115 protein-coding genes and 6 pseudogenes (2 of these 121 only partly in view) are annotated in these 110,634 nt (G+C 69.6%); 61 read left to right on the plus strand and 60 right to left on the minus strand.

The genetic code is table 11. The features are described from left to right. Together C8250_RS02590 and C8250_RS02595 are read right to left on the minus strand one after the other, a co-directional pair. Positions 1-48, minus strand: partial view of a DUF6299 family protein gene (locus C8250_RS02590; RefSeq protein ID WP_138352389.1) — the beginning only. The gene continues 378 nt to the left of window position 1, outside the view; the window shows 48 of its 426 coding nt (coding positions 1-48); its start codon is at positions 46-48; its stop codon lies off the left edge, out of view. A 253-nt stretch (positions 49-301) separates the two neighbouring features. Then, complete coding sequence (locus tag C8250_RS02595; protein ID WP_138352388.1) at positions 302-2,545, minus strand: MMPL family transporter; 2,244 nt, start codon at positions 2,543-2,545, stop codon at positions 302-304. Between the two features lie 261 nt (positions 2,546-2,806). Between C8250_RS02595 and C8250_RS02600 the strand changes: the two genes are divergently transcribed. Then, a complete protein-coding gene (locus C8250_RS02600; protein ID WP_138352387.1) occupies positions 2,807-3,511 on the plus strand; it encodes a TetR/AcrR family transcriptional regulator in 705 nt (234 codons plus the stop codon). A 29-nt stretch (positions 3,512-3,540) separates the two neighbouring features. Here the strand turns inward: C8250_RS02600 and C8250_RS02605 are convergent, their stop codons facing one another. Further along, positions 3,541-3,975, minus strand: a complete 435-nt coding sequence (locus tag C8250_RS02605; RefSeq protein WP_138352386.1) for an ester cyclase — start codon at positions 3,973-3,975, stop codon at positions 3,541-3,543. 403 nt (positions 3,976-4,378) lie between these two features. After that, positions 4,379-5,212, minus strand: a complete 834-nt coding sequence (locus tag C8250_RS02610; protein ID WP_138352385.1) for an SDR family oxidoreductase — start codon at positions 5,210-5,212, stop codon at positions 4,379-4,381. Positions 5,213-5,592: 380 nt separating this feature from the next. Here C8250_RS02610 and C8250_RS02615 point away from each other — a divergent pair, with 380 nt between their 5' ends. Continuing rightward, complete coding sequence (locus C8250_RS02615) at positions 5,593-6,798, plus strand: FAD-dependent oxidoreductase (protein ID WP_138352384.1); 1,206 nt, start codon at positions 5,593-5,595, stop codon at positions 6,796-6,798. 110 nt (positions 6,799-6,908) lie between these two features. Then, positions 6,909-7,805, plus strand: a complete 897-nt coding sequence (locus C8250_RS02620) for an RNA polymerase sigma-70 factor (RefSeq protein ID WP_138352383.1) — start codon at positions 6,909-6,911, stop codon at positions 7,803-7,805. 91 nt (positions 7,806-7,896) lie between these two features. Here C8250_RS02620 and C8250_RS02625 read toward each other — a convergent pair whose 3' ends face one another. After that, positions 7,897-8,859 carry a L,D-transpeptidase gene (locus tag C8250_RS02625; protein WP_138352382.1) on the minus strand — a complete coding sequence of 321 codons (963 nt, stop codon included), beginning with the start codon at positions 8,857-8,859 and terminating at the stop codon, positions 7,897-7,899. Between the two features lie 142 nt (positions 8,860-9,001). Between C8250_RS02625 and C8250_RS02630 the strand changes: the two are divergent. Beyond that, positions 9,002-9,211: pseudogene (locus tag C8250_RS02630) on the plus strand (sigma factor); the annotation flags it as partial. A 147-nt stretch (positions 9,212-9,358) separates the two neighbouring features. Here C8250_RS02630 and C8250_RS43275 read toward each other — a convergent pair. After that, on the minus strand, positions 9,359-9,784 hold the full coding sequence (locus C8250_RS43275; RefSeq protein WP_244809941.1) for a hypothetical protein: 426 nt from the start codon (positions 9,782-9,784) through the stop codon (positions 9,359-9,361). A gap of 447 nt (positions 9,785-10,231) precedes the next feature. Between C8250_RS43275 and C8250_RS02640 the strand changes: the two genes are divergently transcribed. The 3 genes from C8250_RS02640 (at position 10,232) to C8250_RS02650 (ending at position 12,357) form a co-directional block, all read left to right on the plus strand. Then, on the plus strand, positions 10,232-10,729 hold the full coding sequence (locus C8250_RS02640; protein ID WP_138352381.1) for a phospholipase: 498 nt from the start codon (positions 10,232-10,234) through the stop codon (positions 10,727-10,729). A 75-nt stretch (positions 10,730-10,804) separates the two neighbouring features. Beyond that, the gene (locus C8250_RS02645; protein ID WP_138352380.1) at positions 10,805-11,329 is read left to right on the plus strand and encodes a hypothetical protein; all 525 of its coding nucleotides are present in this window, start codon (positions 10,805-10,807) and stop codon (positions 11,327-11,329) included. Positions 11,330-11,697: 368 nt separating this feature from the next. After that, a complete protein-coding gene (locus C8250_RS02650; RefSeq protein ID WP_138352379.1) occupies positions 11,698-12,357 on the plus strand; it encodes a hypothetical protein in 660 nt (219 codons plus the stop codon). 371 nt (positions 12,358-12,728) lie between these two features. Here the strand turns inward: C8250_RS02650 and C8250_RS02655 are convergent, their stop codons facing one another. Beyond that, positions 12,729-13,631, minus strand: coding sequence for an enoyl-CoA hydratase/isomerase family protein (locus tag C8250_RS02655; protein ID WP_187144708.1), 903 nt, complete (start codon positions 13,629-13,631; stop codon positions 12,729-12,731). Between the two features lie 91 nt (positions 13,632-13,722). Between C8250_RS02655 and C8250_RS02660 the strand changes: the two genes are divergently transcribed. Beyond that, complete coding sequence (locus C8250_RS02660; RefSeq protein ID WP_198357748.1) at positions 13,723-14,190, plus strand: helix-turn-helix domain-containing protein; 468 nt, start codon at positions 13,723-13,725, stop codon at positions 14,188-14,190. Between the two features lie 605 nt (positions 14,191-14,795). Here the strand turns inward: C8250_RS02660 and C8250_RS02665 are convergent. Together C8250_RS02665 and C8250_RS02670 are read right to left on the minus strand one after the other, a co-directional pair. Further along, a complete protein-coding gene (locus tag C8250_RS02665; RefSeq protein ID WP_138352377.1) occupies positions 14,796-15,671 on the minus strand; it encodes a cyclase family protein in 876 nt (291 codons plus the stop codon). A 118-nt stretch (positions 15,672-15,789) separates the two neighbouring features. Further along, a complete protein-coding gene (locus C8250_RS02670) occupies positions 15,790-17,391 on the minus strand; it encodes an FAD-dependent monooxygenase (protein ID WP_138352376.1) in 1,602 nt (533 codons plus the stop codon). A gap of 71 nt (positions 17,392-17,462) precedes the next feature. On the opposite strand from C8250_RS02670, the gene C8250_RS02675 reads away from it, so the two are divergent. Beyond that, complete coding sequence (locus tag C8250_RS02675) at positions 17,463-17,903, plus strand: MarR family winged helix-turn-helix transcriptional regulator (RefSeq protein WP_138352375.1); 441 nt, start codon at positions 17,463-17,465, stop codon at positions 17,901-17,903. Positions 17,904-18,093: 190 nt separating this feature from the next. Here C8250_RS02675 and C8250_RS02680 read toward each other — a convergent pair whose 3' ends face one another. The 4 genes and pseudogenes from C8250_RS02680 to C8250_RS02695 form a co-directional block, all read right to left on the minus strand. Continuing rightward, positions 18,094-19,323 carry a hypothetical protein gene (locus tag C8250_RS02680; protein ID WP_138352374.1) on the minus strand — a complete coding sequence of 410 codons (1,230 nt, stop codon included), beginning with the start codon at positions 19,321-19,323 and terminating at the stop codon, positions 18,094-18,096. Beyond that, the gene (locus tag C8250_RS43280; RefSeq protein WP_232485270.1) at positions 19,323-19,574 is read right to left on the minus strand and encodes a hypothetical protein; all 252 of its coding nucleotides are present in this window, start codon (positions 19,572-19,574) and stop codon (positions 19,323-19,325) included. Before C8250_RS43280 ends, C8250_RS02680 begins: the two co-directional genes overlap by 1 nt. 329 nt (positions 19,575-19,903) lie before the next feature. After that, positions 19,904-20,005, minus strand: a pseudogene (locus C8250_RS02690) (ATP-binding protein); the annotation flags it as partial. Positions 20,006-20,439: 434 nt separating this feature from the next. Then, positions 20,440-21,201, minus strand: a complete 762-nt coding sequence (locus C8250_RS02695; RefSeq protein ID WP_187144709.1) for a TnsA-like heteromeric transposase endonuclease subunit — start codon at positions 21,199-21,201, stop codon at positions 20,440-20,442. A 188-nt stretch (positions 21,202-21,389) separates the two neighbouring features. On the opposite strand from C8250_RS02695, the gene C8250_RS02700 reads away from it, so the two are divergent. The 3 genes from C8250_RS02700 (at position 21,390) to C8250_RS02710 (ending at position 25,783) form a co-directional block, all read left to right on the plus strand. Then, positions 21,390-23,132: a glycoside hydrolase domain-containing protein gene (locus C8250_RS02700; RefSeq protein WP_138352373.1), complete on the plus strand. Its 1,743-nt coding sequence runs from the start codon at positions 21,390-21,392 to the stop codon at positions 23,130-23,132. Positions 23,133-23,320: 188 nt separating this feature from the next. Further along, entirely contained in the window at positions 23,321-24,031 is a 711-nt protein-coding gene (locus C8250_RS02705; protein ID WP_138352372.1) for an HAD family acid phosphatase, read from the plus strand. A 1,404-nt stretch (positions 24,032-25,435) separates the two neighbouring features. Beyond that, the gene (locus C8250_RS02710; protein WP_187145373.1) at positions 25,436-25,783 is read left to right on the plus strand and encodes a hypothetical protein; all 348 of its coding nucleotides are present in this window, start codon (positions 25,436-25,438) and stop codon (positions 25,781-25,783) included. Here C8250_RS02710 and C8250_RS02715 read toward each other — a convergent pair. The 5 genes from C8250_RS02715 to C8250_RS02735 all read right to left on the minus strand — a co-directional run bounded on the left by C8250_RS02715 (position 25,720) and on the right by C8250_RS02735 (position 36,374). After that, a complete protein-coding gene (locus tag C8250_RS02715; protein WP_138352371.1) occupies positions 25,720-25,974 on the minus strand; it encodes a helix-turn-helix transcriptional regulator in 255 nt (84 codons plus the stop codon). The genes C8250_RS02710 and C8250_RS02715 overlap by 64 nt on opposite strands. 309 nt (positions 25,975-26,283) lie before the next feature. Continuing rightward, entirely contained in the window at positions 26,284-29,283 is a 3,000-nt protein-coding gene (locus tag C8250_RS02720) for a BTAD domain-containing putative transcriptional regulator (protein ID WP_138352370.1), read from the minus strand. 232 nt (positions 29,284-29,515) lie between these two features. Next, entirely contained in the window at positions 29,516-32,146 is a 2,631-nt protein-coding gene (locus tag C8250_RS02725; RefSeq protein ID WP_138352369.1) for a TniQ family protein, read from the minus strand. After that, positions 32,143-33,318 (minus strand): ATP-binding protein, encoded by a 1,176-nt coding sequence (locus C8250_RS02730; protein ID WP_138352368.1) that lies wholly within the window; start codon positions 33,316-33,318, stop codon positions 32,143-32,145. Before C8250_RS02730 ends, C8250_RS02725 begins: the two co-directional genes overlap by 4 nt. Beyond that, positions 33,318-36,374 carry a TnsA-like heteromeric transposase endonuclease subunit gene (locus tag C8250_RS02735; RefSeq protein WP_138352367.1) on the minus strand — a complete coding sequence of 1,019 codons (3,057 nt, stop codon included), beginning with the start codon at positions 36,372-36,374 and terminating at the stop codon, positions 33,318-33,320. Before C8250_RS02735 ends, C8250_RS02730 begins: the two co-directional genes overlap by 1 nt. Positions 36,375-36,597: 223 nt before the next feature. Here C8250_RS02735 and C8250_RS43285 point away from each other — a divergent pair. Further along, a pseudogene (locus tag C8250_RS43285) lies at positions 36,598-36,891 on the plus strand (sigma factor-like helix-turn-helix DNA-binding protein); the annotation flags it as partial. Next, complete coding sequence (locus C8250_RS02745; RefSeq protein WP_138352365.1) at positions 36,884-37,528, plus strand: L,D-transpeptidase; 645 nt, start codon at positions 36,884-36,886, stop codon at positions 37,526-37,528. The pseudogene C8250_RS43285 and the gene C8250_RS02745, both read left to right, overlap by 8 nt. A gap of 61 nt (positions 37,529-37,589) precedes the next feature. On the opposite strand, the gene C8250_RS02750 is transcribed toward C8250_RS02745, so the two are convergent. Then, on the minus strand, positions 37,590-38,486 hold the full coding sequence (locus tag C8250_RS02750) for an ALF repeat-containing protein (RefSeq protein ID WP_138352364.1): 897 nt from the start codon (positions 38,484-38,486) through the stop codon (positions 37,590-37,592). A gap of 261 nt (positions 38,487-38,747) precedes the next feature. Here C8250_RS02750 and C8250_RS02755 point away from each other — a divergent pair, with 261 nt between their 5' ends. From C8250_RS02755 to C8250_RS02770, 4 genes are all read left to right on the plus strand, one after another. Then, positions 38,748-40,148 carry a hypothetical protein gene (locus C8250_RS02755; protein ID WP_244808952.1) on the plus strand — a complete coding sequence of 467 codons (1,401 nt, stop codon included), beginning with the start codon at positions 38,748-38,750 and terminating at the stop codon, positions 40,146-40,148. Between the two features lie 97 nt (positions 40,149-40,245). Continuing rightward, positions 40,246-40,869, plus strand: a complete 624-nt coding sequence (locus tag C8250_RS02760) for a TetR/AcrR family transcriptional regulator (protein ID WP_138352430.1) — start codon at positions 40,246-40,248, stop codon at positions 40,867-40,869. Next, complete coding sequence (locus C8250_RS02765) at positions 40,866-41,723, plus strand: alpha/beta hydrolase (RefSeq protein WP_187144710.1); 858 nt, start codon at positions 40,866-40,868, stop codon at positions 41,721-41,723. The genes C8250_RS02760 and C8250_RS02765 overlap by 4 nt, the downstream gene beginning before the upstream one ends. Before the next feature lie 34 nt (positions 41,724-41,757). After that, positions 41,758-42,504: an SOS response-associated peptidase gene (locus C8250_RS02770; RefSeq protein ID WP_138352362.1), complete on the plus strand. Its 747-nt coding sequence runs from the start codon at positions 41,758-41,760 to the stop codon at positions 42,502-42,504. A gap of 31 nt (positions 42,505-42,535) precedes the next feature. Here the strand turns inward: C8250_RS02770 and C8250_RS02775 are convergent, their stop codons facing one another. From C8250_RS02775 to C8250_RS02785, 3 genes are all read right to left on the minus strand, one after another. Next, complete coding sequence (locus C8250_RS02775; RefSeq protein WP_138352361.1) at positions 42,536-43,198, minus strand: class I SAM-dependent methyltransferase; 663 nt, start codon at positions 43,196-43,198, stop codon at positions 42,536-42,538. 135 nt (positions 43,199-43,333) lie between these two features. Then, the gene (locus C8250_RS02780) at positions 43,334-43,912 is read right to left on the minus strand and encodes a dihydrofolate reductase family protein (RefSeq protein WP_138352360.1); all 579 of its coding nucleotides are present in this window, start codon (positions 43,910-43,912) and stop codon (positions 43,334-43,336) included. A 201-nt stretch (positions 43,913-44,113) separates the two neighbouring features. Then, complete coding sequence (locus C8250_RS02785; protein WP_138352359.1) at positions 44,114-45,331, minus strand: MFS transporter; 1,218 nt, start codon at positions 45,329-45,331, stop codon at positions 44,114-44,116. 99 nt (positions 45,332-45,430) lie between these two features. Between C8250_RS02785 and C8250_RS02790 the strand changes: the two genes are divergently transcribed. Beyond that, entirely contained in the window at positions 45,431-46,516 is a 1,086-nt protein-coding gene (locus tag C8250_RS02790) for a helix-turn-helix domain-containing protein (protein ID WP_138352358.1), read from the plus strand. An 85-nt stretch (positions 46,517-46,601) separates the two neighbouring features. On the opposite strand, the gene C8250_RS02795 is transcribed toward C8250_RS02790, so the two are convergent. From C8250_RS02795 to C8250_RS02805, 3 genes are read right to left on the minus strand one after another with little or no spacing between them, the layout of a single operon-like run. Continuing rightward, complete coding sequence (locus C8250_RS02795) at positions 46,602-47,474, minus strand: haloalkane dehalogenase (protein WP_138352357.1); 873 nt, start codon at positions 47,472-47,474, stop codon at positions 46,602-46,604. Between the two features lie 7 nt (positions 47,475-47,481). Then, a complete protein-coding gene (locus C8250_RS02800) occupies positions 47,482-47,907 on the minus strand; it encodes a pyridoxamine 5'-phosphate oxidase family protein (protein WP_138352356.1) in 426 nt (141 codons plus the stop codon). Beyond that, the gene (locus C8250_RS02805) at positions 47,904-48,596 is read right to left on the minus strand and encodes an NAD(P)H-binding protein (protein WP_138352355.1); all 693 of its coding nucleotides are present in this window, start codon (positions 48,594-48,596) and stop codon (positions 47,904-47,906) included. The genes C8250_RS02800 and C8250_RS02805 overlap by 4 nt, the downstream gene beginning before the upstream one ends. 76 nt (positions 48,597-48,672) lie before the next feature. Between C8250_RS02805 and C8250_RS02810 the strand changes: the two genes are divergently transcribed. From C8250_RS02810 to C8250_RS02840, 7 genes are all read left to right on the plus strand, one after another. Next, on the plus strand, positions 48,673-49,296 hold the full coding sequence (locus tag C8250_RS02810; RefSeq protein ID WP_138352354.1) for a TetR/AcrR family transcriptional regulator: 624 nt from the start codon (positions 48,673-48,675) through the stop codon (positions 49,294-49,296). Between the two features lie 167 nt (positions 49,297-49,463). Continuing rightward, on the plus strand, positions 49,464-50,291 hold the full coding sequence (locus tag C8250_RS02815; RefSeq protein ID WP_138352353.1) for an MOSC N-terminal beta barrel domain-containing protein: 828 nt from the start codon (positions 49,464-49,466) through the stop codon (positions 50,289-50,291). Between the two features lie 124 nt (positions 50,292-50,415). Then, positions 50,416-50,721, plus strand: coding sequence for a hypothetical protein (locus C8250_RS02820; RefSeq protein WP_138352352.1), 306 nt, complete (start codon positions 50,416-50,418; stop codon positions 50,719-50,721). After that, positions 50,718-51,125, plus strand: coding sequence for a hypothetical protein (locus C8250_RS02825; protein ID WP_138352351.1), 408 nt, complete (start codon positions 50,718-50,720; stop codon positions 51,123-51,125). The genes C8250_RS02820 and C8250_RS02825 overlap by 4 nt, the downstream gene beginning before the upstream one ends. Continuing rightward, on the plus strand, positions 51,076-51,759 hold the full coding sequence (locus C8250_RS02830) for a HEAT repeat domain-containing protein (protein ID WP_138352350.1): 684 nt from the start codon (positions 51,076-51,078) through the stop codon (positions 51,757-51,759). The genes C8250_RS02825 and C8250_RS02830 overlap by 50 nt, the downstream gene beginning before the upstream one ends. Before the next feature lie 69 nt (positions 51,760-51,828). Next, positions 51,829-52,710 carry a hypothetical protein gene (locus C8250_RS02835; protein WP_138352349.1) on the plus strand — a complete coding sequence of 294 codons (882 nt, stop codon included), beginning with the start codon at positions 51,829-51,831 and terminating at the stop codon, positions 52,708-52,710. Positions 52,711-52,999: 289 nt separating this feature from the next. Further along, complete coding sequence (locus C8250_RS02840; RefSeq protein ID WP_187144711.1) at positions 53,000-53,386, plus strand: hypothetical protein; 387 nt, start codon at positions 53,000-53,002, stop codon at positions 53,384-53,386. Here the strand turns inward: C8250_RS02840 and C8250_RS02845 are convergent. The 6 genes from C8250_RS02845 to C8250_RS02870 all read right to left on the minus strand — a co-directional run bounded on the left by C8250_RS02845 (position 53,377) and on the right by C8250_RS02870 (position 61,373). Next, a complete protein-coding gene (locus C8250_RS02845) occupies positions 53,377-54,222 on the minus strand; it encodes an aminoglycoside phosphotransferase (RefSeq protein WP_138352348.1) in 846 nt (281 codons plus the stop codon). The two genes, C8250_RS02840 and C8250_RS02845, sit on opposite strands and share 10 nt — an antisense overlap. A 141-nt stretch (positions 54,223-54,363) precedes the next feature. After that, on the minus strand, positions 54,364-55,086 hold the full coding sequence (locus C8250_RS02850) for a VOC family protein (RefSeq protein WP_138352347.1): 723 nt from the start codon (positions 55,084-55,086) through the stop codon (positions 54,364-54,366). Between the two features lie 172 nt (positions 55,087-55,258). Then, the gene (locus C8250_RS02855; protein ID WP_138352428.1) at positions 55,259-56,545 is read right to left on the minus strand and encodes a phosphatase PAP2 family protein; all 1,287 of its coding nucleotides are present in this window, start codon (positions 56,543-56,545) and stop codon (positions 55,259-55,261) included. Positions 56,546-56,796: 251 nt separating this feature from the next. Then, positions 56,797-57,477: a class I SAM-dependent methyltransferase gene (locus C8250_RS02860; RefSeq protein WP_138352346.1), complete on the minus strand. Its 681-nt coding sequence runs from the start codon at positions 57,475-57,477 to the stop codon at positions 56,797-56,799. 160 nt (positions 57,478-57,637) lie between these two features. After that, complete coding sequence (locus C8250_RS02865; protein WP_138352345.1) at positions 57,638-59,269, minus strand: alpha/beta hydrolase; 1,632 nt, start codon at positions 59,267-59,269, stop codon at positions 57,638-57,640. A 412-nt stretch (positions 59,270-59,681) separates the two neighbouring features. Further along, positions 59,682-61,373: a putative adhesin gene (locus C8250_RS02870; protein WP_138352344.1), complete on the minus strand. Its 1,692-nt coding sequence runs from the start codon at positions 61,371-61,373 to the stop codon at positions 59,682-59,684. A 178-nt stretch (positions 61,374-61,551) separates the two neighbouring features. Here C8250_RS02870 and C8250_RS02875 point away from each other — a divergent pair, with 178 nt between their 5' ends. Continuing rightward, entirely contained in the window at positions 61,552-62,082 is a 531-nt protein-coding gene (locus C8250_RS02875; protein WP_138352343.1) for a GNAT family N-acetyltransferase, read from the plus strand. A 38-nt stretch (positions 62,083-62,120) separates the two neighbouring features. Here C8250_RS02875 and C8250_RS42910 read toward each other — a convergent pair whose 3' ends face one another. Further along, entirely contained in the window at positions 62,121-62,378 is a 258-nt protein-coding gene (locus C8250_RS42910) for a hypothetical protein (protein ID WP_198357733.1), read from the minus strand. A gap of 81 nt (positions 62,379-62,459) precedes the next feature. Beyond that, positions 62,460-62,678, minus strand: a complete 219-nt coding sequence (locus C8250_RS02885; protein WP_138352342.1) for a hypothetical protein — start codon at positions 62,676-62,678, stop codon at positions 62,460-62,462. Positions 62,679-62,871: 193 nt separating this feature from the next. On the opposite strand from C8250_RS02885, the gene C8250_RS02890 reads away from it, so the two are divergent. Continuing rightward, entirely contained in the window at positions 62,872-63,240 is a 369-nt protein-coding gene (locus C8250_RS02890) for a MarR family transcriptional regulator (RefSeq protein WP_138352427.1), read from the plus strand. A 58-nt stretch (positions 63,241-63,298) separates the two neighbouring features. Here the strand turns inward: C8250_RS02890 and C8250_RS02895 are convergent, their stop codons facing one another. Beyond that, positions 63,299-63,859: a TetR/AcrR family transcriptional regulator gene (locus C8250_RS02895; protein WP_138352341.1), complete on the minus strand. Its 561-nt coding sequence runs from the start codon at positions 63,857-63,859 to the stop codon at positions 63,299-63,301. A gap of 90 nt (positions 63,860-63,949) precedes the next feature. Between C8250_RS02895 and C8250_RS02900 the strand changes: the two genes are divergently transcribed. Further along, a complete protein-coding gene (locus tag C8250_RS02900) occupies positions 63,950-65,464 on the plus strand; it encodes an MFS transporter (protein ID WP_138352340.1) in 1,515 nt (504 codons plus the stop codon). A gap of 103 nt (positions 65,465-65,567) precedes the next feature. Here C8250_RS02900 and C8250_RS02905 read toward each other — a convergent pair whose 3' ends face one another. Beyond that, a complete protein-coding gene (locus C8250_RS02905) occupies positions 65,568-66,368 on the minus strand; it encodes a helix-turn-helix transcriptional regulator (RefSeq protein WP_138352339.1) in 801 nt (266 codons plus the stop codon). Between the two features lie 88 nt (positions 66,369-66,456). Here C8250_RS02905 and C8250_RS02910 point away from each other — a divergent pair, with 88 nt between their 5' ends. Further along, a complete protein-coding gene (locus C8250_RS02910; RefSeq protein ID WP_138352338.1) occupies positions 66,457-66,825 on the plus strand; it encodes a nuclear transport factor 2 family protein in 369 nt (122 codons plus the stop codon). A gap of 41 nt (positions 66,826-66,866) precedes the next feature. On the opposite strand, the gene C8250_RS02915 is transcribed toward C8250_RS02910, so the two are convergent. Next, positions 66,867-67,346, minus strand: coding sequence for a hypothetical protein (locus C8250_RS02915; protein WP_138352337.1), 480 nt, complete (start codon positions 67,344-67,346; stop codon positions 66,867-66,869). Positions 67,347-67,437: 91 nt separating this feature from the next. Between C8250_RS02915 and C8250_RS02920 the strand changes: the two genes are divergently transcribed. After that, positions 67,438-67,797, plus strand: coding sequence for a MerR family transcriptional regulator (locus C8250_RS02920; protein ID WP_138352336.1), 360 nt, complete (start codon positions 67,438-67,440; stop codon positions 67,795-67,797). A 141-nt stretch (positions 67,798-67,938) separates the two neighbouring features. Then, positions 67,939-68,706, plus strand: coding sequence for a maleate cis-trans isomerase (locus C8250_RS02925; RefSeq protein ID WP_138352335.1), 768 nt, complete (start codon positions 67,939-67,941; stop codon positions 68,704-68,706). Positions 68,707-68,751: 45 nt separating this feature from the next. Here the strand turns inward: C8250_RS02925 and C8250_RS02930 are convergent, their stop codons facing one another. Next, on the minus strand, positions 68,752-68,943 hold the full coding sequence (locus C8250_RS02930; RefSeq protein ID WP_138352334.1) for a hypothetical protein: 192 nt from the start codon (positions 68,941-68,943) through the stop codon (positions 68,752-68,754). 278 nt (positions 68,944-69,221) lie between these two features. On the opposite strand from C8250_RS02930, the gene C8250_RS02935 reads away from it, so the two are divergent. After that, positions 69,222-69,479, plus strand: a complete 258-nt coding sequence (locus tag C8250_RS02935) for a hypothetical protein (RefSeq protein WP_138352426.1) — start codon at positions 69,222-69,224, stop codon at positions 69,477-69,479. A gap of 70 nt (positions 69,480-69,549) precedes the next feature. On the opposite strand, the pseudogene C8250_RS02940 reads toward C8250_RS02935, so the two are convergent. The 3 genes and pseudogenes from C8250_RS02940 to C8250_RS02950 all read right to left on the minus strand — a co-directional run. Continuing rightward, positions 69,550-69,879, minus strand: a pseudogene (locus C8250_RS02940) (aldo/keto reductase); the annotation flags it as partial. A gap of 11 nt (positions 69,880-69,890) precedes the next feature. Continuing rightward, positions 69,891-71,066 carry an epoxide hydrolase family protein gene (locus C8250_RS02945; RefSeq protein WP_138352333.1) on the minus strand — a complete coding sequence of 392 codons (1,176 nt, stop codon included), beginning with the start codon at positions 71,064-71,066 and terminating at the stop codon, positions 69,891-69,893. 119 nt (positions 71,067-71,185) lie between these two features. Next, positions 71,186-71,653: a cupin domain-containing protein gene (locus C8250_RS02950; RefSeq protein WP_138352332.1), complete on the minus strand. Its 468-nt coding sequence runs from the start codon at positions 71,651-71,653 to the stop codon at positions 71,186-71,188. 196 nt (positions 71,654-71,849) lie between these two features. Here C8250_RS02950 and C8250_RS02955 point away from each other — a divergent pair, with 196 nt between their 5' ends. Continuing rightward, on the plus strand, positions 71,850-72,380 hold the full coding sequence (locus C8250_RS02955) for a GNAT family N-acetyltransferase (protein ID WP_138352331.1): 531 nt from the start codon (positions 71,850-71,852) through the stop codon (positions 72,378-72,380). Between the two features lie 14 nt (positions 72,381-72,394). Here the strand turns inward: C8250_RS02955 and C8250_RS02960 are convergent, their stop codons facing one another. After that, on the minus strand, positions 72,395-73,396 hold the full coding sequence (locus tag C8250_RS02960) for a zinc-binding dehydrogenase (protein ID WP_138352330.1): 1,002 nt from the start codon (positions 73,394-73,396) through the stop codon (positions 72,395-72,397). Between the two features lie 224 nt (positions 73,397-73,620). On the opposite strand from C8250_RS02960, the gene C8250_RS02965 reads away from it, so the two are divergent. Further along, entirely contained in the window at positions 73,621-73,869 is a 249-nt protein-coding gene (locus tag C8250_RS02965) for a hypothetical protein (RefSeq protein ID WP_138352329.1), read from the plus strand. Positions 73,870-73,923: 54 nt separating this feature from the next. Here the strand turns inward: C8250_RS02965 and C8250_RS02970 are convergent, their stop codons facing one another. After that, complete coding sequence (locus tag C8250_RS02970; protein WP_138352328.1) at positions 73,924-74,523, minus strand: sigma-70 family RNA polymerase sigma factor; 600 nt, start codon at positions 74,521-74,523, stop codon at positions 73,924-73,926. Positions 74,524-74,601: 78 nt separating this feature from the next. On the opposite strand from C8250_RS02970, the gene C8250_RS02975 reads away from it, so the two are divergent. After that, the gene (locus tag C8250_RS02975) at positions 74,602-75,429 is read left to right on the plus strand and encodes an alpha/beta hydrolase (RefSeq protein ID WP_138352327.1); all 828 of its coding nucleotides are present in this window, start codon (positions 74,602-74,604) and stop codon (positions 75,427-75,429) included. A gap of 25 nt (positions 75,430-75,454) precedes the next feature. Here C8250_RS02975 and C8250_RS02980 read toward each other — a convergent pair whose 3' ends face one another. The 3 genes from C8250_RS02980 to C8250_RS02990 form a co-directional block, all read right to left on the minus strand. Next, on the minus strand, positions 75,455-76,021 hold the full coding sequence (locus C8250_RS02980) for an EF-hand domain-containing protein (RefSeq protein ID WP_138352326.1): 567 nt from the start codon (positions 76,019-76,021) through the stop codon (positions 75,455-75,457). 141 nt (positions 76,022-76,162) lie between these two features. Next, a complete protein-coding gene (locus C8250_RS02985; RefSeq protein WP_138352425.1) occupies positions 76,163-76,648 on the minus strand; it encodes a TetR/AcrR family transcriptional regulator in 486 nt (161 codons plus the stop codon). A gap of 246 nt (positions 76,649-76,894) precedes the next feature. Further along, positions 76,895-77,413: a GNAT family N-acetyltransferase gene (locus tag C8250_RS02990; RefSeq protein ID WP_138352325.1), complete on the minus strand. Its 519-nt coding sequence runs from the start codon at positions 77,411-77,413 to the stop codon at positions 76,895-76,897. On the opposite strand from C8250_RS02990, the gene C8250_RS02995 reads away from it, so the two are divergent. The 11 genes from C8250_RS02995 to C8250_RS03040 all read left to right on the plus strand — a co-directional run bounded on the left by C8250_RS02995 (position 77,412) and on the right by C8250_RS03040 (position 89,645). Continuing rightward, entirely contained in the window at positions 77,412-78,005 is a 594-nt protein-coding gene (locus C8250_RS02995) for an XRE family transcriptional regulator (protein WP_138352324.1), read from the plus strand. The genes C8250_RS02990 and C8250_RS02995 overlap by 2 nt on opposite strands. A gap of 221 nt (positions 78,006-78,226) precedes the next feature. Beyond that, positions 78,227-80,215, plus strand: coding sequence for a TetM/TetW/TetO/TetS family tetracycline resistance ribosomal protection protein (locus C8250_RS03000; RefSeq protein ID WP_138352323.1), 1,989 nt, complete (start codon positions 78,227-78,229; stop codon positions 80,213-80,215). 365 nt (positions 80,216-80,580) lie between these two features. Next, a complete protein-coding gene (locus C8250_RS03005; RefSeq protein ID WP_138352322.1) occupies positions 80,581-82,788 on the plus strand; it encodes a HAMP domain-containing protein in 2,208 nt (735 codons plus the stop codon). Positions 82,789-82,840: 52 nt separating this feature from the next. Beyond that, positions 82,841-84,076 (plus strand): poly-gamma-glutamate synthase PgsB, encoded by a 1,236-nt coding sequence (pgsB, locus tag C8250_RS03010; RefSeq protein WP_138352321.1) that lies wholly within the window; start codon positions 82,841-82,843, stop codon positions 84,074-84,076. Continuing rightward, positions 84,073-84,555, plus strand: a complete 483-nt coding sequence (locus C8250_RS03015) for a poly-gamma-glutamate biosynthesis protein PgsC/CapC (protein ID WP_138352320.1) — start codon at positions 84,073-84,075, stop codon at positions 84,553-84,555. The genes pgsB and C8250_RS03015 overlap by 4 nt, the downstream gene beginning before the upstream one ends. 25 nt (positions 84,556-84,580) lie before the next feature. Continuing rightward, entirely contained in the window at positions 84,581-85,684 is a 1,104-nt protein-coding gene (locus tag C8250_RS03020) for an NlpC/P60 family protein (protein ID WP_138352319.1), read from the plus strand. Positions 85,685-85,724: 40 nt separating this feature from the next. Beyond that, entirely contained in the window at positions 85,725-86,681 is a 957-nt protein-coding gene (locus C8250_RS03025) for a hypothetical protein (protein ID WP_138352318.1), read from the plus strand. Positions 86,682-86,793: 112 nt separating this feature from the next. Beyond that, positions 86,794-87,486, plus strand: a complete 693-nt coding sequence (locus C8250_RS44710) for a glycosyltransferase (protein WP_346268716.1) — start codon at positions 86,794-86,796, stop codon at positions 87,484-87,486. Between the two features lie 195 nt (positions 87,487-87,681). Then, positions 87,682-88,050 carry a nucleotide disphospho-sugar-binding domain-containing protein gene (locus C8250_RS44715; protein WP_346268717.1) on the plus strand — a complete coding sequence of 123 codons (369 nt, stop codon included), beginning with the start codon at positions 87,682-87,684 and terminating at the stop codon, positions 88,048-88,050. A gap of 147 nt (positions 88,051-88,197) precedes the next feature. Next, positions 88,198-88,776: a carboxymuconolactone decarboxylase family protein gene (locus C8250_RS03035; protein WP_138352317.1), complete on the plus strand. Its 579-nt coding sequence runs from the start codon at positions 88,198-88,200 to the stop codon at positions 88,774-88,776. Then, positions 88,773-89,645, plus strand: coding sequence for an RNA polymerase sigma-70 factor (locus C8250_RS03040; RefSeq protein ID WP_138352316.1), 873 nt, complete (start codon positions 88,773-88,775; stop codon positions 89,643-89,645). Before C8250_RS03035 ends, C8250_RS03040 begins: the two co-directional genes overlap by 4 nt. Positions 89,646-89,870: 225 nt before the next feature. Here the strand turns inward: C8250_RS03040 and C8250_RS03050 are convergent, their stop codons facing one another. Continuing rightward, positions 89,871-90,119, minus strand: coding sequence for a hypothetical protein (locus C8250_RS03050; protein ID WP_232485287.1), 249 nt, complete (start codon positions 90,117-90,119; stop codon positions 89,871-89,873). A gap of 10 nt (positions 90,120-90,129) precedes the next feature. Beyond that, positions 90,130-91,044: a cyclase family protein gene (locus C8250_RS03055; RefSeq protein ID WP_138352314.1), complete on the minus strand. Its 915-nt coding sequence runs from the start codon at positions 91,042-91,044 to the stop codon at positions 90,130-90,132. Between the two features lie 70 nt (positions 91,045-91,114). Between C8250_RS03055 and C8250_RS03060 the strand changes: the two genes are divergently transcribed. The 6 genes and pseudogenes from C8250_RS03060 to cseB all read left to right on the plus strand — a co-directional run bounded on the left by C8250_RS03060 (position 91,115) and on the right by cseB (position 96,350). Then, positions 91,115-92,032, plus strand: a complete 918-nt coding sequence (locus C8250_RS03060) for a LysR family transcriptional regulator (RefSeq protein ID WP_138352313.1) — start codon at positions 91,115-91,117, stop codon at positions 92,030-92,032. Between the two features lie 35 nt (positions 92,033-92,067). Then, positions 92,068-92,298: pseudogene (locus C8250_RS03065) on the plus strand (hypothetical protein); the annotation flags it as partial. A gap of 314 nt (positions 92,299-92,612) precedes the next feature. After that, a complete protein-coding gene (locus tag C8250_RS03070; RefSeq protein ID WP_138352312.1) occupies positions 92,613-93,839 on the plus strand; it encodes a neprosin family prolyl endopeptidase in 1,227 nt (408 codons plus the stop codon). A gap of 1 nt (position 93,840) precedes the next feature. Further along, complete coding sequence (locus C8250_RS03075; RefSeq protein WP_138352311.1) at positions 93,841-94,098, plus strand: hypothetical protein; 258 nt, start codon at positions 93,841-93,843, stop codon at positions 94,096-94,098. Positions 94,099-94,145: 47 nt separating this feature from the next. Then, the gene (locus tag C8250_RS03080) at positions 94,146-95,396 is read left to right on the plus strand and encodes a neprosin family prolyl endopeptidase (protein ID WP_138352310.1); all 1,251 of its coding nucleotides are present in this window, start codon (positions 94,146-94,148) and stop codon (positions 95,394-95,396) included. A 213-nt stretch (positions 95,397-95,609) separates the two neighbouring features. Next, positions 95,610-96,350 carry a two-component system response regulator CseB gene (gene cseB / locus C8250_RS03085; protein ID WP_269283605.1) on the plus strand — a complete coding sequence of 247 codons (741 nt, stop codon included), beginning with the start codon at positions 95,610-95,612 and terminating at the stop codon, positions 96,348-96,350. Positions 96,351-96,779: 429 nt separating this feature from the next. Here the strand turns inward: cseB and C8250_RS03090 are convergent, their stop codons facing one another. After that, positions 96,780-97,445: a caspase family protein gene (locus tag C8250_RS03090; RefSeq protein WP_138352309.1), complete on the minus strand. Its 666-nt coding sequence runs from the start codon at positions 97,443-97,445 to the stop codon at positions 96,780-96,782. Positions 97,446-97,576: 131 nt separating this feature from the next. Here C8250_RS03090 and C8250_RS03095 point away from each other — a divergent pair. Next, positions 97,577-97,795: pseudogene (locus C8250_RS03095) on the plus strand (SidA/IucD/PvdA family monooxygenase); the annotation flags it as partial. 54 nt (positions 97,796-97,849) lie between these two features. On the opposite strand, the gene C8250_RS03100 reads toward C8250_RS03095, so the two are convergent. Together C8250_RS03100 and C8250_RS03105 are read right to left on the minus strand one after the other, a co-directional pair. After that, a complete protein-coding gene (locus C8250_RS03100; protein ID WP_187145374.1) occupies positions 97,850-98,074 on the minus strand; it encodes a hypothetical protein in 225 nt (74 codons plus the stop codon). Between the two features lie 69 nt (positions 98,075-98,143). Further along, positions 98,144-99,079 (minus strand): SDR family oxidoreductase, encoded by a 936-nt coding sequence (locus C8250_RS03105; RefSeq protein ID WP_138352308.1) that lies wholly within the window; start codon positions 99,077-99,079, stop codon positions 98,144-98,146. Positions 99,080-99,219: 140 nt separating this feature from the next. Between C8250_RS03105 and C8250_RS03110 the strand changes: the two genes are divergently transcribed. Beyond that, positions 99,220-99,786, plus strand: coding sequence for a TetR/AcrR family transcriptional regulator (locus C8250_RS03110; RefSeq protein ID WP_138352307.1), 567 nt, complete (start codon positions 99,220-99,222; stop codon positions 99,784-99,786). Positions 99,787-99,880: 94 nt separating this feature from the next. Here C8250_RS03110 and C8250_RS43290 read toward each other — a convergent pair whose 3' ends face one another. Then, positions 99,881-100,252 (minus strand): M55 family metallopeptidase, encoded by a 372-nt coding sequence (locus tag C8250_RS43290; RefSeq protein ID WP_346268797.1) that lies wholly within the window; start codon positions 100,250-100,252, stop codon positions 99,881-99,883. Continuing rightward, complete coding sequence (locus tag C8250_RS43295; RefSeq protein ID WP_232485311.1) at positions 100,249-100,437, minus strand: M55 family metallopeptidase; 189 nt, start codon at positions 100,435-100,437, stop codon at positions 100,249-100,251. Before C8250_RS43295 ends, C8250_RS43290 begins: the two co-directional genes overlap by 4 nt. Positions 100,438-100,518: 81 nt before the next feature. On the opposite strand from C8250_RS43295, the gene C8250_RS43300 reads away from it, so the two are divergent. Beyond that, complete coding sequence (locus C8250_RS43300; protein WP_244809783.1) at positions 100,519-100,722, plus strand: hypothetical protein; 204 nt, start codon at positions 100,519-100,521, stop codon at positions 100,720-100,722. Between the two features lie 31 nt (positions 100,723-100,753). Here C8250_RS43300 and C8250_RS03120 read toward each other — a convergent pair whose 3' ends face one another. From C8250_RS03120 to C8250_RS03135, 4 genes are all read right to left on the minus strand, one after another. After that, entirely contained in the window at positions 100,754-101,227 is a 474-nt protein-coding gene (locus C8250_RS03120; protein WP_138352306.1) for a DUF3291 domain-containing protein, read from the minus strand. Between the two features lie 32 nt (positions 101,228-101,259). Beyond that, positions 101,260-101,919: a helix-turn-helix domain-containing protein gene (locus tag C8250_RS03125; RefSeq protein ID WP_138352305.1), complete on the minus strand. Its 660-nt coding sequence runs from the start codon at positions 101,917-101,919 to the stop codon at positions 101,260-101,262. A 443-nt stretch (positions 101,920-102,362) separates the two neighbouring features. Then, positions 102,363-102,665: a hypothetical protein gene (locus C8250_RS03130; protein ID WP_244808954.1), complete on the minus strand. Its 303-nt coding sequence runs from the start codon at positions 102,663-102,665 to the stop codon at positions 102,363-102,365. A gap of 63 nt (positions 102,666-102,728) precedes the next feature. Then, positions 102,729-103,238 (minus strand): MarR family transcriptional regulator, encoded by a 510-nt coding sequence (locus C8250_RS03135; RefSeq protein ID WP_138352304.1) that lies wholly within the window; start codon positions 103,236-103,238, stop codon positions 102,729-102,731. A 39-nt stretch (positions 103,239-103,277) separates the two neighbouring features. Here C8250_RS03135 and C8250_RS03140 point away from each other — a divergent pair, with 39 nt between their 5' ends. After that, positions 103,278-104,225, plus strand: coding sequence for a DMT family transporter (locus C8250_RS03140; RefSeq protein WP_138352303.1), 948 nt, complete (start codon positions 103,278-103,280; stop codon positions 104,223-104,225). Positions 104,226-104,363: 138 nt separating this feature from the next. Continuing rightward, the gene (locus C8250_RS03145) at positions 104,364-104,774 is read left to right on the plus strand and encodes a rodlin (RefSeq protein ID WP_138352302.1); all 411 of its coding nucleotides are present in this window, start codon (positions 104,364-104,366) and stop codon (positions 104,772-104,774) included. A gap of 110 nt (positions 104,775-104,884) precedes the next feature. On the opposite strand, the gene C8250_RS03150 is transcribed toward C8250_RS03145, so the two are convergent. Further along, positions 104,885-105,895, minus strand: a complete 1,011-nt coding sequence (locus C8250_RS03150) for a hypothetical protein (protein ID WP_138352301.1) — start codon at positions 105,893-105,895, stop codon at positions 104,885-104,887. A 495-nt stretch (positions 105,896-106,390) separates the two neighbouring features. Between C8250_RS03150 and C8250_RS03155 the strand changes: the two genes are divergently transcribed. The 3 genes from C8250_RS03155 (at position 106,391) to C8250_RS03165 (ending at position 108,509) form a co-directional block, all read left to right on the plus strand. Then, positions 106,391-106,684, plus strand: coding sequence for a chaplin (locus C8250_RS03155; RefSeq protein WP_138352300.1), 294 nt, complete (start codon positions 106,391-106,393; stop codon positions 106,682-106,684). A gap of 171 nt (positions 106,685-106,855) precedes the next feature. Then, on the plus strand, positions 106,856-107,203 hold the full coding sequence (locus C8250_RS03160) for a TraR/DksA family transcriptional regulator (protein ID WP_187144712.1): 348 nt from the start codon (positions 106,856-106,858) through the stop codon (positions 107,201-107,203). Between the two features lie 265 nt (positions 107,204-107,468). Next, the gene (locus C8250_RS03165) at positions 107,469-108,509 is read left to right on the plus strand and encodes an acyl-CoA desaturase (protein ID WP_138352299.1); all 1,041 of its coding nucleotides are present in this window, start codon (positions 107,469-107,471) and stop codon (positions 108,507-108,509) included. Between the two features lie 45 nt (positions 108,510-108,554). Here C8250_RS03165 and C8250_RS03170 read toward each other — a convergent pair whose 3' ends face one another. The 3 genes from C8250_RS03170 to C8250_RS03180 all read right to left on the minus strand — a co-directional run. Next, positions 108,555-109,301, minus strand: coding sequence for a GAF and ANTAR domain-containing protein (locus C8250_RS03170; protein ID WP_187144713.1), 747 nt, complete (start codon positions 109,299-109,301; stop codon positions 108,555-108,557). Between the two features lie 5 nt (positions 109,302-109,306). Further along, positions 109,307-110,044 carry a GAF and ANTAR domain-containing protein gene (locus tag C8250_RS03175; RefSeq protein WP_138352297.1) on the minus strand — a complete coding sequence of 246 codons (738 nt, stop codon included), beginning with the start codon at positions 110,042-110,044 and terminating at the stop codon, positions 109,307-109,309. Positions 110,045-110,396: 352 nt separating this feature from the next. After that, on the minus strand, positions 110,397-110,634 hold the end of the coding sequence (locus C8250_RS03180; RefSeq protein WP_138352296.1) for a TetR/AcrR family transcriptional regulator. It continues 359 nt past the right edge of the window; the window shows 238 of its 597 coding nt (coding positions 360-597); the start codon falls outside the window, past its right edge; its stop codon occupies positions 110,397-110,399.

Here is a 110,634-nt window from a genome sequence, read left to right on the forward strand (position 1 = left end):
CAGCAGCGCGGCACTGGCGACGGCGCCGAGAACGGGGCGCAAGGACATGAGGGCACCTCTGGGAGTATGCAGCCAGGAACAAGAGGTTCCACATGTACCGGATCCCGGCCCTCCGCCGACCGAACGTCCGACGGCATACATCCCACGTCACCCGGTTGCATCACAGCCAAGCGCTTGAGGACAGGCCGGCGGGGAGCAGGCGAACTCGTCAGCAGGGCAGCGTCGAGTCGATCGCGCGGCACGACCGTGCCCGCCTCCGGTGCGGTGGAGGCGGGCACTGCGTGGGTGCGCTCTCGCGTGGTCAGACCTGCGCCGAGTTCTTCGCGTACGGCGACTCGTCGACGAGCTCCGGCGCGGCCGCGGGCGCGGGGCCGCCTTCGCTGAGGCCGAACCGCGCGTGGAAGGTGCGCAGGAAGCCGGGCGCGTACCAGGCCGAGCGGCCGAGCACACGCATCGCTGCGGGTACGAGGATGCCGCGTACGGCGACGGCGTCGATGAGGACGGCCAGTCCGCTGCCGAGGCCGAACATCTGCATGAAGCTGAGCTTGGCCGTCCCGAAGGCGAAGAAGCTCACCGCGAGCAGGCACGCCGCCGCGGTGACGATGCGTCCGGTGTGCCCGAGGCCGTTGGTCACGGCGGACTCGTTGTCCTCGCCCAGGTCGTGGAGTTCCTTGATGCGGCTGGTGACGAACACCTCGTAGTCCATCGACAGGGCGAAGGCGATGCAGAACATCAGCACGGTCATGGACACCTCCATGGGCTGCGCGGTGAATCCGAGCAAGGAGGAGAGGTGGCCGTCCTGGAAGATCCAGGTCATGACGCCGAGCGTCGCCCCCAGGCTGATCATGTTGAGGAGCAGCGCACGCAGCGGCTGCACGACGCTGCCGGTGAACAGGAAGAGCAGGACGAAGGTGGTGAGAGCGACCAGGGCGATGGCGAGTGGGAGTTGGCCGGCGATGGAGTCCTTGGAGTCGACCAGTGCGGCGTCGACTCCGCCGACCAGGGGGTGTGCCCCGGCGGGCGGGGCGATCGACCTCACCTCCTTGACCAGGCTCTGAGCTTCCCCCGACTTCGGTGGCAGGCTGCTCACCACGTTGATCTGCTGTGCGTCGGGGCGGCCGAGGGCGGTGTTGCCGGGGTCGGTCGCCGTGGACCGTCCGCCGGCGAAGATTCCCGTGCTGGTCTCGACGCGGACGACGCCCTTGAGTCCGGACAGTTCGACGGCGTACGACTCCAACGGGGCCTTGCTGACGGGTTGGTCGATGACGACGTGGAGGGCCGCGTCGTCGTTGCCGTTGAACTTCTCCCGCAGGACCGACGAGACCTGGCGGCTCGCGGCGTCGTCGGGCAGCACGCGTTCGTCCGGTGTGCCGAAGGTGATGCCCAGCAGCGGGCTCGCCGCCAGCAGCAGGACCGCGAGCACGGGCAGTGCGGTGAGCGCGGGGCGCCGCATGACCGTGCCGGCCAGCCGTCCCCAGAACGGGGTCCGCGTGTCGGAGCTCCCTCGCCCTCGGTTCGCCCACGGCAGCCGCCCGCTGTTGACCCGGTGCCCCAGGACGATGAACAGCGCCGGCATGACGAACAGGGTGCTGAGGGCCGCGATGGCGACGACACCGATCCCGGCGTAGCCGAACGAGCGCAGGAAGTACTGGGGGAACACCAGGAGTGCTCCGAGTGCTGCTGCCACCGTGGCGGCGGAGAACGCGACTGTGCGGCCCGCGGTGCTCACCGTCCGCCGGACGGCGTCGTCCACGCCCGCCCCTGCCGCGAGTTGCTCCCGGAAGCGGCTGACCATGAGCAGGGCGTAGTCGATGCCCAGGCCGAGCCCCAGGGCCGTGGTCAGGTTGATCGCGAAGACGGAGACATCGGTGACGCTGCCGAGGACGAAGAGCTCCGCGAAGGTGCCCACGATGGCGATGGTGCCGATGGCCAGCGGCAGAATGGCTGCGACCATGCTGCCGAAGACGAGCAGCAGCAGGATGAGGGTGAGCGGCACGGCGATGCTCTCGGCCAGGACGAGATCCTCGCCTGCCTGGGTGCCCATCTCGCTGGTCACGGCTGCGCCGCCGCCGGCCTGGACGGTGAGTGCGCCCTCGTACGGTCCTGCGTAGGCGTCGATGACGCTCTTGGCGTTCTCACCCCGCTCCGTGTCATCACCCTTCACATGGGCGAGCACCATCGCTTCGCGGCCGTCCCTGGAGAGGAGGTCGGGACCGGCGGTGTCCCAGTAGGAGATGACGTTCTCCAGGTTCGGGTTCTTCTTGAGGTCCGCTACCAGAGCGCGGCCGCTGTGCTGGGCGGCCGGGGCGTCGACGCGCCCTTCGGCGGCGCGGACCAGCAGGACCAGGTTCGTCTCCCCGCCGAACTTCTGGTCGATGACCTTTCCGGCCCGGGTGGACGGGGATGCCGGGTCGTCGTAGCCGCCTCCCAGCAACTTGCCGAACGCGCCGGCGCCCAGGACACCCATGAGGGCCACGGCCACGACGGCGACGATGAGGATCAGCCGGGACCGGCGAATCGCCAGTTCAGCTATGTGTTCGAACACGCACGCTCTCCTTTGGTGTCCCTACGGTGAAAACGACGCGAAGCGGACGGAGTTGACCCATAGGGGCCGGGCGCGCGGTGCTCCGCGGAGTCGGTTCACCCCGTCGGAAACAGGTGCGTGTCGCACCCTTCGTCGCCACGAGCGACGTTAGTGAGGCAGCAGAAACTTTGGCAGTGTTAGATTTTCTTCACACCCTGCCGTTTCCGGGTGGCCCACCGGGGCGACCGTCGTCCGTCGCCGCCTGCCGTAGAGGAACACGCCATGGCTCCGCCCACCCTGCGCGAGCGACGCCGGGCCGCCGCAACCCAGGAAATCCTGGACGCCGCTGAGCGCCACATCACCGAACACGGGCCCGCGGCCCTGTCCCTGCGGGCGGTCGCCCGCAGCCTCGGCATGACGGTGCAGGCGCTCTACCACTACTTTCCGAGCCGCGATGCCCTCGTCACAGTGCTCGTCACCAAGGCGTACGACGACCTGGCCGATGCCGTGCAGGCCGCCGTCGACACCGCGGCGGACGACTCGGCCCTGCCGCGTCTGGTCGTCGCCGCCGAGGGCTACCGCCGATGGGCCATCGCCCATCCCGAGCACTTCCAACTCCTGTACGGAACGCCGCTGCGGGACTACGCGGCACCCACCGACGGCCCGACCACCCAGGCAACACGCCGAATGAGCTCGATCTTCGAGCGCGAGCTGTTCGCGGACTTCACCACGGAGCAACTCGCCGCGGCCGACGCCCCCTCGCTCTCGCCCGCACTCCGGACGTACCTGGAGCAGCTGCCGCACTACGGTCTGGGACATCTGCCGCCCCCCGCGACCGCCCTGCTGCTCAGTGCGTGGGGGCACCTGCACGGCCTCGTCGTCCTGGAGGTGTTCGGGCACACCTCGTTCCTCGGCGACCAACAGGCCGAGATCTTCCGCATGGCCATGCAGAACCTGCTGGAGGACGTCCACCGCCGGATCCCGTGAGCGCTACGGCCCCGGGGGCGCCGCCCTCGTCAGGACGGAAGGGCGCCGAGCTGGCGCAGTTGCGCGAGGACATCGACGACGCCGCGGATCTCGGCGATCCGCCCGCCGGCGAAGCGGAAGATGAAGATCTCGTTGTAGGTGACGGTCCTTCCGGTGGGCGCCAGGCCCCGGTACTCGCCCCGGTGCGTCCCGGTCACCGTGTTCCTGGAGACGACCTTGTCCCCCTCCGTGATCGTCTCCTCGACGGCGACGTGGATGTCGGGGAACGCGCGCAGGAGCAGCTCCCACACCCGCTTCATGGCCTCCCCTCCCGTCGCGCCCATCGGTACCGGCGCGTGGAAGAGCACGTCCGGTGCGACGAACTCGTCGATGGCCTTCGAGATGATGTCCAGGTCACCGCTGTTCACCGCGGAGTGGAAACGGATGAGCGTCGCTGTGTTGCTCGTTGCCCCGGTTGCCGACATTGCGGTCTCTCCTCTGGTCCGTTCCTTCGCCGCCTGCTGGACGGCCCGCCTCAGCAGTACGGCGTCTCTCTGCAGTAGGACGACACAGCCGCCGGGAATGTGACGCGCCGGGCGGACGACGACCCGATAGGGGCTACGTCTTCGTCCGAGGCGTGCGGGCGTCCAACGCACGCGAGGCCGGGCCCCGCAGATCCTCTCTGCGGGGCCTGGCCTCGTGCGCTGGGTGGCTCAGCGGCGCGGCGCCAGCACCTGGGCGAGCACGTCGTGCACGTAGGTGTTGGGGTGCTTGCCGGAGAAGCTTGACAATCTCTTGACCCCCTGAACGTAGAGAGTGATGGGGTATCGCACCTGAACGCCGTGCGTCTACGGGAGGAACCTCCGGGGCCCTTGTCGCCGACTGCTGCTAGGCCGGAAGGGGACCCCGCGCGAGAATCCGGGCCGCGGCGAACTCCTCGCGGGCCTCCTGTTCCGCCTGGTCCAGATAGCCGTACGCGTCGTCGCCGACCGGGATCCGCAGGGGTGTGGGCGCGGCGGCGGCGACGATGTCGAGGACCCGTGCCGCGAAGTCCTCGGGGCGGCCGGTCTCGGGATGGTCCGCAAGGCCGCGGGAGCCTTCGAGCATCTCGCGGTTCGTCCCGTCGTACGCGGGGACCCGATGGCCCGCTTCTGTCATGGACGTGCCGTAGCGCGTGGCGAACATGCCCGGTTCGAGCACGGTGACGCGGATGTTGTGCGGGGCGGCCTCGATGGTCAGCGCCTGGCTCATGCCTTCGAGGGCGTGCTTTCCGGCGACGTAGGCGGCCAGCCCCGGGAAGGCTATCCGGCCCACCACGGAGGAGACGTTGAGGATGTGGCCGTGTCCCTGGGTCCGCATCAACGGCAGGACGAGGCGGGTGAGCCGCCATGGGCCGACCAGCAGCGTCTCCAGCTGGTCGCGGAGTTCGGCGTCCGAGACCTCCTCGACCGCGCCGAACAGTCCGACGCCGGCGTTGTTCACGAGGATGTCGATACCGCCGAGACGGTCGACCGCGATACGGACGGCCTCCTCGCACGAGGCGGCGTCACGTAACTCGAGGGGAATCGGGGTGATACGGCCGGGCCAGGTGGCGGCCAGCTCCTCCAGGTCGGCGGTCTTGCGGGCGGTGACCGCCAGTTCGTCCCCGGCCCGGGCCGCGGCCGTGGCCAGTGCGTGCCCGAGGCCGGAGGAGCATCCCGTGACCAGCCAGCGTCGTCCCATCGTTCCCCCGTCATGACTGAGTTGTTCCGGATGATCGTGGCGCCCCGCGGTGACCGCCGTGCCGTCGCCGCCCCCGCGGAGTCACGGTCGCTGCCGCCCGGCTGATGGCCGCAGTTCATGGTCAGGGGGTTCCGGTGCACGGTCACCCCTCCCGCGGGGGCGCACGGAGACGCCCGGGCGCACAGACAGGCGCCCCCACGCGGCCGCCGCAGGCACGATCGGCGGCCACCCCGACGGTCAGCTCACGGCGGCACCGGCCCATCGGACGATGGCGCCGATGCCGGGCCGACGTCCCGTGGAGTGATCTGACTCACACGCTGTCACAGGGACCGGCCCCGCGGTGTCTTGTGCCCGAATAGCAGACAACGAATGGAGACACCGTGACCGGGAACAGCAATGTGGTCGTGATCGGCGGAGGATACGCCGGCGTCATGGCGGCCAACCGCCTGACGCAGCGCGACGACGTGACCGTGACGCTGATCAACCCGCGCCGGAGCTTCGTCGAGCGGATCCGGCTGCACCAACTGGTGGGCGGGTCCGACGACGCTGTCGTCGAGTACAGCGAAGTCCTGCGTGCGGGAATCGAGTTGGTGGTCGATTCCGTGGCCCGGATCGACGCGGCCGAACGCAGCGTGGCGTTGGCGTCGGGCGGCGCGGTCGGCTACGACTATCTGATCTACGCGGTGGGCAGTGGCAGCGCCGACCCGCGCGTGCCCGGAGCGGGCGAGTTCGCCTACCCGATCGCCAGTCTGGAGGAGGCACAGCGGCTGCGGCCGGTCCTCGACGCCGCGCCGGCAACGGCCGCGGTGACGGTGGTCGGAGCGGGTCCGACCGGTATCGAGACCGCCGCCGAACTGGCGGAGGCCGGCCGCACCGTGACCCTGGTCTGCGGAGGGGTGCTCGGCCCGTACCTGCACCCCCGGGGCCGACGCTCGGTCGCCAAGCGGCTGGCCACCCTCGGAGTGACCGTGCTCGACGGCCCCGGCACGAAGGTGACGGCGGTGGCGCGCGACACCGTCCAACTCCGCGACGGCCGCACGCTGCCCAGTGCGGTAACCGTGTGGACCGCCGGCTTCGGTGTGCCGGACCTGGCCGCCCGCAGCGGGCTGAGCACCGACGCCGTGGGCCGCCTGCTCACGGACGAGACGTTGACCAGCGTGGACGACGAGCGCATCGTCGCGGCCGGGGACTCGGCGGCACCGTCGGACCTGCCGCTGCGGATGAGCTGCCAGGCCGCGATGCCGCTGGGCGCGCGGGCCGCCGACACGGTGCTCAGCCGGATCGCCGGTGAGCAGCCCTCGCCCCTCAACCAGGCGTTCGCCGGCCAGTGCATCAGCCTGGGCCGGCGCGCCGGCATCTTCCAGTTCGCCCACCGCTACGACGTCGCGCTCTGGTTCCACATCGACGGTCGCTCCGGTGCGAGGCTCAAGGAGTTCGTGTGCAAGGGGATCGTCAAGCATCTGGCCGACGAGGCGGGCAAGCCCGGTTCGTACAGCCTGCACCGCGTTTCCGGAGGTGCCAAGCGCCAGCAGTTGCTGCAGGACCGGCGCGGCGAGACGAAAGCCACCGCCCAGCCCGCGGCCTGACCTGGCCCCCGGGGCGGATCCGGGCTGCTGACGAATGAGAATCTTGCCGTCGATACACGCTTGAAGGCCGTCGGCAACCAAGGCCGGCCGCGAAGGAGAAGGGTCGAGATATGAGCGACCAGGCCACTGACCTGGCGACCGAGACGTTCGTCGCCCACCGCAACCTGCTCTTCACCGTCGCCTACGAGATGCTCGGATCAGCGGCCGACGCCGAGGACGTCCTCCAGGAGACGTGGCTGCGCTGGGTCAAGGTCGACCTGGAGCAGGTGCGCGACCAGCGCGCCTACCTGGTCCGGATCACGACCCGGCAGGCGCTCAACCGGCTGCGCGCGATGAGTCGCCGCAGGGAGGCGTATGTCGGCCAGTGGCTGCCCGAGCCGCTGCTCACCGCGCCGGACGTGGCCGATGACGTCGAGCTCGCCGAGAGCGTGTCGATGGCGATGATGCTCATCCTCGAGACGCTGTCGCCGACCGAGCGCGCCGTCTTCGTACTGCGCGAGGCGTTCGATGTCGGCTACGACGAGATCGCGGCCGCCGTCGACAAGAGCCCCGCGGCCGTCCGCCAGATCGCGCACCGCGCCCGCCGGCACGTCGACGCCCGGCGCCCTCGCCAGGTGGTCTCCCAGGGCGAGACCCGGGCCGCCCTGGAGTCGTTCCGGCGCGTACTCGAAACCGGCAATCCGCAGGACCTCCTCGACGTGCTCGCCCCGGAGGTCGTCCTGATGGGCGATGGCGGCGGAGTCAAGCGGGCCGCGCTGCGGCCGATCATCGGCGCCGAGAAGGTGGCCCGCTTCATGATCGGTGGTCTCGGCAAGGAGAAGAGCCCGATCACTGTCGCCCCCACCATGATCAACGGCAACCCGGCACTCCTCGTACACCTGGACGGGGAGCTCGACGGCATCATGGCGGTCCGTGTCGAGGACGCCCGCATCAGCGGCATCTACTACGTCCGCAACCCCGAGAAGCTGTCCCGCGTCGCATCCGAGACCCCGCTCACCCTGGGGTGAGGCCTCGTACGCGCTCTTCGGTCCCCGGGTCGAGAGCGGCGGGCCGGCCGTCGGCGCGGGGCAGTGGACGCCCCGCGCCGACGGAGACGGATCAGAGGGCGCTGAGGGCGAGCCATGCGGACCATGAGACATTCCAGTCTCCGTAGCCGTTGCCGGCGGCGACCTGGTCCTTGGATCCGGTGACGCGGATGACGTCGCCGGGGATGACCTGCTCGAAGAAGCGGCGGGCCGTTCCGTCGCTGGCGAGGCCTATGCAGCCGTGGGTGACGTTGCTGTGGCCGCCGTAGGTGTTGGCCTTGGGGTTCTCGTGGAGGTAGGTGCCCGAGGTCGTGAGGTGGACGGCGTAGTTGTACCGCCCGAGGTAGGAGTCGCCGTAGCCGACCGTGCGGGAGTCCATCATCACCGAGCGTTCCTTGTCGGAGACGACCATCGTGCCGTTCCAGGTGTCCATACCCGGTGCGCCCGCGGTGATCGGGATGGTCCGGTTCGCGGCTCCGTCCTTGACAACGGTCATCCGGTGGGTGCGGACGTCAACGGTGGCGACAAGGGAGCGGGCAATGGTGAAGGTACGGGAGATACCGGGGCCCGCGTGGAGGCTGACCTTGGTGCCCGGCTTCCAGTAGGCCTTCGGGCGGAAGTCGACGCGCTGGCCGTCGTTCAGATTGCGGTCCTTGATCCAGGCCCAGCTCCCCGTGACCCCCGGGTCGGCCGTGACCTTCAACAAACGCTCGACGTCGGCGCGTTCGGCCGCGGGTATCGGGTGCTTGAAGGTCACCGATATCGGCATGCCGACGCCGACCTCCAGACCGTCGGAGATATTGACCGAGGCGGTGGCCAGACGGTCGAGGGCGGCCCGGGACGGCGCGGGCTGCGTGGGCTCGGTCGCGGTCGGCGCGGCGGCAGCGGCCGTGGTGGCGGGCCGGCTGCGCTCCGCTGCGGCGGCGTTCGGTGTCACACCGGCGCCCTGGCATGCGGTGAGCGACAACCCGCCGATCAGGCCGACTGCGGCGAGAGCGGTGGTGGCGCGGTGACGGACGCGGGTGTGGCGTGGCATGGGATCCTCCCCCGGGGAAAGACAGCTGCAGGTCAGCTGGCTCGGTACGGCTTCTGTACGCATGGGAGGGGCGGCAGGTTGCATCTGGGACACGGAAATCTCCGCAGGGAACCACGAGCCCGGAACGGGAGTCCTTGCGCTCGTGACCGAGGAGGAATTCGATGTCTTCTACGCGGCGGCGTTCCCCCGTCTCGTAGGGCAGCTGTACGCGCTGACGGGCGATCACAGCGAGGCGCAGGACGTGGTGCAGGAAGCCTTTGTACGGGCCTGGGACCGGCGCGGGGCACTCCTGGCCGAGGGCGCGCCGGAGGCGTGGATCCGTACGGTGGCGGTACGGCTCGCCGTGTGTAGGTCCGCATTCGGATTGTCCCGTTCTGATCTGGCGGCCTGGGCTTTTCCAGCTGTCTCATTTGAGGGACGCGGCACTTCCGTCTCACGATCTTGTCCCTTGAAGTCTGAACCGCTCCGACTTTCCTGCCGGTGGATTGCTGGCTGGCGATCAGCCGGCCCCTGGTTGGGTCTGGGCGACTCGTCGGCAGGCCAGGGCGGCGTGGAGTGCGGGCAGGTCGCTGGCGCGGATAGGGACGAGGCCGGTGAGAGCAGCGATCTTGCACAGCCGGTACAGCACGCAGACGGCAAAGCACGGTGTTGGGGTGGATCTGCAGGCGCACAGCGGTGCAGTGACGGTCGTCGTCACAGTCGAGGAACGCGGCGAGGGTGTCGAGTAGATCCTTGCGTCCGTCAAGGGGCTCGAGCAGCGCGGGGCGACATTCTGCCGTGCGGGGCCGGGGCGGCTGCGCTGGTATTCCAGTGCCAGGTACTCCAGCCCGTACTGCCCCGGTTCGCGGCCGGCTGCCGCAGCGACCTGGACGAGTTCGGCGGACACGGGCGCGGCCTGGGCGACGGCAGCCGGTTCAGCGGCCACCGCGGCGGGCCAGCACGTGCGCGCCGGCCAGGCGGGCCAGGAGCGTCGCAGTCTCGGTTGCCGCCCTGACAGTCGGTGTCCGTGGGTAAAGAGGGCGGCTGGAGACAAGGTGATCTGCTCGTAGGAGACGCGTGCAGGAAGTACGCCCCCGGATGTGTGGCGTCGTCATCGGGCGTCCCGCGGGGCGGTGGGCGGTCAGGCTGGATTCGCGCTTGGACCCCTGCTTCTCAGGACGCGCGCAACCAGTGCGCAACCAGTGCGCAACGTCTCCGCTCTAGAACGTGATCTGCGCAATCTGATCCAGGCATCCCGAACGGATGGAGCTCGTCCCGCCCGCCTCCTTGGCGACCTGTCGCCATTCGGTATGGCTGTGCATGACCTCGCTCTGGATCGACCTCGTGGGACCCACGAGGAGCGCGGCTTCCCTTCGTCTCCTGGAGATCACTGATGCGTCGCCGCTTCGCCCTTCCACTCGCCGCGGTAGTTCTGTCGCTTCCGCTCGCCCTGATTCCCGCTGTATCTGCTTCAGCTGCCCCTTCCGACAAGTCGCGGGTCCTCAGCTCCTGGACCCAGACAAGCGTCTCCAGCTACAACGCCTTCAACGCCGCCCGCAGCAACCGGGGCGCCTGGACTGCATATGGTTTCAACTGGTCGACGGACGCCTGCAGTACCTCCCCCGACAACCCGCTCGGCTTCCCCTTCCAAAAGGCCTGCATCCGCCACGACTTCGGCTACCGCAACTACAAGGCGGCCGGCACGTTCTCCGCCAACAAGTCCCGAATCGACTCCGCGTTCTACGCGGACCTCAAGCGCGTATGCGCCGGCTACTCCGGAGCAAAGCGGACCTCGTGCAACAGCACGGCATGGGCGTACTACCACGCCGTCGACATCTTCGGCAGCACACCGGTCAAGGCGCACTCCACTGAACTGCCGCAGGCCGCCTGAGGAGTTTGCCGGCATCACCTCCCCGGCGGCCCAGAGACCGCCCCGTGATTTGTCATGAGCAGAAAGAACCCTCCCATGCCGTCTCGTTTGCGTCTGCGCTCCGCCCTCACCACTCTGGCCCTCGTCCTCAGCGCGCTCTTCATCCCCGGCATCGGCGTCCTCGGCAGCGGCGCCTCCCAGGCGCACGCAGCCACCAAGCTCACCCACTCCCAGGCAACCGCCCGCTTCAGCTCATCCGGTATCACCTGGTCGTCCTCGGGCGGCTGCTCCAACCGGAACGTCTCCACCTGTACGTCCTTCGATCAGCTCAACCTCTCCACCGCCCAGGGCGCCCAGGTGCTGAAGCGCGCGACGGGCTGCGCGCTGAACATCACCGGCGGCACGGAGACCGGACACGCCGGTGGCACCTACTCGCACTGGAACGGCTACAAACTCGACTTCGCCAAGCGGACGTGTCTCACGAACTACATCAAGCGCACCTTCGCCTATATCGGCGTCCGCGGCGACGGCGCTCCTCAGTACAAGTCCGGATCCGGCAATGTCTACGCCGATGAGGGCAGCCACTGGGACGTGACGTTCTACAACTGCGGCGGGTGCTGACACGGCACGCCCAGCGCTAAGGCTCCCTCGTCCGGCGGGGGGTCTTCCCCGCAACGAGTACATGATCATTGGGTGACTTCGGCCAGCTCGAGACGGAGTCAGACCTTCCGCGGGCAAGTCCTTGTCACGGCCGACGGGCCCTGTACCTGTGACAGTTGCCAGGTCCCCGTCCGAGATGTGCATAGTTCGACGGCCCCGGCGGTCTGCGTCGGCCGGCAGTCTCTTGCCGACCAGCCAGGGAAATCAGGGAGGCCCGTGATGCACACCCCCGCTTCACCCCAGCCCCACGCAGGTCCGCCGGGGACGGGCGGGTTCGAAGAACAGAGCCGAAGAACAGAGCCGATCAAGCATCAAGGAGAAACCAGAGAATGCTCCGACGAACTCAGGCACTGATACTCGGGCTGGCCACAACAGCCGCGGTCGCCGTCGTGCCCCTGGTGGCCGGACAGGAACCCTCGGCCGACGCAGCGGTCCGCAAACACGTGACCACGGACTACACCCTGCTGCGGCGAGCCCCCCACTCCTACGTGATAGGAACCGCCTACCGCAACTGGACTGTGGATGTCCACGGGGATCAGAACAGCGGATATCGCTGGGGCCGCATCTACGGCGACGTGAACAGCTGTTTGTGGATCTACTCGGGTGCCGTCGCGGGGGATGCGTCCAGCGGTGACAGCTGCGGAGCAGCGACGAGTCTGCCGACCTCGACATTCACCAACGGCCAGATCGGCGGCTCCACCGATGACGGTGCCACGGTAGCCACCGTGGCGGGCGCCAGCTGTCGAACGTGGGACGGAAGCCACATCACCGGCTATGGCAATGTGCGTCCTTGGCAGGCCACCGCGACCCCCAGCTCGACGGTGAACGGCCGTGTCGCCATCGGGCAGACCGTGCTGTGGCGGTATGTCTCGCGCGACGGCAAGTGGGTCATGATCCGCGATCAGCGCGCCGGCGGCACCGATGGCTCCGGCCAGCAGAGTTGGTACTTCATCCCTCGCAGCTGCCTGCCGGCCCACCTGCCCGGCTGACGCCTTCAGGTCAACGGCACCGGGCCGGTGAATAGCTGGCGGCCCGACAACCACCTGCCTTCCAGGCCCCACGAGAGGCGTGGTGAAGAACCCTCACCCGCCCCGCAGGGGGTGAGGGTTCTTTCACCCCCAGGTCAGGCCCCGCGGGGGCAGACACTGGGCCAGGAGGAGCCATCATGCGGTGACGTCACACGGCGGGGTCGTGCCTACTTCGAGGACACCCACGCCCGCGGCCGGCTCATGGAATTTTCGCGTTTGCCGACCGGATCAGGCAGCAGCTCTCGAAACCCATCGGGCAGCTCCGCGCCAGCCCTTGTGCGGGGCCGGGGCCGCCCTCCGGCGCCTACGCACCTTGAGCCCGGCCCCGTCTGTCACTCGGCTGTGGGGGAGTCCGTCCAGAAGTTCCGGGCGAGCCCGCGTCGCTTCTGCCACAGTGCGTTTTTGTCCCGGAAGCCGATCACGCCGGCAGATTGATCGGCGTCCTCGATACGCCATGCGCCGTTGACCGCGCCGGACAGGCCGGCCGACAATTTCTCAAAGGCCTGGGCGGTCTTGAGATCCGCTTCGACGCCGTTGTTGATGATGAATTTCAGTTGCCGAACGGCCTGCTGGTTCTTGCTCAACACCACCTCCACCAATTTCTCGACGGCAGCGTCGAGCTGTTCGTCGGGCACAGCCCGGTTCCACAAGGTGAGTTGAACGGCCCGAGATGCCGGGTGCAAGGCCCCCAGCAGGTTGATCTCCTTCGTCAACCGCCGTCCGATCAGTCGTGCCATCCGCGTGGTGCCGCCCCAGCCCGGGGTGATGCCGACATCAACCTCCGGCATGCCCCACCTTGCGCTTGTTGCTGCGACTACGAAGTCACAGGCCATGGTGATCTCCAGACCGCCACCGACCGCGTAGCCGTCGACGCGCGCCACTGTCACCTTGTCGAGCTGCTCCAGCGTGTCGGCCATGTGCTGGTAGCCCGTCACTCGGCGCATGACTTCGTCGGCGTTGCCCCATCGGTGCATTTCGGTGATGTCGTCACCGGCGCAGAACGTTCCGCCGGCGCCCTCGATGACCAGGACCTTGACGGTGGAGCTGTCACGTACGCGCTCCAACGCGTGGGTCAGCTCATCGGACAGGCGAATCGACAACGCGTTGCGGGCCGAGGGGCGGTTCAAAGTGATGCGGGCGACGGGTCCGTTCTCGGCGAACACCAGTTGCTCATATGGCGGGCTGACGCGGTGGGCCGACGGAGCCGGGGCGGCGCCGTCCTCGATGTGGGTCACGCGATCTCCCTGAACGAGTAGGTTGCTTTCTGCTACCGACACCGTGGCATGGTCGATAGCAATATGCAACCAACTCACGTAACCTGCTGTCATGGAACGCATGAGAGGTATGGACCACCAGGCGGACTCCGTGGCGGCCGCCCTGGAACAGGTCGGCGACCGATGGACGTTCCTCGTGCTGCGCGAGTGCTTCTTCGGCGTCCGGCGGTTCGCGGACTTCCAGCGCAACCTCGGGGTGGCACGCAACATCCTGTCCGACCGCCTCGCCAAACTGGTCGACCACGGAATCCTCGAACGGCATCGCTACAGCGAACGGCCACCGCGGGAGGAGTACCGGTTCACTGACAAAGGACGGGACCTGTACGGCATCACCGTCGCCTTCATGCAATGGGGCGACCGCTGGGTCGTCGACAAACCATCGCTCACACTGACCCACGCGAGCGACGGCGGGGCTGTAGAGCAGGTGCTGCGCTGCACCCACTGTGAAGAACATCTGGACCCCCGTGACATCGCCTACGATCAGCACAGAAAAGCAACCAACCCGCCCGAAGTCGGTTAACGACGGGACGGCGCCCGGCCCCCTGCACCCGCGCACCGCGAAGCCTCCGGGTACGGGGCCAGCGGCGGCTTGGCCGAATCGGTCACGCGCATCCAAGCCCAGTAACTGCCGGACGTCGGGGACTCGGCGTTGACCGGACCAGCCGGTGGGTGTAACTGGCTGCTCCCCGCCGCCGGAAGGCAAGTGCATCGAGGGGGCCGTGCGCTGCTCCTAAACGGCGGCGCTCCGACCGAGGCGAAGTAGGCAAGGCGCGTCGTTGCAGTCCCGATCGGCGGCATGCCCCGCCGCATCTCAGGACGTCATGGAAGCTCTCCCAGATCCGGCCACGGTGCGCGATGGCACGACAACCAAAGCGCGAGTCGGTACCAGAATGCCCGGCCGCGTGCCGGCCAGTACTGTCCGGTGCAGATGGAGGCTGCGGCGCTGGCCGCGGTGACCAGCCGGGCGAAAGATGTGCCTTCACGGAGCCGCCGGCAAGCGCGCAGGTCTACCTTGCGGATCCCGCGGGCGCCGACTCGTCCGGACGATCGTCGGGCGCAGAGTCTGTGTCAATGGACGCCCATGTACTCAGAGGGGTCCGCGGTGGACCTGGGCTCGGTTCGCGATCAGAAGATCGCGATCGGATTGACCGCGAGCCCGGTGGTTCCCGTGATACGCGGTGGCGCGAGAACGAGCATGAAGCTCCACCGCTGTAGGGAGGCACACCGGTCGGCAAGGTCGTCGAGGTGGGCGGCGTCCACCAAGGGCAGACCGAGCCGTGCCAGTGCGACCTGGTGCATTGGCATCGGGAAGCTGGGTGGGCGGGCGTCGCTGATGTCACCGATATAGAGAGCTGCACCGTGCTGGTCCAGCCACTCGACGGCGCTGAGGTCCAGCCCTGGGACGGGCTGCGTCATGGGCTGGTTCACGTCCCAGCCACCGCGGACGACGATCGCGTCGCCTGGGTGCACCGATGTACCTGCTCGGTCGAGCGCCGCGTCGAGGTCTGTTCCGCTGACGCGGCAGTCCGCGTCGAGTCTGCCGCGATCGGGGGCCAGGTCCAGGAGGACGCCTCGTGTGACGATGCCCCCAGCGGCGTGGTCAGCGGAGGCGTGGCGTACTCCGGTGGGTGTGACGGCGTCCTGCAGCGCGACGCCGGGATAGACCTTGTCGCCGACAGGAATGTGTGAAAGCGCGTCGAAGTGCGTCAGTCCAGCGTTGTGCGTGTTGATGAGCAAGGAGTCCGTGAGGGCCATGGGCCGGGCTCCGTTGAAGTTCACGACCTGCATGACGGGCGCAGGCATCGTGGCGGGATTCCCGACGGGTGCGAGGCCAGTGGTGAGCGGTATGGGGGCAGTGGGACGCGCAAGGCTCACCGAGGTCGCGTCGTGTACTTCGGCCGCGGCGCGTGAGCGTGCCGCGTCGTCGATCAGGTTGAGCGCACCGATCTCGTCGGCGTCACCCCAGCGTCCCCAGTTGAGGGGCAGATCGTTCTCGTTCATACGGATCTCACTTTCCTCGTGTCCTGGGGCTTTGCCGCAGTGTCGTGCCGCAGCAAAGCCCCACCGAATCCACCCGCCCTGTGTGCTCTCCTGCAATGCGCAGGGCGGTATCCGTTGATCACGCGCGTGTCGGCTCCGGCTTGCGCAGGCTCGTCAGCCGGCTCAGGGCGGCGCGGAGGCTGGTGCCTCCGGTGCCACGGGCGCTGAGGTAGCCGTCGGGGCGGACGAGGATCCAGTCCCCGGCGGTCGCGGCCAGTGTGTCGTGGACCCGACCGTCGGGGTCCCACACACCGTGGTCGCCGTCCGGGCGCTCCTGGCTGATCGTCACGGTGTCCACCCAGGCTGGCAGCGCCCCGGCCTCGGAGGTGAGGTGATCTTGCCCGGTGGCTTTCTCGCTCCCGGTGAAATGGAGCAGGTGCCAGGCGGGTGACCTGAGCTCCGCCCGCAGAGTGGTCCAACCGGGTGACTGCGCGTCGGCGGCTGAGATCTGGGTGAGCCGCTCGCCGGGGCGCGGGCCCTCGCCCGGCTCGTCGTCGGGGACCGTCAGCGGGCTGTCGGGATAGGCGATGGCCAGACCGGACATGCTCCGGATGAGCTGGTGCTGGAACTCACGCATCGACTCGGGGGACTCCGGGGTGCCGCCGGCGGTGTCGACCATGACGGTTCCCATGACCTTGCTGGTGGAGGCGAGCAGGGCCTGGCCGATGGGGACGCGCTCGGCGTTGTAGGTGTCGAGCAGGGTGGTGTCGGCCTGGCCGTGGATGACCATGGCCAGCTTCCACGCCAGGTTGTACGCGTCCTGGACACCGGTGTTGAGGCCCTGCCCCGACGCCGGGGAATGGACATGGGCGGCGTCGCCCGAGACGAAGCACCGCCCGGCGTGCATTGCGGGTACCGCGCGCTGCTGGATGGTGAACTTCGACGCCCAGCTGGGGTTCTCGACGACGGTGTCGCGCTCCAGTGCCTGCGACAGCTTGGTGCCGAACTGCCGGGCTATCTGCTCGGGGTCCTCGGGCTGCCCTTCACCGGTGGTGTCCAGCAGCCGCCATTTGCCCGGCTCCGGGAACGGGAACAGCATCAGCGCGCCGCCCGGTGGGAACAGCCAGTGCACGCCGTCGCGGTCCACGTCGGTGTGCACGATCGCGTCGGCGATCAGCCAGGTGTGGGCGGGCTCGCCCGTCAGGGGCAGCCGGAGCGTCTTGCGGACGGTCGAGTGCCCGCCGTCGCAGCCCCACAGGTACCGAGCGCGCACGGTCTCGTGCGCCGCGCCGGATCCGTCGCCGCCGCGCAGTACGGCCGTGACGGCTTCGTCGTCGTGCTGGAACGACTCCAGCCGCGTGTTCCACTCCACCGCGACCCCGGCCGACGCGGCGGCGCCACGGAGTACGCGTTCGATGATCACCTGATCGATGTTGAACATGTACGGGAACCGGGTCGGCAGACCGGCGAAGTCGAAGTCGAGCCGCATCCCGCGCCCGCCCTGGTGGCGGACGAACGTGTTGATCCTCGTGCCGTGCGGCGCGATCTCGCCGACGATCCCGAGCTGGTCGTAGATCTCCAGGCTCCGGGCATGGGCACCCAGCGCACGACTGGTCGTCGCCGGACCAGTCGCGGCATCCACCAAGCGAACCGACACCCCCGAGTGGGCCAGCCGTGATGCCGCCATCAGCCCCACTGGACCGGCCCCTGCCACGAGGACATCCACGTCATAGCCTGTCATGCGACCACGCTCCCTGAGTTAGCTTCGCTGACACAGGGACGGTATCTTACGAGCGAGGAGACCCACGAACCATGACGGCTGAGGATCGCGCGGACGCATATCTGCCGCTGCCCGCACTTCTGCAACGAGGTGTCCGATGGTTCTCCGATGAACTCGTGGCTCGCCTGGAGGCCGCGGAAGTAGCCCCCGTGACGCCGGCGCACACCACCGTGCTCGCACACCTGGACCACGACGCGCCCCTGAGCATCGCCGAGCTGGCCCGCCGTGCCGGCGTCACCCGCCAGACGATGCACCGCGCCGTCACGCAGCTCATCGACGAAAATCTCCTGACCAGCACGCCGGGGCCCGGATTTCCGCGCAGCACCCTCATCCGGCTGACCGACGCCGGATGCCGGCGCCGTGATGTCGCCCTGAAAATTCTTCGTGACCTGGAAGTGGAGCTCGGCAATCGGCTGGGACCCGCGACCGTGGCAGAGCTTCGTGACGCCCTGACCCGAGCGTGGCCACGCTGAAGGATCACCCATGCCCTCGACGTCACCTGCGACGATGCCCACCGGAGACCGCGAAGCAGACGCCCGTCACGGAGCGCGACCCGCGAGATCCGCACCGGCCGCTTCAGCGCGACGTCCTGAGCGATCAGGACGCGGCCGTGCTGTTCCAGGCTGCCCGTTTGCAGTTCGACTTTGCGGGCGGGCCCGCCGACTACCTCGTTGACGAACGGCCGGGCAGCGGGCGGCCGGGACGATGCGTGAAAGTCGATCGTGCGGATTCCGCGCACTGGTGTGGCAGGCGAGGGTCTGTTCCTTCGAGCGTGCGGCGCATTTTCTCGACCTGTTCCTTCATCTGGTCGTCGGTGCGTGTGCTGTGCCAGATGGTGCCCTCCCACTTGACGTACTGAGGGTCGCGGTCGCGTAGGAGGACGGGCTTGAGGTGGCCGTGGAAGAGGAGTGTGCGGCCCTGGTTCCGGCGGAGCCGGCTGAACCACATCGCGCTCTTCTCGTGCCGGGCGAGCCGGTTCGCGGCGATGCCGGGGAGGGTGCCGCGGACGCGGCCGGGTGTGTAGGTGGTCAGGGGTCGGCTGGGCGGGCGCCAGGAGTCGGCGAGGGCCCAGTGGGCGACGGCGTCGCCGCCGCGATCGGTCGGGCTGTAGGGGTAGGTGACGCGGCCTGCGACCTCCGCGAGGAACCGGGCCTGCTCGGCTTCGGTGCCGCCGGCCAGCCGACGCCAGAAAGGCGAGGCGATCAGCGGTGCCAGGGCGACGGCTTCGGGATAGACCGCGGCGAACAACCGCGAGGTGCTGTAGTCGACGTAGTCCTGCTTCTTCCGGTCGAAGGGGATCAGGACGTCGATGCGGTCGTCCCAGGTGTCCCAGGAGCCGAAGGGCGTCGGGCGCCCGTCCGGAGACCAGATGTGCGCGCAGATCATGAGGCCGGTCAGCACCGCGTCGTAGGTTGCGGCCCAGCCGTAGCGCCGCAGGAGGAGCAGGTGGCGCCGCTGGGCGTCGATGATCTCCGGAAACCGGGTGAGATCGACGGCAGGATGGTCGATGTCTGGCGGCCCGATCCAGGTGCTGTGCCGCAGGCAGACGTAGACGTGGTGCGGCAGGAGCCGGACCACCTGGCCGCCGGGATGGCGGGCGTCGCAGAGGTGGCAGCCGGTCTGCGGCTGGTGGCGGAACATCTCCCAGTTGGGCGCCGGGTCACGCAGTTCCGGCATCGCCCCGGCCAGGGCGTGAACGCTTCGGCCGGTCAGCGCGGCGAGCCGTCCGGGGACTACGACGCGACGGCCGGCCCCGGGATAGACGGGCTGGGTGATCTGTAACCACAGGCCGTTGACGTCCAGGCCGTGCAGGGTGGCCAGGCGGCTGATGTAGGACGGGGGGATCTCGTGCCGGGCGGGCGGGACGGGGTCGGGCAGCGTGCGGATGAGCATCAGGCCGCGCGCCTCCGCCGCCTGTTCGCCTTTGCCGGGGCGGTGAGCTGTTCGGACTGTTCGGCGGCGAAGTCGATCGGGACGCACTCCAGCAGCTCTTCGGTGATGGCTTCGCTGCCGTCCTCGATGGCCAGCACGGCGGCACCGCGGATGAGCTGGGACAGCCTGCCGATCATGCCGCCCGTGCGGTGGAAGAGGTAGTCGCTCATCGCGGTGAGGGTGCCCGGCGCGTGCTCGTGGAGGCGGAGCATGGATTCCAGCGTGCCGACCAGGCCCCGCCAGGCGTCCTTGTCGCCGGCAGTGGCGTAGGAGAACGGGGCGGCGGGGATGACGACGAACCGTCCGGCGATCTGCCGGCCCCGGGTTCCGGCGAACAGGCCCTGGCTCTCGATGTCGATGCCCGCGTAAGCGAACGTGGCCGGCAGGCGCTCGGCGAAGTACTTCAGTTGGTCGGACGCCTCCGCCCCGTGTCAATGGCCTTGAAGTGCTCCCCGTAGGCGGCCAGGGTTTCGCCCCACTGGTGGCCTGCGAGATCTCCCCAACGGCGGCCAGATAATTCCCCGCCGTGGTGAGTGTGCGATCAGCTGAAGGGCTTGACCCCCTGTCCGGAGGTGGCCTGGGTGAGCCGGAAACTGTCACCTTGAGTGACCACGATGTGAGCGTGGTGCATGAGCCGGTCGACCTGCTTCAGGTAGCGCGACCGCTTGCCCTCCACCGTCCGCAGGCTCACATCCAGCTCGGCCGCTTTCGCCCTCATCCGCTCGGTCAGCGACCGTGTCACCGGGTCGTACTCCGGCCGCGCGGGCGTGCCCGGCTCGGCGCCGGGCGGCAGCCCGGTCTCCACCTCCACCACGTGCCGCTGCCACTGAACCGCCGCCGCCCGCGCAGGCTCCGGCAGCGTCTCCAGCAGACCGAACGGCTCCAGCTCCGGCAGCGGCTCGGCGCCGGTAACAGCGAAGTCCGGCGCCGCCATCAGATACGAGGCCAGCACCACCGATTCCGCCCCGCCGGCCGACCGCAGTCGCACGGCCGTCCCGGCCAGCGCCACCACCCGATGTTCGTCGCCGTCAAAGGTCAGCCAGTCGCCCGGCCGCAGCACCGAGCTCTCGCCCGCGGTCATCGGCTCACCCCTGGCGCGACCAGGGAGCCGCCGTGCAGGGGCACCGCGGCATCCACCGTCAGCTCGTGCGACCACAGCAGGTGGAACAGCACCGGCAGCACCGCCAGCGGGTCACCCGCCTCCGCAGCCCCGTCCATCAGCGGCAGCGGCTCGGCGAACACCTCCCGCAGCAGCGAGGCGACCGGCTCCACCCAGTGCCGGGGGTGCCGGTAGCCCGCCAGCCACCGCACGTTGCGGACCACGACCGGGTCCGGGGCGCCCAGCAGCCGGAACTCCCACCCCACCGAGGCGCATGCCGCCTCCGTCGCCTCGAACTTCGCGCAGTCGCGAGGACCGCGGCGCTCGGCCGGGCGGCAGTCGATGACCACGGCCATCCCGTCATCGCGGCGGGCGAAGTAGTCCGGCGCGTGCGAGACCGGCCGCCCGTTCGCCGCCGACCAGAACAGCCAGAACGGCTGCGAGGAGATCCCCACCACCGCCGGGTCGAAGTCCAGCAGCATGACGTGGTCGCGCTCCAGCCAGGACTCGTACCCGACGTGCCCGCCCGTCGTCGCCGACCACCACAGGCCGGGCAGGTTGCGCTGCCGACGGTACGACGCGAAGGCGCGTACGGGAAGGGCGTGCTCGAACGGCACGGACCACGCCTCCACCAACGGGCGCCGTAACTCCGTCCTGTCCGGGGCGACGTACGCGACCTTGAACCCGGTCGTCGGCGGTCCGGCAGAACCGCCGGGCAGGACCTCTAACGCACGGACCACGTCTGCCTAACCCCACCCATCGCCGCAAGGTAACTCTTCAACCCGCAAGATCCCCCGCAGCGTATAGCTTCAATCCGCAGCCTCCGAAGTCACAGGACAAGTACTGCGCTACCGTCGCGCAACCAATCAGCTACTCCTGCCCCGTACACACCTGGTCATCGCTTTCATGACTGGCTAGGAGACCGCTGATGAAACTTCGTCCCCTCGGGCGCCGACGCCAATGGCGGGCGACGATGGTTTTTCTCGCCGCGGCGAGCGCGTTGGCCACGGTGCCCGCCGGTGCAGCCGCGGTAAACAGCGGGACCCACACCGTCACTTACCACGGCTACCAGGTGCAGGTGCCGGACAGCTGGCAGGTCATCGACCTGACGGCGCAACCCGAGACGTGCATCCGCTTCGATCACCCGGCGATCTACCTCGGCCATCCCGGCATCCGCACCCACTGTCCGGCACACCTGTTGGGGCGAACCGCGGGACTACTCGTCGAGCCCCTGGACGCTCTTGCCGCACAACGGATGACCGACACCACCGCCCGAGCCGATCACGGCACCGCGGTCGCGCCCTCGGCCATCTCCCACAATGACGAGATCAACGTGGCCGTCCAGGACGCGGGTGTGCTCGTCACGACAGCACAGACCCCGGATACCGAAACAACGGTGCGCCGTGTCCTGGAATCCGCGACCCTGACCGCCGACGCCGAAACAGCCCCCGTGCCGCCCGCTGCGCAGGCTGCGCGCCTGGCCGCCGCCGGACCGCAACCCGGCACCTTCCTCGGTAAAGCCTTCGACGCTTGCGCTGCCCCGTCCCAGTCCACCATGAACACCTGGTACGGCGCCTCCCCCTATCGCGCCGTGGGCGTCTACATCAGCGGCGCCACCCGCGCCTGCGGTCAGCCGAACCTCACCGCGAACTGGGTGACCAACCAGACCTCCAAGGGCTGGCGCCTCATCCCCATCGACGTAGGCAAGCAAGCCCCCTGCACCACCTTCTCCAACAAGATGTCCTCCAGTACGGCCACCGCCCGCTCCCAGGGAGCCAGCGCAGCCGCCACCTCGGTTGCCGCCGCACAGGCCCTCGGTATCCCGGCCGGCAGCGCACTCTACAGCGACATCGAGGGGTACCCGTCAACCAGCTCATGCAAGGCATCCGTGCTGTCCTACCTGTCCGGCTGGACGGATGCACTGCACACCGATGGTTACCTCGCCGGCCTGTACTCCAGTGCCGCCTCCGGCATCAAGGACGCCGCCACCGAATACACCAACACCGCCTACACCCGCGTCGACCACATCTGGTACGCCTGGTGGAACAGCGCCGCCGACACCAAAACCGGCAACTACGTCCCGGCCACCTCGTGGGCCGACCACCAGCGCATCCACCAGTACAAGGGCGGCGCAAGCGAAACCTGGGGCGGGGTGAGCATCAGCATCGACCGCAACTATCTAGACGTCCGTACCTCCGCTCCAGCCTCTCCCAATTGCACCGCTACCAACCGCAACTTCGGCGCCTATACGACGCTGACCCCCGGTTCCACCGGCGAACAGACCAGCGCCGCCCAGTGCCTGCTCAAAGGGGCTGGCTACGACCCTGGCCCAGGCACCCCCACCGGCACCTATGACGCCCCCACCGTAGCCGCCACCACGTCGTTCCAGGCCAACCGCGGGCTTCCCGCCGACGGCATCACCGAGTCCAGAACCTGGACAGCCCTCCTCGCCCGGGGCTCCACACCGATCGTACGGATCGGCTCCACAGGAACCGCCGTAGCCCGCGTGCAACGCGCCCTCACCGCCGCACTCGGCCGCACCATCACCATCGACAGCACCTTCGGCGCAGGCACCGACAACGCCGTCCGCGACTACCAGTCCACCCGCGGCCTGCCCTCCGACGGGATTGTCGGCCCGGCCACCTGGTCGGCCCTCCAAACAGGGAAATAGGCACACCCCCACAACGAACACACCCGGCCCTCCTGCCCGCGGACCGCGAAAGGGCGTCCCGCTGCATCCGCTGAGCACACAGGCCGCAAGTCCGGCATAGGGAGATGACGGTGCCATCAACCCTCGACAGTCACCGACCCGGCCTCTGCAGAAGAAATGCAAGTCCGCCCAATATGTGACACGGACAGATGAAGGGCTCTTCGTGTGAACGCGGCGCAGAGCGCTCCCCAAGCTGTTCCGAGAATCCGGAGACCCTCATATACGCGCGTAAGTGGAGAATCTACTCGTCGGCCGCAGGCGCCTTACTGGCGTTCGTCATCACCGCCCCGGAGGCAACGGCTGCCTCGACAACGCCCGCCCCAGCAGCACGGCAGAGCAGCCGCAGTGCAGCGCTGCTCGCCGACGTCGACTACCAGACCTGGCAACATGATGTCGCGGCCGCAGCCGCTCTCCTGCGCCCCTATATCGAGCAGCGCACCGCGAATGCCTCCGGTCAGAAGTTGGCGGTGGTCCTCGATATCGACAATACCTCGCTGGAGACGTACTTCCACGACGTCTGGGAGTTCCCCACCCCCGCGACCAAGCCAGTTCTCGATGCGGCCCGCTACGCGAAGTCCCGCGGCGCAGCCATCTTCTTCATCACCGCACGTCCGGGCATCCTCCACTCGCTCACCGAGTACAACCTCAAGAAGACCGGATATCCGGTCGACGGACTGTACGCACAAGACCTGCCCGACTTCTTCGACAAGGTCAGCAAGTACAAGACCGCCAAGCGCACCGAAATCGAGGCGAGGGGCTACACGATCATCGCCAACATCGGCAACAACACCAGCGACCTGGTCGGCGGCCACGCCGAAAAGACATTCAAACTGCCCGACTACAACGGCGAACTGTCCTAGCCCGATCCCCTAGCCCGCGACGCGGACGCTGCCCCAGGCCGTCGAACGCCCCGCACAGGGGCCCAAGAACGCCGCCCGACCCTCCTCGGGCGGCAGAAGCCGCCGGTGCGGTCCCCGCAATCCCCTTGCGCGCACCGGCGGCGGGCTCCGCGATCGGCACAAAGCCTCTGGGACATTGACGTCCTGACCACCTTTCCGGGATCCGTGACCTCGCACACACCCGGTGCAGGGGGGAGTGCCGCAAAGGCTGTCTCGCCGCACGCACGACAGCGTCGCCCTTCGACGGACAGGGCCCGTCGTCGACAACAAACAGGGACCTTCTGCGGGCTCTGTGGTGACGGGGGCACCGCCCCAGCTCAGCGAACACCCGACTCGGGGTTCCAAGGGCCCCGCCCGGCCCTTCCCCCATGGGGCCGGACGGCACGAAGCCGCCGGTGGTGCCTCTCCCCCTTGCGGCCCGCGCCGGCGGCTTCGCTCCTCGCGGACGCGGGTTTCCCTGGATCGCGATGCCCTGTCGGCCGCTCCCGGCGAGCCCTGTTGCTTGTGGACTTCGAAGGGGCGGCTGCAATCCTGTGAGCATCGCTGAGCGCCAGGAGCCGTGCCACGACGGCCGTTGTCGGTGTATGGGTTCGGGACATTCGTGACGTTGCTGTCGCAGTCTGTCGGGGCGGTCTCGTTGCCGGGCACGAGCCCGGCGTGGGTCCCAGGCAACTTCGACGGTGGTGTCGTGGAAGTCGCGCGCGAGTTCCTTCAGAATCGTGGTGGCGGTGTCCAGCGCCACTTCGGGATCCGGCAGCTCGTCGCTGAGGCGACCGCAGAGCAAACCGCCTTCCACGGTGAGGACGCTGCAGCGCCGACTGTCCGCCGCTGCCCGAAGAATCTCCCCGTGGGCAGGCCGAACGGCGGCTGCTTCCTGTTCTGTCGTCTCGCCACCCGGCCATCCAACACGGCGGGCCAGACGGCCTCGGTGGTAGATGGCGAAGCAGGCGCCGCGGCGGGGGTTGGTGCCCGTCTTGGGGTGGGCGGATCGGAGGTAGGGCTGGCCGGTGACGAGTTCGAGGCCGACGTCGTGACGGGCTGCCGACCGTTGGTTCCTCGAGCCGGGCGGCCGTCCGGGGCCTGGACGGGAGAGTGTGGGAACAGCCGATGGTGAGGGAAGGCGAGCCGGGAGGTTCCGAAACCCGCGACGGACGCGGGCCGGGGTCAGCTTGTTCGGATCGAATGGTTTTCTCCCAGGAGCGTCGTAGGTAGGTAGGGAGCGAGCGGGCCGGGCGGAACTGGGGTGTGCGGCGATGACCAGCCGGGTCCAGCGGTCGGCGGCCTCCGGTTCCCGGACCTTCGGCCTGGTCCATCCCATGGTCTGTTTGATCATTCTGAAGGTGTGCTCGATGTCGAACTGGCCTCATGCGCCGACCGACCCTGCCCGCGTCTACGACCCCAAGGACGGGCGACCGCTCCAAGCACGGCGGCGAGTTCGTCTTCGGCGACCCCGCCACCTGGGACAGCGAGCAGGCGGTGACCGTCCGCAAGCCGGGCCGCCGGGCCGAATCGTCGACGTCCCGGCGGGACCAGCTCGCAGCGGCCGCCTCATCCCGGCGGATCCTCCACGGGCGCGGCTATGAACAGAGCCGTCGCAATCGCCAGCAGTTCGGTGGCGGTGCGGGTGCCATCGACCGGAACGCGGGTGATCAGCGCGACTCCGCAGCCATCCTCATCAGCGCGTCGACGACGTGCTGCTCCGTCACTCCATAGATCGCACACAGGTCACGCACATCGCGGGGGTTGACGGCACGTTGGCCGAGTTCCAGGCGACTCATCTTGGGCTGGGATACTAGAAGTCTCTCTGCCGCTTGTGTGCTGGTCAGGCCACTGGCCTGGCGGAGCCGGCGGAGCTCGGCTCCCAGATGGTGTCTCCTGCTGGTGGGATTGATGGCCGCGATCACGGGTGGTGCGCCTCAGTTCACAGGGCCCTCTGCCAGTCGGCAGCCTGCCATGATCAGATTCAGTGAGCGCATTGTGTACTACCTGTCGGGGCCACTCGTGACCGTCTGTCGGAGTTCACCTATCTGGCGCAAATGGGCCGCCCCAGACTCAGCGCTGACCTGCGATGCCGACTGGGCGAATCGTCATGTCGGTATCACAATCGTTTCCGGTTCAGGCAGCAGCGCAATTCCTGCACATCGGCAGGCCAACGGGTAACCACCGCCCGACCATCGTCGAGGACCGGCGTGTGCCCTGGGAAAATGCTTCGGTTAAGGGACCAGCGCGAGGTGTCCGCCCAGGTTGCGCAGGGAGGTAGTGGTGGTCGCCGGGCGCAAGCCGGGAGGAAGGCCGAGAGAGATACGGAGCGCCGTCGCCTCGTGACGCGCCTGGTCGCCCGCGTCCTGCTGTTCGTAGATGTCGGCGATGACGTCAAGTGTCCGGGCGGTCCAATAGGGGGAACCGAGCCGCCGCCAGATGGCCAGCGACTGGCGGGCCGCGTCCATGGCCGCGGTGCGGCGCCCGTCGTGCAGATACAGGTCAGCGAGGGCACGCAAAGTGATCGCTTCGCCGAAACGCTCGCCGAAACGACGGTAGGCGGCCAAGCATCCGTCCAGGATGCTCTCGGCGTGTTCTGCTTCACCGCGCAGATCGGTGAGATGGCCGAGCCACTGCAGGACATGTACCTCGCCGACGTGGTTCCTCTGTGCTGCGGCGATGCGGCGGGCGAGCTCCAACCGTTGCCGGGCGGCATCCAACCCACCGGTCGCGAGTTCGACGAGACCAAGGCAGCGCTGCGCCGCGAACTCGCCCATGGGGTAATCGGCGTTGCTCGAGAGCGCAAGAGCGCGTTCGAACGCGATCCGTGCGGCGCTGGTCCTGCCACACTCCAGATGCACCGTCCCGAGCGCACACAGTGCGTAGGCTTCCGTGCGCAGGTTGCCTGTGGTGCGGGCGCCGGCAATTCCCCGCTGCAGGTACGAAACAGCCTCCTGGTAGCGGCCGCGCAGCCGTAGCAGGACGCCGAGCCCCACGGCGGCGGCGGCCTCACCTGGATCGGGCTGCCCGCGCTGCGCGTAGGTGTCCAAGGACCGGCGGAAGCAGGTGATGGCTTCGGAGTAGCGGTCCTGGGCGGTGTTGAGTTCGCCGAGCCCTCGATACATGACGGCCTCGCCGAGCAGATCGCCGGCATTGCGGGCGGCGGCCAGCGCTGTCTCATGGGTGTGCCGCCAGTCGTCGAAATGTGCCGATGACTCGCAGTAGTCGGCGAGGGCTGCGGCGAGCTGCCAGGCCGTACGGGGCTCGGCCTGGTGCACCAGCGCGCACAAGGTGCCCCGCTCCGTGCTCAACCAGGACAGCGGCCCGGTCAGCAGGCGGTCGGCGTCCTGGGGCAGCCAAGCGGGTGATGGAGCCGGCAGGGGATCGGCGAAGCCGGAGGCGAGCGTGTGTGCGGCACGCTGTGCGAGATGCAGATAGGCGGCGCAGACCCGAGTGAGCGCGGCAGCCCTCTCCGCTGGCGCCTCATGTGCGGCGGACTGCTCGCGTGCGCACAGCCGTACCAGGCTGTGCATGCGAAAGCGCGGTTCGCCCGTGGCGTCGGCCGCGGTGACCTCCAGCAGCCGGTTGTCGACGAGGGTGTCCAAAGCCGCTTCCGTTTCTGCGGGTCCACTGTCCAGGAGCGCGCCGACCACCCAGCCTGGAATGGATGGGACGGTCAGCTCACCGAGTAGCCGAAAGGCCCGTTCTGCGGCCGGTGCGAGGTGTTCGTAACTCAGCGAGACGCTGGCCCGTACCTCCAGGTCCCCGGCAACCAACTCGTCCAATCGCCGCCGCTCGTCGTCGAGCGCGTCCGCGATGCGGGCGGGGGAGAGGTGAGGGCGGGTTGCCAGCCTCGCGCCGACGATACGCAGTGCGAGCGGCAGATTGCCGCACTGGTGGATGATCCGCGCCGCGGTGCCCGGGGACCGGCGGATGCGGTCGTCGCCCGCAGCACGTTCCAGGAGCGTGCGCGCCTCGTTGTCGGGGAGCAGTCCCAGGTCGAGGCGGAGCGCACCTTCCAGGCCCGCCAGTGCACTGCGGCTGGTGGCGAGGAGGGCGCTGGCTTCGGTGCCCGGCATCAGGGGGCGCAGTTGCCATTCGCTGTGCACGTTGTCGAGGACGACCAGGATACGGCGGTCGGCGAGTGTTGACCGATACAGCCGGGACCGTTCGTCGAGCCCTTCGGGGATAACCGTGCCGTTGACACCGAGGGCTCTGAGTAGAGAGGACAGGAGGGCACCGGGCTCAGCCGACTGCTGGGCGAAGGTGCGCAGATCAGCGTAGAGCTGGCCATCAGGAAACAAGTTCCGCAACAAGTGCGCGGTGTGCACGGCGAATGCGCTCTTCCCGACCCCGGCCACACCCGTGACGACAACCACGCGCGATACGCCCGCAGGTGGGCCGCCCAGAAGGCCGAGCACTCGGTCCAGGTGCCGCCGACGGCCCACGAAGCTCAAGACAGCAGGCGGCAGTTGGCAGAGAGGTTTGCCAGGTTGGCCCCTGTCGTCGTCGAGCACCGTCCGCAGCGCCTCCTGCAGCCGGGCTCCCGGCGCCACGCCGAGTTCGTCGCGCAACAGGCGCCGAGCCGAAGCGAACGCCTGCAACGCCTCCGAGCGGCGCCCCGAGCGGTGCAGCGCGATCATCAAAGTGGCCCACAGCGACTCGTGCAGCGGCTGCTCGGCCAGCAGAGCGCCCAGCTCCGCCGCCAGTTCGCCGTGCCTGCCGGCGGCGAGTTTGGCTTCAGCCATTGCCTGGCGGGCGCTCAGCCGACACTCCTCCAAACGCGTGGACTCAGCCAGCACCGCCATGGTCGGCGGCACGTCGCCCAGCGCCCTTCCACGCCACAGCCCCAGAGCTTCGGACAGGACACCAAGGGCTTCCGTTGGTCGCCCGTCGGCCAACGCCATCTGACCGGCGGCAGCCAGAGCGGCAAACCTGTCGGCATCCGTCTCCCCGGGGCCCACGCGGAGCTCGTAGCCGCCGGACCGGGTAAGGAGCGCCCCTTCGGATGATCCCAAGGTTCTTCGTACGCGGTGCACGTACACTTGCAGGGACTTCGCCGCCGAGTTAGGAACCTGATCGCCCCACAGCTCGTCGATGAGGGCGTCGGCCGAGACGAAGTGGTTGGCATTGATGAGCAGCAAAGCCAGCACAGAACGTTGTTTCGCCGCAGGCAACGAAGTCCACCGCGTGCCGTCGAAGACATCGAGCCGTCCGAGGAATCGGTAGCGCATCTCACCACCTAGGTTGCGGTTGGGAGGCTTCCGGCAGCCCGGATTGCCCGCGACCAGATGAGCATGACAAGCCGCGTACCCCAGCGCAACCACCGCGCTACTCCTGCCTGCCCTTCGGGATCGTGCCCCGGCGCGACGCTGGAAGCCAGCCGCCTTCCCGGGAGCCGACGAGTGGATCGATGCCGGCGACGTTGCCAGCGTCCGTCGGTGGAGGAGGCGAGGACAGGGCCGATCAGCTCGTCTTGTTGCCCTCGCTGTCCTGCCAGGCACGAATGACCTTGAGGATGCGCCGCCCTGAGTCAGTGAGCCGCATGGGGGTTGAGGGGGACGCACGCTCAAGGAGCCGTAGGCCGAGGTCCTCTTCGAGGCGGCGCAGGGTCGTGCTGAGCGTGGCGAGCGTGATTCCCGATGCCTTGCCCGCCTTGTTGAGGCTGTCATAGGAGGCGGCGACAGCGAAGCGTTCCAGACGGGCACGCGCCCGGCTCCCGGTGAATGCCGGCCGCAGTAGGGGCGGGACGCGCTGGAGTGCGGTGTCGTGGTGGAGGACACGCTGGTGGCTGCGGCCTCCTCGTTCGCGCGTCTCGATACCGGATTCCTTGATCCGTCTCAGCAGGGTCGCCAACGCGATGTGTCGTTCGGCGGCGAGGTCGGTGGCGGATCTCTGTTTGACGATGTACTGCTCGTACAGCCAGTCTTGGTCGATGTGAACGGTGCGGCGGTGGCCGGGTTGGCGTGGCTGGCGCAGGGGGATGGCGTACTCGGCGGCGAGTGTGGTGATCACCCGCGGGCTCACCCCGATGCGGCTGCCGATCTCTTTGAGCGTGTGCTCCTGCACGGTGTAGAGCTGAGTGAGTTCGTCGTGTGTCAGGGCCTGTCGCGCGTGGTGCAGTGCCGCGTTGGGACGCCACCCCTGGTCTGTTCGCTCGCGCAGTGGAGCAGGGTGGTGGGCGAGGACGAAGCGGACCGCTGCTGGTGTGGTGCTCAGTTCTTGGGCAGCCGCCGTCGATGAGCGGGTGCGGCCGCGGATGATCTGGTGCAGTGCGGCGGGGTCGATCGTGTCAGGGTCGGGTCCGGGCAGGTCGAGTCCGTTCAGCAGGTCGGCGGGCAGCTGCCAGGTGAGGGGTTCGTCGGCCAAGCCGTGGCGGTCCAGGAAGGCACGGGCCACGGCGTCGAGGGACTCGGCCAGAGCGGGCGTCTGCCAGGCGGGGAACTTGATCATCTGGTTCCGCACGGCTTCCGTGGCGTGGGTGGCGGGCAGCGCACTGAGGCGTTCGTTGAGCACCGTGCGGACAGTGTCGGCTCGGCGCTGTTGGCCGGCGGCGATCCCCACGGTGCGGCAGATGCTGAGCCATTGTTCATCGGGCAGCAGCGGCCGGTAGTCCAGGCGGCGGCGCCTGTGGTAGTCGATCGGAGTGTCGGTGGCATCGAGGTAGTCAGTGACGCGGATTAGCGCCTCCTGAATGGCGTCCCAACGGCCGGAATGGCCCAGGACGTGGAGCATGCGGGTCATGTGACTGTGGTTGAGTTCGGAGCCGAGCCGGGCCAGGGCCTCGCGTGCGTCCAGGCGGCTGCCGACCAGCAGGAGCATCCCGGACAGGGCCTGGCGCATGATCACGTCGTGGGCTCCCTGTGAGGGGGCGATCCGCAGCCACCACCAGGGCCAGGCGAGCGTGGGGATCTTGCGGGCCCGCCGGGCTGCAGCGCTCACGCCGGTGGCCGGCTTGCTAGGGGCAGCGGTGATCGTGCGGTAGCGCAACTGCTCGTTGAACTGGAGCCTGGGGACGAGGGCGGCCAGATGGACCGTCTTGAGGTAGGGACTGATGTCTGCGCCCCAGGACTGGACGAGTACGGCCGCCTGGGGTGATACCAGCGAGCGCGCGGCGTCGAGCAGTGCCCGCATGTCCTGGCCCGCCTGGTGAACATTGCGCTGGCTGAGGATTCTCAGGGCGGCAAGCACGGCTGCCGCCGTCGGCGCCGCCCCCAGCGGGGCCGACGATCCGGGGCGGTCCGGGAAGCGGGAGTCACGGTCCGTTGCGGGTAGACCGGCGAGGACTTCGGCAGGGATGCCGCCGACGAGATCGGTATCGGACAGCAGGTCGGGGTGGCGGGAGGCCACCATGAGGAAACGGGCTGCCACGGCGCGGATGTCGGCGAGTGCGACTGCTGCCGGCTGGGGGTTCGCGGCGTAGATACCGAAGTCGGCTATGTCCTTCTCGATGCACGTGTTGAGCAGGTGCTGTGCCTGGATCACGGCGGATTCCGGCGTCCATGCGGGGGTGGCGGCGTGGTGGAGGGCATGGCGGCAGCGGGGGCCTGTGCCGCTTCCCTGGGTCGCGTTCGCGCACCGTCCGGGGACCGGGATGCCGTAACCGCTGTGGGGCCGCATACGCTGGGGGCGCTCGCAGCCGGGGCAGTCATCGGCCAGCAGCCGGTTGTGTGTCAGGCAGGCGAACGACCAGCCCAGCCGCCACGACACCTTCCAGCGCCCTGCGCTGTCGGCCAGGCACGAGGGGCAGAAACGTGAGCCCCTCCCGCGGCCCCACAGCATCCGCTGGTTCACTGTCATGCTGTGAGGCTTGAGGGAGAGGGCCCGTCGGTCGTAGTGACGCAAGGTCATGCGGTGCACCTGGTCGGCCTCGATGCCGGTCGCCGCGGCGATTGCTTCGGCTTCGGTGTCGCTCAGCGCCACCGCCCAGTCCCACCGTGAACCCGGTACCCCGGAGCGGCGTGGGAGAATACCGAGAGCGGGCAGGAGGTCTTTGAGGTAGGTGTCGAGGCGGTGCGCGACGGCTTCGACCCAGGAGTCCAGCGCTTCGCCCTCGGCCGGCGGGACGCGGATCGGCAGAGTTCGCACCATGCTCATGCCGCTCCCTCCTGCCGCTGCCCCCGCTCGATCGGCGTGCCGGTGCTCTTGGGCTTGCTGGTCATCGTGTGGCGGGCGAATTTCTCTTCCAGGGCCTTGCGGGCCCGTTCCGAAGCGGCGTCGATTTTTACCTGCTCCAGGAGGCGACGGTCCAAGCGCTCAGCTCCGGTACGGGCCGCGCGTTGGCAGCCCCGGTTGATCAGTGTCATCAGGGATCCGATGTGGCCGGTGGTACGGAAGTAGAGGTAGTCGGACAACTCGTCGGCGAGCATGCCGGGGAATTTCCGGGCCAGGACGATCCGTTGCTCGAGCCACAGCAGCAGATTGCGCCACTGGCGCCGGTGCCGCTGAGTGTCGATCTTGAACGGATCCATCGTGAGTGGAGTGGTGCGACGCGCGGTCTGGGCCAGGGTGACGTCGCCGCTGGCATCGGCTTCGGAGTACAGGCCCCGGCTGGCCAGGCCCACCCCGATGAAGATCATGATGACCGGGAACTCGTTCGCGATGTGCTTGAAATGGTTACTGACCTCGCGGCCGTTCTTGTCCTGCCATTTCAAAAAGTGCAGGTCATCGACGATGAGGATCTTCGTTTCGCACTGCAGGACACAGTCCAGAGCCCGCTGGACGAACAGTGCGGAGGTGCCGCTGGTCTGTCCGGGGTGTCCGAAGAACTGCAGCATGGCCCGGTTGAAGTCTTTCATGCCGGTGTTGCTGGTCAGCCCGACCCGGCACACGGGCCACCGCTCGTGCCCATCTGCGGTGAACGCGCCGTGCCGCTGGATCTCGCGCCGGTGGTACTTCAGGGCGAAGTTCAACACCGCTGTGGTTTTGCCCAGCCCGGGGAACGCATCGATGGCGACGGCTCCCTTCGCCTTGTCTCCGTCCTGCAGACTGCTGTCCACGATGTCCCACAAGTCCTCCTGCAGGGATTCAAGTTGCGGGGTCTTGATCGGCCCGAGGTTGGCGTGCCACACGCTTCGGCTGTGTTCGTACATGTCCCGGGGTGGATCACCCACCTTCCCCAGGCCGGCCAGTTGCCGGGTCGTCATCAGCTCCGGCTGTGTGCGGGGTTCTGCTTCGGCCAGGGCCCGCAGTCCTTCCTTGCGTGACAGCGTGAGGTTGTCCAGGTGCGGCCGAGCGCCCTCGGGCGGATCTGTCGGGCGGGCACGCATCAGGCGTCCTCCAGAGCGTCGGCGTAGAAGTCGTCGGCCGCATCCCGGCCATCGAGTTCGTCGTCTTCGTCGTCATCACTGGGCACCGGGCCCTCGTAGGGCTCGGCCCCGTCCGCGTCCGGATCCTCCACGTCCTCCGGGCCCAGGGCACCTTCGTCAGCGAGGATCCGGGCGACCGACGGCAACGCACGGATGTCGTCGCCCTCGGTGTCCGGCAGGTCGAAGGCGGACTGCTCACGGGCCTGGCGCAGTGCGATGCGCCGCTCAGCCATGGTCAAACCCAGGCCCAGGTGCCAGCGTTCCAACAGCGCGGCGACGGCGGTCTCATCGTCGGGGAAGCGGTACTTCTTGCCGGCCACCTTGCGGGCGAGCTCGATGGCTTGCCCGCTGATCGGGAACTTCATCGCCGGGGCGTGTTCCCACTCCAGAGTGTGCCAGCGCCGGGTGTCCAGGCGCCGGAAGTATACGTAGTTGATGTTGTCGGGGTCGACGTGGATGGGCCACATTCCCTTGGCCTTCGGCCCCGTGTACGGGCTCGTCTCACCGCGGTAACCGTCCAGCCCTTCCCCGTTGTACCGGCACTTGCGGATCTCGACGCCGTAATGGTGCAGCGGTCTCCACTGCGTCTTCAGGAACTCGAACCCGAGCGCCGGATCGCGGGGGACTTCGATGTAGCCGGCACGGGCGATGCCGTGCTCGAACATCATCGACGGCGACAGCCGCAGCCCGGGGACCCGCGTATCGACCAGTCCGTCATGGGGTCTCACGTGATACACGCAGGCCACCCACTCGCGGATGATCGTCTCCAACTCGTGGAGGAAGAAAAACGCCTGGTCCTCCGGCCGCTCTCCCCGCGAGAACACATCCGGGCCCTTGTAACCGGGCAGCGATTCCAGCAGGCCCTCCCGCAGGGTCTTGAAGAATCTTTCGATCGGACCTTTGTCCCGGCCCGTCCGCAGACGAGCCGGCTGGATCGACAGCCCGAGCCGCTGGCAGACGGAGGTGATGTGCTCGCTGATGAAGGGCTTGCCGTGGTCGACCACGATGGTCTCCGGCACCAGGGCCGGCCCCGCGGCGCCCTTCTTCCCGCTGACCTTCTCGTCCCCCTCGCCCTCTTCGAGAGCTTTGCGTTCCACGAAGGCAGTGCGGGGGATGCCGTGATCGGGCCAGGCCGCCCACGACGGCCAGTCCCTGCCCGCCGGACGGGGACGGTAGGTCTGGAACAGCACCGCCGCGACATCGATGGACTGCGTGGACACCGGAGTGACCCTGACCCCCGTGACACACCTGTCGTACCAGTCCATCGCGACGGTCAACTCGGCCTGCACCCACTTCAGCGTGACCGGGTCCATCGCAAAGACGTCCAGCCGCGTGGTGTCCATCAGCAAGTACTCGCCCGGCCGAGTCGGCCGCAGCTTCCCGTACGCACCAGGCGGCCGGGCGGCGATGTCCCGGTTGCGTTTCGCGCTCAGCCTGAAGGTCGGCTTCCGCCGCTCCAGCTCCTCCAGCCACCGATATGCCGTCGCGCGGGTCGGTAGCTTCACCTCGTCCTCGCCGTATCGGGCGGCAAGCCGCGGGCCGACGCTGCGGATCACCTTCGCCCGGGTCGGTTGTGAGTCCTTCCCGTGCTCGGCCATGATCTCCAGGGCCATTTCCACCCACCGCGGATCGGCCCGCCCGAGCCCGCCCATGGTGCCGTCGCCGCGATCCGGCCCGCCATGGACGAGACCGGCCTCCTGATCGACGTGGAAGGCCCGCACCCACCGCTTGATGGTGCGCACGCTCACCCCCAACTCGGCAGCCTTGGCCTCGTACCGCTGCAGCTTGGGGGCCGTAGCCACGTACGGCGTCCGCGGTTCGCCCGGCTCCGGACACTCTGCGCTTCCCGACCGGAAACCGTAGAGAACCTCGTTGATGTGGGCGGCGCGCTCGCGCACCGCCTCCAGCTCCTCGTCCGTGAGCTGGGCCAGCAAAATGGAGGCCGTCTCGCGTGGGTCATCAGACCCGGGGCCCCGCCCGTCCGGGATGACTGCAGCCCGGCCGGAGGCGAGCACCTCCCGCAGCGACAACCGGAACCGGCAGCTCCGCCCATCACGCACCAGGACCTCGTTGCCGGCCGCGGAGCCGAACATCTCCTCCACGGTGACCACTTCACCGTCGTATTTCAGCCTCGTGCCCACCCCGACGCGTACCGCTGATCCGTTCACATGCCCTCCCCAGCGAGGCTCCCGCCGATGAACCGTGGTTCCGCCTTCCGCAGCGTCAATGTCCTGCTCACAGTCCTCGACCGGCGAGGGAAGATCGCGTTTCCCGGAGCCGGTCACGGCAGCCGGCGCCTGCCGCAGCTCATGGCGCTCGGACAGGGGCACCGCGAGATCTGTCACAAAGTGTTGGCACCACAGCAGCCGTAGGACGGCCGCCCGCACCCTCCAATCCGGATGGTGCGGAAAAGCTCGGAACGCGTCGCCGAGCGAGGCCCCGTACAGATCCGCCTCCCGGATCTCCACCAGCAGGTCCTCGTCGAAGAGCCAGTCGCGCCGGTAGCCGGCGAGGAAGCGCAAGTTCGCCAGCTCCGCTTCCGGCGGCTCGCACCACACCTCGAAGTCCCAGCCGCGGGAAAGGACCACCTCGCGAGCCCAGCCGAGCGCGAAGTTCACCTTGGGCCGCGTGAGCAGACGCCGCGGCTTGACGTCAACAACCAGCGGCACGTCCTTGCCCCGCAACACGAGGAAATCTGGAACATGGCGCCGAATACGATCGTCCACCGTGGTGGACAGGAGGAACGGCTGGGCGAAGACCGCCGTCACGTCCTGGTCGAAGTCGGCGTAGAGCAGGCGCGTCAGCTCGAGCCGCGACTCGTAGACAACATGGTCGCGCATCGTGGAGGACCAGTACGTGCCCGAGTAGTGCTTCTGGCCATGCCACCAACGGAACGTACGCCACGGCACTGAAGGCTCGAAGACATCGGCGCCGGCAATCGGCCAGAGCCGGTCTTCGTCGATCTTCCCGTCTGCATGGCGAAGACCCATCGAGACCTCGCCGAGCACGTACGACATACCCCACCCCTGAGCAGCAAGAACGGGGAGTAAAGCCCCCGGCCTCGACCAACTGAGACATCTCCACAATCGCGACGGAAAACACCGCTGCATAGATAGAGACCGGGATCAGCACTACTACGGGCGAACCATCAGACAGGAGTTCGTCTCACTGCCCTGTCCCTTGGGCCAGAAGAAGGCCACCACCAATGAGAAAAGGACATCAGAAGTGCGAGCCTACACCGTGAGCCGCTGGCGGCGGACACGGCGATGGCTGGAGCTGGTGCGGCACAACCCGCCGCAGGACCGTACGCCCGGTCCCGGGCTGGAGCACACGGTGCTGGTGGAGGCATTGCGGCAGTTGCCCGAGGCGCAGCGGACGGCAGTGGTGCTGCATCATCTGTGCGACATGAGTGTGGAAGAGGTCGCGGCAGCCACCGGTGCTGCGGTCGGGACCGTCAAGGCACGGCTGTCGCGGGGCAGGGCCGCTCTCGCCAGGCTGCTGAGTGTGCGGGACAGGGAAGGCAGCCATGTCTGACGTCGACGGCGAGCGGGACGAGTTCGACTCCGTGCTGCGCGGACTTGCTGCCGAGGGCGAGACGTCTCCTTCGCTGACCGGCGCGCAGATCCGCCGGCGCGGTGCGGGACGGCGCCGGCGTCGGCGGGTCGCGGCGTCCGCCGCGGTGACGGTGGCGCTGGTGGCGACTGCCGCGGTGGCGGCACCGCGGGTGCTGCAGTCGCACCGGCCGCCGGCCTCGCCCGCCGCGTCGGCGCCGGCCGCCCCGAGCCCGGACCCGAGCCCTTCTCGGACCGGGCGGGCGACGGTGTCCCTCGATCTGAGCCGGCAGCGGGTCGTCGTCGAGCGAGACGGCCACCAGGTTCGGACGATCCCGGTGTCCGTTCGGAGCTCCTCGCCGGCGGAGCGGCTGACCGTGGTGTCCAAATCCGCCGAGCGCACCGTGGCCGCGCCCACGCTCGGCTCCGGCGAACAGTACGACTACCGGGCCCAATGGGTGGTGGAACTGAAGTCGGACGGCGGTGCGACCGTCCTGCTGCTCGAGTGGCCGTTCAAGTCACCACGCGGCAGCCAGATCGGAGTGCCACTGAGCGAGAACGCCCAGTGGCTGTACCAGCAGCTCGAGATCGGAGCCACGATCACCGTGGACCACGGGTGAGCGGCGTGGAGGATGGCTCGGCTCCCCATCCCGACCAGGAGTCCTGACGCAGAGTCCTGACTCAGCGGCCGGCGGACGGGCGGCGGCGGTTCATGAGGGCCAGGCCGGCGCCCGCGCCGAGGGCGACGACGGCACCGCCGACGGCCCACTGCGGGGTGTCCCCAGCGCCGGTGGAGGCAAGCTCGGTACCGCTGTTCCCCGCGGGGGCGGCGGCGTTCGGCGCGGAGGTCACGACGGCGGCGGGCTTGCCGCTGACCTCGGTTCCCGGCTTCGGCTGGTCACCGGTGGTCGGCTTGTCGCCCGTGCCGGGCGTCGGGGTGGGCTTGTTGTTGGCCGCGTCCTCGGCGGCCTTGTCCTTGGCGCGGGCCTCGTACTGGCCCACTTCGAGGAAGTACTTGATGCTCTCGGGAGTCCCGGTGCGGAGTGCGGCCTTGCCGGCCTTCTGTACTTCGGGGCCGCCGGCGTTGATGATCTGGGAGACCTTGACCTGGTCGTCCTCGAACTTGGCCTTGTACTGGCCGACTTCGAGGAAGTACTTGATGGCTTCGGGAGTGTTGGCGGTCAGCGCGGCTTCGCCGGCCTCCTGCAGCGAGGGGCCGCCGTCGCTGATGATCTGGGCGATCCGGACCCGGTCGTCCTGAAGGCGGGCCTGGTACTGGCCGACCTCGAGGAAGTACCGCAGGTCCTCCGGAGTACCGTCGAGCGCCTTCTGCGCCGCCTCCCGCACGGCCCGGCCGGTGTTCTTGTCGGCGAGGATCCTGAGGATCGCGACCCGGTCGTCGTCCGCCGAGGAGTCCGAACCGTGGGCGGGATCGGCCGGCTTCGTGTCCGGGGCCGTGTCGGGCACCGAGGTGGTGACCGGCTGCGTACCTTCGGCGGCGACCGCCGGAGAGGAGAAGAGCACGGCCGGCGCGATCGCGGCCGCGGCGACGATCGCCGATATACGAGCCAGCTTCATCTGGTGAACCTACTTTTTATAAGAAAAATCTGAGAATGTCCCCATAGAATAAGCTCGATTTGATCTTGTCTTGACCATAGTCGCCCTCGCCGCGCCCGACCCCCTCATCGCCCTGCAGGTGGGTCCGTTCTCCCGGAAGGGTGGTGCCGGGGCTGGGGCGACGGGACTATGGAGGCAGCGGGCGGGTATCCCCAGGCCACAAACCATGGTGCGGGTACAGGGACGAACTTGAGGGGGGCCATGCGTAGCTACGGCCGTGTGGTGATCGGCAACCTTGGCTGCGCCGTGATCCTGTGTCTTCCGGTTCCGCTCGCCTTCCTCGTGGGATACAGCGCCTGGCGTGCGGGCGAGGACTGGGCCTGGATCGCGCTCGCCATCGGAGGGGTCGGCCTGGTCGCGATCCCGCTGCCGACCCTCCGGTTCACGCGCCGTGCCTTCCCCCGGATCACGCGCAGGGACCGGCTGAAGGACCGAAGCGTCCCGTACGGGGACGACACCTTCGTGCTGTGGGCTCCTCGGTCGGAACCGAGCTCGGTGCAGGCGCGGTTGGTGCGGGCGGACGTCCTGGAGGCGTCGCTCGTGCGTTACGACCCCGAGGGCGGTGCGGGGTTCACCACCTACGGCGGCGGCCTCTCCCCCGATGAGTTCACACCGCTGGTCAGGATGCGGCTGCGCGTGCACGACGGCGACGAGGCCGAGGTCGCCGACCGATTCGAGACCACGGGCGAGTGGCGGGTGCCGTCCCTGTGCCTGTCGGCGGTCACCGCGGGCCGGCTGGCGGTCCTGGTCGATCCAGGCCGTCCCGCCGACCCGGCCGATCCGCGGGTCCCCGGACGGGTCACCCCCCATTGGCCGCGCAGCGCCCTGCTCGCGGGCACGAGAACCTGCCGGGTGATCGACCTCGACGGCCGACCGACCGATGTGACCCGGCGCCCCGTGCGCCAGTTGCGCCAGATGCGGATCTCCCGGGCGGCCGGGGGCATCGAGATGACCGGCGACACGACCGATCTGCGGCGCCTGGACCCGGCCGTCGCGGCGCGCTACACCGCCGTGGCCGAACAGGACCGCGCCGCCCCGGAGGACCGGGCGCCGGTGACCGAGCCGGGCGAGGAGTCCCGGTGGCTCGTGGACAGCCTTCCGGGTGAGGCGGCGGGGTTCGGTCCCGTCGGCCGACGGTGGTCCCGCCGCGGTGGCGTGCTGGTGCGGGCCCGGTTCCTGCAGATGACCGCCACCAACACGTTCCAGAGCCACGGCCCGGTCCTCGACACGGTGTTGCGCATCCATCCGGCCGACGGCACACCCGCGTTCGACGCCGCCCGGCGGCTGACGGTGCCGATGAACTATCTCGCCGTCCTGCACCGCACGCGGGAGGTCGTCCTGTACGCCGCTCCGAACGGCAGGTCGTTCGTCGTCGACTGGGCCCGCACCAACCTCCTCGCCGGCACCACCGCGGCCACGGTCATCACGCCCGAAGGACAAGAACTCCCCGTCACGGAGCGCCCTGACGTGATCTGGGCCCTGATGAACCTGCTGGCATCCCGGGGCATCTCGAACCCGGCACCTGTCCTGGACCTCCGCAAGCGCCCCATGAGCGCGGCGTCCGGGGCGGTGATGGACGCGGTGCGGGGGAGCGCGTCCGAGGTGGGTGCGGGACGCGGATAGGCCGTAGAGAGGCACTTCGCCCAGGTTGCTTGACTGAATCCAGAGGCATCTCTAACTTTGGAGTACTCTCTAAGTCAAGGTGAAGGGGTGTGTGCGTATGCAGACGGTCGAAGGGGGGCTGCGTGAGCAGCACAAGGCCCAGCGACGGCTCCGGATCCTCGACGCGACGCGTGAACTCCTGCGGGACAACCCGGAAGCGGTGATCAGTACCGAGCGGATCGCCGAGCGAGCGGCGGTCGCCCCGGCCACCGTGTACAACCTGATCGGACCGCGCGACAAGATCTGGGAGGCGCTCGCCGCCGGGTTCACGGACGAACTCGAGCGCCGCCTGACGGCGCTCGGAGCCGGTGGCCCGCAGGAGGTCGTCAGGTCGACCGTCCAGCTGTTCGTGGACGACCCGGTCGTGTCGCGCCGCATGGTGCGCGAGTGGGAGGAGAGCGGGCTCGTACTCGACCGCAGTCCCCTCACCCAACTCCGCCAGGCGATGGCGGATGCACAGACACAGGGCCTGCTGCGCGCCGACATCGACACCGACGCGTTGGCCGCCGTCGTCGGCACCGCGTGCGTGGGTGCGCTCCACCAGTGGGTCGCCGCCCTGATCGATGAGGACCGGTTCCTCGCACGTGCCCTGTTCGCGCTGGACGTCGCGCTCGCCGCGGCGGCCGCGGATGCCCACCGCGACCAACTCCTGGCGCCGCTGCGAACCCGAGGCGCGCCATGACGGCCGGTGCACTGCCGCGGCCCCGACGTTTCGTGGGCGGCGGCGGGATCATGCTCACCGCGGATGTGTGGGGCGAGTCGTCCTCGCCGCCTCTTGTCCTGCTGCACGGCGGCGGCCAGACGCGACACGCCTGGGGTCGGACCGGTCCTCGACTGGCCGCACTGGGGTGGCGGGTCATCGCCCCGGACCTGCGGGGGCACGGCACCAGCGAATGGTCGGCCGATGGTGACTACGACCTCGACCTGTTCGCCGAGGACGTCCGGGCGCTCGTCGCCGAAGTCGGCGACCGGCCGGCGCTCGTCGGTGCCTCGCTCGGCGGCCTGAGTTCGCTGCTCGCCGCCGGAGAGGCACCCAGGGCGGCGATTCGCGCCCTGGTGCTCGTCGACGTCGCCCATCGACCTGACCCTCGCGGGGTTCGCCGGATCGTCGAGTTCATGCGCCGTGAGCCGGACGGATTCGCCGGCGTCGGGGAAGCGGCCGCGGCGGTCTCCGCCCATCTGCCGCATCGCTCACGTCCGGACGACCCCGAGGGGATACGGAAGAACCTGCGACGCCACGGCGATCGGTGGGTCTGGCACTGGGACCCCCGGATGCTGGACAGCTTCGAGGGGCGGATGGACCCGCCCGGCATGGCGGAGCGGCTCCTCGACGCGGCGCGCCGCGTCGACGCGCCGATTCTGCTCGTCCGCGGCGGGATCAGCGATGTGGTGCGGGAAGACATCGCCGAGGAGTTCTGCGCCAGGGTTCCCCACGCGCGGCGCGTCGATGTGGCGGGCGCGGGGCACATGGTGGCCGGAGATCGGAACGAGCACTTCATCGATGCGGTCATCCCGTTCCTGGACGGAATCGACTGAGCGACCCGTCTGAAGGCGTGGCAGGGTAGGTGTCATGTGTGGCCGATACGTCTCCACCCGCAGCCCCCAGGATCTGGCCCCGTTGTTCCAGGTCACCGCTCGGAATCCCGAACAGATCCTCGCGCCGAGCTGGAATGTCGCTCCGACGGATGACGTGTGGGCGGTGCTGGAGCGTGCCGACCACGACAGCGGCGAGCTGGTGCGGCAGCTGCGGCCGCTGCGGTGGGGCCTGGTGCCGTCCTGGGCCAAGAGCCTGGGCGTCGGCGCGAAGATGATCAACGCCAGGGTGGAGACGGTCCACGAGAAGCCCGCCTACCGTCGCGCGTTCGCCAAGCGGCGCTGCCTGCTGCCGGCGGACGGCTTCTACGAGTGGCAGGCCGTTCCGGCGACGGACAGCGCGAAGGCGCACAAGCAGCCGTACTTCATCAGCCCCGAGGACGGGGCGGTGATGGCGATGGCGGGACTGTACGAGTTCTGGCGCGACCCGGAGGTCGCGGAGGACGATGCGGCGGCGTGGTGGACGACCTGCACCATCATCACCACCGAGGCCACCGACCTGGCCGGGCGGATCCACCCGCGCATGCCGCTGGCCATCGCCCCGGCCGACCACGACGCCTGGCTCGACCCCACCCACCAGGACCCGCACGAACTCCGGGCGCTCCTGGCCACTCCCGCCGACGGACACCTCGACACCCGTGCGGTGTCCACCGCGGTCAACAGCGTCCGCAACAACGGACCGCAACTCCTCGACGCCCCACCGGCAGATGCCGGCACCGGGTGAAGTGCGGCGGCGGGTGCGGTCAGGTGCGCCGTCACGCACTCCCTGGCTCGGTTTTGCGGGCGAGCAGGTGGATCTCCTGGAACTGCCGTCGGTCGGTGGGCTGAGGCTCGCGCACCATCCGGGCCACCTCGGCCAATCCCGCCTCGCGCAGCATCGCGGCGAGGTGGTCGGGTGACCACCGATAGGCCGGCACGACGGCGTGATCGAAGACCTGCGTCGGGTGGGACGCGTCATCGCTGGCCGAGAAGCCGATCAGAAGGTGGCCGCCAGGTGCCAGCACACGATGGAACTCCGCGAGTATGACGGGGAGTTCCCGCGGCGGCGTGTGGATGACGGACCACCGTGAGAGTACGCCGCTCAGCACACCGTCAGCGATGTTCAACGCGGCCATCGAGCCCACGTCGAACCGCAGGCCCGGATAAGCCTGCCGAGCCAATCCGATCATCGCGGGCGAGGCATCGATGCCGAACACCGCCGGCCCCAACTCGGCAAGATGCGCGGCGATATGGCCGGGCCCGCATCCCAGGTCCGCGACCGGGCCGCCCCCACTCCCACTGACGACCTCGGCGAAGGCCCTCAGGATCGCGCGGTCCAAGGGCCTGTCACGCAGCTCGTCGCGGAACCGCTGCGCATACAGGGAGGCAGCGGCGTCGTATCCCTCGCGGGTGGCATCGAGGGCATCGTGTTCGACCATGCCCGCGACAGTAGTTCCCGGCGACGGGGCGAGCGGGAGAATCACGATTCGCCCGCCCGCCTGTGCCGGGTTCGCCGCGGGCACCGGGGCTCGGGTCAGGTCGGCTGCTTGCCGGGGTGAAGTGCATGGGTCGGCTCAGACATGCAGGGTGGGCCGGTAGACGAGCTCCTGGATGCGGCCGTCGAGGGTGCGGCTCTCGATCAACTCGAGGTCGAAGTCGGCGGCGCCCTGGAAGACCGGGGCCAGACCGTTCCGACCGGTGATCACAGGGAAGAGGGTCACCTGGACGCGGTCGACCAGACCGGCGGCCATCAGCGCCCGGTTCATCGACAGGCTGCCGTGCGAGCGCAGCGGTACCTCGGACTCCTCCTTGAGCCGGGCGACGACGTCGACGGCATCGCCGCTCACGACCTTCGCATCCGGCCAGTCGAGGGGTCCTTCCAGCGTGGTGGAGACCACCGTTGCCGGCAGGCTCCTCATCCGGGTGACCCAGGCGTCACGCACATCGGAGTCCTCGGTGCTCGCGGCCAGCATCTCCGCGAACGCCCGATACGTGTTGGCTCCCATGACCATCCGCTGCTCCTCGGCGTACAGAGCGAGGCGGTGGTCGAGGAGCTCGGGGCCTTGCTTGCCCCAGTAGCCGGTCCAGTTGCCGCCGGCGCCGCCGAAGCCGTCGAGGCTGGAAAAGACGTCGAATGTGTAGGTGGCGGTCATGATGCGCTCCTCGGGTGCGGTTGATGGCGTGCTGGGGATAAAGACCGGCAATCGCTGCGAAACTCATCGCCCTCCGACGGTTCCCCGGGCCCAGCAGGACACTCGGCCCGGTCCTCCGTTCGGCGGACACCAGCACGCCCATGCGCTCCTCGGCCGTCCCGGCCGCCACCCGAGAGCCCCTGCTGGACGAGCACACCGCTCTCATGAGCCGCTGAGCCGCGTTCCTTGATCCTCCTCGCCGGCCACGGCGCCGGCCGAGAGGAGCGTCGCAGCGGCGAGGCTGCCCCAGAGGGCGGCCGAGCCGTGGGGTGCGAGAGTGGTGATGACCGCCGGGGAGACGGCGAGGCCGAAGCCCGTGGAGAGCTGGAAGCGGGCGAGTGAGCGTCCCAGGACGTGGGCCGGGGCGAGGACGGTGACGAGCGCGGTGGCACTGCCGGCATAGAGGATCTCGCCGATGGTGCAGGCCACGGACACCGTGGCGACGGCCGGGGCGGCCCAGCCATGTCCCAGTGAGGTGGCCGCGAGGAAGCCGAGGTAGGACGCGGTGAGTACCCCGCCGGCGAGAGCCAGCACCGTGCGCCGCGAGAAGCGGGACATCAGCACGGTGACCGGAACCTGCAGGGTGACCACCAGCACCGTGTTGGCCACGAAGATGGCTGCCGACCACATCGGGGATGCGTGCAGCTGTGTTACCAGTACCAGCGGGAGCGCGATTTCGGGGATGTTGAGGCAGAAGGCGTAGATCACGTTGGCGGCCAGCAGCGCGCGCATCCGTGGTGCGGGCCCGTCGCCCCCTTCCGTGGCCGGGGTAGCGGCCGGGTCCGCGCGCAGATGGACCGACCATGCCAGGGCCGCCGCGGTGAGATAGGCGAGCCCGGTGACGGCGGCCAGCGCCTGCAATGCGGTGGTGCCGCCCGCCAGGCAGGCGGTGGCAAGGAGCGCGCCGGCGCCCAGGCCGGCGTTGCGCAGGGCGCGGCCTGCCGCGAGAGCGGTGTCGCGTTCCCGGCCGTGGGCGACCGTGGCCACGAGAGCCGCGTGGGCGGCCGGCCATGCCTGGTTCCCGATACCGAGGAAGAGGGCCGCCGTCGCGAACAGCCCGACGTGCCCTGCCGGGGTGGCCAGCAGCAGCGCCACGCCCACCACCCGCACCAGCATCGACGCCGCCACGACCGTGCTGCGTGCGCCCCGGTCCAGCCACCGGCCCACCGCGGGCATGCACACCAGACCCACGACGACCCCGACCGTCATGGCGATGCCGGTGGCCGGCGCGGACAGCCTCAGCACCGTCACCCCGTAGAGCAGCAGAAAGGGCCGCAGCAGGCCGGTGCCGAGCGCGTCCACGGCCAGGGCGACGGCATAGCGGGGGCCTCCGGAGGCCCGGACGAGGGCACCGGGCCGGATCTTGGTGATGGTTGCCATGGCGTCAACGGTGCGTTCGGCCGCCGGGCCGGGAACGCCGGTTGACGGACACCGTCAACCGACGCCGTCGTCGCCCTTCCGGTCGGTGATGATGAGGGGGTGACCTTGAGGATCGACATCAGCGGCCTGCCGGCCGAGCGACTGCGGTTCGCCGCCTCCCCGCTGGCCGAGCTGACCGCGATGCTGCACGTGCTGGCCGAACCCGGACACCACCCGCAGCTCGCCGGCTGGGCCGGCGAGGTCTGGGCCGGGCTGCGGCCGGAACTGGCCGAGCGGTTGCGCGAGGCGGAGTTCCTCTGGCGTTCCTCGCAGGCCGACTTCCTGATCCCCGCCCGTCCTCGGCCGACCCTCGCCGAGGAGTTGGACGACGTGGACCGGATCGACGACGAAACGTATGTGCGGGCAGCACTCGTCACCACCTGCGGCAGCAACCGGGTCCACTTCGGCACGCCGTCGCCCCTCACCGATGCCGCCGCCCGCGAGCGGGCCCTGGACGTCGCCCAGGCCCGCGGCGCGCTGCAAGAGGCTTTCGCGGAACGGCTGCTCGCGGACCCGGCCGCTGTGCGGGCGCGGGTCCGCCACACCCTCGAACAGTGCGCCGAGGCCTTCTTCGACGCCGCTTGGACGGACGTCGCCGTGCGGCTCGCCACCGACCTGCGCATCAAGAACGACCTGCTGAAGCGCCAGGGCATCGGGGCGGCACTCGCATCGGTCTCCGGCGCGGTCACCCTGGCACCGGACGGCGACTGCATCATCGTGGACAAGCTGCAGGACAAGGCGACCGCCGCCCACGGCACCGGAGTGACCTTCATCCCCAGCGTCTTCGGCCGCCCGCACCTGGTGGCGGTCCACGCGCCCGGGTGGCAGCCGGTGGTGCAGTACCCCGTGGCCGAGCCGAGCCCATCGGAGCCGGTATCCCTGGAAACGGTCACACTACGGCTGGAGGCCCTCGCACATCCGGTACGCCTGCGGCTGCTGCGTACCCTGGCCCGCGGCCCGCACACCACCGGTGAGCTGGCCCACGCCTGGGAACTCTCACCCCCGGAGGTCTCCCGCCACCTCGCTGTCCTGCGCCGCGCGGGCCTGCTCACAGCCCGGCGGCACGGTCGCTACGTCCGCTACACCCTCAATCTGCCCGATCTGACAGCGCTGGGCGCCGACCTGCTGGCGGCCGTACTGCGCTGACACCCGTCGGCGGCTGCCCGGTCGGCACCGCGATGGTCGGCCCCGGGACGATCGGCACCGTCGTGATCGGGAACCCGGGGGGACCCTACGGGCGGGCCAGCCGGTGGCGGTCCACCCAGGCGCTGATCGCCGCGGCCAACTCCTCGGGGCGGTCCTCCGGAGAGTGGTGGCCGGCCAGGCCGAAGCGGGAGACCTCCAGGCCCGCGATGTTCTCCTCGCACCAGGCCACGGCCCCTTGGTCGGTCATCGCGCCCGGGCCCGGCTCGAACGCGGCGAGCAGCTTGGGGACGTCGGGGCTGGCGGCCAGCCAGGCGTCGTAGTGCTCGATGCGGGCCACGACGTCGGCGGGCTCGCCGTCCAGCGGCATCATGCGCGTCCACGCCAGAACCGGGCGGCGGCTGTGCGGGGTCGGGAAAGGGCGTCGGTAGACATCGAGGTCGGCAGGGTCGAGCGGGGTGGCGAGCGTGCCCGGGAGTCCCTCGATGAACAGTGACTTCTCCAGGATCATCTCCTCCCCCACCCCGGGGGTGCGCAGGAGGGTGAACAACTCCCGCCCGGCCGCCGGGAATTCGTCGCCGACCAGCGGTTTGATGATCGTCTCGGTGAAGGCTAGACCGCGGACGGTGCCCGGCAGGCGGGCGGCACGGTCGAAGGCGAGCGCGCCGCCCCAGTCGTGGCCGACCAGGACCGCCTCGGTGAGACCGAGGGCGTCGAACCAGGCGTCGAGGTAGCGGGAGTGGTCGTCGAAGGAGTAGGCGAGGTCGGGCTTGCCGGAGTCGCCCATGCCGATGAGGTCGGGGGCCAGCAGGCGGCGGCCGGGCGCGGCCACACCCGGCAGAACGTTCCGCCACAGGTGGGAGGAGGTGGGGTTGCCGTGGAGGAAGACGAACGGCAGCCCGTCGGGGTCGCCGGACTCCCGGTAGTGGACGGTGGAATCAAGGACGGGGATGGTGGGCATCTCGGGGTCACTTCGCTTTCAGTACGGGGAGGGGAAGGTTGAGGCTCAGGACGCGGTCGACGGCGATCTCGACGACGACCAGGTCCAACGGGGCGGGCGGTGCCGCCCCGTAGCGGACGGTGTAGCGGCGGACCGCCTCGGCCAGGCGCGCGGGTTCGTCCGTGACGGTGGCCCGGCCTTCGAGGGTGACCCAGTCGAATCCGTCCGCCTGGCAGAGCGCGACCCGGGCCGCCGGGCCGCCCGCCGCCACGTTCCGGGACTTGCGGGCTCCCGCCCGGGTGGTCACCCGGGCCAGGCCGGTGGTCGCGTCGAAGGTGAAGCGGACGGGCGTGACGTGCGGGGTGCCGTCGGGGCGGAGGGTGGTGAAGGTGGCCGTTTGGGGACGGGCGAAGAACGCCCGTGTGATGGCGGGGAGTTCAACGGCCCGGCTCATTTCTTCTTCACTCCCTCGTTCCAGATCAGCTTGGCGATGTTCGGCTGCACAGCCGTGGTGATGACACCCATGGCCGTGCGGACGTACCGTCGCTCCTCCATTTCGCGCAGCATGCTCGCGGCGAGGTCGGCACGGGCGGTGAAGACGCCGTCGGCGCTGGTCTCGACGGTGTGGAAATCCGTGACGACGGGGTGCTCGAAGAGGCCGGACGGCCGCACGAGGGTCCAGTCCAGGCCCGTCCCACGGATCACGGCCTCCATCCGGCGCATGTCCTCGTGGAGGGTGCGGCCGAGGCGTCGGTTCACCAGCGGGTCGAGCACGTGGTTGAAGAAGTGCGCTCCGGTGGGACGCCAGTTGGGGTCGGCGATGCTGGAGCTGACAGTGAGCAGCCGCTTGACGCCGTGCCGGTCCATGGCCTCGGTGATGGCGGTGGCGCTCGCGGAGTACGTGGTGATGGCCTCCTTGCTGAAGCGTGCGCCCAGCGCGGACAGGACGGCGTCCGTCCCGCCGATCGCGGCGTCGACGGCCGCCGGGTCGGTGGCGTCGGCGACGGCTACGGTCAGTCCTGGCCGCGCGGCGATGGAGCCGGGGCGACGGGTCACGGCGACGACCTCGTGGCTGGTTGCCAGGGCTTGTTCGGTGAGGTGGCGGCCGGTCGGTCCATTGGCGCCGAAGACTGCGATACGCATGATGTCGGGTCATCCCTCCGTGTGGTTTCCGGAACGCCCTTGACTGTGCCGATCATGAAACGCAAGCTCAACGCTGATGAATAACACCGCCCCCGCCCCAGCCCGCACGCGCGGCCGCCCGCGTGGCAACCCGCCGACCCGCGAGTCGATCGTCGTGGCGGCCCGCGCGCTGTTCCTGGAGCGCGGCTACCGGCGCACCACCCTGCGCGCGGTGGCCGGCGCCGCCGGGGTCGACCCGGCACTCATCGCGTACCACTTCGGGTCGAAGAAGGGCCTGTTCGCAGACGTGATGCAGTTCCAGTGCGCCAACGCACTGGCAGTGGACGATGTCCTCCTCGGCGACCCGGCGACCCTCCCCGACCGCTTGATCGACGCGGTGACGGACCTGTGGGAGGACGCCGACTTCCGCCGGCTCACCGCCCAGGGTGACGAGGCCTCCGAGGTGATCCGCGAATATCTGGAACAGGAGCTGCTGGCCCGGCTTGTTGAATTTCTCGGCGGCCGGGACGCGACCGCCCGTGCCACGGCTGTGGTGACGATCCTCGGCGGCCTCATCTACACCCGCTACCTCAACCCGCTCCCCACCCCCGCCGCCCTCACCCCCGCCGAGTCCCGCCGCATCCTCACCCCGGCGCTGCGCGCCGCACTGACGCCGAGGGCGCGCACCGCGGCAGCCACGAGAGCAGCCCACCGGGGCTAGCGCGAACCCCTCCGCGGCTCCACGGTCTCCTGCTGTTCGACGGAACGCCGGATGGCTTAGGGCCGTCGGCCGGGCCTGCCGCCGGCGCGTATTTCCATTGCCGACGAGCCACACCTGTCCATACGGTCACCAGTGGTACGGCATGAACACAGCACAAGGGAGAGCATGTGGCCAGGGTCGCGCAGCTGGTGTCCTACCCCGTCAAGGGCTGCGCCCCCATGCCGACGCACACCGCGGTGCTGACCCCCGCGGGCCTCGCGCATGACCGCAGTTTCATGGTCACCGGCGAGGACGGAGTCTTCCGCAGCCAGCGGCGCAACCCGCGACTGGCAGTGATCCGCCCCGAGCTCAGCGACGGCGGAGAGCGGCTCACCCTGCACGCCCCGGGCGCGGACCCGACGGGCATCGACATCGACACCTCCGGCCGTCCTCGCGACGTCACGCTGTTCGGGGCTCCGTTCAGGGGCATCGACCAGGGAACCGAAGCCGCCGCATGGCTGTCCGACGTTCTCGGCACCCCGAGCCGCCTGGTGCGCGTTCCGGCCGACCACCACCGCGTCACCGACGGCCGGACACCCGGCACCTCCGGCTACGCCGACAGCTGCGCCGTCCACATCCTTTCCCGGTCCACCGTGGATCTGCTGAACGAGCGGCTGGGCGAACACGGCAGCCCGCCCCTCCCCATGGACCGCTTCCGCCCGAACATCGTCGTCGACGGCTGGGACACCCCCCACACCGAGGACCGCGCCCACCGCATCACTATCGGCGACAGCGAACTCGGCTACGCCAAGCTCGCCATCCGGTGCGCCGTCACCATGGTCGACCAGCAGGCCGGCACCAAGGCGGGCCCCGAGCCACTGCGCACCCTGGCCATCTATCGCCGGGCCGCCGAGGGCGGCGTCGCCTTCGGCACCAAGTACGCCGTACTGCGACCCGGAAAACTGTCCACCGGCGACGAGGTGCACGTCACCTCCTGGGGGGCATCGGAGCTGTGAACCGGGCATCGGATCGCCGGCCGGAGGCCCGCCGGTGGGACCGTCGCGAACCGGCCACCGGGATCCGCCCGTTCGCCGGGGCCGCTCTCCGGCACGGGACCGGTGTCCGGAACAATCCGGTGGCATGAGCGTGAGACCCTCCGACGACCTGGCCGCCGCCTTCGCCCGCCTGGGCGGTGAGGAGGACGGACAGGTCTGGAGCGACCTGTGGGACGACCTGTGTCACCAGGAATCCGTCTACGACGACAGCTTCCCCGCCCTCCCGTACCTGGCGGCCATCGCGACCGGCCGCTCCCCCGGGGAGCCGCAAGAGGCCGTCCTGATGGCGGGCCTCATCGCCTCGGCTGCGGACGACGACCGCCGCACGCGGTACGCCGAGGAGATCGCCGTCTTCGCGGTCGCGGAGCAGGTCGAGGAGAGCTACCGATGAGCGACGCGCTCGCGCGGCTCGACAACGTCGACTGGGCGGCGCTGAGGCACGCCTACGGTGCCGCCGGGGACGTGCCCGGCATGCTGCGGGGTCTCCACCGGCCGGAGAAGGCCGCGGCCGCTGCCGACGATCTGCTCACGCACGTCCACCATCAGGGCGGCGCGGTCCATTCCTCGGCTCCGGCCGCTCTTGGGTACGTCATCGCGGCCGCCGCCGACCCGGCCATCGACGCGGACGTCCGCCAGGAGCTCCTGGACCTCGTCGGGGCGCTGGCCGACGCGGCGAACAGCGCAGCACCCCGCTTCGTCACCTCGGCCTGGCCCGCCGCGTGGGACCTGGCGGTGACGGACCCTGTTGCCGCTGCTGGACGGTCCGCTGGCGGTGCACCGTACCGCCGTCGCTGACGCCCTCGCGCAGGCCCACCACCGGGCCGACGAGGTGACCGCGGGGCTGCGGACCCGGTGGGCCGTGGAGTCCGACCCACAAACGAGGATCCAACTCGTCGACTCGGTCGGCTCGTTGATCGCCCATGCTCGTGAACAGCGCGGCGCCTCGATCGGCTGGCTGCGGGAACTCATGGACGACGCCGAGCCCTCCGTACGCCTCGCTGCCGTGCAGGCCTTGCGCCGCGCGCTTCCGGGGCAGGACGACTCCGTGTACGCACAGACAGTGTCCAACGTGCTGTCCGGCAGCGAACCGGAGACGTGGCGGCCGGGACGCGGCGCGGCCAAGCCCACGGTCGTCTGGGCCGTCGGCCTGCTGGGAGAGGACCGGGCGGCCCTGGCCGACGCAATCCAGAGACTGATCGGCCACCCCGACCCCTCCGTGCGCGCGGGCGCGCTGCAGGCGGCCGCCCAGGCGCTCAGCCGTCGGCGCTCCGCCGTCCCGGAGTTGCTCCCGGCTGTGGCCCGTTCACTGTCCGACCCCGAGCCCGACAACCGGCTCGTCGCCGCCCGGGTCCTCGGCATGTGCGGGCACGCCGCCCGTCCCTGGGCGGACGCGCTGGCGGCCATGGTGACGGACGAGGGCGAGCCGTAGCTGCCCGCCCGGTCCCACGCGATCTGGGCCCTGTCCCGGCTCGGTGACGCCCGGTGCGTACCACCGCTGGTGCGGCGGCTGGCCCAAGCGCAGCTCGGGTTCGCGTACCACGCGTCCCACGCCGACGGCTGGTGGACGTACGAGCTGAGCCTCAACGAGGTCGCCGCAGGGCTCAGCGCCCACGCCGACGCACTGCTGCCCCCGCTGCGGGCCCGGCTCGCCGCCGCATCCACCCTCGACGAATGCCGCGAGCTCTGCCGCTTGCTGGAGTCCTGGGGCGCCGCGGCCGCCCCCGCCCTCCCGGAACTGCTGGGCCTCCTGGACACCCACGCCGTGGTGTGGGCTTTGGACGCACTCGCCGCGATCGGACCGGCCGCGGCCCGCGCCGTGCCCCGCGAGCGGCTGCGCGCCCTGCTCGACACCCCGCCCGCGGACCAGCCGTTCGCGCCGCGCAGCCTGGCGCTCGCGTACGGGCGGCTGACCGGCGACCGGGAGCCCGCGCTGGCTCTGCTGGTCCCGCAGTTGGGCGAGCCGTACGACCAGGACAACGCCGCCGTTCTGCTGGCGGAACTGGGCACGCCGGGCGCCGCGTACGTCGGGCGGCTGCGCGAACTCCTCACCGTGCACCAGGAGGGCTGGCTACCGCTGCGTGTCGGCGAGGCGCTGTGGCGGATCACCGGGCGAACCGACGAGGTGGTCCCTGTCCTGGTCCGGGCGATCGCACCGTTCACCGAGCGGGGCGGCGTTCATCGGGCGGTCGTCGAGACCGTGAAGCTGCTGGCCGAGATCGGCACCGACGCCGCCCCGGCGGAGCCCGTCCTGCGGGCGTTCCTGGACGCCGACGTGCGCCCCGTCAGACAGGGAACCTGGCGCTCCGTCCCGGAGGACGACGACCTGTGCGACGCGGCGCGCGCCGCACTCCACGCCATCTGCGGACCTGGCGCCGCCTGACACGGCACGAGCCACGGCGCCCACCCGCCCGTACACGAGACCGGGCCGAGGCCCTGATCTTGACCCATGTGTCCCCCTGTTCGCACCGTTCCTCGATGTCATGATGGCGCGTGTGAGCTTCCCCTATACGGCACCCAACGCCGTCCTCGTGCAGGACCGATGGCGCGCCCGGGAGGCGCCTGACGGGGACTTCATCATGTTCGGCGACGGATCCCTGTCGGTCATGAATCTCATGCGGTTCTCCCCCCGCCGACCGGCTCCATGACCGGCGGGCCGAGGACTGGCAGTGGTGGGAAGTTCTACGGGCCACCGCGTGGACCCCCAGTACCTGGATCGACGTCGATACGCCTTCGCCACCTGCGTCCACGCTGGAAGCCGCGCCCTGGCAGGGGAATCATCGGCCCACGGCAGCATCGGCTGGGTCGCCCTGACCCGGGACGACGACGACCACACTCTGCAATGGATCGCGGTCTCCTGCGACTCCAACCCGTTCACCGAAGTCACGCTGGACGCAACCACAGTGACCGCCACCAGCACCCTGGGCCGCATCTGGACCTTCCCCAGAGACAACCCCCAGCAGGTGAAGATCACCGAAGATCCGGCCTGTCCCTGGCCCAAGCCACCTCAGGCAGTGGTCCCGCCGGCTGGAGATCACCCAGGAGCGAACTACCCCTGAAGCGACGCCAACGTCGTCACCACAACGTCGGTGGCCCTCCTGTACCGCTCCGACTCACCCGGCTGAGCCCGTCCCGACGGCCCCACGCTCTCGCTGTGCGCGACGAGCCTGAAGATCAGTGCACGAATCAGCATCTGCTGCCAGGCCGGATGATCACTGACACTCGTCAGCAGATCGGACGGAAGATCGAACCACAGCAGACCGTCTGCGATCACGATGGCCTCGGCGAACACCGGTGGCCGCCAGTACGGCGAAAAGTCGATGACTACAGGCACGTCGTCTGCCGCGAAAAGCACATTCCCGGGGAGATCGCCGTGAATGAGCTGAGCTGCCTCCTGCTGCACCGGCCGCCTCAGCTCCAGCAGCGTCGCATACGCCGCGGAGAGGTCATCGATCACGTCGATGTCCTGTTCGCACCACGCGACCCGGTCGGCCACAGCCCAGGGATGGGCCCGCCGGTCGAGGAACTCGGGCCGGGGCAGGTTCCGCAAAGCGGCATGGAAGGAACGGCCGGCGCTGAGCACACCGTCCCAGTGTCCCCGCGGACCAGGCTCTCCGGTCAGGAACTCGCCGGTGGTCCAGCCGTCCACGACACTTCGCCCATCAGCCGCCCGCAGCGGCCGCGGGACGCGGAAACCACTGCCTGCCGCCAGCCCCTCGAGCAGGGAAGCCGCCCACTCGGTCTCGTCCTCAGGCCCCTCAGCAGGCTTGAACACAAACCCACCGACGAGAACGCTTCGCCCTTGCCCACCGGCCAGCGGGACCGGGCTGCCCCTCACCCCGAAGGCCTCAAGGACGGACGCGGACGGGAGTGCGTTGCTCAACTGCTCGGTCACGCCGCGCATCCTGCCGACACCGACCCGCCCGGCGCACCTTCTTTTCGCCCACCCGTGGCCTTCGCACCAGCGGCTGGACTTCTGCACGGCAGGCGAGAGCGGGTGTGCCTCAGCAAAGCGCTCCGCCGGCCCCTGGCCGCGTTACCGGGGCGTCAGTACGCAGAACTCGTTGCCGTCGGGATCAGTCATCGCCACCGCGCCGAGCCCGCCCTGGCCGGTGTCGGTTCGGGTCGCGCCGTGGGAGAGCAGCTGGTCGACCTCTGTCTGCCGATCGCCGTCGGTGGATGGAGCGAGGTCGAAGTGCAGGCGGTTCCTGCCTGTTCTGGGAGCCACTGGTGGGCCGCCCCAGGTGATCTTCGGACCACCGTGCGGTGAGCGGATCGCGGTCTCCTGGTCCTGGTCCCAGACCAGCGGCCATCCCAGCGCTTCGCTCCAGAAGTACCCGACTTCCTGCGAACCGTCGCAGGCCAGGGCGCCGATGAATCCGCAGTCGGCGAGGAACTTGTTGCCCGGCTCGATGACGCAGAACTCGTTGCCTTCGGGGTCGGCGAGTACCACGTGACCGTCTTCCGGGGTCTGGCCGATGTCGATGTGCCGTGCGCCAAGACCGAGCGACCTGGTCACCGTCTGCTGCTGGTCCTCCAGGGATGTACTGGTCAGATCGAAGTGCATCCGGTTCTGGCCGGCCTTCCGATCCTGACTCGGCAGGAAACGGATGCGGAACCCGGTGTCATCACTGGGCAGGAGCATGATGCCGTCGTGTGGATCGTCGACCATCTCCCAGCCCAGGACCCCGGACCAGAACCTCGCGAGCCGCAGCGGCTCGCTCGCATCGAAACAGACCGCGAACAGTTGACACGTCATACCCTGCGCATCTCCGATCACTGACCGACCGCTGTCGACAGGGCGCCTTTGTCGGCCCCTCGAACGGGAGCCTATGGCGACCCCACGTCACCCGCATCCAGGTTTTCGCCCGCACGCCCTGGTGCAGCCGGGATGCTGAACGCGGTCAGCCCGCACCCTGGTGCGAAACGGCTCAAACCAGGACGGGTTGCGGTTCCGGTTGCTGCACCGGTGCGGCCTTCAGATCCCACAGCTTGGTGGTCCGCAGGTAGCCGTGCACCACCGACGCCATCGCGAGAACAAGAAGCGGTCCGGACAGCCACGCGTGTTCGGCCATTTCCATCGGCAGATAGCGATACGCCACCAGGAGCCCGGCGAAGACCGCTGCGCCGTGAGCGACCAGCCGTATTCCTGACCGTTCCCAGCCACGGTCGTGCGCGCGCAGCCCTGCCTCGATCGTGAAGGCGAACACCACGCCGGCAACGAGATCCGCACCGTAGTGATAACCGAATCCCAGCGTCGCGCAGAGCGTGGCGATCAGCCAGAACGTGCCCGCGTAACGCAGAGAGCGCGGGCCCTTGCGGGAATGAATGAAGATCGCGGTGGCCCACGCTGTGTGCAGGCTGGGCATGCAGTTGCGGGGGGTGACCGCGTCGAAGAGCACCGGGTGCGGGGCGGCGATCGGCGGCAGCGTGTTCGGCCACAGGTTGGCCAGCGCCCAGTGCTCGCCGCCGCCGGCGCCGATGCCGACGCCGTAGGCATAGATCGGTCCGACGACCGGGAAGAGCATGTAGATGGCCGGCCCGAGCAGGCCGATGACGAGGAAGGTGCGCACCAGATGATGGCGCGGGAAGCGGCGCTCGGTCGCCACATGGCGCAGCTGGTACAGCGCGACGAGGACAGCGGCCACCGCGAGCTGAATGTAGACGGCGTCGAGAAGATGGGTGCCGATCGGGCCGCTGGCCCTGACGATCCGGCCCATCAGCCACGACGGATTGCCCAGCGCGCGATCGGCGGTCGCCACGTACTGGTCGAGCACCATCGGGCGGGTCTTCGACGTGATGAGTAGCCAGGCATCGCCGGTCTTGCGGCCGGTCACCAGCAGCAGGCCCAGCCCGACGCCCTTCAGCAGCAGGACACGTTCCCGGCCGGTGCGATGCGTGACAGCGATGACCCCATAGCTCCAAAGCACCCACAACGCGCCGTTGCCGAAGGTCAGCCTGGAGTCGGCCGTCCACCGCACCAGGAAGAAGACGACGTCGATGCCGAGCGCGGCACCGAGCGCGATGAACCGTTGCCGCCAGGTGAGCACCAGCATCATCAACGCCATGCCGGCGTACAGCAGCGGCCCCGATTTGGGGCCGAATATCAACTCTTGCACCTGGTTGGTGATCGGCCCCCGCAGGCCGTAGCGGCGCGCGGTGATCTCCAGCGCGATGAGGAACGCGAGGGCCGCCACACTCACCGCGGCCCACAGCATCACCCGCGGTTGGCGCCATGCGGCGAACGCAATTCTGGAGTTAATTCGTGAAAACATGCGCGCTGCTATAGATATCAATTGTTTGGCCGATTTGTTAGATGTAAATAAAGACGCTCTTTGTGCTGGTCGGTATGGCTTTCTGGTGAATGAATGGGCGATCAGGGTGATCGTCGCGAGGTCGATCATCCTATCGGAGCGGGTGCGGGTGGGTTTCACCGGTCGCTGATGAAGCGAAGGTGGGCCAAGTGGTCTCAGCGCAGTCGGCGTGCGCGCAGCACCAGGTCGTCGGTGTGGTGCGCACCGGCACCGCCGTCGGGTGCGAGGCGCGGCCGCTGCTCATCCACCTCCACCTCCCAGTCGTCGTCGAGCAGGGCAGCGACCATCTGGGGCCAGACGTAGTCGGCCGGGTCGAAGCCGCTGTCGTCCGGGTGCTGGGTGTCCATGCCCGCGTGGTGCACGAGCAGCAGCACGCCGCCGGGCGCGACGGCCGCGAGCATCGCTCGCTCGGCCGCGGCGTCGGGGGTGCGCAGCAGGGCCGCGTACTGGGCGGAGACCAGGTCGAAGGAGCCCGGCGGGAGGGCCGCGTGCGCCAGTTCGGCGTGCACCCAGCGGACGGCGAGACCGGCGTCCCGGGCGTGGCCGGCCGCCCGCTCCAGCGCCACGCTCGAGACTTCGAGCGCGGTCACGTCCCAGCCGCCGCGTGCGAGCCAGAGCGCGTCGGCTCCCTCGCCGCAGCCGACGTCGAGGACCCGCCCGGGTGTGAGATCGGCGGCCTCCGCCACGAGCGCACCGTTGGGCCGGCCGCTCCACAACTGCTGCCGGTCGGCGTACCGGCTGTCCCACTCCTCCCGTACCGCGGGGTCCCCGGCATACCCGTCGGCGGGTGCGGGAGCGTCGGACGCGGGCGAACCTGTTGCGATGTCGTCGGTCATGCGCCCGCCGTCGCCCCTTGCGTCCCGCTCACGCCACTCCTGTTGCCGCCCCGGCAAAATTCCGGGCGCCCGGACCGTGGATCCCTCGGCCCGGGACCACATCGATCACCGTGAACCGCCGCGCCGCTCCTCGACCCTGCCGAGCGGCGCGGCGACGGCCTCATCCTCCTGCGCGCGGCGGCCGGGTCCCAGCGGTGGGCCCGGTGGTCGGGCAGGTGACATCCGCGGCGGGCAGCCTTCCGGTGCGCAGGTAGACGTTGACCGTGTTGTCGGCGCAGGTGTTGCCGTACGCGCCGTAGATACCGTGCCTGTCGGCACCGTCGACAGTGACCAGGCGCGAACTGGGCCACGCGCGATGCATCGCCGTGGCGCCGGCATAGGGCGTACGGGGGTCGCCCGTGGCGTTGACCATCAGCGCGGGAAGGTCGTGGCGTACGACGGTGGGGCGTTCGCGTGGCCGGTCCCAGAAGGCGCAGGGGCTGATGTCGTTCGTGAACGGTCCCACCAGCGGGTGGAGCTCACGGCTGCGCTGGACGTCGCGCCAGTAGACCTCCGGGTTGCGCGGGGCGGCCACGTCACCACAGAGGATCGCGGTCTGCACGCTGCCGTAGGCCGATGCCTCGTCGCCTCCCTTCAGCAGGAAATCCAGCGCCTCCGCGAAGTCGGCGTCGGGCTCGGCCCGTCGCCCTTCCGCCGCCTGCTCCAGGGTGCGGATCGAGGAGGCGAACGACCGCCGCGCCTGCTCCGTATCGTCCGACAGACCGTTGAAGACGACGAACGGCACAATGTGTTCGTCGAGCTGATAGGACACCGAGGACCCGCCACCGATCACCAGGGGCCGCTCGGTGGCGGTGCGCTGGATGCGGTCGATCGTGCCCAGGACGGCGTCACGGGTCGTGCCCAGGCCGTATGCGGAATCGTGCTCGGCGGCCCATCCGGCCCAGTGGCTCAGCGCCGTCTCGTTGGCGGTCTCGGTACCGACCAGCAGCCGGGGGCCGTACCGGGACGGGTCGATCACGCCGTCGAGGACCATGCGGTCGGTGCGGCCGGGGAACATCGTCGAGTAGACCTCACCGAGGTAACTGCCGTACGAGTAGCCGAGATAGGAGACGCGGCGCTCGCCGAGGGCGCCACGGACGACGTCCATGTCGCGGGCGGTGTTGCGGGTGGTGATGTACGGCAGCACGTCGGCGTTCGTCGTCCGGCAGCGGTCGGCCAGGTCCCGTTGGAACGCCGTCACGCGGTCGAACCCGGCTCGGTCCGAACCTGCCCAGCGGAAGGGGCTGCCGGTGGGCCATCCGCAGTCCAGCGGAGTGCTGCGGCCGACGAACCGGGGATCCATGCCCACGATGTCGTAGCGACCGCCCGCGTCCTTCATCGCGTCGTGCACCCAGGGCGGGTCGCCGATGTCCTGTCCGCCGGGGCCGCCCGTGTTGAGCAGCAGGGAGCCGATGCGGTGAGCGGTGTCGGTGGCCTTGATCCGCGAGACGGCGACGGTGATCGTACGGCCGCCGTGATCGGCGTAGTCGAGTGGCACGATGACGTCCGCGCAGCGGGCCCCGGCCTTCTCCAGCTCCTGGCCGGTGTCGTCGTCGGGGCCGAGGACACAGCTCTTCCACGCCAACGACTGGTGTTCGTAGCGGTCGAGTCCGGCAGCGGTCGTCGGGGCGGCGGCCGGGGGGTGCGAGACGGCGGCGGGTGGGGCCGACGCTGACGCCGGAATACCCGCCGCCAGCACGAACGCGGCAGCAAGGGTCGCCGTCACTGTGCGCGGATTGTTCACAAGTCCCATGCACACGACGCTAGGCCGAGCCGGTCGCCGGCTCACTCCGGCCAGCTCCCGGCCGCACCTGGTGCCAACCCCACCGCCGTTGATCGGGACATCCCCCGGCAGGTGACCGTGGACTCCGCGGCACAACGCCGGCCCAGTCCGGTGGCCTGGGCCGGCGTTCACCTCACACCGGTATCGGCATCTTGAGATGAGCGGTGGTCACCTTGGCGGTCCAACCGGGCTCGGCGGTGACCATCACGCCGGGAATGGGGTGGTCGGCGGGAAAGGCCTGTGCCGTTCCAGCGCCTCGCCCCGCGGTGTCGACCGTGGCGGCGGTGTGCCGCTCGTGCGGGGACCGGCCAGGGTGCGGTCCGCCGGGACCGCACCCTGGCGCACGGCCCGGCCCATCGAAGGGCGCGCGCGGCCGGGCTGGCTACCGCACCGTGATGGTGGTCAGACGCGTCATCTCCGGCCGCGCGAGGTAGGCCCTGAACGCACCGAGGTCGATGGCACCGGCCGTCAGCTGGAGGGTGCCCCCTGAGAAGCCCAGTTCCTCCACCGAGAAGGTGCCCCACACGGCGGCGGGGAACGCGGCCGCCAGGGCCGTGGCCCGTTCGGCGAACTTGAACTGGCCGGCGAGTTCGATGACCTGGACCGGTTTCTCCTTGCTCCAGTCCCTGCAGGCCCGCCAGTTGTCCGTGTCCGCGTCGTCCCAGAAGTCCGCGAAGGGATCGGTCGCGAAGATGTCCTCACTCTCCGAGGACGACGAACTCGCCACGACTGCGGCCTTCGGCGCCGCCTCGACCGCGGTCTGCTGCGCCCGGCGCACGACGGCCAGCTCGGCGGCTCGGTGGTCGGCCAGCCAGGCGGCCAGCGGGTCCGCCTCGGTATCGGGTGTGACCTGCGCCTTCCAGGCCGCCGGGTCCTTCGTCCTGGTCATGATGCCCAGCAGCCGCTGGGCGTCCGGGTTGCCCTCGAGGCGCTTCCACAGCGCCAGGCAGGCCGCCGGGCCGGCGGTGTGACCGAACGCCATGCAGGCGTTGAAGGAGTCCACATAGCTCGGGGAGAGCTGGGCCTCCGCCTCGCCGAATTCGGTGAGCGGAGACCGGTAGGAAGCGCCCGTGAACCAGCCGACCGGCTGATCGTGGGAGTCCCAGCCCTGCTGGTACACGTCGATGACGGGCACGATGTGGGTCGACCAGAACTTGAGCAGGTGGTTCCCGGTGGCCTGCGCCCGCTCCTGCGAGGTGAGGGCCGCCCAGCCGGCGCGGCGCTCGGCCGTGCCGGCGGTGAAGTAGGAGGCGACGAAGCGGTCCAGCGCGGTCACGGGCGCGGGAACGGCGGCCGGAGCGGGTTCCGTCCGCAGTCGCTTGGTCACCCTCGCGCGCGACTTCTCCGTCAGACCGTACAGATAGTTGAGGAAGTCCCACGCGCTCAGCGAGCCGCGGTACTGGCGGGCGTCGTGCAGGATCAGCAGGGACTCCAGCTTCTTGGAGGAGGCCAGGATGAACGACGCCTCGCGGGCGCCCGGGGCGGTGGAGGCGAGCTTGTGGAACGCGGGGATCGCCACGTCCGGGGTCTTCGTCATCCGCTCGAACCAGACCTTGGCCTCGTCGATGTAGCGCGCCAGGTGGGCGTTCGGCTCCGCGTAGGTGTCGGTCGCCGGGAACGTGGTCGTCATCTTGCTCTGCCCCGACTCGCTCGCCTTCCCCACGCAGAAGGCGAGCCGGATGTCGGTGTCGTGGACCCGGCCCAGGATGCCGTCACACTGATGCCGGCCGCCCGTGCAGCCCTGGAGGTCCGTGCAGAGCTGGGTCTCGTTCCCGAACCCCTCGGTGAAGCCGATGTAGATGATCGTGTTCTTCGAGGAGTCGACGGTGCGCATCCGCTGGTACTCGGGATGGGTGAGCGGACCGATCCGGTAGTTGTGGACCTTCGAGGTCTTCCCGGCCGTCGCGTCGAAGGTGGTCGGCGGCTCGAAGCCCCCTTGTGTGGACAGGACCGCCATGCCGATGGTGATGGCCAGCAGGGTGTTGACCTCTGCGTAGATGCCGATTCTGCTGCCGGTCGGGACGAAAGTGTCGGGCTCGCTGTAATTCCCGTGGCCCATGATGAAGGTGGTCACCTGCTACTCCCCCGGTTTGTGACTACCGGCCCGCCGAGCGGGCCCACCACGGAGCAATGTGCGCGAACCAGCCCACAACGTACGGGAGTTGGAGCCAATTGACCGACTCCGCCCGGGTACGGGCCGTCCGGCGAAAGTGGTTTGCCGACCGGGTGTCGCGTGGGTAGCGTCGCCGCCCGTGACCCCTACGCTGCGCACCGAGCGACTGCTCCTGGAACCGTATGTCCCCGAGGACGAAGAGGGCTTCGTCGCACTGTTCCAGGACACCAGGGTGTCGCAGTGGATGGGTGACGGCCCCGCCTCCGAAGCGGCGGACCGGGCCCTGTTCGGGCGGATCTTCACGAAGGTCTATGCCCAGGAGTTGTTCGATGTCTGGGCCGTCCGTCGGAACGGGCTCCTGGTCGGGCATGCCGAGATCAAGCCGACCGAGGTTTCCGGAGGCCACGAGATCATCTACGCTCTGGCGCCGGCGGCCTGGGGGTCAGGCCTGGGAACCGAACTGGCGGAAGCGATCACCGCCTACTGCTTCGGCACCCTCGGACTGTCCAGGGTTCACGCCACCGTAGCCGCGACCAACAAGGCCTCACTGACCCTGCTGGACAGAATCGGCTTCGAGCATGTCCGGGACGTCACCGAGGACGACGCCAGCACCACCCGCGTGTTGGTCCGCCCTCTCCACGCGAGCGACACGTCGCCCGTCGCACGATAGCGACGGGCGAGCGCGCGGCCACGACCGCCTGCCCCGGTTCAGCCGACACCGACGGTCTGTCGCTCGGGCTCGATCACGGCCACGACGCGCTCCGGTCCTCGGGAGTACGGCGCACCGGTGTACTTCGTCGAGATCCGGTCGATGATCGTCCAGGCCGCATCGCCCTCGATCCATTCGACGACGCCACGGCCGGCGACAAGGCGACGGCCTCCGGTCCGAGCTGACGAGCGGCGTCCGGGATCGCGATAGGCCTCACCGCACGAGCGGCGGCCCGCCTGCTGCCTCGGGATATCCACAGCTACGGCGGGCCGACGCTCGATCAGTACGGTCCCCGGCGTCGGGCCGGCTCCGCCGGCCACCTCGGGGATGCGGTCCCCTCAGTCGTCCTCGGACGTCTTCCCCGGCGCCTCGTCGGCGCGGGACCGTTCCGACTCGTCCCCCTCGTCGGCCAGGTCCGCCTGATCCGGAGGATCACTGGTCCGCGCGACAGGCGGCGTCGGCGCCGTGATCGTCTGCGGTTCATCGGAGCCCGGGCGCGTGCTCGGCTGGGAGCCGGGAGCGTGGGGCGTCTTCGTTTCGTCGTCAGGATTCGCCATGAATGACGTGTTCCCACTTTTTCCTGTTCAAACGCCCCGCGGTGCGCCGTCCCGGTGATGCAGCGGCCGGTGCCGCGACGACACGACCCAGGCCCGGCGGGCGTCGGCGAGCTGGGCGGGGACGGCACCGAACCACCAGGCCCTTGACCAGCTCGCCAGCGCCGCCTACGGCCTCAGTGCCGCCGACTCCCGACTGCGCGGTCGCGCCACGCGCACCCCCGGCGCGCTCTCCCTCACCCACGCGCGAGCCCTGCGCGTCCTCGCCGATCAGGGGCCGCTGCCGGTCGGCCGGCTGGCCGCCGCCAGGGAGACCACCGGGGCCGCCGCCACGCAACTGGTCAACGGCCTCGCCGCAGCCGGCCACGTCACTCGCGAACGCCCCGCGGGCGACAAGCGATCGGTCACGGTCGCCCTCACCGACAGCGGCCGCCTTCTGCACCAGGAGCGCCAGGCCGCCCTGACCCAGGACCTCGACACCGCACTCGCCCACCACGGCACCGTCGCCCTTGGCACCGCGACCGACGTACTGCGGGAGCTGGTGACCATCCACGACCGACTGTGACGACAACAACGCCTCCCGCCGAGGACCGTGGGCGAGAGGCGTGGCGCTGTCGCCGCGGTCAGCGCACCAGGGGGAGGAAGACCGTGTCGACGATCTCTTCGAGGACGTGGTCGGGTACGGGGGCGAAGGTCGTGAGGACCTCCTGGCGCAGCAGGTCGAAGGGAAGGGACTTGATGCGTTCGGTGAGGAGTTCCGGCTTGATCTCGCCGCGGTCGACGGCACGGTCGAAGAGCACGTCGACGGAGTTCTCACGCCCCGTCGCGAGGAGGTCCCGGGGGCTGGTTCCCGTCTCCTGGTAGTAGCCGGCCAGGTGCACGCTCATGACGGTGATGAACTGGACGCGGGTGGCGTTGATCTCCCGCATGAGGGTGAGGACGTCCCCCCGCAGGCTTCCCGTGTCGGGAACGTCGAGGCGGTTCTCCTCCAGGCTGCGGACGATGGTCGCCCGGACCAGCTCGTCGCGGTCGGACCAGCGGCGGTAGAGAACGGGCGGACTGGTGCCCGCGCGCTGAACGACCGCGTCCATGGTGAACCTGGCGTACCCGTTGGCCACCAGTTCTTCCCAGGCCGCATCGAGGAGCGCCTTCTCCAGTGCCGCTCCGCGGCGTCGTTCGGGCATCCATACCTCCTTGGATAGACTTGCCTATCTTATTCTAGCGCCCTACTCTGGCATCCGTAAGATAGACCTCTATATCTTAGGTGGCCGTTCATGAGTACTCCCCACGGGACCGGAACCGCACTCGCGGCGGCGGACCCCTCTCCTGGCTCGCCCCGGTCGTTGCGCGAGGCCTGGGTGGCCTTGGCCGGACTGTCGGCAGTGTTTCTGTTCGAGATGCTGGACAACTCGATCCTGAACGTCGCGTTGCCCACGATCGGACGCGATCTGCACGCTTCGACGATCGCGCTGCAGTGGGTGACAGGCGCCTACGCCGTCGTGTTCGGCGGGTTGATGCTGGCGTGCGGCGCGATCGCCGACCGGTTCGGCAGGCGACGGATCATGCTCATCGGGCTGGTTCTGCTCGGCGTGGCGAGCCTGGCGACCGCCTTTGTCTCCACTGTGGAGCAACTCATCGCCGTCCGGGTGGCGATGGGGGTCGCGGCCGCGATGACGACCCCGGGATCGATGGCGCTGGCATTCCGGCTGTTCGACGAGGACGGCCTGCGCGTCCGTGCGACCACCCTCATCTCGACCGTGGGTCTGGTGGGGCTCGCGATCGGCCCGACCGTGGGTGGCTTCGTGCTGGCGATCGCGCCATGGCAGGTCCTGCTGCTGGTGAACGTGCCGATCGCCGTGCTCGCATTCATCGGTGTGCGGTCCGGTATCGGCGCGGACGTCGCGGCCGATCTGCACCGCGATCCGGTGGACATCGCAGGTGCGGTGCTGGGTACGGCGACGATCGTGCTCGCACTCGTCGCACCGACGCTGTTCGTCCACCAGGGCGCCGCATCGTGGATCCCGTGGGCGACCACGGCAGCGGCCGTCGTGGCTGCGATGCTCTTCGTCCTCCGCGAGCGCTCGGCGCGTTACCCGCTCCTCGACCTCGAACTCGTTGCTCACCCTCTGGTGTCCAGCGGCCTGGCGTTCAAGGCCGCGGCCGGGCTGGCCACCGCCGGCCTCGGATACCTGGTGACGCTGCAGCTGCAGCTCGACTGGGGGTGGACGCCCGCACTCGCCGCTCTCGGAATGCTGCCGCAGGTCATCGTCCTCGTCGCGGGCGGCGCGTTCGTCAATCCGTTCGTGCAACGGGTCGGCCTCGAACGGGCCGCATGGCTCAGTGCCGCAGCGGTCGTGTTCGGGCTCGCCGTCTACGGTCTGCTGGGCAGGTTCGGATATGTGTGGGTCGCGATCGCACTCGTGCTCGTGGCAGCGGGAATGCGCGTGGTCGGCGTGGTCGCCGGAGTCAACGTGCTCCGTGGTCTGCCGAAGAATCGCACCACGATCGGCGCTGCCCTCGTCGACACTGCCACCGAAGTCACCTCCGGAATCGCCATCGCCGTCACCGGCACCATCCTCGCGGCCTTGTTCACCGGCAACCTCGCCACAGCGAACTGGAGCACGCAACAGACCGCGGAATTCCAGGAGGCGGTCACGATCGCGGGCCTCACGCTCACCGTCGTGGCCGCAGCACTCGTCGGCTGGGGAATCGTCCGTACGCGACGCGTCACGAACGGCCGGGCGACCACCTCCGCCGACGACGCGATCGGCGAGAAGGCCACGGCATGATGCGTCGATCGGGAGAACCGGCGCGGACCGACCGCCGCCGGGTCCTGGTCGCCCATCGATCCGTACGGCACGTTCCGACGCGACATCCTCCAGCGGGCCGTGCCTACTGCCCGTCGTCGCACCGGTCCCCCGCCGGACCGGCCATGCTGCGCAGGACGGCGGCGCTGTCGGCGTCCGCCGGATAGTAGGACTCGATCGAGATCTCTTCGAGCGTGATGTCCTGAGGGGTTCCGAACGTCGTGATGGTCGAGAAGAGTCGCACCTCGCCTCCGTCCAGCCGGAAGACCATCGGAATCGCCACCTCGGACTCCAGCCCAGGGGTTGATCCGGCAGGCTCGTCGTCCGCGAAGAACTCGTCGTACAGGGCGCCGATCACCGGATCACCGGTCCTGGCGACCTGGCGGGACAACCGGGCGCGAAAGAACGAGCGAACGTCCGCCAGGTTCACGATCCGGGAGGCGAGACCCCGTGGATCGAGCCCCAGCCGCACCATGTTGACCGGAGCGACAAGGAGTTGAGGGTTGACGTCGGCGAGGAAATGCACGACCGGTGCGTTGGTCATCAGAATGTTCCAACGCCGGTCCACGACCAGGGCCGGATAGGGCTCGTGCGCCTTCAGCACCCTGGCCACGGCGTCCCGAACGGCCGACATGTCCGGCTCGTCGAGCGGCCGTTCGCGATAGCGGGGCGCGAACCCGGCCGCCACCAGCAGCCGGTTGCGATGCCGCAACGGCACCTCCAGCTGAGCGGCGAGCCGCAGCACCATGTCGGCGCTGGGCCGGGATCGGCCGGTCTCGATGAGGCTGACGTACCGCGGCGAAACGCCCGCCGCCAGCGCGAGATCGAGCTGGCTCAGCCGTCGGCTGTGGCGCCACTCGCGCAACAGGCCACCTACCGTCTCCACAGCGCCGACCCTAGTCGTACCCTCCGACCACGTTCCATGAACTGCGAGTTCATCGACAGTCCCCGACCACCCCAGCACACTCGGGGACATGAGCACTGACTACAAGGAACTGGTCCTCACCTGCCTGGCGCGGTACGGCAAAGGCGACCTCGATGCCGTCGCGCCGCTCCTGCGCGACGACTACACGGATCACGGGCTGCCGTTCCGGACCACCACGAAAGCGGATTGGATCGCGGCAGCACGGAAGCTGCCCCTCACCGACATACGGATCGACATCCGCCGCCTTGTGGCAGAAGGCGACTACGTGACGATGTTCTCCCGGCGGTGGCTGCCCGGAGGCGGGCTCGACATCGCGGTGGCCGATGTCTTTCGCCTCCAGGACGGCCTGATCGCCGAGCGGTGGGAGATCGTCGAACCGATCACGGCAGATGCTCCAGATCCGGTGGCGACTTTGTAGCCTAGGGGGCCAGACCCGGTACAGGCCCGCAACCCCGTGCGTCACCGACTCGCGGCAGGGTGCGGGCGACCGTCGGCCGGGCCGGCAGGGGCATCCACCCGGTCGGTGCGCCGGTACCGCCACCACGGCGCGAGCTGTACGACGCCGAAGGCCACCTCGACGACGAAGAACAGCCAGAGCAACCGCATGGCACCGTGGGTCAGTGCGTACGCCTGCCACGCCGCGAACAGCGTGCGCGCGGCGCCGTCGAACAACCCGTGCACCGGCAGCGGCCGGACGATGCGCAGGACGGCCCAGACGACCACGACCGAACCCATCAGATTCGCGTACAGGGTCTGTACCGGGTCGAGTTCGGGCAGGTGGCCCATCCCGAGTGTGTCGCCCAGTGATGACAGCGCATTGTGCAGCAGCGCGTACGTCCACGGTGTCGCGAATCCTGCCGTGACGACGAGGTCGTACCAGGCGCTCGCCCGTACGACGTGAAGGTAGGACGGGCGTGCGGGGGTGAGGTAAGGGATCACGGTGAGGCTCCTGCTGTTCTTGGGGCAGCGACACCTCACGCTAAACAGTGGAGTACGGTCCAAGGTCAAGCCCATCGTGCGACGGAGGACCATGCGTATCGGAGAGCTGGCCGCGCAGGCGGGCATGACCAGGGACACCATCCGGTTCTACGAAAAGGTCGGCCTCGTCCAGGGCCGGCGGTTGCCCAACGGCTACCGCGACTTCCCGCCCGAGACGGTCGCCTGGCTGCACTATGTCCGCACCGCGCAGACGCTCGGGTTCTCCCTCGCGGAGATCGCACGGACCGGCGAGGAACTACGCGAGCACCCGGATACCGCGGAAGCGCTGTCGGCGCTGTTCGAGGAGAAGATCCACGTCGTCGACGCCCGCATGGCTGAACTCGCGGCCCTGCGGGACGAACTGGCCGCGCGCGTGGGCACCGGCTGCCCGCTACGGGCAGCACAGGGCTGATCCATCGCCAACCCTGCCCGCGGAAGTGCTGCCTTCCTCGATGGCACGACGAGGGAGCACCGCCGGGCCCAGGCGTCGCACTCCGGGCATGGAGCCCGCAGAATGGAAGGTGGAGAGCTCGCCGGTCGAGGAGTGAGCGCAATGTGGCGACCCGATGGCTGGGACGTACGGGTGCGCCTCGGCGTACTGACACCGCACGCCGACGTGGGACCGGAGTCGGAGCTGCGCGCGATGGCCCCACCCGACGTGGGCATTCACGCCGCCCGGGTGCCGTTCGGCGGTATACGGCAGGGCGGTGCCATGGACCCGACGATCCCGCTCGCCCCGGTCCGGGCCTTCGCAGATCCGCCGGATGTCGACGACGCCACCGAACAGCTCGCCACCGCGCCCGTTGCGGCGGTCGCTTTCGGGTTCACCAGCTCCGCGTACGTCATCGGTGCGGACGGCGAAGCAGCGATGCTCAGGCGCCTTTCGGCTCGTGCCCACGGACTGCCGGTGGTCGCTACCTGCGCCGCGGCAGTCGACGCACTGCACACCCTCGGTGCCACCCGCATCTGCCTGATCGATCCGCCGTGGTTCGATACCGAACTCGACGATCTCGGCCGGGCCTACTACCAGGACGCCGGATTCGACGTGGTGTTCTCCGCCCCCTGCGCGCTGCCCAGCGGACAGGCACTCATCCGGCCGGACGACCTGCACGACTGGGCGGCCGACCACGTCCCCGAGGGCGCCGAGGCCGTCGTCATCGGAGGCAACGGCTTCCGCGCCGTCGGCGCGATCGAAAACCTCGAGACCACCCTCGGCCGGCCTGTCCTCACCGCCAATCAGACACTGCTGTGGTCGGCCCTCCGCGCGGCCCGTACGAGCACCACCGAAATCACTGGCTACGGACAACTCTTCGCAGCCTGACGCCTCCCCAACTGTCCACACTGTGGCCGAATCAGAGCCGGATTCTCACCCGAGTGCGGGGTAACCGCGCGCCTCCCTCCCCTGTTGGGCACGTCGCACGTCGCTCCAGTCCAGCGCCGTCACCGCCTGATGCTGTACCTGTTGGGCGGCCTCCCGCGTCGCGGCCAGCACATCGCCGCGTTCTTCTATCAGGCGACCGTAGATCGGCGGGTGCTCTGTCACTTCTGCGTTGCTCATAGTGCTGGCTCCTGCCCGCGATCCGATGATCTAACGGACCGTACCCTGACGGATTCATTCCCCGCCGCGCACCTCCCACCGGGAGCACCGGTTCCGGCCCGTCCGGTCAGCCGTGCCGACTCGCGTGAGTAGCCGTACTCATGATCTCCCTCTTGCTTTCGGGCAGGCTGGGCGGACCAACCCATCGCAAGGGAGATCACGTGCGTACGACCAGCGGATCCCGTAAGACCGCGGCTGCGGGCGGCAACCGCCCGACGCGGTTCGTGCTCGGCCTCGCCATGGCCTGTGCGGCGGCCGTGGCCCTGACCGGCTGTTCCACCGAGGACGCGATCTGCGGTGGCGGCGAGTACCCGGTCCTGGCCGTGGGCACCACCGGTAAGGCCTGCGCGCCCAACGGCCAGGAGCCGCCGAAGGGGTACGTCCGTTATCCGGAGGGCAAGGTCCCCCAGCACGTCGGCGACACATGGGACACGTACTGGAACACCCACACGATCGACAAGAACGGCAACATCGTCGAGGCCTCCGCCACCGGATGACGGGGGCCACGGACCGCGCCGGCGGATCGGACGGCGCATCGGACGGGATCGGACGGGATCGGACGGCGGATCAGACAGCGGGCACCGGGGCGGTGGCGGCGATCAGTTGCTCGTCACGCAGGTCCTGCCAGAACGCGGCCGGGATCTTCTCGTCCAGGGCCGCCACGTCCTCGGCGATACGGCTCGGCCTGGTCGCGCCGGGGATCGCCGCGACCGTGGCGGGGTGGGCCGGCGAGAACTGGAGAGCGGCGGCCTTGATGCCGATGCCGTGCCGCTCGGTGAGCTTCTTGATGCGGGTCACCTTGTCGATGATCTCCGCGGGTGCCTTCTGGTACTCGAAGTGCTGACCGCCGGCGAGAATGCCTGAGCTGTAGGGCCCGCCGACCACCACGTCGACGTCCAGGGCTCACCTCAGCCCTCCGCAACCGCCCGGTAGGGGCGGAAGAACGCGCGCAGCTCCTCCGCGTAGAGCTCGGGCTCCTCGAAGGCGGCGAAGTGGCCACCGCGCGCCGGCTCGGTCACGCGCACGACGTTCGCCGTACGCTCCAGCCACGCCCGGGGAGGGCGCACGATGTCGCCGGGGAAGAGCGAGAAGCCCGACGGCACCTCGACCCGGCGGGCGAGCTGCGCCGGTGGGATCGCGGCGTTCGCGTGGTACATGCGCATCGACGAGCCGATGGTCCCCGTCAGCCAGTAGATCGTGAGGTTGGTGAGGATCTCGTCCTTCGTGAAGGACCGCTCGATGTCGCCGTCGCAGTCGCTCCACGCCCGGAGCTTCTCGACGATCCACGCGGCGAGACCGGCCGGCGAATCGGTGAGCCCGAAGGCGGCGGTCTGGGGCTTCGTACGGTGCATGGCGGCGTAGGCTCCCTCGGCTCCTCCCCAGGCCACAGCGCTGCCGAGCCAGGCGCGCTCCTCAGGGGCGAGGTCCGCCGGGTCCCCGGCGAAGACGGGGACACCCGCGTCCGTACGGTGGACGGCCACCACCCGGTCGGGGTGGTCGAGCGCTAGGTAGCGGCTCACATGGCTGCCGATGTCCCCACCCGCGGCGCCGAATCGCGCGTAGCCCAGAACGCTCATGAGTTCGGCCCACAGGCCGGCGACGGCGATGGAGTCGAGGGGCGGACCGGTGGGGCGGTCGGAGTACCCGTACCCCGGCATGTCGGGCACGACGACGTCGAACGCGTCAGCGGGGTCGGCGCCGTGCGCGCCCGGGTCCGTCAGGAGCGGGATGACCTTCGCGTAGCGCCAGAACGAGTCCGGCCAGCCGTGGCTGAGGACCAGCGGCAGGACGGGTCCGGCCGGCGCGACAGCGCGGACGTGAGCGAAGTGGATCCCGAGGCCGCCGAGCGGGACGTGGTAGCGGGCGAAGCGGGCGAGTGCCGCCTCCTGCGCCGGCCAGTCGAACCCGTCCGCCCAGTACGCGACGAGCTCACGGAGGTAACCGAGGTCGGAACCGAGCGACCACCCGGCGTCCTCGGGCGTGTCCGGCCAGCGGGTCACACGCAGCCGCGCCCGGAGGTCTTCGACCGCCCCTGGGGCGGTCTGCGGGATGAACGGCTCGGGGCGGGGCGCGGCGTCCGGCATGGGCGCATGCTAACGCGGCGGAGACGACCGGGACGGGCAGGCGGGCCGATGACGACATGGAGTTACCCACGCCCTTGAACCGGTGGGCCGGGCGCCCTGGGGGAAAGAGCCGCCCGGGGTCAGCGCGGGGGGCCGACGATGATCTGGCCGTAGGCGTCAGCGGCTTCGGCCAAGCGTTCCGGGGAGATCTGGAAGCCCTCGGGCCGGGGTGTGGACAGATCGCGTCCTGCGTGGCGGAACATGCCCTCGATGCCGCCAGGGGTGCAGATCATCAGCAGGTCGGCGGTGTCGGAGGTGATCCGGTAGCCGTGCGGGACGTTCTTGGGGAGATAGACGATGCCGCCTTCGGAGAGTTCCCATTCCTCGCCGTCGGACCACACCAGGGCTTCGCCCTTGAGCAGCATGAAGACCTCGTCCTCACGGGTGTGCAGGTGATACGGCGGCGCCTCGCCCTTGTTGACGGCGAATCGGCCGACGGTCAGTTGGCCGTCGGTGGCCGCGCTGTCCAGCAGAACGGAGAAGACTCCGCCGTCGAGCCATTCGAGCTTCTGCTGCTCATCGGGCTGCGCAAGGTAGGCCATGCTCATGAGGGCGTCCATTCGAGGGGGATCAGGGCGATGACGGGCTGACGCGTTCGGCCGTCCCGCCCCGAAATGATCGCACTCGGCGGCCTGCTCGGGCGGATCCGTGCCCACATGACCGCCGTCCCGCCCCGTTCCGCAGCCCCGCGCCGCAGAGCGGCACCCCCTGCATGATCCGTCCGACGGCCCCTAAGCTTTCGCCATGAACGACACCACACATGGCATACAGATCAGACCGGGCAGCCTGGCCGACGCACCAGCCATTCTCGACATGCTCGACGCGGCAGTGGCCTGGATGAACGCTCGCGGCAACACCGAGCAGTGGGGCACGACACCGTATTCGCGGCGGCCCGGCGGAGTGGCACGGGTCGAGCGGTACACGACGGAGAACGCCCCCTACATCGCGGAGTTGGACGGAAGACCGGCCGGAGCCCTGGTGCTGGGTTCCGGACCCAACCCACAGGTGCCGATCGCGCCGGCCGGCGAACCCGAGCGGTATGTGCGGCTGCTGGTCTCCGACCGCCGCTGCGCCGGTCTCGGCATCGGGGCGGCACTGCTGGCTCATGCCGCCGACGAAACCCGGCGGGCCGGTGTGGAGCTGCTGCGCGTCGACTGCTGGGCGGGCGGCGGGGGCGAACTGGTCGCGTTCTACGAGCGCAACAACTTCGAACCCACCGACCGATTCCTGTTCAAGGAGTGGCCCGGACAGGTACTGGCCCGTCGGGTCGGCTGACCACCGGATGCCCGCTAATGCCGGACGCGGACGACGAGTTTGCCCGTGGCGCGATCGTGTTCCATGTCGTCATGGGCTTGCGCCACCTGCTCCAGGCCGTCGTAGACGCGATCCACGGGGAAGGCCAGCTGCCCTGCCGCGACCGCGTCGAGGATCTCCTGGAAGGTTTCCCGGGGCAGATCGGCGGCGTCGCCGAAGTAGCCCGCCAGGCGCACGCCTCTGGGCAGGTACTCGTTCGGGGAGAAATCCCGCACCGTCCACTGGTTGGACAGGCTGCCGCCGAAGCAGGCCGTGCCGTGCACGCGCACCGCGCGCAAAGTGTCGGGCAGGGTCGGCGTGCCGACCAGATCAAGGGCGGCGTCGACGCCGTCCGGATACAGCTCGCGCACGGCGGGCGCGACCTCGCCGGTGTCGAGCAGAGGGTGGTCGACACCGTGCTCCTTCAGCGAAGTGAGGCGATCGGCCCGCCGGGTGGTGGACAGCACCGTGGCGCCGCGCCAGGCGGCCAGAGCGGCGGCGGCCAGGCCCACCGAGGACGTTCCGCCGCGGATCAACACGGACTGACCGGGCTTCAGGTCCAGGCCGATGGTGAGCGAGCCGTTGGCGGTCTGCACCATCTCCGGCAGAGCGCCCAGCACCTCCCAGGGGAGGTCGGTGTCGACGGGGATGACCTGCGACAACGGCACCGAGGTGTATTCGGCATAGCCGCCGTCGAAGGTGCGCCCCATGTCCCCCATCATGGCGACGACCTTCTGCCCAGGAGCCAGTCCGCTGCCGGCCGGTGCCGCGTCGACGGTGCCGGCGGCCTCGATACCCGGCACCCGGGGGAAACTGACACCCGTGCTCACACCCAGCCGCAGCTTCAACTCCGAGCGGTTGAGGCCGAACGCCTCGACGCGGATGCGCACCCAGCCGTCCCTCTCGGGTGGGAGGGGGAGCGTGGTCAGCCGCAGGTTGTCGACGGGGCCGGGGCCGGAGAGTCGAACGGCGCGCATAGTGGTCGGCGAGGACGTCATGAGCCTGCCTTCTTCCCGAGCTAGAAGAGTCGATCAGCGGTCATCAACATGCGGCCGCTGCGGCTTCATTCCCGACTCCCCCGGGTTTCCGCCTGTTGGGACCTGCCCTCGTCCGTTCGGGCGGGACTTCGGGCCGGCCGGCCCCAGGGGCGTACTGCCGCTCTGTCGGTGCTTTGAGGTAAGAAGGGAGAATCAAACAGACCTGGTCAGAGGGGGGTTCGAGAATGGGGCCACGGAATCGGCCGTTGCGGGCGCTGGAGCACGGAAGCGAAGCGGACGCTTTCGCGGGCCTGACGGTGCCGCTGCGGGTCGCCGCATCGCTGCTGGGGATCTCGACCTACACGCTCGACAAACTGATAGCCGACGGGGTGTTCGTCGTCGAGCGCGAGGACGGTTCGCCGCAACGGGTCATCGCCCTGCCGCGAGTCCTGGCGGTCCGCCGCTGGATGCTCGACGGCTCCGCCACGCACTGAGGCAGTACGAAGACCTCGTCCACGCGGGGGCATGGTCGCCCCAGCGTCAAGGGCTCAGACGTCGTTCCGGAGCCGGTCGCGCTGGATCTGGCAGGCGAGGGCGCGACGCACGGAGGCCGATCCGGTGGCGGTGACCTGCTCGGGGAGGTCGAGGCCGCGGCTGATCTCGTCGTACGCGTTCCGGTATCCGCCGGGCAGCTCTGCCCGGTGCAGCCTCAGGTCCTCTTCGACGAGGCGGCGCAGCTCGTCGACGTTCTGGGGCGTGAAGCGCTTCTTCCCCCTGGCGAGGGCGTTGACGTAGCGCGCGCTGCGGGCGGAGTCGACGGTCTCGGCGATCTCCTCGGCGAGGCCCCACAGGCGTCCTTCGAGCCATGGCACGTCGCGCTGGTCGAGGGAGAAGGTCGCCGCGGGCAGTGGGTCGCCCAACCTGTATTTCGCCACCTGCTTGGAGACAGCCGGCTGACTCATGTCGGTGAGCTGGGCAATCCTGTCCTGGGTCCAGCCGAGGTCCGCAAAGATCTTGATCATGTCGGCGCGCAGCTTCCGCATCTCCTCGCCCGCGCGGATGACCTCGTTCATGTCGGCGAGCATCCGTTCGGCCTGCGCCTCGGTCAGCCCCTCGGGGATCTGGTGCGTGTTCTCCTCGCCCGTCATGACCCGGTTATATACCCTGAGCACCAGGCCGTCATAACCGGGTTGTATAACGTGGTTATAAGTGTCAGGATCCACGGCATGCCCACCTTCTCCGCACATGACGGAACCCAGCTCTCCTACCGCGTCCTCGGGGACGGCGACCCGGTCGTCTGCATCCCCGGCGGTCCCACCGACTCCCGCTACCTCGGCGATCTCGGCGGCCTGTCCGGGCACCGCAAGCTGATCTTCCTGGACCTCCGCGGCACCGGCGGGTCGGCCGTTCCGCAGGACCCCTCCTCCTACCGCTGCGACCGTCTCGTCGACGACGTCGAGGCGCTGCGCGAACACCTCGGACTCGGCAGGACGGATCTGCTCGGCCACTCCGCCGGCGCGAACATCGCGACGCAGTACGTGACCCGGTACCCGCAGAACGTCGGCAGACTCGCCCTGATCGGCCCTGGCACCCGAGCTGTCGGGGTGGACATCAGCGGGGAGACGCGCCGCGAGCTCGCGCAGCGGCGGAAGAACGAGCCGTGGTTCCCGGCGGCCTTCGCCGCGTTGGAGGCGATCACCGAAGGTACCGGCAGCGACTGGGAGGCCATTGCTCCGTTCTTCTGCGGCCGGTGGGATGCCGCGGCGCAGAAGCACTATGCGGCCGGCCGGCCGAGCAACCAGGACGCCGTCGCCGGCTTCGCCGCCGAGGGCGCCTTCAGCCCGGAGGCCACGCGTGCGGCGCTCGCCACCTGCGACGTCCCGGTCCTGTTGCTCGGCGGCGAGTTCGACCTGAACAGCCCTCCTCGGCCGGTGGCGGAATTCGCGGCGCTGTTCCCCGACGCCACCCTCGCGGTGCAGCCGGGGGCGGGCCACTGTCCCTGGCTCGACGACCCCGACCGGTTCGTGGCGACCACTGCCGCGTTCCTGAGTTGAAGCACCGGCCGGTAGTGCTACCGGATCATGCCTCGACCGTGCTCCCGTGGCCCTGATGCGGGATCCGCCCGCAGACCAGGTTGCCGGGCTCGGCAGGGTCGTCACTGATCCAGAACTGGGACCACAGCACGGCGAACTCCGGGCGGCTGAGGTGACCGTCACCGTCCAGGTCGAGAAGGTCGAAGACCTCGTCGGTGTCGATGCTCTGCCCGTGCCAGGTTTCGATGAGGCGGCGGTGTTCGCTGCGGGAGATCCGGCCGTCCCCGTTCTCGTCGACGGCGTCGAAGATCGCGTCGGCGGTCGCCGTGACGGACTCGCGCATGGACGGCAGCCGGTCCACGAGCACGACGAGTTCGTCGAAGTCGACACTGCCGTCGTTGTTGGCGTCGCCGACCGCCAGCAGTCCCTCCCACCAGCCCATGACGACCGCCTCCACCCGGGCGCGCAGCTCCGTCCCCGGCCCCACTCCCGGGAGTCGGCCCCAACGGACCACGAGGGCCTCGAAGTCGTCCCTTCGCAGGTAGCCGTCCCCGTCCGCATCGAACGCCGCGAACATTCCCTTGATCTTGTTCCGCTGGAACACGCTGGCCATGAACAGCCCTCCCTCACGCCGACCACAAGAACGCCATCGCACCAGGCGATCCGCCATGCATGGTTCAACGAACGATCACGCCCTAGGAAACGACAGCCGCAACGGAGGTGACGTCGACGGGATGTACGGCCGGCTCGGCGATCAGGGACGGCAGATGCGCAGGACGAGCTCCTCCCAGCCCTGAGCCATGCGCTCCTCGACGCGGAGGGCGGCGTCGGCGTGCTCCGGCGCGGACAGGTACAGCAGGAATGGGCCTTCCAGCGCGGCCGTGAGCTGCACTGCGAGCATGTCGAGATCGGTGACGCCGAGGTCGGCCAGCCCCAGCAGCATGCGGATGTGGACCTGGGAGATCGTCCCCTCCCCGGCCGCGATCGGCCGGGTGCCGTCCAGGGCGGCGCGGGCGATGTCGTAGTGCCCGAGCTGGAAGGCGATCCGGGCCCGGCCGTAGGCGATCAGGCGGGCGGTCGGCGCGGCGCCCGGGCCCAAAGGGGCCGGCCCGGCCAGTACCTGCTCCTGGAAGGCCCGCTCGTCGTCGTCCAGGAGCGCGTGGAAGATGCCCGCGCGGCTGCCGAACCGGCGGAACACCGTGCCCTTGCCCAGCCCCGCCCGTTCGGCCAGACCGTCCATGGTCACGGCCTGCCGCTGATGATCGCCATCATCGGCGGTCCCATGGGCCGCTTCGCACCCCACGTCGACCTCACGGTCGCGAGGTGATTCCCCGGGTCCGGGAACTGCTGGCTGCTCCTCCGGACCGGCCTCTTCCGTCCGAGCAGGACGCGACCGCGAAGAGCGCGACCGTGAAGAGCGCGGGCTGAGCCGCGGGAGCCGTCAGGAAGCATCAGGAGGGCAGCGGCAGATCGGAGAAGATGTCGCTCAGGTCAGCGGAAGTCTCATGATCGTCAGGTCGAGCCACCGGCCGAACTTGGTGCCGGCCTCCGGCACGGTGCCCACGTGGCGGAAGCCGAACCGTTCGTGCAGCCGAATCGAGGCGGTGTTGCGCGCCTCGATGTCGGCGATCATCACGTGATGGCCGGTCTCGCGCGCCGAGTCGATGAGGGCCGTCATCAAAGCTGAGCCGATGCCGAGCCCGTGAGCGTCCTCGCGGACATAGACCGAGTTCCCCACCGTGTGGCGATATCCGTCCTTCGGCCGCCATGGTTCGTAGACCGCGAAGCCCGCGACCCCGCCCGCCTTCTCGGCCACGAACGCCGAGCCCCGCTCCAGGTGAACGGCGAGCCAGGCGGCCCCTTCGGCCGGGGTCTGCAGCGTCGTGGTCCACAGGGCCGTCGAGTGCTCGATCGCCTGGTTGCGGATGGCGAGAACGGCTTCCGCGTCCTTGGTCTGTGCCGGGCGGATCGTCACCGATCCAGAGTTCTCGTATATTGGATCCATGTCCAATATAGTAGACCCACTGGTGAGGCAGATCGCAGCTCGCATCCACACCGAACGGAACCGGCGGCAGTGGACCCTGGCGCAACTCGCCGCCGCCTCCGGTGTGTCCCGCGCCATGATCAACCGGATCGAGCGCGGAGAGAGCAGCCCCACCGCTGTGGTCCTGGGCAAACTCTCCGCCGCTTTCCAGCTCAGTGTCTCCTCCCTGCTGGCGCTCGCCGAAGGCGCGGCCGGCGAGAGCGGGGAGGCGACCGCGGGCGTGCGCCGCTCGGCCGACGCCGTGGAGTGGCGCGATCCGGCCACCGGGTACCGCCGGCGCCAGATCACCGGGCCGCACTTCCCCGCCGAGATCGCCGACGTCCGACTGCCCGCCGGTGCCCGCGTGCCGTATCCGGCCGCGGCCTTCGTCTTCATCCGGCAGGTCGTCTGGGTGCTGGCGGGCCGGCTGACGTTCCACGAGGGCGACGCGGTGCACGAACTCGACGCGGGCGACACGATCGAACTGGGCGAGCCCGCCGCATGCGTCTTCGCCAACAACACCGAAGCCGAGTGCCGTTACGCCATCGTCCTCGCCCGGGGCGAAACGCCGTGAAGGGCATCGGCCGCGCCATCGGCCGGGGGACCACACCGGCCCCGGCCACCGGCCGGGGCCCGGAAAAGGAGCGGCGCCGTACGGGCGGAGTGCAGTAACGTGCGGGCGGCACGTCCACCGTGTCCTGCACGAACGTCCTCGCAGCAAGGAGAGAGACATGCGCCGTCATCTCGGAGCAGTCGCGTCGCCCCACGCCCTCTCTCTGCCTCCCGAGGACCACCTTGACCTCCACACCCCTGAATCTGGGCATCCTCGCCCACGTCGACGCCGGTAAGACCAGCCTCACCGAGCGGCTGCTGTTCGAACACGGAGCCCTCGCCGCGCTCGGCAGCGTCGACAAGGGCAACACCACCACCGATACGGGCGAGCTCGAACGCGAACGCGGGATCACCATCCGCACGGCGGTGGCGCCGCTCATCATGGCCGGCCGCCACGTCAATCTCGTCGACACCCCCGGCCACCCCGACTTCATCGCGGAGGTCGAACGCGCCCTCTCCGTCCTCGACGCGGCCGTCCTCGTCGTGTCGGCGGTCGAGGGGATCCAGGCCCAGACCCGGGTCCTGATGACGTCACTCCGCCGGCTGCGCCTGCCCACAGTGATCTTCGTGAACAAGATCGACCGCCGGGGCGCCCGTGATACCGCGCTGCTGGCGGAACTGCGCCGCGCGCTGGCGCCCCGCCTCGTTCCGCTCGTGTCGACGGTCGGCGCCGGCACCCCGGCCGCCCGCGCGGTCCCGGTCCCGCTCACCGGCGAGCGGGGCGGGTCTCCGGCGGCAGAAGTACTCGCCGAGCACGACACCGCCCTGCTGTCCCGGCTCCTCGACGGTCCGCCACCCACCGAGGCGGAGATCCGCGAGCAGTTGCTCCAGCAGACGGCCGCCGCGCTGGTGCAGCCCGTCTTCTTCGGCTCGGCCCTCAGCGGAGCGGGCATCGCCGAACTCGCCGAGGGCATCGCGACCCTGCTGCCCGCAGCGCCCGCGGACGAACTGGCCCCCGCCCGCGGCACGGTGTTCGCCGTCGACCGTGCGGAAGGCGGGGAGAAGAGGGCGTACATCCGGCTGTTCTCCGGCCTGCTGCGCGAACGGCAGCGTCTCGCCCTGCACCGGGACGAGGCGGAGGGAACGACGACCGTCACCGGGCGGATCTCCCGGCTCGACGTCGTGACCGCGAAGAGCAGCGACGACGCGCAGCGCCGGGGGGTGCTCACCCCCGGCGGGATCGCGGTCCTGCGCGGCCTCCCGGGCGTCCGGGTCGGCGACCGCGTCGGTGCGGCCCGCGGCGACCGGCCGGCTGCCCGGCTCGCCCCGCCGGGACTGGAGGCCGTCGTACGTGCGAGCCACCCCGGGCAACGCGGCGCCCTGCACGCCGCGCTCAGCGCGCTTGCCGACGAAGACCCGTTCATCAGGACGCGAACCGCCTCCGACGGGACGCTCTCGCTGCTGTTGCACGGGGCGGTCCAACGCGAGGTCCTCGCGGACCGCCTCCAGCGGGAGTTCGGTATCGCGGCGGAGTTCGCCGCGGTCACGCCCGTCTACCGGGAGCGGCCCATCGGCACCGGCGTCGCAGTGCAGGAACTCGGCCCCGGACCGGGTGAGTTCTTCGCCACCGTCGGCCTGCGCGTCGAGCCCGCCCCCTACGGTTCGGGCGTCCGGTACGCGCGGGAGACCGAATGGGGCGCGCTGCCCCGCGCGTTCCACCGCGCAATCGAGGAGACAGTGCGCCTCGGCCTGCGGCAGGGGTTCCTCGGCTGGGAGGTCACCGACTGCACCGTCACCGTGATCCGCACGGGCTGGGCCTCCCCGATGAGTACCGCGTCCGACTTCCGCAAGCTCACGCCGATGGTGCTGATGCACGCGCTGAACAGCGCGGGAACGCGGGTCCACGAGCCGTGCAGGGAGGTGGAGGCGGAGATCCCCGAGGACACCCTGGGACCGGTCGCCGCCAGGATCGCCGAACTCGGCGGGACCATCGGTGCCACGGAGGAGAGCGGCGACCGGTGGACCCTCCATGCCGAGCTGCCGACCGCGAGGATGCAGGAGCTCGGCGACGCCCTTCCCGGCCTCACCCGTGGAGAAGGCGCCTTGTGGTCCCGCCCCGGCACGGACCGCCCGGTACGCGGTGTCCCTCCTCGCCGCCCCCGGACCGACGGCAATCCACTCGATCCGGAGGAGTACCTGCGGTTCCTCGCGGACCCTTCCCTGGCACGGTGAACGGCCGAAAGGGGCATTGCCCCCGCAATATTGCTGGACTCGGCGAAATACCCCGAAGGGGACAATCGCCCCTCCGGACTCGCGCCGCCCGCCGGGGACATGGAGGACATGGAGGACATCCGAGAATGTTGTGAGAGATTCCTAACTCTCTCATTTGCATTCTTAGACCATTTGACACTTAAACGTGATCAGATTCGGCACTTGGTCAGGGACAATTCGACGTCGAACAAAGTGCCCCACCGCACCTTGACGAACTGAACGCCGTCCAGCCGATTTGTGCGCGAAGCGCGCCCCAGAGGGAGCTCCACGTGGTCAGCGCTTCGCGCGCACCGGTCCGTCGCCACCGCATCAGGCGACGTGCGGACATGCCCCTGCTCGGCGGAATTCGGCCGCCGGTCGCGGCGTTGCTGGTGCTCCTGCTGTCGGTGGCGGGTGCGACCGCCCTGATCCTCGGCCGTACCGACGCCTCCGGCGTCTCCCGGGCGGTCCTCGCCTCACAGCAGCATGTGGCTGAGGACGGGGCGACCGCACTGCGTGCCTCGCTCGACGAATCCACCAGCGACCTGCAGCGCGCCGCGGCGCTGGCCAACGCGGCCGCTCCCGTCACTCCTGACGAGGTGCTCTCCACGCTCGGTGCCGTCTACCAGAAGTGGCGCGGCACAGCGGTGGTCGACCCGTCCAGCGGAGCCCTGCTGGCCGCCCGCGGCGAGAACGTTCCGCTGTCCGCCATCGACGTCAACGCCCTTCCCGAGGGACTGCCGCCACGACTGGTCACCACCAAGTCCGGTGAGACCCGGCTGCTGGTCTTCGCGGTACTCAGCCAGCCCGCAGGAAAGCGGCTCCTGGTCGCCTCGGACACCTTGAGCGTGCCGAGCATCACCACCGGCGACGGCCGTTCGCTCATCGTTCTCAACTCCTCAGGCACCATCCTCGCCTCCGACGGACCCGACGCACGGGGCAAGGCGGCCCGGCAGCTCTCCGTCGACGCCGCCCGCACCGCCCACGGCAAGCGACCCTCCGAGACCGCCGCCTCCGGCGGATTCGACAGCCCCAGCGGCAGCCTGCTCGGTGAGACGGCCAACGGGCGCCGCACCGTCGCGGGGTACGCCTCCATCACCTCCGGGATCGACGCCAACGGCAAGACCACACAGCAGAAGGCCGCGAGCTCGGGAGAGCTCGGTCTCAGCGTCCTCACCACGGTGCAGGTCGCACAGGACGCGGCGCCGGGCAACCACCGGCTCTTCGCCGTCATCGCCGCCGGCGTGCTGCTCCTCCTGGCCGCCCTGGTCACCTGGGTGCTGTACGTCGTGCTCCAACGGCCCCTGCTGCGGCTGCACCTCGAAGCCCGCCGGCTGAGCAACAGAGAGCTGTCCCGACCCGTGGACGTGCCGCGGTTCGCCGAATCCGGCCGCATCGGCGCCGCTCTGGAGTCAATGCGCCGCGAGCTGACCGGGCAGGCGCCCGCTCCTGAGGCGCGGGGCAGGAAGGGCCTCGGCGGGACCAGGGCCGTCCTGATCGTCTGCGCCATCGTGCTGCTCTCGTGGGCCGCACCCCTGCTGTTCCTCTTCAACCGGGCCGAGCAGGTGGCCGTCGTGCCGCAGCAACTCGTCACCGACCAGCGGCAGCGCACCGAGACCGCCGCCGACCGGGTCCGCGAAGGACTCAACGAGGGGTACGCCGACGTCGCCGCCATCGCCACCGTGGTCGGTGACGGAGCCGGCGCCGAACAGGCGCACAGCGTCCTGGTGAGCACGCTCGCCGCGCATGCCCGCTACCGCTCCCTGTACGTGGTGGACAAGGACGGCACCGTCGTGGCGCGTGCCGGCGACTCCCCGCACACACCGACGGCGCTGCGGACGAAGCGCGGCGTCGGTCTCGTTGACGACACCCTCAACCAACCGGTCATCGCCGCCCGGGCGCCGGTCGCGGGCAAGACCCAGCGAACGGTCGTCGGAGAGTTCGACATCCCCTACCTCGGCGCCATCATGGACCGCCCTGGTCTCGGCAGAGTGTGGCTGGTCGACACCGGCGACCGCATCGTCGCCTCCAACCAGGGATTCCGCGCCTTCGAGGGCCTGCACGCGGCCCGGCTCGAGAACCTCGCGAAATCCGCCGCCAGCAAGTCCTCCGGAGCGCTGCTGAGCAACGGCGAGCACGCACTGGCGGCCGCCGCGCCGCTCACCGGCGGTGGTGAGGCGAACGCGCTCAAGACCTGGCATGTGGTCTCCGAGCAGCCCGCCGGCTGGCTGGACCTGCCCGAGTACGTCGCCCAGCGGCGCACCATGCTGGCCGGAATGCTGGGGCTGGCGGCGGCCGCGACCTGTCTGGGTTGGCTGCACATCGTGATCGTCCGCCCGCTGCGGGCCATGGCCGACAGCGCCGAGGCCCTCGCGCACGGAGACCGCAAGACCGTGCTGTACCCCGCCAACCACGACGAGGTCGGCTCGGTCGTCCGCAGCCTGGAACTGATCAGGCAGCAGCTCGTTGACCGGCACCGGGCCCACACCGCCCAGTTCGTCCCCGGGCAACACGGCCCCCAGAGCCGCCGTCATCTGCGCAGGCCGCACACGTAGCACCGGCCCGCCCCGCCCGCCCAGACCTCACTGAGAAGACACCGAGACCCCTGTGCTGTTCCTCTACTGCGTCCTGCTGATCTGCTGCGCCGTGCTGCTCGTGGCCGGCGTCGTCGAGCAGCGGCGGCACTTCGTCAACCTCGACCAGATACCTACCCGGGTGTTGGTCAACGGCATCCGCGGCAAGTCCTCCATCACCCGCTTGTGCGCGGGGGCGCTGCGTGGCGGCGGCCTGGTGACCGTCGCCAAGACCACCGGTACCGCGGCCCGGTTCATCCACCCCGACGCGACCGAGGAGCCGGTCTACCGGAAATTCGGGATCGCCAACGTGGTGGAGCAGATCGGAATCGTGCGCCGGGCCGCGAGCTACCGGCCGGACGCCCTGGTCATCGAGTGCATGGCCGTCATGCCGGCGCTTCAGGAGGTCAACCAGACCAAGCTGATCCGCTCGACGATCGGCGTGCTGTGCAACGTCCGTGAGGACCATCTCGCCGAGATGGGTCCGACCCTGGACGACGTCGCACGCTCGCTGTCCCGCTCCATGCCGGTCGGCGGGATCTGCGTGACCGCCGAACGCGACCGCCTCCACATCCTCCAGGAGGAGGCCGCCGACCGGGACTGCGAACTGATTCTCGTGGAGCCGGAGACCGTCAGCGACGCCGAGCTGCGCGGGTTCTCGTGGTTCACCTTCAAGGAGAACGTGGCGATCGCTCTCAAGGTGGCCGAACTGCTCGGTGTCGATCGGGACGTTGCCCTGCAGGGGATGTACGACGCCCCGCCGGACCCGGGCGTGCTGTCGGTGGAGCGCTACGCGACGGTGGACGGCAAGCGGCTGCGCTTCGCCAATGTCTTCGCCGCCAACGACCCCGAGTCGACGCTGATGAACGTGAACCAGCTGCTGTCGCTGGGAGCGATCCACCGGCCGCTGCATGTGGTGATCAACTGCCGTCCGGACCGTGTCGAGCGCAACGGTCAGATGGGATCGATCATCCCGCAGCTGGACCCCGACACCGTCTTCCTCATCGGCCACCCGACCAAGAGCGCCCGCGACGGCATCCCGGCCGGCTGGTCGGGACGCGTCGTCGATCTCGGCGGTGACCGGCGCGACCCGGCAACCCTCACCCGGGAACTGCTGGCCGAGCTCGGCCCGGAATCGTCCATGGTCGCCATCGGCAACATCCATGGCCAGGGCGAGCTGCTGCTCGAGCACCTGGCGGAGCTTCCCGCGGACGTCCCGGCCGGGCCGACGGTCGCAGCGGACTCGTACGCCTACGGAGAGAACCAGTGATCCCCACCATCCTCACCCCCGAGATCGCCGCCATCGGCATCGCGCTGGGGCTTCTCTTCTCGCTGGTCTGCTATCTGACGACCAATCTCTCACCGGGCGGCATGATCACCCCGGGCTGGCTGGCACTGACCCTCATCGAGGACCTCCAGCGTGCCGCCATGGTCGTCGGCATCACGCTGCTGACCTACCTGTGCACCCGGCTGCTCCAGCGCAACGTCATCCTCTACGGCAAGCGGCTGTTCGCCGCGGTGGTGCTGACCGGCGTCGTGCTCCAGGCCGGCGTGTACCTGGTCATGCAAACGCAGTTCCCGCTGATGTACGCCAACCAGACGCTCGGTTTCATCGTGCCGGGCCTCATCGCCTACCAGCTGGAGCGGCAGCCCAAGGGCGCCACCTTGCTGTCGGTGTCCACCGTCACCCTCGCGAACTACGTGGTGCTGATGTCCGGGCTGCTGCTCGGCCTGCTGCCCAGCGCGTGATCGTCCTCCGGACAGGAGTAAGCCGATGAGCCCGAAGAAACGCCGCAGCAAGATCCGCACCGCGCTCAACACAGCAGTCCTCGTCGCCCTGCTCGCGACGAGTGGCTGGCTGACGGTGGAGATGCGGCAGCGCACCGACAACGGGCGGTTGCCCGCGCTCGGCTCGCTGCAGGCCGAGCCCACCACGCCGGACGACACCGCAGGCGCCAAGGCCGCAGTGGGCCGGATGACGTATCTGCGACTGGCCCATCCGGCGCGCACCGTGGTGCGCGACACCGACGGCGAGGTCGTGGCCACCTTCACCGACGGTGCCCGCACGGCCGTCCTCACCGGCCCCGGCCGCACCTTCGCCGAGCCGCGGACCACCCGGGCGACCGTGGTCACGGACAGCTGGGTTCGGCTGCTGCCGCGCGCCTGGGCCAAGGGCGCCGAACAGCAGAAGTGGTTCGCCAGCTGGTTCCACCAGTACCGGGGCAGTACGGCCGACGACGTCTTCGCGATCGCCCTGCAGTACGGCGACGGCGCCAAGCCGGCGAAGAACGCCCTGGGCCAGCGTTTCCGGGGGGACTCCCAGTTCGGTCCCGTGGACGTGGTGAACCAGCGCAAGGAGCAGTCCGACTTCTACGACTACCTCGGCACGAGCTGGAAGTTCAAGGACGGCCTGCGCGAGACCCCCGAGAAGAACAAGTACGGCGCCCTCGACTGTTCCGGCTTCGTCCGCATGGTCTACGGCTACCGCAGCGGCTACCTCCTGAACGCCACCGACACGTCGACCGGCGCCGGACTGCCCCGCACCGCGAACGGCATCGCCACCGGTAAACCCGGGCTGCCGATTCTGCCGCTCGTCAAAACCGGCAACACCCGCAATCCCCTCTACTACTACGCCCGGCCCTCCTCCATCGACGCCCTGCAACCGGGCGACCTCGTCTTCTTCGAAATGGACAAGCGCACCGGGATCCGCCTCGACCACATGGCCATCTACCTCGGCCTGGACACCGACGGGCACGCCCGTTTCATCTCCAGCCGCAAGGAGGCCAACGGACCCACGCTGGGAGACCTGGGCGGGGATTCACGGCTGGACGGCGACGGCTTCTACGCCAAGTGGCTGCGCAGCGCCAAACGGATCTGACGATGTGGCGGCGCGCACCCGCCGCCAAGGATGGGACCACATGCCTCCCTGGAACCGAACTGCCGAACCGCGCCGCACGGCCCTGCTGTCCGGCCTGGCGCTGCTGGCGACGACCGCCGTCGCCCTCGCCGTCGCCGTGCTGCCCCGTTCGCACGGAACACCGTCGCCCGGCGTCATCGAAAGCCCGCCGCCGGTCGATCTGATCGACCGGATCGGCTCCTTCGTCGCCGGATTCTCCGGGACCGACGGCTATCGCACCCCCGACGCCGCCGAGCGCGCACACCTGAGCCGGGGGGTGGAACTCGTCCTGAACGGCAGGACGAGCGCGGCGCGCAAGGAACTGTCGGGTGTCGGCTTCACCGTGCGCGTCCTGCGGCTGACGGGATCGAACCGCCAGGTCGCCGAGGTGTCCGAGGAACGGTCCACGGCACGAGGCTGGGGGCGGGTCTACGTGGATCTCAGCCGCCCGGCCCGGTGGAGCGTGCAGGTGCCCCACCCGCGCTCCGACCTGCGCAGCGAGCTGATCGGAGCGGACCTGTTCAGCAGGGTGCTGGGTGGAGTCCTGGTACTCGCCGGCGCGCCGCGTGACGTCGGCCAGGGCAACGCCGCGGACGTCGCGCACCGCCGGGACACCACCTTCAACGCCGTGTGCGACATGCTCGTCGCGCGCGGCTTCCCCGCCGTCCAGGTGCACGGGTTCGCCGACGAGAGCTCACCCGGCCACGATGTCGTCGTCTCGCCGGGAGTTGCGGCCGCGAATTCCGACGTGCGGCGCGCCGCCGACCTGATCGCAGCGGCAGGACAGCGTGTGTGCCGCGTCTGGGAACAGTCGTGCGGCCGGCTCGAAGGCACGACCAACATACAGAGCGCGTCCGCCGCCGACCGCGGCGTCCCCTTCCTGCACATCGAGAACAGCCGCGGTGTGCGCGACTCCGCAGCTGCCCGCGCAGAAGTCGCCGGTGCGCTGGCCGAAGTGGCCCGGCACTGGAACCGGTAGAGACCTCGGACGTGCGCCCCGCTGGGGCGGATTCGCCTCAACGGTGCCGGTCCGGCGGGACCGCCCGCGTTTCCCAGGGTGGTGCGCGGCCGGTCCCGCGATACTGCACAGCATGCGCATCCTGATCGTCACCGCCGGGTCCCGAGGCGACGTGGCCCCGTACACCGGCCTCGGCGCACGGCTGCGCAGGGCGGGTCATGAGGTGTCGGTGGCCACGCACACGGGGTTCGCGGCCTCCGTCCGGGAGGCGGGGCTCGGCTTCCACGCCCTGCCCGCCGACCCACGCGCCGAGCTGTCGTCCGCCGCTGGGCAGCGGCTGCTGCACGCCGGCACCGGCGCTCGTGCCGTCATCGAACTGGTGCGCATGGGGCGGGCCCTCATGCCCGCTCTGGGACAGGGCATTCTCGCCGCCGCCTCGCACGGCACGGACCTGCTTCTCCTGTCGGCCACCACAGCGCCCCTGGGCCGGGTCGTCGCCGAAGCACTCGGACTGCCCAGCATGGGCGTCTTCCTCCAGCCACTCGCCCCCACCGGTGCCTTCGCGCCTCTGCTCGCAGGGAACCGCGTCCAGGGCGGAGAGCACGTCAACCGGCTCGTGGGCCGGACGGTCCAGTCCGCCACCGACCACCTCTTCGCGCCAACCGTCCGCACGCTCCGCCGGCAGCTCGGGCTCCCTGCCCGCAGCGCCCTGGCCCAACGACGGCACGACGTACGGCAGCTCTGGCCCGTCCTGCACGGCTTCTCCCCCAGCGTCGTCCCGCGGCCGGCCGACTGGCCGCCGGGGATGCGAGTAGCCGGCTACTGATGGCCGTCCCCGGCACCGGACTGGCACCCTTCGCCGCAGCTGGCCGACTTCCTGCGGGCCGGGCCACCGCCGGTCTACGTAGGGTTCGGCTCCCTGGTCGTCGCGGACGCCGCGCGCCTCGGCAACATCGTCACCACCGCCCTGCGGAGCGCAGGACTGCGGGCCGTCGTCCAGCCCGGCTGGACGGGACTGAAGGTGACCGGTGACGACGTCCTGACCGTGGACGAGGTCCCTCACCACTGGCTGTTCCCGCGCATGGCGGCCGTCGTCCACCACGCCGGCGCCGGCACCACCGCGGCGGGGCTGCGTGCGGGCGTACCCGCGGTCCCGGTACCGGCCCAGATGGACGCTCCCTTCTGGGCCGCCCGCCTCACCCGCCTGGGCGTCAGCCCCGGGCCCGTCCCCCTGCGCGACCTGTCCGCCGACCGACTGACCGCCGCCTTGCGACAGGCAACCGACACTACCGCCTTCCGCGGCCGCGCCCAAGCCCTCGCCACCCGGATCGCCGGCGAGGACGGAGCGGGTGCCGTCGTGGCCGCGGTCGGCCGGCTCTCCGGCGGCTGACGACGCCGGCTCTCGAGACGGCCTCCGTCGACCGGGCGCGTCGACCGGGCGCAGGGGCGATCCCTGCGCGATCGCGTTGGCGGATGTCACATCCGCGCGCCCGGCGGTGTCTTCATGCCGAACAGGCAGACGTCCAAGGAGGACACCATGGCGCTACGCGCTCCGAAGGCTGAGCTCCCCACCGAGCTCAGCGAAAACATGATGAAGCAGTTCGGTGCCGTGCCCGAACCCTTCGAGGTGACGGCGCACAACCCCAAGGTCGCCCAGGACTCCGCGGAGATCGGGGGCAAGGTGAGCGAGTGGGACATGGCCGACGAGGGTCTCAAGACGTTCGCTCACATGGCGGTCGCGGCTCAGGTCGGGTGCAGCTGGTGCCTCGACATCAACTACTTCCAGGCGCTGAACAAGAACCTGGACCTGGCCAAGGCGAGCCAGGTGCCGCGCTGGCGGGAGTCGGAGGTGTTCACACCGCTGGAGAGGGACGTGCTCGAGTACGCCGAGGCCATGACCAGCACGCCCCCGACCGTCACCGATGAACAGTACGCAAGCCTGCTCGACCGGCTCGGCCCCGCGGCGATGGTCGAGCTCACCGCGTCCATCGGCTTCGCCAACATGGCGACCAGGAACAACTCGGCGCACGGGATCACCTCGCAGGGCTTCTCCGATGCCTGCGGGATTCCGCTGGCCAAGCGTCCTGAGAAGTCCCGGGCAGCGTCGACGGCATGACCGAGGACCCGTTCGTCGCCCATCGCAGCCTGCTGTTCACGGTCGCCTACGAGATGCTCGGGTCGGCGGCCGACGCGGAGGACGTGGTGCAGGAGTCCTGGCTGCGGTGGGCCGACGTCGACCGCTCGCAGGTGCGTGACCCGCGGGCCTACCTCGTACGGGTCGTCACACGTCAAGCGCTCAACCGCCTGCGGTCGTTGTCGCGCAGCCGCGAGGAGTACGTCGGTGAGTGGCTACCGGAACCGCTCTTGACCAGCCCCGATGTCGCCGAGGACATCGAACTCGCGGAGAGCGTGTCGATCGCGATGCTGACGGTGCTGGAAACGCTCGGACCGACGGAGCGGGCGGTGTTCGTGCTCCGCGAGGTCTTCGACATCCCGTACGGCGAGATCGCCGAAGCCGTGGGGAAGACCGCGGCCACGGTGCGGCAGATCGCGCGGCGGGCCCGCGAGCATGTGGCGGCCCGGCAGCCGCGGGTGCAGGTGAGCCGGTCGGAACAGCAGGCCGTGGTGGAACGGTTCCTGGCAGCGTTGCGAACCGGGAGGTTGCAGGAGCTGGTGGAGGTCATGGCACCGGACGTGGTCCTCATCGCCGATGGTGGCGGGTTCGCGGCCGCCGCTCTGGCTCCGGTCCACGGGGTCGACCTGGTGGCGCAGGTGCTCGCGCGCGCGAACCGGGTGGACGTGGCCTCGCTCGGGACAACGGCCGTATGGCTCAACGGCGCGCCCGCGGTCCGGATCGAGATCGACGGCGAGTTGGCGGCGACGCTGAGCGTCGTGGTGGAGAACGGGCAGGTCACACGGGTCTACCTGGTGAGAAACCCACGGAAGCTGACGCGGCTGGACGAACCGGCCGAACTCTCCAGGTAAGCCGGCTTCCGCTCTGTCGCTGTGGCGTTCCGGGCGGTCGGCCGGAACGCCACGCGGCATCCGCACGACCGTCCGATCGTTGGCGGAAATCAGTTTCCCCGAGCCGGTCCCGCTCGTGCAGATCTTCCGCATCCGGGACGGGAAGATCGCCCGACTGCGTGACTACTTCGCGCCGGAGCTGATGAGTTGAGGACGCCACCGGTGTCCCGGCAACCGGGCTGCCCCCTACCGCAATTGGGCGTGAGCGCGGGCGTGTGTCGTGATCGCGGCCGTGCCGATGACGATCCAGATCAGGTTGAGGACCGCTGAGGGCCACGCCCGGTGGTACGCGGAGTTGGCGGTCAGGGCGGCGGCGCCGAACAGGTTGAGCAGCTGGAAGGCGACGCCGCCGGCACTGATCCGTTCGGCCGAGACCAGGGCGTAGGCCGCCAGCAGGAAGGCCGCTCCCGCCCAGCCGATGGCCGCCAGGAACATCTCCACCGAACTACCGGTCCTGGTCCACGAGCGCGAAGGCCCGTACGGGGAAGGTGCCCAGGCCCTCGACCGCCGGCGGTGCGGCGGTGAAGCGGAAACCGTGGGGCGGCAGCTGCTCCAGCCCCCGCAGGTGCTCGACCACGGGGATGCCCGCCGCGAGCAGCAGGGTGTGGGCGGGCCGGGTCCCGTCCGTCGTGCTGTCGATGTTGAGTGAGTCGATCCCCACGAGGGCCGGCCGCTGGTCGGCGAGCCAGGCCGCCGCTTCGGCGGTCAGGAAGGGGTGACCGACGCCGTACTGCTCGGTGCTCCAGTGCCGGTCCCAGCCGGTGTGGATCAGCACGGCCTTTCCGGTCACCTCGTGCGGCAGCAGGAGCGCCCGGTCGACCGCGGGCCCTTCGGTGCCCGTCACGCGGATCACCACGCCGTCCAGGTCGGTCAGCCGCTCCAGCGGCAGCGCGGCGAGGTCGTCCCCCTCAGCAAAGCGGTGGAAGGGGGCGTCGACGTACGTACCCGTGTTGGCCACCATCGCGATGTGTCCGATGGAGAACTCGGTACCCGGCGCATAGGTGCCGCGAGAGGCCTCCCGGGACAGGTGCTCGCCGATCTCGGGTCCTGGCACCCCCGGAAGGGTCACCATGCCCTGACGGATCGGATGGCTCAGGTCCACGGTCCGTCCCCCGGAACGAGCGCTCCCCTCGGTGCCGCGCGATCCCTTGTGGGGTTCGCGCAGCAGCTGCCGCTCGCTGATCCGCACCTCGCCGACCATGAGCAGGCCGAGGTGGCGCACGAGCAGCTCCCCGACCTCCTGGTCACTGAGGTCCGGACCCGGCACGTCCAGCCGGAACCCCTGGGTCTGCAGGCCTCCGCCGTTGGCGAAGACGACATCGGCGTCGAACTGCACACGCCATTCCTGACTGGTTTCCATGCTCCGATGATCAGTGAAGCCCTGCTTTATTTCAATCACGATTTTCTGAAGTGCCACTACAGTTCTGCTTATGGAACTCGACCCCCGGCGGCTTCGCGTCCTACGCGCGGTCGCTCTGCGCGGGGGCGTCATGGACGCGGCCCAGCTCCTGCATCTGTCCCCGTCCGCCGTCTCCCAGCAGCTCGCCCAGCTGGAGCGGGAGGTGGGGCTGCCGCTGGTGGACCGCTCCCGCCGCAGAGTCGGGCTCACTCCCGCAGGACACCTGCTCGCCGCCCGCGCGGAACGCATCGAACAGGAGCTGGCCGAGGCGCGACGCGAGCTGACGGAACTCAGCGGCCGGGTGGCCGGGCCCGTCACGATCGCCGCGTTCTCCACCGCGATCTGCCACCTGGTGGCGCCGGCGCTGCGCGCGATCGTGGAGGCGTATCCCGAGCTGGAGCCACGGGTGGTCGAGCTGGAGGGCGCCGCGGCCCTCCGCGAACTGCGCACCGGCGGTTGCGACATGGTCGTCACCGAGCACGACGGCGACGGTGTCGCGTCCTCCGACGGGCACGATCTGGCCTCCTCCCCGGTGGCCGACGACGAGTACCGCGTGGTCACGCCCGTCGGCTGGCCGCGGCCGGCCTCGATCCGGGACCTGGCCGGCCGCCCCTGGGTCGCCAGCCCTGACGACACCGCCTGCGGCCGGGCGCTGCTGCGGATCTGCGCCGACAACGGCTTCACCGCCCGCCGCGACCACACGTGCCGAGAGTTCCCCACCGTTCTGGCCATGGTGGCAGCCGGTGCGGGAGCGGCCGTCGTGCCCACTTTGGCGCTCGGCTCGACACCGCCGGCGCCGGTCGCGGTGCCCGCCGTTCCGGTCGTCGGCCACCGCAGGATCACCGCGCTGTTCCGCCGCTCGGGACCCGATCCCGTCGCCTCCGCCGTCGTCCAGGCCTTGCGGGAGTCGGCCGACCAGGCCGGGTTGATCCCGGTGCGGGTGCCGTGACCGCACAGGTCTGCCGGGTTGGCCGACGCCGGCCACGGGCGGTCCTCGAGCATCCGGCGGTCGACATCGAGCTGCGACTCGGCACCGGCAGAGCCCAGATCACGGTGCCTCGCGACGCGATCGCCGACGTCGAGGATCTGCACACCGGGTGGAAGGACTCGCGCTACAAAGCCCCGCAGCACTCCCCCCGCCCCGGTGGGCCAAGGATCCGGATCTCGGGGACCATGGGCTTCGGACGGTTGAAGATCCGCCACGCGCGGCGTTGAGGTCCAGGACTCACGCCTCGTGGGCCCGATCGCAGCGACCCGCGCCTGACCGGGCAACGCAGCGTCGGAAACAACCCTGATCCACGCCAGGACCACCCGAATGGCCCTATCTGTTGGCGCGCCCCCAAGCGTCGTGATGCGCTGGTGAGTGCCCTACCGTGCGCCACCGCAACAGGTGATCACGACGCAGCAGACCGTCGACGCATGGGCGCTCGGAGCCGGGCTCGTACAGGGGCCGACGCGGCCGGAGTCATCGTTGCCGCGGTCGTCGATTGCCTGACCTGACCCGCGAGCGCGGGTGGAAGGTGAGCACGATGGAAACAGGAAGAGTCCAGCGGAACCCCGAGGCGCCGGAATCGCCGCAGCAGCCGAGATCCGGCCGGGATCTGGACCGCGAAGCAGCCGAGCGGCTCGATGAGATCCGGCAGCACTTCAAGGACCTGTACGCGCGCCGCGACGTCATCGCCCGTACGACGACGGCCTCCGGTCAGGAGCTCGACTGGATTCCCGCGGAATCCCAGGCAGCCGGCGCCCTGGCCGAGCCACCCGCGCTGGAGCACACAGAGCTGGTGCGCGACGCCGACCGTCCTTCGCAGTCCCCGCCTTTCGAGCTCGCAGCACCCGGCAACGAGCCGGGCCCGCCCGGAACGGTCCCGGTCCTGCGCAAGCCCCTGGACCGGGTCTCCCCCGCCGGCACCCTTCAGGACTACCTCGCGAAGGGGATCCGGGCCAAACGATCCACGCCGCCCGACGATCCGGGCCCGGCCACGCCCAGCGCCTCCGACGCGGTGCACAAGTACGCCCATGCCAGTCAGTCGGTGGTGAACTTCGGCACCGAGGGGATCATCAACACGTGGCGGCCCTACGTCCAGTGGTCGAACGAGTTCTCCCTGGGGCAGCTGTGGGTGGTGCGCGGCGGCGGAGCCGGACTGCAGACCGTCGAGGTGGGCGCGCAGACCTACTTCGACCTCTACAACGACTGGAACCCGCATCTGTTCATCTTCTTCACGACCAACGGCTACACCCAGGGCGGCAATGATCTCGGCGGCTACAACACCGATGTGACCGGCTGGGTGCAGCGGTCGTCGGTGGCCTATCCGGGCATGCGGCTCGCCGAGAGCATTCTGGGCGGGGATCAGTACGAGCTCTCCTTGAAGGTCACTCTCTCGCTGGGCAACTGGTGGGTCCGGGTGGGCAACGAATGGATGGGCTACTACCCCAACGGCCTGTTCAACTCCGGCGGGCTGCGCGACCAGGCGGCGACGGTGGACTGGGGTGGTGAGATAGTCGACGACGTGGCCAACCACCCGGAACCCACGGCCACATGGATGGGCAGCGGTCACTTCCCCTTCGAGGGGTGGCAGCACGCGGCCTACATGCGCAATCTGGCCTATCAGACCGATGCGGTGGGCACGATGGCCGCGATGCAGGGGTACCCCTCGGTAACCAATCCGAACGCCTACCAGATCGCGGCGGACTTCAGCGGAGCGTCCACCTGGGGATCGTATTTCTACTGGGGCGGACCGGGCGGAGTTGCCTGACATGCCAACCGAGGACAACCGTCCCGACATCATTCCCTCCGAGGTCGATCCCGATGTCGAATGCGTCCGGATCGACGATGCGGGTGACCTCGCGGAACCCCCGGAAGCACCCGTGCCCGCCGACGCCCAGGAGCCGAAACTCTGCCCGGACGGCTATCTCCCCCGGCGGCGCAGCCGCGGTGACCACCCACTGGCGGGCAAACGTGTCATCACCGACGAGCCACCGATCCGCAACCCCGACGATCCGGCCACTTACTAGCCGGGCCAGCCGGGCCACCGCTTTCCTCCGTCCGAGGGGGTCTTCCCGTGACCGCTCACATCTCCCCGCAACCGTTCGACCGGTTCCTCGAATCCGTGGCTTCGACCCGGTACGAAGACTTCCGCCGACTGCCCGGGTCCGGAGTGGAAAGCTCGGCCGCCTTCGAGGAGATGCAGGCGTATGTGCTGGAGCTGTACCGGGGTGTGAAAGCCGTCGAGAGCTCCGTCGAGACCGACGGACAGGTCATCGACCACATCGTCGCGGACACGCATCCTGCCGCGCGGCGCTGGGGCGGTCTCGCCGTCGCCCCGGCCGACGGCCCGCCGCAGGTTCCCGAACCCGACGAGCCGACCCCGCCGGACCCCAGGTCGCAGGAGACCGTGCGCCCAGGGCCGCAGAACCCGGCGCCTGCCCGGACCTCTCCTGCCGACACCACGCCCCTGTACCGCACCACCTTGTCGGGGCTGTGCCGCTTCCCGAATCTGGCGGCCTTCTCGGCGAAAGAGAAGCCGTTCGGCCTCGCAGCGCCCGCCGCCGAGTCACCGGTGGCCCTGCTTCCGAACAAGAGATACGCGACCGGGGAACTGGACATCGACTGTCTGGGCGGGTCGAGCAGGGTCAATGTGTGGAGCCCGTTCGCCGCGCCCTCCTTTCAGTCGACCTTCAGCCAGCAGTGGTACCTCGCAGGGCACGACGGCACCCTCCTGCAAACCGTCGAATGCGGATGGCATGTCGACATCGCGCGGTATCACGACGCCAGACCGCACCTCTTCGTCTTCGCGAACCGGGACAACTACGAGGACGGCGATCGCGTCTACAACCTGGACGACGGTGTGTTCCGTCCCGTTACCAACCCGTACGTGAATCCGGGAAGCCCGTTGTTCGTTTCCCAGAGCGGCGGATCCCAGGTCGAGCACCGGATGGGCTTCTTCCTCACCGACAACGCGTGGTGGTTCTACTTCGACGACCATCCGATCGGCTGCTTCCCGGTGTCCTGGTTCAACAACGGACCGCTGACCACCAAGGCCACCCGGGCCCGATTCGGTGGTGAGGTCGGGTCCGCGGTCAGCACATGGCCCCCGATGGGCTCCGGCCAACACGCCACGGCGGGCTTCGGCCAAGCCGCGTACCAACGGACAGCGACGGTCTTCCCGGTGGGCGGCGGCGCGGTGTACCCGAACCTTGCGCAAGCGGGCTCGGTCACCGGAACGTGCTACTCACTCCAGATCACCAACAACTCGGTGTCGTACGACTGGGGCACCTACCTGTTCTTCGGCGGCCCGGGCGGGAACTGCTGACGTCACGGCGTCGGTCGTCAAGCGACGCGCCGACGTGGCGGGTTTGTATCGGGCCGGTATCAGCGAGCGCTTCGTTGTCCATCGAACCGATGCGCCGGGCCGTGGCGAAGAGGAGGCACGGAGGGCCTGACATATCGTTCCTTCCAGGTCGCCGGCCGCGTCAGCCCACCCGGGACCTCTGCCACCCGTCGTCCGAACAGGAGCCAGCTGCCCGTGTCCCCCGCTAACCCGGCCCCGGCCGCTCCGCGGCCTGCGCGCGTGCTGCTGGTGGAGGACGACGACCTGATGCGCCGGTCCTTCACCGTCGCCCTCGATCGCTACGGCTACCGGATGAAGGCCGCGGCCGACGGGCTGACGGGGCTGGAGCTCTTCCGCGACGACAGCTTCGACCTGCTGATCCTGGATGTGATGCTGCCCGGCCTGGACGGCGTCGGCCTGTGCCGCAAGGTCCGGGAGACCAGCCTGGTGCCGGTTCTGATGATGTCCGCCCGCGGCGACGGGCTCGACGTCGTCGCCGGTCTGGAGGCCGGGGCGGACGACTACGTGGTCAAACCCGTGGAGACCGGCGTGCTCGTGGCACGCATCCGTTCGCTGCTGCGCCGGGCGACCTACCCGCCCGCCCCGGCACCCGGGCAGGCCGCGGGCGACGAGCCGCTCCTCTCCGAGGGGGAACTGCTGGTCCTAGGCGACCTGACCATCGACACCGGCGGCCTGGAGGTGTTCGTCGCCGGCAGCCCGGTGGCGCTGACTCCGACCGAACTGAAGCTGCTGCTGGAGTTCGCCGCCCACCCGGGCATCGTGCTGGAGCGGCACACCCTGCTCCGGAACGTGAGGGAGTACGGCTGGGACGGCGACAGCCGGGTCGTGGACCTGTGCGTGCAGCGGCTGCGCAGGAAGCTGGGCCGGGACAGGATCGAGACGGTCCGCGGCTTCGGCTACAAGCTCAGGCGTTGAGGCCGGTGCACCCGTTCCACCGCCTGCGTCCGGCCCGCGTGCCCCTGCGCTGGAAGATCACCGCACTGGCCGCGGCCACGGCCTGCCTGGTCGCGGCCGCGGTAGGCCTGCTGGTGCACGCATGGACCGCGCAGGACATTCTGGGCAGAGCCGAAATGCGGGCCTCCAACGGTGTGTACTCGGCCGTGGACACCTACCGGCGTACCGGAACTCTCACCGACGGTGCCGAGCTCGATCCGGCCGAACTGCCCTACACGCTACGGAACCCGGCCGACGGTGACCGGCACACGGCCTACGACGGGAGCGTCCACGGCAATGTGGGACCCAGCGTTTGGGCCGCCCAGCGAGTCGACGGCCCGGGCAGCCCGGTGCTGGCCCTGCAGGTCAACATGAGCACGGAGCGCCACGAACTGTTCCGGCTCGACGTGGTCATGGTGGTTGCCTCGCTGATCGCGCTCGCGGCGGCCACGCCCCTGGCGGTCTACGGAGCCGGGCTGATCGGCCGCCGGCTGGGGCGGGTCTCCGAGACCGCGGGCCGGATCTCCGCAGGTGGGCCGATGGTGGTGTGGTCCGGGCGGGCTGCCAGCGGGCCGTCAGCAAACCGTCCCCCGGTCCCGCCGCCGCGTCACCACCCGCCCGGGTGGAGCTGTCCGAGTGGCAGCAGTCCATCACCGCCACCAGGTGCACCCCGCGCGCCGCCACCTCCGCGATCAGCGTCGCGAGTTCCTTGTCGTAGAGGTCCGCGGTCCCGTCGTGCCGGCTGTCCACGCACAGCACCGTCTGGAGCATGCCGCCCGGCTCCAGCCGTGCGAGGTGGGCGGCTTCGTCCGGCGGCGTGGCCTGCGACCCGTGGCCGCAGAACCAGAACACCGCGCTGTCCCCGGCTCCGGCCCGCCCCAGGTGGTCCCGGAAGCCGTCGACCACCGCGGCCCGGGTCGCGTCCTCATCCAGAAGGCACAGCGGGAAGTACGTGTCGGGCGGCACGCTCGCGGCCAGGAAGGCCTGCGCTGCCGCAATGTCGTTGCGGGCGCCGTTCAGCCGTTGGACCGGAGCCTCGTACGCGTCGACGCCGACCAGCAGTGCGTACAAGGCCATGGTTCCCCCTCATTCAGACATGACGACCCGCATGGTGGTTCCCTCCGACGCCGTTATGGCAAGGCAAGCCTTACCTTATTTAATATGAGCGTCGTTGAGGGAGTCGATGCATCGGTGACGCACCGCGCAGTATGCCCGACATCATCCACGATGTCCTCGGGATCGGCTTCGGCCCGTCACATCTGGCTCTCGCCATAGCCGTTGAGGAACACAACGCACAACTCCCCGAGGACCAGAGGCTGAATGCCCCATTCCTGGAACGGCAGCCACGCTTCGGATGGCATCGGGGCATGCTCATCGACGATGCGACCATGCGGGTGTCCTTCCTGAAGGACCTGGTCACGATGCGCACCCACCGGGGAACATCAGATCCTCGAATCGGACATCCTCGTCCACGCCACCGGCTACCGCTCCCAGGACATCGGCACTCTGCTCGGCGAGTCGGTGAAGCTCTGCCTGCGCGACGACGGGGACGCGGTCCGCGTCGGCCGCGACCGCCGCGTCACCGCCTGCTCACCACGGGCGGCCCGGCGCAGACGTATGCAGGGGCGCAGCAGCGCGGTCCGCCGCTCGGCGAGATCGTCGGGGAGATGTTCGGCGGCAAGCCGGGAGAATCGCTCATCGTTCACAACGACCATGACCCGACCTGCCACTGACATCTCTTCCGCCGGCCAGGCGACGCCTCCTGGAGCGGACGGTCAGGAGGAGGGAGTGGCGAAGTAGTGCCCCTTGTCGAGGTCGTCTATGAGGCCCGGCTGCGTCGGCTGCCATCCCAGCAATTCGCGGGTATGCGCACTGGAGGTGGGACTGTCCATGCCGAGGAAAGCGGCCAGCCAGGTGAAGTGTCCGGCCGCGTCGTCGCGGTGGACCGAGGCCACGGGCAGGGCGAGGTGCCGTCCGATGACCTCGGCGACGGAACGGATCGGCACGCCCTCGTCCGCGACCGCGTGCAGTGTGGAGCCGGCCGGAGCACTCTCCAGCGCGAGGCGGAAGAGGTGGGCGGCGTCGGATCGGTGCACGGCGGGCCAGCGGTTGGCGCCGTCGCCGATGTAGCCGGAGACGCCCTTCTCGCGGGCGATGGCGACCACGGCGGCGAGGAAGCCGTGATCCCCGTCGCCGTGCACAGTCGGCGGAAGCCGTACGACCGACGAGCGGATGCCGCGCTCCGCGAGGGCGGCCGTCGCGTGTGCGTTGGCCACCCGCTTGGCCAGGCCGCCGGTCCAGTGGTCGCCGACCGGGGCGGACGCCTGGCCGTCCTGCTCGGTGGCGACCTGCCCCGGCGCCAGCCCGAGGGTCCCGGAGGCGATGAGGAACGGGCGGTCGGAGCCGGCGAGCGCCTCGCCGAAGGTGTCGATGGCACGCCGGTCCGCGTCGGCGGCGTCCTCGAAGCCGCCACAGAACGCGATGTCGTGCTTGAAGGCGAGGTGGATCACGCCGTCGGATTCGGCGGCCGCGCTGCGCAGGGTGTCGAGATCGTCGATCGTGCCGCGCCGCACCTCGGCGCCGGCCGCGGTGAGGGCGGCGGCCGAGGCGTCCGAGCGGGCGAGCCCGACGACCTGATGGCCGGCGCCGATGAGCTCCGGCACCACGGCTGAACCGATCCAGCCGGACGCGCCGGTGATGAACACACGCATGAGGAGAACCTCCGGATAGGTCGACCGTCCTCGCCGCGCGGTACCGGGACACGGAATGTGCGGCGATCGAGCCGATGTCAGTGACTGACATCAACCGTAGCACCCGATGTCAGTCACTGTCATCACGTAAGATCTCGGATATGGGCCGATGGGAACCGAACGCGCGCGGACGACTGGAACAGGCGGCGCTGGACCTCTACAGCGAGCACGGGTTCGAGCAGACAACCGCCGCGCAGATCGCCGAACGCGCCGGGCTCACCGAGCGGACGTTCTTCCGGCACTACGCCGACAAGCGCGAGGTGCTGTTCGGGGGTGCGCACGCCCTGGAACAGGCCTTCGTGGACACGCTGGCCGACACCCCGGCCGCGGCCGCACCGATCGACGCGATGGCTTCGACGCTGGAGACCGTCGCCGCCTTCTTCCTGGAGCGCCATGAGTTCGCCCAGCAGCGCCAGGCCGTCATCATGGCCAACGCGGAGCTGCGCGAGCGCGAGCTGATCAAGCTCGCCTCGCTGTCCGCCGCGCTCGCCGCCACCCTGCGCCGGCGCGGCGTCAAGGACCCGGCCGCGAGCCTCACCGCGGAGGCGGGCATCGCCGTGTTCAAGGTCGGCTTCGAGCGCTGGGTGGCCGACACCGGGCAACGCACCCTGGCGGAGTACCTACGGGAGTCGCTCGACGAACTCAAAGCCGTGACCTCGGGCGAGTGACCGCAGGCCCCGGCCGGTGCGGGACGGTCCAGGACGCGTGGATCGAAGCCGTTGCCGGACTCCGAACTCCACCTGCCGGATTCGGGCGCTGCCGTCACTCGGCGATGGCCCGGGTGAGCATGAACACGGCGACGAAGCCGCGGTACAGACGGATCGGGTCAGCATCGGTGAGACACACGGTCAACGCGTCCTCGCGCACCGCACCGTTGATCCACGTCGCCATCTCGGCCAGGTCGGCGTTGCGGAACCGGACGGTGAGGGTGGCGGGGAGTTCGATCGTGGGTGGTGCGGCGTGCGCCAGGTCCTGGACCGCCTCATGGGCGGCGTCCCCGATCACCTCTCGAGCCTGCGCCGGGTGCATGCCGTCGGCGGCGAAGCGCGACACCGAGGTCTTGACCACAGCGGCACGAATACCGGGGCAGAACGGCTCGATCTCCTCGGCCGTGGTCAGGTCACCCGTGATCAGTACCTCAGGTCACCCGTGATTAGTACCACCGGCACCCCGTGCCCGAGTGCGACCAGGCCGTTGATGCCGCTCTCCAACTGCAGCAGCCCGTACGCGAACCCACGGCGGGGCTCCTTCGCACCGCAGCGCTCGTTGCTGTAGCCGAGCGCCGGGGAAACTGGTGGGCCGATCGTCCTAGACCGCAAGGCCGCCCGGACTCTCCGTCGGGTTGCCGGACAATCCCGGCACGGGGAAGTCTGCTGATAAGGAGAGGACACTTCGATGACATCCACCGCACCGAACCCGCAGCACGACACGGGGCAGGAGCGGATCGCCGCGACGGTCGCCTCTCTTCAGGCCGACTGGAGCACTTGAGATTCATGGCCGCCCTCGCCACTCGGAAGTTCCGTCTCATCCGGGCTGCCGTCGACTGCATGCTCGGGGGGCCGGCTTTGCTGGTGCTCGCCGCTGTCCGCGTCGCAACGGCCTGACCTCGGCGCACGGTCAGTTGTCGTCCTCCAGCTAAGCGGGCAGGACCGCGGAGGCCGGTGCGGGTTGGGGGTTGCGGAACGTGAACGCGAGAGGCCCGTCGCCGCGTTCCCGCAGCAGGGCGATGCGTTCCATGGCCTCGGCGGTCGTCGGGCGATGGCCGACAGGCACCCACCACAGCGCCTGATGGTGCTCCGACATCCTCTCGAACCACTCCCGCCGGCGGCTGAGCACCTTCAGGTGTTCACTGCGGTAGGTGAAGTCCCTCAGCGCCTGGACCGATTCCCAGACCGAGCAGTTGATCAGGAGCAGGTCGTCCTCCCCGTCGGGCCGCAGGCTCGTCGAGTCCTCGCCGTCGTCGTCGACCATGCGCCAGACGAATCCGGCGGCCTGGTCGGCCAGGGCGTTGATCTCGGGCAACTGCGCTACGAAGTCGGCCAGTACGGGACCGTCGAGCGGGCCGAGGATGCGTCCGATGTTGACCTGGGCCAGGTGGAAGTTGGTCATGGTGTCAGCATGACCGGACCAGGCTTCTATCGTCAAGCATCATTAGTTTTAGAAAGAGTGACACAACACCCTTCCGGCGGTGGGTCCATGGCGGCCGTCCAGTCCCCGCCACCGGCGCATCCGGGAAGCAGGCCCTCGATGAAGGCCAGGTTCATCCCGCAGACGAGCGCCGGGAACTCGTCGGCCAGCGAGTGGAACGGGCAGTTGTTCAGCCGGACCGTCGCCCCGTCCCCGTACGGCTCATAGCCACGCGACCGCAGCGCCGCGACCGGATCGGCATCGCTGCCCAGTTCCGCGCCCTCGGCGGCGCCGGCCGCCCGGGCCGCGGACTGCAGTTCCCGGTCATGTCCGGCGCTGTCGACGACCTTCGCGAGCAGCCGGCCGACGGCATCGTAGGAGCGGGGCGGCAGTGACACCGCCCGCTCGCCCGGCGCCCGCAGGTACAACTTCGCCGGACGCCCCGCCCCCGGCCCGCTGCGCCCCGACAGCCGCTGATAGGTGACGGCCAGCAGGCCCGCCTCGACAAGCTTGTCCAGATGGAACGCGGCGAGCGAGCGAGAGATCCCGACCGCCGCGGCCGCCGCATCGCGGCCGACGGCACCCGGCGTCGCCGCCACGTGCCGATACAGACCACGGCGGACCGGGTCCGCCAGGGCACCCACCGCCTCGAACACTTCATCCTCACTGTTCACGAGGCGATTCTATAACCAATGACTGCTGTCGCTAGTGGGGCTCCGCGTCGATCCCGGTAGGGTCTGATCAGGGGTGCCCGCCCAGGCGTTGACACCTGGACGGAGTGGCATTGTCGTCGCCCATGGACAGTTGACTTCTGCAAGCAGGCACTGGAGCACGGTTCGACTGGGGAACCGTCGGCGCGTAACGGCTGGCGGCGGACGTGGCATGCCTGGTGGTCGTCGACGTGCTGCGCAATGCAACGGCGGTAGGCCATTGGCTCGCTCAGCACGGCCACGGAACGCTCGACCGTCCCGTCGCCGTGATCGCTTCCGGCGAACGATGCAACGGGACGCCCGCGACACCGTTCCCCTCCTCACCGACGGAGCTTTCACGGCGGCCGAATGACCCCCATCGGGTGATCCGACGTCAGGTATCCAAGTCCAGTGCGGCAGGCAACTGTTCAGGCCGGAGACGTGTCGCCAACCGGCACCATCGACTCGGGGACATCGGCAGAGGCAGCGACCGCCCCACCCCGCACCGTCCAGAGCGCCGTGCCCCCCAGGGCCAGTGCGGAGATCAGGCCCACCGCCAAACGCACGGTCTTGTCCGGGCCGTCCCCGAGCCACACCGCCACAGCTGCCGCTCCGGCCGCGACCAGCAGGGCCGCCGGCACCCTCAGCCCGGGCTGCTCGAACACCGCGGCCAAGGGCAGGAAGTGCAGCCCGACCACGACCGCGACCAGCCCCACCCCTGACTTGAACATGATCAATACCTTAGACGGCGGAGCAACACCTGAGCAGGCCCCGCCCGCAGCCCGTTGGGATCTTCACGAGCCGAGTGGCGGCTCGACGCGGGAGAGCCACGCGGTGAGGAGCACTTCAAGGTGCGCCGCCTCCTGCGGGGTGAGGCGGTCCATGAGGCGTCGCTCATTGCCCATGTGCTCGGCGAACGCGGCGTCGATCAACTCCCGCCCCGCGGGGGTGAGGGCGACCACGCGCCCACGGCCGTCACTCGCGGCGCGGCGGCGGGTGACCAGCCCTTCGCGTTCGAGGCGGCCGATCCGCTTGGTCATCGCGCCGGTGGTCACCATGGTGTGCGCGGCCAGTGCGCCAGGGGCCCGCTCGCACGGCCCTCCCGCGCGGCGCAATGCGGCGAGGACGTCGAACTCCCCCTCGCTCAGCCCGTAGCGCCGATAGACGGTGCACAGCTCCTCGGTGAGCAGCCCGGCGAGACGGTGCAGGCGCCCGATCACCGCCTGGGGGGCCACGTCGACGTCGGGACGTTCGCGGGCCCACTCGGCCTGGATGCGGGCGACGTGGTCGAGCGGTGGTGACATGACTTCATTATACCTTCCAAGGAAGATATAATGGCTTCCATGGAAGGTAATCTGCGGTGGACCCTGATCACGATGATCGCGCCGGTCGCGTGGGGTACGAACTACTACGTCACCCGCGCATTCCTGCCCGCCGACGAGCCCCTGTACGGCGCGGCTTTCCGGGCGCTGCCGGCCGGACTGCTCCTCCTGGCGGCCTGCCGGGCGCGACCGCACGGGTCGTGGTGGTGGAAGTCCCTGGCCCTCGGCATCCTCAACATGGGCGGGTTCTTCGCCTTGATCTACATCGCGGCGCAGCGGCTGCCCACCAGCGTCGCCTCCTCCGTCATGGCGACCTCGCCGATGGTCATGATGCTGATCGCCTGGGGACTCATCGCCGAGCGGCCACGCCCCGCTCACCTGATCGGCGCGGGGGTCGGCATCGGCGGCGTCTACCTCATGCTGTTCACCGGAGCCACCTCGATCGATCTTCTCGGCGTCGGCGCCTCCATCGCCGCCATGCTCATGTCTTCCTGCGGCTACATCCTCGCCAAGCGCTGGAGCACCGAGGTCGAGGTGCTCGCCTCGACGTCCTGGCAGCTCATCGCCGGCGGTCTTCTGCTGTTCCCGCTCGCCGTCGCCGCCGAGGGGGCGCCGCCGCACCTCGACGGGGCGGCCGTCCTCGGCTTCGGCTACGTCACCGTCGTGGCGACCGCACTGGCCTTCGCCGCCTGGTTCGCCTGCCTGCGCCACCTGCCCGCCGCCACTGTGGGCCTGGTCGGTCTCCTGAACCCGGTGACGGGCGTACTGCTCGGCACCGTGATCGCCGGGGAGGCGCTCACGGTCAAGCAGTTCTGCGGACTCGCCCTGGTGACCATCGGCATCCTCCTGGGCCAGCCGGTGCTCCGACGATGGGGGCGCTCGCACGGCGCGACATCCACGGCTCGGAACCAGGGCGGTCGGCCGGGCGTACGTGCCCCGGAATCCGCCTGCAAGGTGCCCCCTGCGTGATCTCCTCAGGACTTGGGCGACCGAGCCACAACTTGGCGGCGCCACCGTTCGGGTGAAACGACGGAACTACGTCGGCGATCGGTAGTTGAGCAGCATGTTCTTCCCTGTGCTGCCCGCTTCATCTCCAAAGGATTGCAAATGCTCAAGAAGTTCCTCGGCACCGCCGCGGTGGCCGCCTCCATCGTCGGCGTCTCCGCTGCGTTCGTTTCCCCGGCCATGGCCATCGGCAACGACGAAGGCGCGTCCACCACCAACGGCAACGGCGCCGAGCAGTCGTACGGCAACACCCACACCGGCGGCACCCTCAGCCCGCAGGTCGGTCTGGTTCAGGGAACGCTGAACAAGCCGTGCATCGGCCTGCCCGTCAAGGCGAACGTCGGTTCCCTCGTCGGCGCCGTCCCGATCACGGTGCAGGACATCAACGTCCTGTCCTCCCCGCAGAACCAGCAGTGCGCCGAGAACTCCTCGCAGATCAAGGGCGACGAGCCGCTGTCGCACATCCTGGACCAGATTCCGGTCCTGTCCGGCAACGGTGTCGCCAACCACTGACACTCACGTCCGGCAGTACCCCAAGGGCCCCGAAACCGCACAGGTTTCGGGGCCCTTGGGGCGCTTAGGGCGCTTGTGCACGGAGCCGGTCGGCTGGGACCGGAACACCGTCAGGAATCGTCGTCGACCGTTCGCGGCTTCTGCCTGCGCATCAGCACCGCTCCCGCAAGGACGGCCGCGATGACACCGCAGGCCACCGCGAGCGCGGCCGCGCCCGCGAACAGGTTGCCCAGGCTGTCCCTGAGCAGATGCACGGAGTTGCTTCCTGCGGCGATGGAGTGCACCGCCACGATGCCGACGGCAGCGGCCGCGGCGGCCGCCCAGATCCACACCGTGTCCCGCGCGGCCAGCAGGTACGCCAGCGCCAGGCTGAGGACGGCGATGACCGTGGACGCGACTGCCGCCGGTCCGCCGGAACGGAGGCCCGCGATGTCGGTCGGCAGGTGGAGCGCGCCGATCATCAACAGCGCCATGGCGGCGGGCCAGCGCAGCGGGGATCGCAGGGACGACGACGCCGAGCGCTCCGGCGACACACCTTCGAACCCGACGGTGGCCGCCGGGGCTCGTCGGCTGACGGCCTGCGCGGCGCGCGGGACGGCGGCACTTGCGGCAACGGTGGCACTCGCAGCGCTCGGAGTGGCGCTCTCCGAAGCGCCGACGACGGTCCCCTGCCGCTGCGGCCTGTCCTCGACCGGGCCGTACTCCTTACCCGGGCTGTTGTCCTTGCCCGGGCTGTTGTCCTCGCTGGGGCCGTTGTCCTTGCTGGAGCCGTTGTCCTTGTCCGGGCCGAAGACGGCCACCAGCTCGGCCACGTCCTCGATGGGCCGACCCATCGCTGCCGCGAGCAACGCCGTATCGGCGTCGGCGATCGTGTGAGGGGGATTCTTCAGGAGGGTGACCAACTGAAGGACCTCGTCCACCGGGCGGGAGACGGCGGCCATGCGCAACGCCTCGTCCCCCGGGCGTGGCGACTCACCGGTCCGGTTGAGCAGGGCCACCAGTGAGGCGACCTCGTCCAGCGGCCGGGCGGTAGCGACCGCCCGGAGAAGGGTGAGCCTGGGCTCATCGTCTGGGCCTATGTGGCTGGGGTCGTGCTGGGTGGTGCTGAGATCAGATGTCATGACGCGACTTTCTTTGCCGAACCTTCGAGGCCGGGCTCTTTCCCGAAGGTCACCGTGTGTCACAGATGGCACACTGTTGGTCCCATCTCAGCCGATAGGTGCGCCTTCCGCCATTCGGAGCCCCGCACCCGGTCCGATCACGACCGAGGGTGGAAAGCCGGCACCGATGGAGCGCGAGGACACGCACCCTGTCGCGAGATGATGCGGCCGGACCTGGCAGAAGAAAGGCGAACTGCCAGGCCCGACCGGACCTCGATGTCGCACTTGGGCAACGAAGGCGCACGGCCCAGGACACGGACGACGCCCCCACCGCGGACCCGTATTCACCCGGACGGCCCCTCCGGCCGGAGTCCCCGGCGCGCGCGGTACGGAAGGCCGGTCGGCCGTCGGGGCGTCCGTTCGGTGGAACACCCGTGACCTGCCGAGGAGCAGACCCGTTGGTGGGGTCAACGCCGTGATCCCTACGGCGGACTCAACCCTTCCAAGGAGACTTCGATGTCCCGTATTGCCCAGGCAGCCGCCATCACCGCCGCCGCCGGCGCCGTCCTGGCCGCCGGCGCCGGTATGGCCGCCGCCGACGCCGGAGCCCACGGCGCAGCCGTCGGCTCGCCCGGCGTCCTGTCCGGCAACCTCCTCCAGGTGCCCGTCCACGTGCCGGTCAACGTGTGCGGCAACACCGTCGACGTCATCGGGGTCCTCAACCCGGTGTTCGGCAACACCTGCCAGAACATCAGCGGTCACCACGACACCGACGACGACAAGGGCTACGGGGCCGGCGACAACGGCTGACCCGCACCCCACGACCCCCGGGCCGCCGCGGCCAGGACGCCAGCCCGCACATGATCAGGCACGTGAGACGCCCTGATCCTGTGACGCGTCCTCCCGGCGGCCCGGGTTTCGCCCGTACAGGCCCCTGGCGTGCTCGTTCCCCGAAGGGGCCGGGTGCGCGACCATAGTGCGATGCCCGACCACAGCACAGCGCCCGTTCCGCAGCCGGTACAGATCCCTGAACGGGCTGACACGGTGGGGCCTGGCTGGCAGGAGTTGCTGGGCCGCCTGCACCGCCAACTCCGCGCGATGGCCCCCGGATACCGTCTCGTGGACCTCGGGGAGAAATTCGGCGGCCTGCGCATTCACGTCGAGTCCGTGGGCCACGACGGCAACTCGGCGCGCGCCCTGATCACTGCCGCAGAGGCGGAGTCGATGCGCACCTGTGAATTCTGCGGCGCTCCCGGCCGCGTCCGGACCCGCGAAGACACTCCGCGAGGGTGGCGCAAGACCGTGTGCGACACCTGCCACGGCCCGTAGTCCGCCCACCACCTCATGATCGTCAATGGTGTGGTGCGCGGCCGACCGCATGAGGCGTGACCTTCCGGTGCGGCGCCGGGCGCGGAGACAGGAAGTCCCCACCGGGAAATCAGCAGCGTTGTGACAGATTTGCCAAGTTCACAAACCGGGCAGGCGCGCATACTGGGAGGACCTGTCAGTCAGCCTGCCTGAATGCTCGGTCAGTCCAGACCCTGCCGGTCCTGCGATCCGTCTCGCTGATGTCGTCCGTGGCGAGGAGAGAGTCATGACCGAGCTCGGGGTCGCGCCCGCGACCCGATCCCAGGGAAGCGACTACGCGGAACTCATGAGGCAAGTACGGGGCGCCGGACTGCTGGAGCGCCGGACCGCGTACTACTACGTCAAGATCGGTGTGACGGCGGCGCTGCTCGCCGCCGGGATCGCCGTGTTCGTCGTCATCGGCGACTCCTGGTGGCAGCTGGGCACCGCAGCGTATCTGGCCGCGGTCTTCGCCCAGCTCGGCTTTGTCGCCCACGATGCCGGGCACCAGCAGATCTTTCGCCGCCGACCGGCGAACGCGGTGGTCGGCCTCGTCCACGCCAACCTGCTCATCGGGTTCAGTTACGGCTGGTGGGTGAGCAAGCACAATCTCCACCACGCGCATCCGAACGAACCCGGCCGCGACCCCGACGTCGCCCCGGGCGCCGTCGTGTTCACCCCGCAGGAGGCCCGCACGCTGCGGGGCCCGGCCAGGCTGCTGGCCCGCTGGCAGGTGTGGCTGTTCTTCCCGCTGCTCCTGCTGGAGAGCGCCAATCTGCACGCGCTGAGCGTGGGATCGCTACTGCGGCGGCGGAACAGGCACAACAGCCTGGAGTTGGGATTGCTGCTGCTCCACGCCGCGGGATTCCTGGCCGTGGTCCTGCTCGTTCTGCCGCCCGTGAAGGCCCTGGTGTTCGTGGTCGTGCAGCAGGGTCTGTTCGGGCTCTATCTGGGATGCGCGTTCGCCCCGAACCACAAAGGCATGCCGATGCCGGAGTCGGGCAGCGCGGACTATCTTCGCCGACAGGTCCTGACCTCGCGCAACATCCGCGGCGGCACGGTCACCGACTGGCTCCTCGGCGGGCTGAACTACCAGATCGAGCACCACCTGTTTCCCAGCATGCCCCGACCCAACCTCTCCCGAGTGCAGCCGCTGGTACGGGAGTTCTGCGTGCGGCACGGGATCGACTACCTCCAGTGCGGCGCCGTGGACTCGTACCGCCAGGCGCTGCGCCACCTGCAGAGCGTGGCGAACGCGACGCTGCGCGTCCCCGTCACGACGACGTGACGGTCACGTTGGGGCGCGGGGCCGGCGTCGCGGCATGATCGTGCTTCACATCGCGGTGCCGGCGACGCCATGGGGGATGGCGTCGGTGTCGAAGGTGCCGTCGGTGATGTCGCGAGCCAGGGCGGCGAGCTTCAGGTTGTGGTTGCGGGCGTAGCGGCGGAACGCGGCGAAGGCGTCGTCGACGGAGAGCTGCCAGCGTTCGGCAAGGATGCCCTTGACCTGCTCCAGGACGATGCGGCTGGTCAGCGCGTATTGCAGTTGGCCGCGTTCGGTCTCGCTCTGGGCCAAGGTGCGCTGCTGCAGGATCGCGATGGTCGCGATGTCCGCCATGGCCTGGGCGAGCGAGACGTCCTGATAACTCAGGGGGGCGGGATCGGTCTGGAACAGGCTCAGGGCGCCGATGATGCGCCCACGCAGCCGCAGCGGCAGCGCGTTCGTGGCCACGAAGCCGATGTCCTGGGCCTGGGTGGCGAACTGCGGCCAGTCGTCGGTGATCCGGGAAGCGGTGAGGTCGATGTTGGTGCGGGGCTGCCCGCTCTGGAAGCACTCCACGCACGGGCCCTGGTCGTGCTGCGTGGCGAAGAACTCCAGCAGCCGGGTGCGCTCGTCGGAAGCGGCCAGGACCCGCAGGATGCCGTGTTCGTCCGCGAGGAGGATCCCCACGGCGGCCACGTCGAGGAGTTCCATGCAGCGGACGGACAGCTGCTGCAGGAAGTCGATGACGTCGAAATCATCGATCAGGGAATCGGCGATCTCGACGAACACCTGGGAGAGTTGCTGTTCGCGGGGCATGGCGATCAGTCCTTGTCTGCGACAGCAGGCTCAGTGCCGTCGGTGTTGGGGTCCAGGCGCAACCGCCGGGCCACGATCTCTCGGGAAATGTCGGTGATGGTGCGGCCACTGCCATAAGCATGACCCCGCAGTCGCAGCAGAGCTTGGGGCAGGGACAGGCTGAGCTGGACGCTGATCATGCCGGTCGCCTGGTGCACGACGGCCTGCTGCAGTTCGTGGGCGGAATCCCGGGAGACGCGGTCGTCGGGGTCCTGTCGGCGGGGTTCGCCGCCCCCCAGACAGCGGGCGGTCAGTGCGCGGGCCAGGACCAGGGCATCGTCGGCCTGTCCTGAGCTCAGGGGGCCCGGAGTGCGGCGCACCGCGGTCAGCACGCCGACACGGATGGCGCCCAGGCCGATCGGGAAGCAGAACACCGCCCGAACCGCCAGGCCCGCGCTCTCCATGGCCAGGGCGGGCCAGCGGTCGGGGCGCACTCCCGCCAGATCCGGCACCCACACCATGATGCCGGCGCGCACGGTGTCGGGGCCCGGCCCTTCCCCGAGGGTGAACTGCAGATCCTCGAAGGTCTGCGCGCTCTCGTCCGAGCAGGCCACCAGTTCGATACCGGAGTCCTCCATCAGCAGGGACACCGCGAGGCCGTCCACACCCAGCGCGACCGCACCCGCCGTCATGGCATGCGCGATCCCGCCGGGCCCGTCGTCGCGCAGCCGGCGCAACACGTTCGCCATGCGATCACTGATCACCCGGGGTCACCTGGCGCCGTGCCGCCCAGGCCGGAGTCGCCCGCTTGCCGGCAGGACAGGTCGCCTGAGGGTTGGTGCGCGTTCCACGGTGCTGATGTGGTCACAAGACCGACTTTAGAGGTACGGAGAGTGCTCTTTGCGGAATCCGCCGGACCACGCAGCAGATGGCTGCTGCCGGCCAGGGGTCACCCCGGACGTGGGGTGGCTCAGGCGAAGTTGCTTTCCGGCCGCTGTGGCGTACTGGCTGACGGCGAGGAAGAGGTTCAGACCGCTGACGTCGCAGAAGGAGACCGCCGTCAGGTCGATGTCGGCATGCCCGCGAAGGCGAACACCACGGGTGCGCAGCGGCACCTCAGGACGACTGCGGTCGCTGCAGTCCCGCAAGGAGCAGTCCGACCAGTCGTCGGGGGTCGTAGCGGGGGTCGCTGTCCCGACCGATGCAGAGGTTGCCGATGCCGCGCATCAACTCGTAGGCCTGCATACCGGTTCTGATCTCGCCGGCGTCGGCCGCGGCGTCGAGCAACTGCGCGCAGACGGGTACCAAGCGGTCGAGGAAGTAGCTGTGCAGCGCCTCGAAGCCGCTGCTGTCC

Origin of the sequence: Streptomyces sp. So13.3, from assembly GCF_005860785.2 — a bacterium.
Lineage (GTDB): Bacteria > Actinomycetota > Actinomycetes > Streptomycetales > Streptomycetaceae > Actinacidiphila > Actinacidiphila fildesensis.

Bases quoted from the DNA above. Each gene is read 5' to 3' on its own strand.
- C8250_RS02600 (WP_138352387.1), top strand. From the start codon at position 2,807: ATGGCTCCGCCCACCCTGCGCGAGCGACGCCGGGCCGCCGCAACCCAG.
- C8250_RS02605 (WP_138352386.1), bottom strand. From the start codon at position 3,975: ATGTCGGCAACCGGGGCAACGAGCAACACAGCGACGCTCATCCGTTTC.
- C8250_RS02610 (WP_138352385.1), bottom strand. From the start codon at position 5,212: ATGGGACGACGCTGGCTGGTCACGGGATGCTCCTCCGGCCTCGGGCAC.
- C8250_RS02620 (WP_138352383.1), top strand. From the start codon at position 6,909: ATGAGCGACCAGGCCACTGACCTGGCGACCGAGACGTTCGTCGCCCAC.
- C8250_RS02625 (WP_138352382.1), bottom strand. From the start codon at position 8,859: ATGCCACGCCACACCCGCGTCCGTCACCGCGCCACCACCGCTCTCGCC.
- C8250_RS02640 (WP_138352381.1), top strand. From the start codon at position 10,232: ATGCGTCGCCGCTTCGCCCTTCCACTCGCCGCGGTAGTTCTGTCGCTT.
- C8250_RS02645 (WP_138352380.1), top strand. From the start codon at position 10,805: ATGCCGTCTCGTTTGCGTCTGCGCTCCGCCCTCACCACTCTGGCCCTC.
- C8250_RS02650 (WP_138352379.1), top strand. From the start codon at position 11,698: ATGCTCCGACGAACTCAGGCACTGATACTCGGGCTGGCCACAACAGCC.
- C8250_RS02660 (WP_198357748.1), top strand. From the start codon at position 13,723: ATGGAACGCATGAGAGGTATGGACCACCAGGCGGACTCCGTGGCGGCC.
- C8250_RS02665 (WP_138352377.1), bottom strand. From the start codon at position 15,671: ATGAACGAGAACGATCTGCCCCTCAACTGGGGACGCTGGGGTGACGCC.
- C8250_RS02670 (WP_138352376.1), bottom strand. From the start codon at position 17,391: ATGACAGGCTATGACGTGGATGTCCTCGTGGCAGGGGCCGGTCCAGTG.
- C8250_RS02675 (WP_138352375.1), top strand. From the start codon at position 17,463: ATGACGGCTGAGGATCGCGCGGACGCATATCTGCCGCTGCCCGCACTT.
- C8250_RS02680 (WP_138352374.1), bottom strand. From the start codon at position 19,323: ATGCTCATCCGCACGCTGCCCGACCCCGTCCCGCCCGCCCGGCACGAG.
- C8250_RS43280 (WP_232485270.1), bottom strand. From the start codon at position 19,574: ATGCTCCGCCTCCACGAGCACGCGCCGGGCACCCTCACCGCGATGAGC.
- C8250_RS02700 (WP_138352373.1), top strand. From the start codon at position 21,390: ATGAAACTTCGTCCCCTCGGGCGCCGACGCCAATGGCGGGCGACGATG.
- C8250_RS02705 (WP_138352372.1), top strand. From the start codon at position 23,321: ATGAAGGGCTCTTCGTGTGAACGCGGCGCAGAGCGCTCCCCAAGCTGT.
- C8250_RS02710 (WP_187145373.1), top strand. From the start codon at position 25,436: ATGCGCCGACCGACCCTGCCCGCGTCTACGACCCCAAGGACGGGCGAC.
- C8250_RS02720 (WP_138352370.1), bottom strand. From the start codon at position 29,283: ATGCGCTACCGATTCCTCGGACGGCTCGATGTCTTCGACGGCACGCGG.
- C8250_RS02725 (WP_138352369.1), bottom strand. From the start codon at position 32,146: ATGAGCATGGTGCGAACTCTGCCGATCCGCGTCCCGCCGGCCGAGGGC.
- C8250_RS02730 (WP_138352368.1), bottom strand. From the start codon at position 33,318: ATGCGTGCCCGCCCGACAGATCCGCCCGAGGGCGCTCGGCCGCACCTG.
- C8250_RS02735 (WP_138352367.1), bottom strand. From the start codon at position 36,374: ATGTCGTACGTGCTCGGCGAGGTCTCGATGGGTCTTCGCCATGCAGAC.
- C8250_RS02745 (WP_138352365.1), top strand. From the start codon at position 36,884: ATGTCTGACGTCGACGGCGAGCGGGACGAGTTCGACTCCGTGCTGCGC.
- C8250_RS02750 (WP_138352364.1), bottom strand. From the start codon at position 38,486: ATGAAGCTGGCTCGTATATCGGCGATCGTCGCCGCGGCCGCGATCGCG.
- C8250_RS02760 (WP_138352430.1), top strand. From the start codon at position 40,246: ATGCAGACGGTCGAAGGGGGGCTGCGTGAGCAGCACAAGGCCCAGCGA.
- C8250_RS02765 (WP_187144710.1), top strand. From the start codon at position 40,866: ATGACGGCCGGTGCACTGCCGCGGCCCCGACGTTTCGTGGGCGGCGGC.
- C8250_RS02770 (WP_138352362.1), top strand. From the start codon at position 41,758: ATGTGTGGCCGATACGTCTCCACCCGCAGCCCCCAGGATCTGGCCCCG.
- C8250_RS02775 (WP_138352361.1), bottom strand. From the start codon at position 43,198: ATGGTCGAACACGATGCCCTCGATGCCACCCGCGAGGGATACGACGCC.
- C8250_RS02780 (WP_138352360.1), bottom strand. From the start codon at position 43,912: ATGACCGCCACCTACACATTCGACGTCTTTTCCAGCCTCGACGGCTTC.
- C8250_RS02785 (WP_138352359.1), bottom strand. From the start codon at position 45,331: ATGGCAACCATCACCAAGATCCGGCCCGGTGCCCTCGTCCGGGCCTCC.
- C8250_RS02795 (WP_138352357.1), bottom strand. From the start codon at position 47,474: ATGCCCACCATCCCCGTCCTTGATTCCACCGTCCACTACCGGGAGTCC.
- C8250_RS02800 (WP_138352356.1), bottom strand. From the start codon at position 47,907: ATGAGCCGGGCCGTTGAACTCCCCGCCATCACACGGGCGTTCTTCGCC.
- C8250_RS02805 (WP_138352355.1), bottom strand. From the start codon at position 48,596: ATGCGTATCGCAGTCTTCGGCGCCAATGGACCGACCGGCCGCCACCTC.
- C8250_RS02810 (WP_138352354.1), top strand. From the start codon at position 48,673: ATGAATAACACCGCCCCCGCCCCAGCCCGCACGCGCGGCCGCCCGCGT.
- C8250_RS02820 (WP_138352352.1), top strand. From the start codon at position 50,416: ATGAGCGTGAGACCCTCCGACGACCTGGCCGCCGCCTTCGCCCGCCTG.
- C8250_RS02825 (WP_138352351.1), top strand. From the start codon at position 50,718: ATGAGCGACGCGCTCGCGCGGCTCGACAACGTCGACTGGGCGGCGCTG.
- C8250_RS02850 (WP_138352347.1), bottom strand. From the start codon at position 55,086: ATGACGTGTCAACTGTTCGCGGTCTGTTTCGATGCGAGCGAGCCGCTG.
- C8250_RS02855 (WP_138352428.1), bottom strand. From the start codon at position 56,545: ATGCTGTGGGCCGCGGTGAGTGTGGCGGCCCTCGCGTTCCTCATCGCG.
- C8250_RS02860 (WP_138352346.1), bottom strand. From the start codon at position 57,477: ATGACCGACGACATCGCAACAGGTTCGCCCGCGTCCGACGCTCCCGCA.
- C8250_RS02865 (WP_138352345.1), bottom strand. From the start codon at position 59,269: ATGGGACTTGTGAACAATCCGCGCACAGTGACGGCGACCCTTGCTGCC.
- C8250_RS02885 (WP_138352342.1), bottom strand. From the start codon at position 62,678: ATGGCGAATCCTGACGACGAAACGAAGACGCCCCACGCTCCCGGCTCC.
- C8250_RS02895 (WP_138352341.1), bottom strand. From the start codon at position 63,859: ATGCCCGAACGACGCCGCGGAGCGGCACTGGAGAAGGCGCTCCTCGAT.
- C8250_RS02900 (WP_138352340.1), top strand. From the start codon at position 63,950: ATGAGTACTCCCCACGGGACCGGAACCGCACTCGCGGCGGCGGACCCC.
- C8250_RS02910 (WP_138352338.1), top strand. From the start codon at position 66,457: ATGAGCACTGACTACAAGGAACTGGTCCTCACCTGCCTGGCGCGGTAC.
- C8250_RS02920 (WP_138352336.1), top strand. From the start codon at position 67,438: ATGCGTATCGGAGAGCTGGCCGCGCAGGCGGGCATGACCAGGGACACC.
- C8250_RS02925 (WP_138352335.1), top strand. From the start codon at position 67,939: ATGTGGCGACCCGATGGCTGGGACGTACGGGTGCGCCTCGGCGTACTG.
- C8250_RS02930 (WP_138352334.1), bottom strand. From the start codon at position 68,943: ATGAGCAACGCAGAAGTGACAGAGCACCCGCCGATCTACGGTCGCCTG.
- C8250_RS02935 (WP_138352426.1), top strand. From the start codon at position 69,222: ATGGCCTGTGCGGCGGCCGTGGCCCTGACCGGCTGTTCCACCGAGGAC.
- C8250_RS02945 (WP_138352333.1), bottom strand. From the start codon at position 71,066: ATGCCGGACGCCGCGCCCCGCCCCGAGCCGTTCATCCCGCAGACCGCC.
- C8250_RS02950 (WP_138352332.1), bottom strand. From the start codon at position 71,653: ATGAGCATGGCCTACCTTGCGCAGCCCGATGAGCAGCAGAAGCTCGAA.
- C8250_RS02955 (WP_138352331.1), top strand. From the start codon at position 71,850: ATGAACGACACCACACATGGCATACAGATCAGACCGGGCAGCCTGGCC.
- C8250_RS02960 (WP_138352330.1), bottom strand. From the start codon at position 73,396: ATGACGTCCTCGCCGACCACTATGCGCGCCGTTCGACTCTCCGGCCCC.
- C8250_RS02965 (WP_138352329.1), top strand. From the start codon at position 73,621: ATGGGGCCACGGAATCGGCCGTTGCGGGCGCTGGAGCACGGAAGCGAA.
- C8250_RS02970 (WP_138352328.1), bottom strand. From the start codon at position 74,523: ATGACGGGCGAGGAGAACACGCACCAGATCCCCGAGGGGCTGACCGAG.
- C8250_RS02975 (WP_138352327.1), top strand. From the start codon at position 74,602: ATGCCCACCTTCTCCGCACATGACGGAACCCAGCTCTCCTACCGCGTC.
- C8250_RS02980 (WP_138352326.1), bottom strand. From the start codon at position 76,021: ATGGCCAGCGTGTTCCAGCGGAACAAGATCAAGGGAATGTTCGCGGCG.
- C8250_RS02985 (WP_138352425.1), bottom strand. From the start codon at position 76,648: ATGGACGGTCTGGCCGAACGGGCGGGGCTGGGCAAGGGCACGGTGTTC.
- C8250_RS02995 (WP_138352324.1), top strand. From the start codon at position 77,412: ATGTCCAATATAGTAGACCCACTGGTGAGGCAGATCGCAGCTCGCATC.
- C8250_RS02990 (WP_138352325.1), bottom strand. From the start codon at position 77,413: ATGGATCCAATATACGAGAACTCTGGATCGGTGACGATCCGCCCGGCA.
- C8250_RS03005 (WP_138352322.1), top strand. From the start codon at position 80,581: ATGCCCCTGCTCGGCGGAATTCGGCCGCCGGTCGCGGCGTTGCTGGTG.
- C8250_RS03020 (WP_138352319.1), top strand. From the start codon at position 84,581: ATGAGCCCGAAGAAACGCCGCAGCAAGATCCGCACCGCGCTCAACACA.
- C8250_RS03025 (WP_138352318.1), top strand. From the start codon at position 85,725: ATGCCTCCCTGGAACCGAACTGCCGAACCGCGCCGCACGGCCCTGCTG.
- C8250_RS44710 (WP_346268716.1), top strand. From the start codon at position 86,794: ATGCGCATCCTGATCGTCACCGCCGGGTCCCGAGGCGACGTGGCCCCG.
- C8250_RS03035 (WP_138352317.1), top strand. From the start codon at position 88,198: ATGGCGCTACGCGCTCCGAAGGCTGAGCTCCCCACCGAGCTCAGCGAA.
- C8250_RS03040 (WP_138352316.1), top strand. From the start codon at position 88,773: ATGACCGAGGACCCGTTCGTCGCCCATCGCAGCCTGCTGTTCACGGTC.
- C8250_RS03050 (WP_232485287.1), bottom strand. From the start codon at position 90,119: ATGTTCCTGGCGGCCATCGGCTGGGCGGGAGCGGCCTTCCTGCTGGCG.
- C8250_RS03055 (WP_138352314.1), bottom strand. From the start codon at position 91,044: ATGGAAACCAGTCAGGAATGGCGTGTGCAGTTCGACGCCGATGTCGTC.
- C8250_RS03060 (WP_138352313.1), top strand. From the start codon at position 91,115: ATGGAACTCGACCCCCGGCGGCTTCGCGTCCTACGCGCGGTCGCTCTG.
- C8250_RS03070 (WP_138352312.1), top strand. From the start codon at position 92,613: ATGGAAACAGGAAGAGTCCAGCGGAACCCCGAGGCGCCGGAATCGCCG.
- C8250_RS03075 (WP_138352311.1), top strand. From the start codon at position 93,841: ATGCCAACCGAGGACAACCGTCCCGACATCATTCCCTCCGAGGTCGAT.
- C8250_RS03090 (WP_138352309.1), bottom strand. From the start codon at position 97,445: ATGGCCTTGTACGCACTGCTGGTCGGCGTCGACGCGTACGAGGCTCCG.
- C8250_RS03105 (WP_138352308.1), bottom strand. From the start codon at position 99,079: ATGCGTGTGTTCATCACCGGCGCGTCCGGCTGGATCGGTTCAGCCGTG.
- C8250_RS03110 (WP_138352307.1), top strand. From the start codon at position 99,220: ATGGGCCGATGGGAACCGAACGCGCGCGGACGACTGGAACAGGCGGCG.
- C8250_RS03120 (WP_138352306.1), bottom strand. From the start codon at position 101,227: ATGACCAACTTCCACCTGGCCCAGGTCAACATCGGACGCATCCTCGGC.
- C8250_RS03130 (WP_244808954.1), bottom strand. From the start codon at position 102,665: ATGTTCAAGTCAGGGGTGGGGCTGGTCGCGGTCGTGGTCGGGCTGCAC.
- C8250_RS03135 (WP_138352304.1), bottom strand. From the start codon at position 103,238: ATGTCACCACCGCTCGACCACGTCGCCCGCATCCAGGCCGAGTGGGCC.
- C8250_RS03140 (WP_138352303.1), top strand. From the start codon at position 103,278: ATGGAAGGTAATCTGCGGTGGACCCTGATCACGATGATCGCGCCGGTC.
- C8250_RS03145 (WP_138352302.1), top strand. From the start codon at position 104,364: ATGCTCAAGAAGTTCCTCGGCACCGCCGCGGTGGCCGCCTCCATCGTC.
- C8250_RS03150 (WP_138352301.1), bottom strand. From the start codon at position 105,895: ATGACATCTGATCTCAGCACCACCCAGCACGACCCCAGCCACATAGGC.
- C8250_RS03155 (WP_138352300.1), top strand. From the start codon at position 106,391: ATGTCCCGTATTGCCCAGGCAGCCGCCATCACCGCCGCCGCCGGCGCC.
- C8250_RS03160 (WP_187144712.1), top strand. From the start codon at position 106,856: ATGCCCGACCACAGCACAGCGCCCGTTCCGCAGCCGGTACAGATCCCT.
- C8250_RS03165 (WP_138352299.1), top strand. From the start codon at position 107,469: ATGACCGAGCTCGGGGTCGCGCCCGCGACCCGATCCCAGGGAAGCGAC.
- C8250_RS03170 (WP_187144713.1), bottom strand. From the start codon at position 109,301: ATGCCCCGCGAACAGCAACTCTCCCAGGTGTTCGTCGAGATCGCCGAT.